This is a genomic window from Vibrio sp. MEBiC08052 (assembly GCF_001506075.1).
Taxonomy (GTDB): Bacteria; Pseudomonadota; Gammaproteobacteria; order Enterobacterales; family Vibrionaceae; genus Vibrio.
In genome coordinates, this window is sequence record NZ_KQ947475.1 from 1498438 (window position 1) to 1613780 (window position 115343).

104 protein-coding genes (2 of these 104 only partly in view) are annotated in these 115343 nt (G+C 44.7%); 48 read left to right on the plus strand and 56 right to left on the minus strand.

Annotated features, from left to right (window positions below):
• Positions 1-661, minus strand: the 5' portion of a protein-coding gene (locus VRK_RS06610) for an anthranilate synthase component 1 (protein ID WP_059120633.1). Its footprint begins 938 nt before the window's first position; 661 of the gene's 1599 nt are visible here — the first part of the coding sequence; the start codon lies at positions 659-661; its stop codon lies beyond the left edge, outside the window.
• A gap of 261 nt (positions 662-922) precedes the next feature.
• On the opposite strand from VRK_RS06610, the gene rnm reads away from it, so the two are divergent.
• From rnm to rluB, 3 genes are all read left to right on the plus strand, one after another.
• The gene (gene rnm, locus VRK_RS06615; protein WP_059122690.1) at positions 923-1765 is read left to right on the plus strand and encodes an RNase RNM; all 843 of its coding nucleotides are present in this window, start codon (positions 923-925) and stop codon (positions 1763-1765) included.
• 31 nt (positions 1766-1796) lie between these two features.
• Positions 1797-2417 carry an L-threonylcarbamoyladenylate synthase gene (locus VRK_RS06620; protein WP_059120634.1) on the plus strand — a complete coding sequence of 207 codons (621 nt, stop codon included), beginning with the start codon at positions 1797-1799 and terminating at the stop codon, positions 2415-2417.
• Between the two features lie 155 nt (positions 2418-2572).
• Complete coding sequence (rluB, locus tag VRK_RS06625; RefSeq protein WP_059120635.1) at positions 2573-3490, plus strand: 23S rRNA pseudouridine(2605) synthase RluB; 918 nt, start codon at positions 2573-2575, stop codon at positions 3488-3490.
• 95 nt (positions 3491-3585) lie between these two features.
• Here rluB and cydC read toward each other — a convergent pair whose 3' ends face one another.
• The 3 genes from cydC to trxB form a co-directional block, all read right to left on the minus strand.
• Complete coding sequence (cydC, locus tag VRK_RS06630) at positions 3586-5307, minus strand: heme ABC transporter ATP-binding protein/permease CydC (protein WP_059120636.1); 1722 nt, start codon at positions 5305-5307, stop codon at positions 3586-3588.
• Positions 5300-7090, minus strand: a complete 1791-nt coding sequence (gene cydD, locus VRK_RS06635) for a heme ABC transporter permease/ATP-binding protein CydD (RefSeq protein ID WP_059120637.1) — start codon at positions 7088-7090, stop codon at positions 5300-5302. The genes cydC and cydD overlap by 8 nt, the downstream gene beginning before the upstream one ends.
• 153 nt (positions 7091-7243) lie before the next feature.
• The gene (gene trxB, locus VRK_RS06640; RefSeq protein WP_059120638.1) at positions 7244-8200 is read right to left on the minus strand and encodes a thioredoxin-disulfide reductase; all 957 of its coding nucleotides are present in this window, start codon (positions 8198-8200) and stop codon (positions 7244-7246) included.
• A gap of 412 nt (positions 8201-8612) precedes the next feature.
• Between trxB and VRK_RS06645 the strand changes: the two genes are divergently transcribed.
• Together VRK_RS06645 and VRK_RS06650 are read left to right on the plus strand one after the other, a co-directional pair.
• Complete coding sequence (locus VRK_RS06645; protein ID WP_059120639.1) at positions 8613-9269, plus strand: 2OG-Fe dioxygenase family protein; 657 nt, start codon at positions 8613-8615, stop codon at positions 9267-9269.
• On the plus strand, positions 9253-10482 hold the full coding sequence (locus tag VRK_RS06650) for a cysteine desulfurase-like protein (RefSeq protein WP_059120640.1): 1230 nt from the start codon (positions 9253-9255) through the stop codon (positions 10480-10482). The genes VRK_RS06645 and VRK_RS06650 overlap by 17 nt, the downstream gene beginning before the upstream one ends.
• 106 nt (positions 10483-10588) lie before the next feature.
• Here the strand turns inward: VRK_RS06650 and VRK_RS06655 are convergent, their stop codons facing one another.
• The 4 genes from VRK_RS06655 to VRK_RS06670 form a co-directional block, all read right to left on the minus strand.
• The gene (locus VRK_RS06655; protein WP_059120641.1) at positions 10589-11416 is read right to left on the minus strand and encodes a DUF2797 domain-containing protein; all 828 of its coding nucleotides are present in this window, start codon (positions 11414-11416) and stop codon (positions 10589-10591) included.
• 155 nt (positions 11417-11571) lie between these two features.
• Complete coding sequence (locus VRK_RS06660; RefSeq protein ID WP_082671334.1) at positions 11572-12267, minus strand: SanA/YdcF family protein; 696 nt, start codon at positions 12265-12267, stop codon at positions 11572-11574.
• Between the two features lie 95 nt (positions 12268-12362).
• The gene (locus VRK_RS06665; protein ID WP_059120643.1) at positions 12363-12686 is read right to left on the minus strand and encodes a DUF3392 domain-containing protein; all 324 of its coding nucleotides are present in this window, start codon (positions 12684-12686) and stop codon (positions 12363-12365) included.
• Positions 12687-12757: 71 nt separating this feature from the next.
• On the minus strand, positions 12758-14446 hold the full coding sequence (locus tag VRK_RS06670; RefSeq protein ID WP_059120644.1) for an NAD-dependent malic enzyme: 1689 nt from the start codon (positions 14444-14446) through the stop codon (positions 12758-12760).
• 370 nt (positions 14447-14816) lie between these two features.
• Between VRK_RS06670 and VRK_RS06675 the strand changes: the two genes are divergently transcribed.
• On the plus strand, positions 14817-15194 hold the full coding sequence (locus VRK_RS06675; protein ID WP_059120645.1) for a hypothetical protein: 378 nt from the start codon (positions 14817-14819) through the stop codon (positions 15192-15194).
• Between the two features lie 111 nt (positions 15195-15305).
• Here the strand turns inward: VRK_RS06675 and VRK_RS06680 are convergent, their stop codons facing one another.
• The 6 genes from VRK_RS06680 to VRK_RS06705 all read right to left on the minus strand — a co-directional run bounded on the left by VRK_RS06680 (position 15306) and on the right by VRK_RS06705 (position 20961).
• Complete coding sequence (locus VRK_RS06680) at positions 15306-16415, minus strand: phosphoribosylaminoimidazolesuccinocarboxamide synthase (RefSeq protein WP_059120646.1); 1110 nt, start codon at positions 16413-16415, stop codon at positions 15306-15308.
• Between the two features lie 308 nt (positions 16416-16723).
• Positions 16724-17134: a hypothetical protein gene (locus VRK_RS06685; RefSeq protein WP_059120647.1), complete on the minus strand. Its 411-nt coding sequence runs from the start codon at positions 17132-17134 to the stop codon at positions 16724-16726.
• A 293-nt stretch (positions 17135-17427) separates the two neighbouring features.
• Positions 17428-18510: a J domain-containing protein gene (locus VRK_RS06690; RefSeq protein WP_197413067.1), complete on the minus strand. Its 1083-nt coding sequence runs from the start codon at positions 18508-18510 to the stop codon at positions 17428-17430.
• 69 nt (positions 18511-18579) lie between these two features.
• Positions 18580-19230, minus strand: a complete 651-nt coding sequence (locus VRK_RS06695; protein ID WP_157371966.1) for a YiaD family glycine zipper/OmpA-like lipoprotein — start codon at positions 19228-19230, stop codon at positions 18580-18582.
• A gap of 95 nt (positions 19231-19325) precedes the next feature.
• The gene (locus tag VRK_RS06700; protein WP_038178358.1) at positions 19326-20009 is read right to left on the minus strand and encodes a DUF2786 domain-containing protein; all 684 of its coding nucleotides are present in this window, start codon (positions 20007-20009) and stop codon (positions 19326-19328) included.
• 238 nt (positions 20010-20247) lie between these two features.
• Positions 20248-20961 carry a DUF3334 family protein gene (locus tag VRK_RS06705; RefSeq protein ID WP_059122691.1) on the minus strand — a complete coding sequence of 238 codons (714 nt, stop codon included), beginning with the start codon at positions 20959-20961 and terminating at the stop codon, positions 20248-20250.
• Positions 20962-21143: 182 nt separating this feature from the next.
• On the opposite strand from VRK_RS06705, the gene ydiJ reads away from it, so the two are divergent.
• Both ydiJ and VRK_RS06715 read left to right on the plus strand, forming a co-directional pair.
• Positions 21144-24191, plus strand: coding sequence for a D-2-hydroxyglutarate dehydrogenase YdiJ (gene ydiJ / locus VRK_RS06710; protein ID WP_059120650.1), 3048 nt, complete (start codon positions 21144-21146; stop codon positions 24189-24191).
• A gap of 88 nt (positions 24192-24279) precedes the next feature.
• Entirely contained in the window at positions 24280-24744 is a 465-nt protein-coding gene (locus tag VRK_RS06715; RefSeq protein WP_231735748.1) for a methyltransferase family protein, read from the plus strand.
• A gap of 93 nt (positions 24745-24837) precedes the next feature.
• Here the strand turns inward: VRK_RS06715 and VRK_RS06720 are convergent, their stop codons facing one another.
• The 3 genes from VRK_RS06720 to efpL all read right to left on the minus strand — a co-directional run bounded on the left by VRK_RS06720 (position 24838) and on the right by efpL (position 26852).
• Positions 24838-25566, minus strand: a complete 729-nt coding sequence (locus tag VRK_RS06720; RefSeq protein WP_059120652.1) for a DUF3581 domain-containing protein — start codon at positions 25564-25566, stop codon at positions 24838-24840.
• A gap of 393 nt (positions 25567-25959) precedes the next feature.
• The gene (locus VRK_RS06725) at positions 25960-26280 is read right to left on the minus strand and encodes an HI1450 family dsDNA-mimic protein (RefSeq protein WP_059120653.1); all 321 of its coding nucleotides are present in this window, start codon (positions 26278-26280) and stop codon (positions 25960-25962) included.
• 5 nt (positions 26281-26285) lie between these two features.
• Complete coding sequence (efpL, locus tag VRK_RS06730) at positions 26286-26852, minus strand: elongation factor P-like protein EfpL (protein ID WP_059120654.1); 567 nt, start codon at positions 26850-26852, stop codon at positions 26286-26288.
• A 282-nt stretch (positions 26853-27134) separates the two neighbouring features.
• Here efpL and VRK_RS06735 point away from each other — a divergent pair, with 282 nt between their 5' ends.
• Entirely contained in the window at positions 27135-27905 is a 771-nt protein-coding gene (locus VRK_RS06735; RefSeq protein ID WP_059120655.1) for a nucleotidyltransferase domain-containing protein, read from the plus strand.
• A 25-nt stretch (positions 27906-27930) separates the two neighbouring features.
• Here VRK_RS06735 and VRK_RS06740 read toward each other — a convergent pair whose 3' ends face one another.
• A complete protein-coding gene (locus VRK_RS06740) occupies positions 27931-30342 on the minus strand; it encodes a DNA polymerase II (protein ID WP_059120656.1) in 2412 nt (803 codons plus the stop codon).
• Between the two features lie 150 nt (positions 30343-30492).
• Here VRK_RS06740 and VRK_RS06745 point away from each other — a divergent pair, with 150 nt between their 5' ends.
• The 4 genes from VRK_RS06745 to pgsA all read left to right on the plus strand — a co-directional run bounded on the left by VRK_RS06745 (position 30493) and on the right by pgsA (position 34271).
• Entirely contained in the window at positions 30493-30789 is a 297-nt protein-coding gene (locus VRK_RS06745; protein ID WP_059120657.1) for a hypothetical protein, read from the plus strand.
• Between the two features lie 402 nt (positions 30790-31191).
• Positions 31192-31836, plus strand: a complete 645-nt coding sequence (uvrY, locus tag VRK_RS06750; RefSeq protein ID WP_059122692.1) for a UvrY/SirA/GacA family response regulator transcription factor — start codon at positions 31192-31194, stop codon at positions 31834-31836.
• Positions 31836-33668: an excinuclease ABC subunit UvrC gene (uvrC, locus tag VRK_RS06755; protein ID WP_059120658.1), complete on the plus strand. Its 1833-nt coding sequence runs from the start codon at positions 31836-31838 to the stop codon at positions 33666-33668. Before uvrY ends, uvrC begins: the two co-directional genes overlap by 1 nt.
• A gap of 45 nt (positions 33669-33713) precedes the next feature.
• Positions 33714-34271, plus strand: coding sequence for a CDP-diacylglycerol--glycerol-3-phosphate 3-phosphatidyltransferase (pgsA, locus tag VRK_RS06760; RefSeq protein WP_059120659.1), 558 nt, complete (start codon positions 33714-33716; stop codon positions 34269-34271).
• 305 nt (positions 34272-34576) lie between these two features.
• On the opposite strand, the gene VRK_RS06765 is transcribed toward pgsA, so the two are convergent.
• The 8 genes from VRK_RS06765 to pspF form a co-directional block, all read right to left on the minus strand.
• A complete protein-coding gene (locus VRK_RS06765) occupies positions 34577-35377 on the minus strand; it encodes an ABC transporter permease (protein WP_059120660.1) in 801 nt (266 codons plus the stop codon).
• A 97-nt stretch (positions 35378-35474) separates the two neighbouring features.
• Positions 35475-36260 carry a DUF2927 domain-containing protein gene (locus VRK_RS06770; protein ID WP_231735749.1) on the minus strand — a complete coding sequence of 262 codons (786 nt, stop codon included), beginning with the start codon at positions 36258-36260 and terminating at the stop codon, positions 35475-35477.
• Position 36261: 1 nt separating this feature from the next.
• Positions 36262-37059 carry a peptide ABC transporter ATP-binding protein gene (locus VRK_RS06775; protein ID WP_059120661.1) on the minus strand — a complete coding sequence of 266 codons (798 nt, stop codon included), beginning with the start codon at positions 37057-37059 and terminating at the stop codon, positions 36262-36264.
• Complete coding sequence (locus VRK_RS06780; protein WP_059120662.1) at positions 37056-38051, minus strand: peptide ABC transporter ATP-binding protein; 996 nt, start codon at positions 38049-38051, stop codon at positions 37056-37058. Before VRK_RS06780 ends, VRK_RS06775 begins: the two co-directional genes overlap by 4 nt.
• On the minus strand, positions 38051-38938 hold the full coding sequence (locus VRK_RS06785) for an ABC transporter permease subunit (RefSeq protein WP_059120663.1): 888 nt from the start codon (positions 38936-38938) through the stop codon (positions 38051-38053). The genes VRK_RS06780 and VRK_RS06785 overlap by 1 nt, the downstream gene beginning before the upstream one ends.
• Entirely contained in the window at positions 38925-39887 is a 963-nt protein-coding gene (locus VRK_RS06790; RefSeq protein ID WP_059120664.1) for an ABC transporter permease, read from the minus strand. Before VRK_RS06790 ends, VRK_RS06785 begins: the two co-directional genes overlap by 14 nt.
• The gene (gene sapA / locus VRK_RS06795) at positions 39887-41509 is read right to left on the minus strand and encodes an ABC transporter substrate-binding protein SapA (protein ID WP_059120665.1); all 1623 of its coding nucleotides are present in this window, start codon (positions 41507-41509) and stop codon (positions 39887-39889) included. Before sapA ends, VRK_RS06790 begins: the two co-directional genes overlap by 1 nt.
• A gap of 122 nt (positions 41510-41631) precedes the next feature.
• Complete coding sequence (gene pspF, locus VRK_RS06800) at positions 41632-42672, minus strand: phage shock protein operon transcriptional activator (RefSeq protein WP_059120666.1); 1041 nt, start codon at positions 42670-42672, stop codon at positions 41632-41634.
• 191 nt (positions 42673-42863) lie between these two features.
• Between pspF and pspA the strand changes: the two genes are divergently transcribed.
• Genes pspA through pspC form a run of 3 tightly spaced genes read left to right on the plus strand, consistent with a single transcriptional unit; the run spans position 42864 to position 44165 of the window.
• Complete coding sequence (pspA, locus tag VRK_RS06805; RefSeq protein WP_059120667.1) at positions 42864-43544, plus strand: phage shock protein PspA; 681 nt, start codon at positions 42864-42866, stop codon at positions 43542-43544.
• A gap of 2 nt (positions 43545-43546) precedes the next feature.
• The gene (pspB, locus tag VRK_RS06810; RefSeq protein ID WP_059120668.1) at positions 43547-43786 is read left to right on the plus strand and encodes an envelope stress response membrane protein PspB; all 240 of its coding nucleotides are present in this window, start codon (positions 43547-43549) and stop codon (positions 43784-43786) included.
• Positions 43746-44165: an envelope stress response membrane protein PspC gene (gene pspC / locus VRK_RS06815; protein WP_443083471.1), complete on the plus strand. Its 420-nt coding sequence runs from the start codon at positions 43746-43748 to the stop codon at positions 44163-44165. The genes pspB and pspC overlap by 41 nt, the downstream gene beginning before the upstream one ends.
• 115 nt (positions 44166-44280) lie before the next feature.
• On the opposite strand, the gene VRK_RS06820 is transcribed toward pspC, so the two are convergent.
• The 3 genes from VRK_RS06820 to VRK_RS06830 all read right to left on the minus strand — a co-directional run bounded on the left by VRK_RS06820 (position 44281) and on the right by VRK_RS06830 (position 49334).
• Complete coding sequence (locus tag VRK_RS06820) at positions 44281-45480, minus strand: cystathionine beta-lyase (RefSeq protein ID WP_059120669.1); 1200 nt, start codon at positions 45478-45480, stop codon at positions 44281-44283.
• A gap of 83 nt (positions 45481-45563) precedes the next feature.
• Positions 45564-47018, minus strand: coding sequence for a cardiolipin synthase (gene cls / locus VRK_RS06825; protein ID WP_059120670.1), 1455 nt, complete (start codon positions 47016-47018; stop codon positions 45564-45566).
• Between the two features lie 147 nt (positions 47019-47165).
• Positions 47166-49334, minus strand: coding sequence for a methyl-accepting chemotaxis protein (locus VRK_RS06830; RefSeq protein ID WP_059120671.1), 2169 nt, complete (start codon positions 49332-49334; stop codon positions 47166-47168).
• Between the two features lie 695 nt (positions 49335-50029).
• Here VRK_RS06830 and VRK_RS06835 point away from each other — a divergent pair.
• From VRK_RS06835 to VRK_RS06845, 3 genes are all read left to right on the plus strand, one after another.
• Positions 50030-51373 (plus strand): sodium-dependent transporter, encoded by a 1344-nt coding sequence (locus VRK_RS06835; RefSeq protein WP_059120672.1) that lies wholly within the window; start codon positions 50030-50032, stop codon positions 51371-51373.
• A 116-nt stretch (positions 51374-51489) separates the two neighbouring features.
• On the plus strand, positions 51490-52191 hold the full coding sequence (locus tag VRK_RS06840) for a TIGR01621 family pseudouridine synthase (RefSeq protein WP_059120673.1): 702 nt from the start codon (positions 51490-51492) through the stop codon (positions 52189-52191).
• Between the two features lie 7 nt (positions 52192-52198).
• The gene (locus VRK_RS06845) at positions 52199-53131 is read left to right on the plus strand and encodes a class I SAM-dependent methyltransferase (protein WP_059120674.1); all 933 of its coding nucleotides are present in this window, start codon (positions 52199-52201) and stop codon (positions 53129-53131) included.
• Between the two features lie 40 nt (positions 53132-53171).
• On the opposite strand, the gene VRK_RS06850 is transcribed toward VRK_RS06845, so the two are convergent.
• Complete coding sequence (locus VRK_RS06850; protein ID WP_059120675.1) at positions 53172-53618, minus strand: META domain-containing protein; 447 nt, start codon at positions 53616-53618, stop codon at positions 53172-53174.
• A gap of 290 nt (positions 53619-53908) precedes the next feature.
• Here VRK_RS06850 and VRK_RS06855 point away from each other — a divergent pair, with 290 nt between their 5' ends.
• The gene (locus VRK_RS06855) at positions 53909-54160 is read left to right on the plus strand and encodes a DUF1289 domain-containing protein (protein ID WP_059120676.1); all 252 of its coding nucleotides are present in this window, start codon (positions 53909-53911) and stop codon (positions 54158-54160) included.
• A gap of 46 nt (positions 54161-54206) precedes the next feature.
• On the opposite strand, the gene VRK_RS06860 is transcribed toward VRK_RS06855, so the two are convergent.
• The 4 genes from VRK_RS06860 to VRK_RS06870 all read right to left on the minus strand — a co-directional run bounded on the left by VRK_RS06860 (position 54207) and on the right by VRK_RS06870 (position 57457).
• A complete protein-coding gene (locus tag VRK_RS06860; RefSeq protein WP_059120677.1) occupies positions 54207-54428 on the minus strand; it encodes a hypothetical protein in 222 nt (73 codons plus the stop codon).
• A gap of 248 nt (positions 54429-54676) precedes the next feature.
• Positions 54677-54823, minus strand: a complete 147-nt coding sequence (locus tag VRK_RS20875) for a hypothetical protein (RefSeq protein WP_157371865.1) — start codon at positions 54821-54823, stop codon at positions 54677-54679.
• Between the two features lie 467 nt (positions 54824-55290).
• Positions 55291-55569: a 50S ribosomal protein L25 gene (gene rplY, locus VRK_RS06865; protein WP_059120678.1), complete on the minus strand. Its 279-nt coding sequence runs from the start codon at positions 55567-55569 to the stop codon at positions 55291-55293.
• 142 nt (positions 55570-55711) lie between these two features.
• Positions 55712-57457 carry a DEAD/DEAH box helicase gene (locus tag VRK_RS06870; RefSeq protein ID WP_059120679.1) on the minus strand — a complete coding sequence of 582 codons (1746 nt, stop codon included), beginning with the start codon at positions 57455-57457 and terminating at the stop codon, positions 55712-55714.
• Between the two features lie 89 nt (positions 57458-57546).
• Between VRK_RS06870 and rsuA the strand changes: the two genes are divergently transcribed.
• The 5 genes from rsuA (at position 57547) to VRK_RS06895 (ending at position 61869) form a co-directional block, all read left to right on the plus strand.
• Entirely contained in the window at positions 57547-58260 is a 714-nt protein-coding gene (gene rsuA / locus VRK_RS06875) for a 16S rRNA pseudouridine(516) synthase RsuA (RefSeq protein ID WP_059120680.1), read from the plus strand.
• Positions 58261-58328: 68 nt separating this feature from the next.
• Positions 58329-59546 (plus strand): Bcr/CflA family multidrug efflux MFS transporter, encoded by a 1218-nt coding sequence (locus VRK_RS06880; RefSeq protein ID WP_059120681.1) that lies wholly within the window; start codon positions 58329-58331, stop codon positions 59544-59546.
• A complete protein-coding gene (locus VRK_RS06885) occupies positions 59543-60208 on the plus strand; it encodes a DUF2913 family protein (protein ID WP_059120682.1) in 666 nt (221 codons plus the stop codon). Before VRK_RS06880 ends, VRK_RS06885 begins: the two co-directional genes overlap by 4 nt.
• 77 nt (positions 60209-60285) lie before the next feature.
• Positions 60286-61152, plus strand: coding sequence for a LysR family transcriptional regulator (locus VRK_RS06890; RefSeq protein WP_059120683.1), 867 nt, complete (start codon positions 60286-60288; stop codon positions 61150-61152).
• 117 nt (positions 61153-61269) lie between these two features.
• The gene (locus VRK_RS06895; RefSeq protein WP_059120684.1) at positions 61270-61869 is read left to right on the plus strand and encodes an isochorismatase family protein; all 600 of its coding nucleotides are present in this window, start codon (positions 61270-61272) and stop codon (positions 61867-61869) included.
• Positions 61870-61979: 110 nt separating this feature from the next.
• Here VRK_RS06895 and VRK_RS06900 read toward each other — a convergent pair whose 3' ends face one another.
• Together VRK_RS06900 and VRK_RS20880 are read right to left on the minus strand one after the other, a co-directional pair.
• Positions 61980-62330, minus strand: a complete 351-nt coding sequence (locus tag VRK_RS06900; RefSeq protein WP_059120685.1) for a hypothetical protein — start codon at positions 62328-62330, stop codon at positions 61980-61982.
• Positions 62331-62348: 18 nt separating this feature from the next.
• On the minus strand, positions 62349-62579 hold the full coding sequence (locus tag VRK_RS20880; RefSeq protein ID WP_157371866.1) for a hypothetical protein: 231 nt from the start codon (positions 62577-62579) through the stop codon (positions 62349-62351).
• Between the two features lie 871 nt (positions 62580-63450).
• On the opposite strand from VRK_RS20880, the gene VRK_RS06905 reads away from it, so the two are divergent.
• From VRK_RS06905 to VRK_RS21220, 4 genes are all read left to right on the plus strand, one after another.
• Complete coding sequence (locus VRK_RS06905; protein WP_059120686.1) at positions 63451-63762, plus strand: hypothetical protein; 312 nt, start codon at positions 63451-63453, stop codon at positions 63760-63762.
• Positions 63763-63908: 146 nt separating this feature from the next.
• Positions 63909-64340 (plus strand): hypothetical protein, encoded by a 432-nt coding sequence (locus VRK_RS06910; protein WP_059120687.1) that lies wholly within the window; start codon positions 63909-63911, stop codon positions 64338-64340.
• A 152-nt stretch (positions 64341-64492) separates the two neighbouring features.
• Complete coding sequence (locus tag VRK_RS06915; protein WP_059120688.1) at positions 64493-65533, plus strand: hypothetical protein; 1041 nt, start codon at positions 64493-64495, stop codon at positions 65531-65533.
• Positions 65534-65788: 255 nt separating this feature from the next.
• Positions 65789-66013, plus strand: coding sequence for a cupin domain-containing protein (locus VRK_RS21220; RefSeq protein ID WP_197413068.1), 225 nt, complete (start codon positions 65789-65791; stop codon positions 66011-66013).
• A gap of 35 nt (positions 66014-66048) precedes the next feature.
• Here the strand turns inward: VRK_RS21220 and VRK_RS06925 are convergent, their stop codons facing one another.
• The gene (locus VRK_RS06925; protein WP_059120689.1) at positions 66049-67476 is read right to left on the minus strand and encodes a DUF2867 domain-containing protein; all 1428 of its coding nucleotides are present in this window, start codon (positions 67474-67476) and stop codon (positions 66049-66051) included.
• A 231-nt stretch (positions 67477-67707) separates the two neighbouring features.
• On the opposite strand from VRK_RS06925, the gene VRK_RS06930 reads away from it, so the two are divergent.
• The 7 genes from VRK_RS06930 to nspC all read left to right on the plus strand — a co-directional run bounded on the left by VRK_RS06930 (position 67708) and on the right by nspC (position 79544).
• Complete coding sequence (locus tag VRK_RS06930) at positions 67708-69060, plus strand: MATE family efflux transporter (RefSeq protein WP_443083472.1); 1353 nt, start codon at positions 67708-67710, stop codon at positions 69058-69060.
• Positions 69061-69139: 79 nt separating this feature from the next.
• The gene (locus VRK_RS06935; protein WP_059120691.1) at positions 69140-69811 is read left to right on the plus strand and encodes an ABC transporter ATP-binding protein; all 672 of its coding nucleotides are present in this window, start codon (positions 69140-69142) and stop codon (positions 69809-69811) included.
• The gene (locus VRK_RS06940; RefSeq protein WP_059120692.1) at positions 69792-72245 is read left to right on the plus strand and encodes an ABC transporter permease; all 2454 of its coding nucleotides are present in this window, start codon (positions 69792-69794) and stop codon (positions 72243-72245) included. The genes VRK_RS06935 and VRK_RS06940 overlap by 20 nt, the downstream gene beginning before the upstream one ends.
• Positions 72246-72390: 145 nt before the next feature.
• Positions 72391-73557 carry a Na+/H+ antiporter NhaA gene (nhaA, locus tag VRK_RS06945; RefSeq protein WP_059120693.1) on the plus strand — a complete coding sequence of 389 codons (1167 nt, stop codon included), beginning with the start codon at positions 72391-72393 and terminating at the stop codon, positions 73555-73557.
• Positions 73558-74066: 509 nt separating this feature from the next.
• Positions 74067-76955 (plus strand): pyridoxal phosphate-dependent class III aminotransferase, encoded by a 2889-nt coding sequence (locus VRK_RS06950; RefSeq protein ID WP_059122695.1) that lies wholly within the window; start codon positions 74067-74069, stop codon positions 76953-76955.
• Between the two features lie 16 nt (positions 76956-76971).
• Positions 76972-78216: a carboxynorspermidine synthase gene (locus VRK_RS06955; RefSeq protein WP_059120694.1), complete on the plus strand. Its 1245-nt coding sequence runs from the start codon at positions 76972-76974 to the stop codon at positions 78214-78216.
• Between the two features lie 194 nt (positions 78217-78410).
• Positions 78411-79544, plus strand: coding sequence for a carboxynorspermidine decarboxylase (gene nspC / locus VRK_RS06960; protein WP_059120695.1), 1134 nt, complete (start codon positions 78411-78413; stop codon positions 79542-79544).
• Between the two features lie 94 nt (positions 79545-79638).
• Here the strand turns inward: nspC and VRK_RS06965 are convergent, their stop codons facing one another.
• Together VRK_RS06965 and VRK_RS06970 are read right to left on the minus strand one after the other, a co-directional pair.
• Complete coding sequence (locus VRK_RS06965; protein ID WP_059120696.1) at positions 79639-81246, minus strand: methyl-accepting chemotaxis protein; 1608 nt, start codon at positions 81244-81246, stop codon at positions 79639-79641.
• Between the two features lie 228 nt (positions 81247-81474).
• Positions 81475-81999 carry a glycine cleavage system transcriptional repressor gene (locus tag VRK_RS06970; protein ID WP_059120697.1) on the minus strand — a complete coding sequence of 175 codons (525 nt, stop codon included), beginning with the start codon at positions 81997-81999 and terminating at the stop codon, positions 81475-81477.
• 288 nt (positions 82000-82287) lie between these two features.
• On the opposite strand from VRK_RS06970, the gene VRK_RS06975 reads away from it, so the two are divergent.
• Both VRK_RS06975 and VRK_RS06980 read left to right on the plus strand, forming a co-directional pair.
• Positions 82288-83523 carry a CinA family nicotinamide mononucleotide deamidase-related protein gene (locus tag VRK_RS06975; RefSeq protein WP_059120698.1) on the plus strand — a complete coding sequence of 412 codons (1236 nt, stop codon included), beginning with the start codon at positions 82288-82290 and terminating at the stop codon, positions 83521-83523.
• A 270-nt stretch (positions 83524-83793) separates the two neighbouring features.
• Positions 83794-84072, plus strand: coding sequence for a hypothetical protein (locus VRK_RS06980; protein WP_059120699.1), 279 nt, complete (start codon positions 83794-83796; stop codon positions 84070-84072).
• 66 nt (positions 84073-84138) lie between these two features.
• On the opposite strand, the gene yfaE is transcribed toward VRK_RS06980, so the two are convergent.
• From yfaE to ubiG, 4 genes are all read right to left on the minus strand, one after another.
• Positions 84139-84420, minus strand: coding sequence for a class I ribonucleotide reductase maintenance protein YfaE (gene yfaE / locus VRK_RS06985; RefSeq protein WP_059120700.1), 282 nt, complete (start codon positions 84418-84420; stop codon positions 84139-84141).
• Positions 84421-84422: 2 nt separating this feature from the next.
• Entirely contained in the window at positions 84423-85556 is a 1134-nt protein-coding gene (gene nrdB, locus VRK_RS06990; RefSeq protein ID WP_059120701.1) for a class Ia ribonucleoside-diphosphate reductase subunit beta, read from the minus strand.
• A gap of 86 nt (positions 85557-85642) precedes the next feature.
• On the minus strand, positions 85643-87931 hold the full coding sequence (gene nrdA / locus VRK_RS06995) for a class 1a ribonucleoside-diphosphate reductase subunit alpha (protein ID WP_059120702.1): 2289 nt from the start codon (positions 87929-87931) through the stop codon (positions 85643-85645).
• A gap of 427 nt (positions 87932-88358) precedes the next feature.
• The gene (gene ubiG, locus VRK_RS07000; protein ID WP_059120703.1) at positions 88359-89066 is read right to left on the minus strand and encodes a bifunctional 2-polyprenyl-6-hydroxyphenol methylase/3-demethylubiquinol 3-O-methyltransferase UbiG; all 708 of its coding nucleotides are present in this window, start codon (positions 89064-89066) and stop codon (positions 88359-88361) included.
• A gap of 383 nt (positions 89067-89449) precedes the next feature.
• On the opposite strand from ubiG, the gene gyrA reads away from it, so the two are divergent.
• The 4 genes from gyrA (at position 89450) to VRK_RS07020 (ending at position 94361) form a co-directional block, all read left to right on the plus strand.
• Entirely contained in the window at positions 89450-92113 is a 2664-nt protein-coding gene (gene gyrA, locus VRK_RS07005) for a DNA topoisomerase (ATP-hydrolyzing) subunit A (protein ID WP_059120704.1), read from the plus strand.
• A gap of 256 nt (positions 92114-92369) precedes the next feature.
• The gene (locus VRK_RS21225; protein WP_059120705.1) at positions 92370-92546 is read left to right on the plus strand and encodes a hypothetical protein; all 177 of its coding nucleotides are present in this window, start codon (positions 92370-92372) and stop codon (positions 92544-92546) included.
• A 307-nt stretch (positions 92547-92853) separates the two neighbouring features.
• Positions 92854-93450, plus strand: a complete 597-nt coding sequence (locus VRK_RS07015; RefSeq protein ID WP_059120706.1) for a GTP cyclohydrolase II — start codon at positions 92854-92856, stop codon at positions 93448-93450.
• A 254-nt stretch (positions 93451-93704) separates the two neighbouring features.
• Positions 93705-94361, plus strand: coding sequence for an MBL fold metallo-hydrolase (locus VRK_RS07020; protein WP_059120707.1), 657 nt, complete (start codon positions 93705-93707; stop codon positions 94359-94361).
• Positions 94362-94373: 12 nt separating this feature from the next.
• On the opposite strand, the gene VRK_RS07025 is transcribed toward VRK_RS07020, so the two are convergent.
• Positions 94374-95051 carry a DUF2982 domain-containing protein gene (locus tag VRK_RS07025; RefSeq protein WP_059120708.1) on the minus strand — a complete coding sequence of 226 codons (678 nt, stop codon included), beginning with the start codon at positions 95049-95051 and terminating at the stop codon, positions 94374-94376.
• Between the two features lie 336 nt (positions 95052-95387).
• Here VRK_RS07025 and VRK_RS07030 point away from each other — a divergent pair, with 336 nt between their 5' ends.
• Entirely contained in the window at positions 95388-95744 is a 357-nt protein-coding gene (locus VRK_RS07030) for a hypothetical protein (protein ID WP_059120709.1), read from the plus strand.
• A gap of 87 nt (positions 95745-95831) precedes the next feature.
• Here VRK_RS07030 and VRK_RS07035 read toward each other — a convergent pair whose 3' ends face one another.
• A complete protein-coding gene (locus VRK_RS07035) occupies positions 95832-96308 on the minus strand; it encodes a MarR family winged helix-turn-helix transcriptional regulator (protein WP_021020369.1) in 477 nt (158 codons plus the stop codon).
• A gap of 503 nt (positions 96309-96811) precedes the next feature.
• On the opposite strand from VRK_RS07035, the gene VRK_RS07040 reads away from it, so the two are divergent.
• Complete coding sequence (locus VRK_RS07040; protein WP_059120710.1) at positions 96812-98386, plus strand: BCCT family transporter; 1575 nt, start codon at positions 96812-96814, stop codon at positions 98384-98386.
• A gap of 203 nt (positions 98387-98589) precedes the next feature.
• Here VRK_RS07040 and VRK_RS07045 read toward each other — a convergent pair whose 3' ends face one another.
• The 5 genes from VRK_RS07045 to VRK_RS07065 form a co-directional block, all read right to left on the minus strand.
• Positions 98590-99312 (minus strand): 3'-5' exonuclease, encoded by a 723-nt coding sequence (locus VRK_RS07045; RefSeq protein ID WP_059120711.1) that lies wholly within the window; start codon positions 99310-99312, stop codon positions 98590-98592.
• A 1-nt stretch (position 99313) separates the two neighbouring features.
• A complete protein-coding gene (locus tag VRK_RS07050; RefSeq protein WP_059120712.1) occupies positions 99314-101209 on the minus strand; it encodes a DUF294 nucleotidyltransferase-like domain-containing protein in 1896 nt (631 codons plus the stop codon).
• Positions 101210-101350: 141 nt separating this feature from the next.
• Positions 101351-102880, minus strand: a complete 1530-nt coding sequence (locus VRK_RS07055; protein WP_059120713.1) for a tripartite tricarboxylate transporter permease — start codon at positions 102878-102880, stop codon at positions 101351-101353.
• Between the two features lie 10 nt (positions 102881-102890).
• Entirely contained in the window at positions 102891-103388 is a 498-nt protein-coding gene (locus tag VRK_RS07060; RefSeq protein WP_059120714.1) for a tripartite tricarboxylate transporter TctB family protein, read from the minus strand.
• A 117-nt stretch (positions 103389-103505) separates the two neighbouring features.
• Positions 103506-104477, minus strand: a complete 972-nt coding sequence (locus tag VRK_RS07065; protein WP_059120715.1) for a tripartite tricarboxylate transporter substrate binding protein — start codon at positions 104475-104477, stop codon at positions 103506-103508.
• 271 nt (positions 104478-104748) lie between these two features.
• Here VRK_RS07065 and VRK_RS07070 point away from each other — a divergent pair, with 271 nt between their 5' ends.
• Both VRK_RS07070 and VRK_RS07075 read left to right on the plus strand, forming a co-directional pair.
• Complete coding sequence (locus VRK_RS07070; RefSeq protein ID WP_059120716.1) at positions 104749-106365, plus strand: ATP-binding protein; 1617 nt, start codon at positions 104749-104751, stop codon at positions 106363-106365.
• Complete coding sequence (locus VRK_RS07075) at positions 106362-107048, plus strand: response regulator (RefSeq protein WP_059120717.1); 687 nt, start codon at positions 106362-106364, stop codon at positions 107046-107048. Before VRK_RS07070 ends, VRK_RS07075 begins: the two co-directional genes overlap by 4 nt.
• A gap of 83 nt (positions 107049-107131) precedes the next feature.
• Here VRK_RS07075 and VRK_RS07080 read toward each other — a convergent pair whose 3' ends face one another.
• From VRK_RS07080 to VRK_RS07090, 3 genes are read right to left on the minus strand one after another with little or no spacing between them, the layout of a single operon-like run.
• Positions 107132-107821, minus strand: coding sequence for an HAD-IB family phosphatase (locus VRK_RS07080; RefSeq protein WP_059120718.1), 690 nt, complete (start codon positions 107819-107821; stop codon positions 107132-107134).
• A complete protein-coding gene (locus VRK_RS07085; protein WP_059120719.1) occupies positions 107818-108678 on the minus strand; it encodes a lysophospholipid acyltransferase family protein in 861 nt (286 codons plus the stop codon). The genes VRK_RS07080 and VRK_RS07085 overlap by 4 nt, the downstream gene beginning before the upstream one ends.
• Entirely contained in the window at positions 108665-109276 is a 612-nt protein-coding gene (locus VRK_RS07090) for a GNAT family N-acetyltransferase (RefSeq protein ID WP_082671336.1), read from the minus strand. Before VRK_RS07090 ends, VRK_RS07085 begins: the two co-directional genes overlap by 14 nt.
• Before the next feature lie 931 nt (positions 109277-110207).
• Between VRK_RS07090 and pncA the strand changes: the two genes are divergently transcribed.
• Positions 110208-110855: a bifunctional nicotinamidase/pyrazinamidase gene (gene pncA, locus VRK_RS07095; RefSeq protein WP_059120720.1), complete on the plus strand. Its 648-nt coding sequence runs from the start codon at positions 110208-110210 to the stop codon at positions 110853-110855.
• A 75-nt stretch (positions 110856-110930) separates the two neighbouring features.
• On the opposite strand, the gene VRK_RS07100 is transcribed toward pncA, so the two are convergent.
• The 3 genes from VRK_RS07100 to citS all read right to left on the minus strand — a co-directional run bounded on the left by VRK_RS07100 (position 110931) and on the right by citS (position 114888).
• Positions 110931-111614, minus strand: a complete 684-nt coding sequence (locus tag VRK_RS07100; RefSeq protein WP_059120721.1) for a response regulator — start codon at positions 111612-111614, stop codon at positions 110931-110933.
• Entirely contained in the window at positions 111614-113260 is a 1647-nt protein-coding gene (locus VRK_RS07105) for an ATP-binding protein (protein ID WP_082671337.1), read from the minus strand. Before VRK_RS07105 ends, VRK_RS07100 begins: the two co-directional genes overlap by 1 nt.
• 284 nt (positions 113261-113544) lie before the next feature.
• Complete coding sequence (gene citS, locus VRK_RS07110) at positions 113545-114888, minus strand: citrate/sodium symporter CitS (RefSeq protein WP_059120722.1); 1344 nt, start codon at positions 114886-114888, stop codon at positions 113545-113547.
• 279 nt (positions 114889-115167) lie between these two features.
• Between citS and citC the strand changes: the two genes are divergently transcribed.
• On the plus strand, positions 115168-115343 hold the beginning of the coding sequence (citC, locus tag VRK_RS07115; RefSeq protein WP_059120723.1) for a [citrate (pro-3S)-lyase] ligase. 874 nt of this gene lie beyond the right edge of the window; only the first 176 of its 1050 coding nucleotides appear in the window; the start codon lies at positions 115168-115170; its stop codon lies off the right edge, out of view.

The window sequence follows — 115343 nt, forward strand, 5'->3', positions numbered from 1 at the left end:
CAATTGATTTCAGGCGCTGTGATAGCTGTTCCGTTGTCCGTTCATCCGGATTAAACAGTGAGCCCTGAACATGACAACTGCCATTTTGGTGGTCAATAATCATCAGTGACTCGGCGACATAAAATACATAGTCAGGGCACTGGTTCGTCGCTTCTGCATGACCCAGCGGTTCAAAGTTGGCAACGAGATCATAAGCAAACAGCCCACCTAAGAAGATGGCATGTTTATCGAGTCCGGTCAGATCAAAACTATGCTGAATCAGACGCAGAGCATCAAACGAGGAAGATTGTTGCAAGCGAGAGTCTTCATCGAGTCCTGACCGTGGCGCATCAAAGTGGAGTGTTAGTGTTTGTTCGGTCAGTGTACTGGCAACTTCGGATTTAATATTTTTGACCAGATGATGAATCAGATATTTTCCATTCGTGGTCAGTGCATGAAACGTCACTTCATGGCCAAAGCAAATCACTCGCACCGCAGCATCAATGAGAAGCAGACTTTTCAAATTCTCTTTCGAATCAATTTCTGCCGATTCAAGCAGCAGACAATCGCTCTTATCTTCACATAAGGTGTGGAATACAGCGGTTGGATCCGCTGAATAGGGCAAGATTTCTGATAGAAGACGCAGTGTACCGAGCTGAGTGATATCAATGGTGTTATTCATTTACTGATCCTTTATTCTTTATGCCTTCGTTGCCAACTGCTTTCGTGGTTAACCGCTCGCACAGTGCGATGCTGATTAGGAATTAAATGTGTTACACAGCCTGCCCGTCAGAAACTTGTCTATCAAAATAGGGGTGAGAGATTTTGGATTGATGTTGAATTCTTGTAACATGGGGTCTGTGTTCCATTGTGTATTTTTGTACTAGTAAACTAGTGCGAGGGTTTGAAGTCAAGCTTTTATTGGTGAAAAATCAAAAAAATGATGAAAATAGATTTACATAGTCACACCGTCGCTTCCGATGGAAAATTATCTCCGGAGGAACTTCTGCTTCGCGCTGTTTCGTTTGATATTGATGTACTGGCGATTACCGATCATGATTGTGTGGATGGTTTAGATACGGCGCATCGATTTATCACTGCGCAACAATTACCGATCCGTTTGATTGATGGCATTGAAATATCGACGGTTTGGCAAAACAAAGATATTCATATTGTCGGGTTGAATGTTGATGTCACTTCTGCAGCGTTGCATGATCTGATAACACAGCAAAAGCAGCGTCGTGATACGCGTGCGACGATAATTGCGGAACGTCTGGAGAAAGTAACCCGACCGGGCATTCTCGCAGAAGTCAAAGCACTTGCCGGTGATGCGGCGATAACCCGGGCTCACTTTGCACAATGGCTGGTTGAAAATGGTTATGTGAAGACCATGCAGCAGGTGTTTAAAAAATATTTAACCCGCAATCAGCCGGGTTATGTCCCGCCGGAGTGGTGTTCGATGCAAGATGCGATTGAGGCGATTCACGCTGCCGGCGGACAAGCAGTATTGGCGCATCCGGGACGATATCAACTGACAACCAAATGGCTGAAACGTTTGATTGAAGCATTTGCCGAGGTCGGTGGAGATGCGATGGAAGTGGCCCAACCACAACAAGCCCCTCAGGAAAGGCGCAATCTGACCAATTATGCGTTACAATACAAACTGCTAGCCTCTCAGGGTAGTGATTTCCATTATCCTTCTCCGTGGATGGAGTTAGGTCGGAATCTTTGGTTGCCTTCTGATATTGAACCTGTATGGAAAGATTGGGGCTTGTCCGTAGAGTAAGCATCGAGTTGCTCGATGGTGAGGAGTAATAATGAGTCAGTATTTTTATGTTCATCCAGAAAATCCACAAGCCCGACTAATCAATCAGGCTGTGGCGATTATTCGTAATGGCGGGGTTGTTGTTTATCCGACTGACTCTGGTTATGCATTGGGATGTCAATTAGAGAATAAACGGGCACTGGAACGAATTTGCCAAATCCGTCGTTTGGATGATAAACACAATTTTACGCTGTTGTGCCGGGATCTGTCTGAGCTTTCGTTGTATGCCAGAGTGGATAATACCGCGTTCCGATTGTTGCGAAACAATACCCCGGGGCCTTATACCTTTATCTTTAAAGGAACCAAAGAAGTCCCGCGGCGGTTAATGAATCCGAAGCGGAAAACCATTGGTATCCGGGTGCCGGATAACCGGATTGCGCTGGATTTGCTCGAAGCGCTCGGCGAGCCACTGATGTCAACCTCGTTGATCCTGCCGGGTAAAGACACCACGGAATCCGATCCGGATGAAATTCGTGATTCGCTGGAACATGTTGTTGATGTGATTCTCAATGGGGGATACCTCGGAGAACAGCCGACAACCGTGATTGACTTCAGTGAAGATGAAATGGTGGTTCAACGGCTGGGAGCGGGTGATCCGGCACCGTTTAAATGACGATGTTGCCACGATAGTTTTGCTGAAATCGTATGGCCAAAACGTATTATCAAAATAGATGCTTTTTTCACTTTGATTTGAGATAATGTGCGACCGCGATTTTGTGGTCGCATTTTTTATTCGACGTCTGAGAAGACGACAAGCAAGGTAAGTTAATGAGCGAGAAGTTACAAAAGGTTTTAGCACGCGCAGGTCATGGCTCACGTCGTGAGTTAGAAACGTTGATTCGGGCCGGGCGTGTCAGTGTTAATGGCAAGGTAGCTGTTTTGGGTGAGCGCTTAGAAGATGAAAGTGCCGTGATTCGGATTGACGGACACGTCGTCTCAATGAAAGCCGATGAAGAATTGGTATGTCGGGTGCTCGCTTACTATAAACCTGAAGGGGAATTATGCACACGGCATGATCCCGAAGGGCGAAGAACTGTTTTTGATCGCCTGCCGAAAATCCGGGGTTCACGCTGGATTTCAGTTGGTCGTCTGGATGCGAATACGTCCGGACTGTTGTTATTTACAACCGATGGCGAACTTGCTAACCGATTGATGCATCCAAGCCGTCAGGTTGAACGTGAGTATTTAGTGCGTGTATTTGGCGAAATTAACGAACAGAAAATCAAGAACCTTGTTCGTGGGGTTGAGCTGGAAGACGGGGTTGCACGTTTTGAAGACGTCGTATACGCCGGTGGGGAAGGAATGAATCACACATTTTATGTGGTGATCAACGAAGGACGTAACCGCGAAGTCCGCCGTTTGTGGGAGTCTCAGGATACCACTGTGAGCCGCCTCAAACGAGTTCGTTACGGCGATATCTTCCTCGATAAAGCGTTACCTCGCGGTGGCTGGGTTGAACTCAGTTTATCGGAAGTGAATTATTTGCGTAAACTGGTTGAACTGCGACCAGAGCAACGCACTATGATCGATGTGTCTAAAGATAATACTTCCCGCAAGCGCGAACGGGCAAGAAGCCAGAAAATTCGCCGGGCAGTCAAACGCCATGAAGAGCGAATTTCCGCACCGAAAGGAAGAAACCAGCGAGGCCAGAAAGCAGCGCCTCAGGCGAAAGGGCGTCAACGCTAGACCGCAGTGGTTGAATGAACATCGTGAGATCCAATAAAAAAGGTGCTTTGAAAGCACCTTTTTTATCCCGTGTTTTGTCCAGTAAGCAGACACCATTACAGTGTCTGGTTAAGCGTATAATACCGCCCTTGCTGTGCCATGAGCGCTTCATGACGGCCATATTCAACAATCTGACCCTGTTCAATCAAGCAGATCGCGTCCATCCGTTCCAGCTCAATTAAGCGGTGCGTAATGAAAATGACGGTTTTGTGTGCATAATGAGTGCGCAACAGATCCATAATTTGTTGTTCTGTCTGCTTATCCAGTCCTTCAGTCGGTTCGTCCAGCAACAGGATTTCTCCCTGATGGAGCAGTGCACGGGCAATTCCCAGACGACGTTTTTCGCCACCGGAGAGATGACGCCCCCCATCTCCCAGCCAGACATTTAATCCCGGCCCATCAAGCAGTTTGTCCAGCCCGACCTGACTGAGGACTTGTGTATAAGTCATATCATCGGCGTCCGGTGCCGCGATTTGTAAGTTCTCACGTAATGTACCGTTTAAGATATCAACCCGTTGACTGACAATACTCATACAGGCGCGAAGATCGTGTTCATTCCAGTTTTTCAGATTGGTTCCGGCAATTGATACTTTGCCTTGGCTCGGATCCCAGTAGCGGGAAATTAATTGGAGCAGGGTCGATTTGCCGGAGCCTGTCTGACCGACAATTGCGACTTTATGCCCGGCGGGGATATGGAGATCAATCTCTGTCAGTACACGTTGTTGATGTTCCGGATAATGAAAATGAACCTGCTCAAAGCGGATGTCGAATGCGCCATTATGTTGTGTCGGCTCGGTCTGAAATGTGACTTCAGGCTCAGATGATAACACTTCATTCAGACGTCGTGCTGACGTAAGTGTTTGTCCTAAATGCTGAAATGCACCGGCAATCGGCATGAGCAGTTCAAAGCTGGCCATGGTGGCAAATATGACCATGGCAATCATTGGATCCGGCCCGGCCTGACCCACACCATTACCGACGAACCATAACATGAATACCAGTGTCCAGCCGCTGGCCAGCATGAGCAGTGCCTGAGCAAATCCACTATAACGGGTGTTGATGTACTGCCGAGAGATCAAATCTTGCTGATCGTTCAGCATCGCTTGGCGATACGTTGGTTCTGCACCAAAAATCGTCAGCTCGCTATAGCCTTGAATCCAGTCGAGCAGGGTCACCCGAAAATTCGCTTTGCTTTGGGTCAGTGCTGCACCGTTACGTTTGCCGAGTTTGTAAAATAGCACCGGCCAAGACAGTAGCAAGACCAGTAAAATTGCACCGAGAGTCAGGCCGACCGCCGGGTCAAACCAGTACAGAAATGCAGAAAGCACCAATACGCCCAATACGCCGATCATCACGGGGCTGATCAGGCGCAGATAGACATGATCCATCGCATCAACATCAGCGACCAGACGATTGAGCAGATCGGCATCGCGGAGATTGGCGATTCGCCCGGGAATGAGTGGCGACAGTTGCTTAAAAAAGAAAATCCGTAGATCTGCCAACACCTTAAAGGTTGCATTGTGGCTGACCACTCGTTCTCCCCATCGCCCCGCGGTGCGTCCGATTGCGAAACCGCGGACAAAAGCACTGGGTAACATGTAGTTGAACGATTGTCGGGCGACACCTAAACCGGCCACTGCTGCTGCTGACAAAAACCAGCCGGATAGTGTCAGTAAGCCAATAGATGCGCATAGGGTCAAGAAAGCCAGTATCATCCCGAGAGTCAGGCCAAACCAATGTTTTCTATACAGTTTGAGAAATGGGATCAAATCACGCATCAAGATTCCCCTTCTGATGTTCAGGTTGCAGTGTATGATTGGCGGCTAACATCGATTTAAATAACCCTTCTTCATGACTGAGTGTCTGATAATGGCCTGACTGGACGATTCTCCCGTCTTGCATCACAAGAATGTTATCCACGTTCTGAAGTTGGGCAAGTTGATGCGTGACCAGTAATGTGGTGTGCTGATGAATCTGTTTGGCCAGCCCCTGCATGACTAACTGTTCACTTCTGGCATCAAGGCTGGCAGTCGGTTCATCCAGCAACCAGAATGAACCGTTTTGCAGCATGGCCCGGGCGAGGGCAAGCCGTTGAGCCTGACCGACCGACAGCCCACCGGAACGGTCACTGATCAGATAATCCAGCCCGTGGTTTTCGACAAAGTCAGCCGCAAAAGAATCTTTGAGGGCATTTTCAAGTTGTTCATCAGTAATCTGGCGTTTACTTAAGGTGACGTTGTCACGAATTGTCCCATGAACCAGTAACGGATTTTGCCCGACCCAGCTAATCAGCTGTCGCCAGTCTTGATGAGAGAGGTCGTGAAGGTCAACGCCATTGATCAGCAATTTTCCCCGATAAGGCATGAAGCCTAAAATTGCCTGTACCAGCGAGGTTTTTCCCGCGCCGCTCGGACCGACTAAAGCGGTCGTCTCGTGAGAATTGAGGCGAAATGAAACCGGGCCGACCAATCTTTTTCCTTCGGGGCTGATGATTTCCAGACCGTCTGCTTCGATGGTGATCTCTTCAGGTGTCGGAACCGGTTGTGTGCCGGATTTAACTTCATTCACATCGATTTGGAGAAACTCGACGATACTTTCGGCTGCGCCGACTGCTTGCTGTTTGGCATGGTAGAAGGTGCCCAAATCCCGTAATGGCTGATAAAACTCAGGTGCAAGGATCAGCACAAATAGTCCGGTGAATAAGGTAATTTCTGCTCCGTAATAACCGAAATTCAATTCCCCGATAAAACTGAAACCAAAATAGACCGCAGTGAGGGCAATAGAAACTGAAGTGAAAAATTCCAATACCGCAGAGGAAAGGAAAGCAATTCTCAGGACATCCATGGTTCTCATCCGAAACACTTCGGACGCTGCACGTAAATGTTCGGCTTCGGCTTGGGTCCGGTCAAACATACGAATCGTGGTCATCGCTTGAAGGCGATCATAAAAATGGCCGGAGAGGCGTTGCAGTGCTTTGAAGTTTTTTTGTGCCGCTTCCGCAGCTTTAATCCCGACCAGCGCCATAAACAGAGGGACTAACGGTGCAGTCAGCAGAAAAATCAACCCGGCAGCCCAATTGACAGGGAACACTGCGACGAGGATGACAAACGGAATCATAACGGACAGTGACATCTGGGGGAGGTACCGGGCAAAAAAATCGTGCATGTTTTCGACTTGTTCAAGGACGAGTGTCGCCCAGCTACCTGCCGGTTTTCCTTTGATATAGGCCGGCCCCATCTCTCTGAGTTTATCCAGAATCAGTTGTCTGATATAGATTCTGATCTGCTCTCCGCATTTGAATCCGGCGATCTCTCGTCCCCAACTCAGTCCTGCTCTCACAGCGATGAGCGCTGCAAGTCCCAGAAAATGAGGGATTAAATCCGTTTTCGGCGTCTGTTCAATAATCAGCTGATGTAAGATCGAGGCCAGCAAAGCCGCTTGGAACAGTAAGAAAATACTGGAGAGGACACCGAGCCCGACAGCAAGCATCAGCCAGCGCTTTGCCAGCTTGCTTTGTTGGCGGAGCCAGTGGTTTAAGCTACGTTGTTTATTCTTATCCATTGTAAAGGCTTTTATAGGAATGAGTTGATTAAGGTGCGTTTACCAGTCGGTATCACGGTACACCCGCAAGCAACTAGTATACAAAATAAAACCCAGTGGGGACACCACCGGGTTGAGGGGATTTCACTTCAAAAATGGTGAAAAATAATGCACTTATTCTGACAGGCTATCAAGATAACGTTCTGCATCTAGTGCAGCCATGCAACCTGTTCCAGCCGAGGTGATTGCCTGACGATAATTATGATCCATCACATCACCGGCAGCGAAAATACCCGCAATACTGGTTTGCGTCGCATTTCCTTCCAGACCGGACTGAACGATAATATAACCGTTCTTCATTTCTAACTGGCCTTGAAACATCTCAGTATTCGGTTGATGGCCAATGGCAATAAATACACCCATCACATCAAGCGATTCAATCGTATCTGATTTGGTGTCTTTCAGACGTACGCCGGTGACACCCATTTCATCACCCGTGACTTCTTCCAGCGTGCGGTCGGTATGTAAAATAATCTGACCGTTCGTGACTCTATCCATTAAACGATCAATCAGAATTTTCTCCGCACGGAAACTATCCCTGCGGTGGATGAGGTGAACTTCAGACGCGATGTTGGCTAAGTATAGTGCTTCTTCAACTGCGGTATTACCGCCCCCGACAACGGCGACTTTCTGATTACGATAAAAGAAACCATCACACGTTGCGCAAGCAGACACCCCGCGACCCTGAAATGCTTCTTCTGAAGGAAGTCCCAAATATTTGGCTGATGCACCGGTTGAGATGATCAGCGCATCACAGGTGTAGGTTTGACTGTCACCTTTGAGCGTAAAAGGTCGCCGGGTGAAATCTACTTCATTAATGTGATCAAAAATAATCTCGGTCTGGAAACGTTCTGCATGAGCTTTCATGCGCTCCATTAACCCCGGTCCGGTGAGCCCTTCTGCGTCTCCGGGCCAGTTTTCGACTTCAGTCGTTGTGGTGAGCTGGCCGCCCTGCTGTATACCGGTAATCAGCACAGGATTCAGATTGGCGCGAGCTGCATAAACCGCGGCTGTATAACCGGCAGGTCCGGAACCAAGAATCATCAATTTAGAATGCTTTATGTTGCTCATCTTATCCTCAGGGGAATCGTTTTATTCTATCTTGCTAACGATTGTAGGAGATTCCTTCATTCAATAAAAGTATGAAAAAAGGCATATTATGAAAGAAAAGGTTATAGATGGTGAGGAGAGCTGTGATGATCGAGAGACCGGTCCCATTAAAACAGATTGAGGTGTAATTTACTCATACCGTCTGCTTGTCTGCCGATCCCAGACGCGATAGGTAAAAATTCCGTATATTGCATTGCTTTGGTCTTTCCGTTGAACGGATAGTGCGGTTTTTAATTATGATTTAGATGAAAACACTTAAATTGTCATTGTTTGTCGTATTTTGATTTATTGTTTATGGAAAATGCAAATTAATCGACTATTCTTTTGTTATAAAAATGTAAAATCATGCTAATTCTGAGTAGAGGAATTGAATATGATTCATCAACATGAGAATACACTGCATATTACCCATCTGAGTAATACGGCTATCCATCAACTGGCTCCTTCGTTTCAACAACTTCCTCATACGGCTCATGCCGACGGACAATATCGCTTGCGACGTTATTCGGTGATTCAGTTCATCAATGGGCAGGTGGTTGAAACCGACAAACATGATTTCACACAATCCAGTCAATATAACCCGTTTCAGGGGGATATTCAGCGCCAGTTTGAACCGGTGCTGCAAGAAACACTGAGGAGTGAGGGTTTGCGGGAAATGTGTGAGCTGTTTGTCGAAGCCAATGGATTACCCGACGGACAAATTATCGATATTCACCAGATGCGTATTGCATCAGTGTTCGATGAGACCATGGTGTCACCGGAAGGGGTTCATCAGGACGGTTACGACTATATCGCGATGATCGGGATTGATCGCCATAATATTGTTGGTGGTGAACTGATGCTTTATCAGGATAACCATGGTGCACCGTTTTTCCGCAAAGTGCTGGAAGATGGTGAAGTCGCCATGGTGGCTGATAGTGCGCTCTGGCATAACGCGACGCCGATTCGTGCGATAGAACATGGAGAAGAAGGGCATATGGATGTTTTTGTTCTCACAGCAAAGGATGGAAACCATGAATTTCACGCCTGAGGCTGCCCGCCAGCAATTTCCGGTATTCCGGCAAGATCAGCAGCGGTTACCTTTGTTCTTTGATGGGCCGGGCGGAAGTCAGATTCCGGCCATCGTCGGGGAACAAATTGCTCAGTATCTGTCGGGAGGAACCGCAAATGTGGGCGGGTATTACCCGACGAGTTTTCACACCGGTCAGCTGGTGGCGCAGGCAAGGGAAGTGGTTCAGGCATTTTTGAATGCTCCGGCAGCTGAGAATATTGTGTTCGGGGCGAATATGACCACGTTGACATTCCATATGAGTCGGATTTTAAGTCGTGAATGGCAAAGTGGTGATGAAGTGATTGTCACGGAGCTGGATCATTATGCCAATGTGTCGAGCTGGCAGCAGGCGGCCGCTGATCGAGGTGCAGTGACTCGTCAGGCCCGGGTTGATGAGAACCAATGTTCACTGGATATCGAGCATCTGCTCTCTCTCATTGGTGAGCGAACGCGGCTGGTGGCCGTGACCTATGCGTCCAATACCACCGGTTCTATCGTTGATGTCCGGCGGATCATCGCAGCTGCGCATCAGGTCGGGGCATTGGTTTACATTGATGCGGTTCATTTTGCCCCGCATCAGTTAATTGATGTACAGGCGTTGGATTGTGATTTCCTTGTCTGTTCCGCGTATAAATTTTATGGCCCCCATGCCGGAATTTTGTATATTGCGCCGCGCTGGCTGGCGCATTTCATGCCTTATAAAGTTGAGCCGGCACCGAATGTGGGGCCGGGGCGTTATGAAACGGGGACGCTGAATTTTGAAGGCTTGGCCGGGGTAATCGGGACGATAGAATATCTTGCTCAATGGGGCAAAGCGGAGGACTCACTTAGAATGAGGCTGGCTGAGAGCTTCACCCAGTATCAACAGCATGAGCAGCGGTTAGCTGCGCTGTTTTTATCACTGACAGATACGTTAACTTCAGCACAGTTGTACGGAGCTGATGTTGCTGACAATGCGGTAAGAACCCCGACGTTTGCGCTGCGTTTTGCACATCATACCCCGGCGGCAATTGCCAAAGCGCTGGGAGAACAGAATATTTGTGTCTGGCATGGCCACTTTTATGCTTTGGGGCTGGTGCGACGCTTAGGACTTGAAAGTCATGGTGTGCTGCGTATTGGCATGATGCACTACAATACCGAGGCAGAAATTCACCATTTATTCGAACATTTGCAGCGTCTGGAGAAAAGTTAACCGCAGTGGTTGTTTGCTGTGCAGCGGATAAGTAGGGATAAGATGTGTGGAATGTCACTGTTCTCACACATCATCACGACCACATCAAATATTGGTTGTGCGTGAATTAAAGCGGTTGAAATTCAACTTCATAAGAGGTGAATTTACGAATGTTAATGACCCCGGTATCCAGAATCAGATACTGTCCTTTAATCCCCTGTAAGAGGCCGGATACTTGAGGATTCTTATCAAAATTGTGTGACACGATTTTGGTCGGGTGCTGTTGCACCGGGAACTGGATATCCGTGATATCAGGATTGACCGCAGTGACGGCGTCTTCCCCATATGTCTGGCGAATATTCTCAACTGTTTTCTCAACCAACGGACGAAGTTTTTCTGCCTGCTCATGAAGCGCGAGCGGATCTTGATCTTCTTTTAATAAGGTGCGCCAGTTGGTTTTGTCGGCAATATGCTGCGCCAATTCGACTTCGATTAAGCCGGAAATATAACGATTCTTCACTTTGAAAATCGGTAATCCTTGCGTCGCCCCTTGATCGATCCAGCGGGTTGGAATCTGGGAGTGGCGGGTAATACCGACTTTGAGGCCGGATGTGTTGGAGAGATAGACATAATGATCCGTCATGCAATGTGACTGTGCCCATTCCGGCTCCCGGCAGGTTCCTTGCTCATAGTGGCAGGTTTCCGGCTTCATAATACACATATCGCAACTGGCTAACTTCTGCATACAGACATAGCAGTGTCCCTGCGCGTAACTTTTTTTGGTACGCTTACCGCAATGGCAACAATAAATATTGCCGGTATAGGTGAGGGATAGCGGATGACCGATCAGTGGATTCAAGGCGATTTCCGTTGCTCCGACCGGGAGAAAATAGTCGGTGTGTGGGTTGAGGGTCGCACGTAGTTTGCTGAGGGTTCCCTTGATGACTGAAGACATGACATTGCTCTTTTTTATGGTTGAAATTGATATCAATGACGCGGGTTATAGCAAAACGGGCCAAGGCTTGTTTGGGACAGTGCAATGTAACCCGTGTTGCTGATATACCGACATTATCCTGTGATATTAACAGAATTGAGTCTCCTCTAGCGAGTTTACTTAGCGGTGTGAGGATTTTTTGTCTCGGTTGGATGAGTGTCGTTCTCAGATATTTCTGCCGGTGTTTCATCAGAGAAAATCGGTTCTTTAGGGCCGAGGAACTTCGGTTTGGCATCGATGATGAACAGATCGAGGATCGCTCTGGCCCGGGCAAAAATCTCACGGAATCTTATTTTGAGATCTGTTCCGTGGGCCGGGCCGGGAACAGCGAAGCAAGCCGCATCAATCTCGTGGTAGTTCGCGATAAACAGCGCTCGTTCACAATGAAAGCGTTGAGTAATAATCAGAAAATGGTTGGTATCAAAGATTTTTTTTGCCCGGACAATTGAATCGAGCGTCCTGAATCCGGCATAGTCCAAAGCGATATCTTGCTCCGGTATACCTGCTTTCATCAAATCGCGTTTCATGGTCCATGGCTCATTGTAAGAACGGTGAGCATTATCGCCACTGAGCAGAAAATGAGTCACTTTGCGTGAACGGTAGAGCTGAATCGCAGCTTCAATACGATGGGTGTAATACGCATTGAGTATGCGCCCCAGATACTTACTGGTTCCTAACACGACTGCCACTTGATAGTGCTCAATGTGATCGGTATTGGTGAGTATCTGGTCCTGTGTTTTCCAACTGATCCAGCGATCAATGGCGAACAGAGAGACTGCCAACACAAGCAGCATGATGAGCAGACCTTTCATGATCTGCCAGCCCAAACGGCATATTCTGCTTATGCAACCGCTGTCGGCGCAATATTTACTGAGACGAGAGTGGATAACTATACCTTTTACCTAAATTATATTTGTCGGTTTTTTTGGGCCCAGAGCCCGATGCCGACAAAACTGACAATGACAACGACAAACATGGTGCCTCGTTCTAAGTGGGCAAGTGTCCGAGCTAAGTCAGGGCTTAGTTTGACGATGATAAATCCATAACCAAATGCATTGAGTAATATAAAGGTAAATGTGCGAATGACAAAGTGCTGATTACGCAACATTCGGCGTAACAGCGCATTAATTTCACCACCCAGCATCACTAGCAGGCAAGCAATCAGTGCGATAGAGATTTCTTCCAGATAAGGTGCGAGGTACTGTCCCGCGGGGTTGAAAAAATGCAACATGGTATGAATGTCCTTGCAAATAAAAAGCCTCTGTTACAGAGGCTTATCATATTGATATTGTCTGACTGTTTTTAGAACGCGACGCGCTTATAGCGACGATAAACAGGTTGCCAGAAATTACGCTCGATCGCTTGTTCCAGTGCTTCAGGTGTAATTGCATCGGCGACACCTTGTTCAATAGCTTTTTTCGCAACGGCAAGTGCAATTTTCTTTGAGACGGAGTGAATCGCTTCCAATGGTGGCAGGAGTGAACCGTGACCATTGATTGCCAGTGGTGAACACTCAGCCAATGCCCGGCTTGATTCCATCAACATTTCATCGGTAACACGTTTGGCATTTGCTGCCAGTACACCCAGCCCGATACCAGGGAAGATGTAACTGTTGTTACACTGCGCAATCGGATAGAGCTTATCGCCTAACATGACTGGTTCAAATGGGCTACCGGTTGCAACGAGTGCTTCTCCGTTAGTCCATGCCATCAAGTCGCTCGGCAAAGCTTCAACTCGACTTGTCGGGTTGGATAATGGGAAGATGATCGGACGTGGGCAATGAAGATGCATTTCACGAATGATATCTTCGCTGAATAATCCCGGAGCTCCGGATACGCCAATCAAGACAGTTGGTTTGGCTTCACGAACGACATCGTGCAGAGAGAAACCCGTCCCTTCAGCTTCCCAGTGTTGCGTATTGGATTTCTTCTGAACCAGACGTTGTTGGAAATCCAACAGGTTGGGCATTCCTTCCTGCAATAATCCCCAGCGGTCAACCATATAAACCTGTGAGCGTGCTTGCTGATCAGAAATACCTTCTGAAACCATCTGGGCAATAATCGCTTCGGCAATCCCACATCCGGCAGATCCGGCACCAAGGAAGGTGATGCGCTGTTCTGAAAGTTTATTGCCTGCGGCTTTACATGCTGCCAGCAAAGAACCGACCGTGATAGCTGCCGTGCCCTGAATATCATCGTTAAAACAGCAAATCCGGTTTTTATAGCGCTCAAGCAGTGGCATGGCATTTTTCTGAGCGAAGTCTTCAAACTGAACCAGTGCATCCGGCCAGCGGCGTTGCACGGCTTGAATGAACTCTTCAACAAAGGCATCGTATTCAGCACCGGTAATACGCGGATGACGCCAGCCCATATACATAGGATCAGCCAAACGTTGCGGGTTATTGGTACCGACATCCAACTCAATCGGAAGCGTATAAGCGGGGCTGATACCCCCACAGGCGGTATATAGGGCCAGTTTTCCGATTGGAATACCCATTCCACCGATGCCTTGGTCACCCAGACCAAGAATACGCTCACCATCGGTTACCACGATGACTTTGACGTGATGGTTGGAAGCATTATTCAGAATGTCATCAATTTGATTGCGGTTCGGATAGGAAATAAATAGTCCACGACCACGGCGATAAATATTAGAGAAGTTTTCACATGCAGCACCGACAGTCGGAGTGTAGATGATTGGCATCATCTCAGTAATGTGATTTTGAACCAGCCGATAAAAGAGTGTCTCATTGGTATCTTGTATATTACGAAGATAAATGTGCTTATCCATATCATTATCGAAATTACAATATTGCTGATACGCACGGACAACTTGTTCCTGAATGGTCTCCGTTGCTTCTGGGAGCAGGCCGGCAAGGTTAAATGAGCTCCTTTCTTCTGCTGTAAAAGCTGCACCTTTGTTGAGTAGTGGTGTACTGAGAAGCATAGAGCCCGCATGAGAGATATATAAAGGGCGTTTGTCGTTGTTCATTGTATGCCTATATTTTGTAGGATGATGATGGGGGAACCGGAGCAAATTTTACGGATACTCCAGTCGGTTGTAAATAGAGGCAATTTGACGTTTCCCTCATTCTCGCAGGTTAATTGTCGGATTTTTTGAAGCTGGTTTATCAATGTTTTCTTTTTAGTGAATAAACACAAGTTTATTTGTTAAACAAAATATGAATTATTCATATCAACAAGCTAAATATTTGTTCAATAGTTGTTATTTATATGCATCTGATAGAGCAATTTTATATATATTTTCAGCCATAAAATATCGTTTTTTTATATTCTATTGCTATAAACGGATTGGCAGATCATAGTGTGTTTATGGTGCTGTCACTTTCGTGGGGGACGAAATGATTCAACCGACCCGAGTCCGGGGTGTATTTGATTACACCGCATTTTTGGATGTTGCATGTCATAAACATTGGACGATCTTTGAAGCTTTTTTTCATACGGAATATGTTGTACATGATGAAACGTCACAAATGACTTGTCAGGAATTAGCCCCGGATGAACGTTTATGGAGGAAAGCATTGCAAAGTCTATCGTTGGGGCGTAGTGATCAAGAAAATCTAATGATCTTGTCAAAGTTGGCAAAGGAGGAAGGGATCAATGCGTTACAAGTGATGATGCCTTATGCCTTGGATGCACAACAGCTTCATGAGATTGAAACGCTGGGGTGTCATGCGATTCAGCTGGTTGAGAGTGATGAACTGTTGATTGAGTGGTAAATTGAAGTGAGATTATCAGTCATCTGAATCCGCTCATCGTTAGTGTTGCGATGAGCGGATAATTATATCGATTAGTCGGTTGATGCAATCATCGGTTCTGCTATTGAAGCTTTATGAATGCTGAATGAGACCATATTCCCGGTCAAGGATCTCAATAATTTCTTGTTTTGGATTGTCACTCAGATGGATGGGTTGGCCCGTAATCTTTTCAGCAATACCTGTATAAGTTTCGGAAACGTTCTGTAATGCTTCTAATGGTAAGGCATTGTCTCTGGCGAGTGCTTCCCGCTCAGGCATCCGTGTTTTGTTCAGCAGAATATCCGGGTCTGGGAAGTAGTTCAGCAAAAACTGCCGGAAGCCTTCTTTCGAATTTTCAACAATGTGTCCGATTGCATATTGGTGAGCATCCCAGATTCTGGATGAATCCGGTGTACCGACCTCATCCATATAAATGAGTTTGTCTTGTCCCTGAGCATCGGTGACATAACCAAATTCAAATTTGGTATCGACGAAGACCTGATCAATATCAGCGAGCGCCTGACTGATCACATCAAAGCCTTCTTTCAGTAACTTCTCATATAAATCGATATCTGCCGGACGGCGGAAGTTAAATGCCGCGTAATTCGCCTCGATATCTTGGCGGCTAATGTTGACGTCATCGGCCTCCGGTACACCGGGAATTCCTTTGAGAATACCTTTAGTTGATGGTGTGAGCAGAAGTTCAGGCAGTTGTTTATCTTTTTCTAACCCTTCGGGAAGCTGGATCCCGCAGAATTCGCGTTCACCTTTTTCGTAGGCTCGCCACATTGAACCCGTAATATAGTTGCGGCAGATTGCTTCAATTTTAATGGGTGTGGCTTTCTGAACAATCCAGACAAACGGGTGGGGGATATCAAGAATATGGCTGTCTGCCAGACCGTGCTGGCGGAACAGTTTGAACCAGTGGTTGGAAATCGCGTTGAGTGCCGCCCCTTTTCCCGGGACCCCGGCAACACCACCTTCAGCGTGCCAAATACAGTCAAAAGCAGAGATACGGTCACTAATCACCATAATTGCCAGCGGGGCATCTGCTGCGACGTTGTAGCCTTTTTGTTCAATCAGGCGACGGCTGTCTTCTTCAGTTAACCAGTAAACGGAACGCACTTTTCCGCTATGAACGGGTTTGCTGGTGCGAATGGGGAGGTCGTCATTGACGGCGAGAATTTGATCGGCGAGGCTCATTCAGACATTCCTATCTAAAAAGTAATCGGTTCAACTGACAGATACCCGTTGACCAGACACAAACACAAAGTGACAAACATCACGGGATATCCGATTTCTGAGCGCATCATACCAGAACTATTTTTCACTGCCAGAGAAAAAGCAAACGTTTGCTTTGAGGCAATGTTTTTCAGCCGATCGCGGATTCAAAAAAAAATCCCCTCGCGTAGATTCGAGGGGAAGAAAAGGGGATTGCTTATGTTGTGTTACTTGTTGTCGAATGAGTCTTGCTATTTATTTTATTCGTCACGGCTCGTTAGTCGCGTCGGCTAGTGGTAGCGTCGGCTCGGATCCGCCACGAAGAAAACCTCACAATGGTATTGTTTACCTAATTGTATGAGTTGCGTCTGCGCTTGTTCAGTGAGTTGTTGCGAAGCCACAATAGCGCAGGCATTGCCTGATAAAATGGCTTTACGAATCACATGATATTCATCCATTGTCCGTGAGGGTCTCAGTTGCACGACTTGATGACCCGGAATCTTGTGTGAATCCAATGAACGCAGATCCGGCCGATAGGATTCGGATGTGACCAGAATCCACTGTGGCAGTCGGGATAGTTGCGCCAAACGATCATAAAGTGAGCTTTCCATGACACAATGTCGGGCCGCACCTTTAGGTGTACGGCGACCGACATTGTGGGGGGCTCCGGATGAGTTCATGAAATCATTCAACAAACGCATAATGCTGTTTCCTTATACATGCTGTTCATATATACAGTATTTTATATTGAATGACTGATCAAGCAGGAATTGGTGTAAATTTGTACTTTTCTGTTATCAAGATCTCATTACTGAATATTTCCCTGCCGTGAATGCGAACTGCTGTGGGGATACACAGGCACACCGCCGATTTGTCAGCCGTTTTAAGTTGAGTGAGTTAGTGATCGTGAAACAAATACATAGCGGTGAGCTGTGAGATCGTTGTGATAGGCAGTTTGACTGATGCTGAAACTACACAGATAGGGTTTGGAGTTTCATTGTATCGAGGTGTTTTGCTGATGGGTTAATAGCGATTTTAGCGCTTGGTTTAACCGCTTCATCTCTTCATCACTGCCTTTCATATCAGGGTGATAAATTTTGCTCAGTTGTTTATAACGTTGTTTGATTTGTTTGATATCCGGTATTTCTGTAGCTGAAAAACCGAATAAGGCACAGGCTAAATCGAGGTTTTGCGGGCGAGTCGATTGTGGTTTGAGCTGAGTTTGTTGTAAACGCTTAAGTTCTTGAAACAACATGGTCATTTGTTGTTTTTGTTTACGAATGGTTTGTTCCTGCTGTTTGATTTTTTGCTGTTGCATATTGGTGTCGGACTGAATCCTTAACGGCTCTGAAGGTTGTGGCTGAACTACGGAGTGAGCTGCTTCCGCTGCTTTGAGTCGTTTTTTGAGTCGAACACAAACAACGCCCAGTAAGGCCACTATCAGCATCAGTATTACTCCGAAGACGCCGGATATGATCTGCGGCAGAGTGAATTGAGCCGCATCGATTTGCGCGTTATTGAAATGAGGTTTCCCGGCTATAGGAGAGGATGCAGGATCGGCTGTTTGCGCATCTTCGAGTGCTTTTCTCTGTGAAATCTCTTTCATTCTGCGGTGATTGAACTGCTGTTCGAGTAACTGGCTATAGCGTTGCTCTGCGGTTGGGTTGGACTGCCCTGCAATCCGATACCAAATCAGCGCTTGTGTTTCACCCGACAGGTCTGCCACTTGTTCATAGAGTTGACCCAGCTTGAATTGTGCTACCGTGTCACCTTGTGTTGCCAATCGAGTCAGCCAATAGATCGCTTGTGTCTTATCCGGTGTGACTCCGTTGCTGCCATTGAGATAAGCATTCACGACCTGTAATTGTGCTTGCGTATGACCGTTTTCGGCAGCTTGTTCCATCCAGTAAAAAGATTGTTTGGGGTCGGCTTTTACCCCTTGTCCTTGTTGATAATACAAAGCAAGTTGGTACTGTGCGTTTCTGTCACGCAAAATGGCTTGTTGACGAAGAGTATTAATGTCGGCTGCATGAGCAGATGCGAGAACCAGCAGCAAACATATCAGTAATAATCTCAATCGCACTCCTGATTCCTAAGATGGATATTCCGGATTCAGAGTAACTTCTGAACCGGAATATTTGTCAGTTTATTTCAGTGGTAGGATCTGTATTTCAACCCGTCGGTTACACTGTCTTCCCTGCGGTGTACTATTGGTGCACAGTGGGTGGCGTTCGCCAATGCCCCGGGCTATGGCCCGGCCGGGAGCGACGCCTTGTGAGACGAGATACTGGCGTACCGATTCAGCTCGTTTTTCTGATAATACTTGATTGGTGCGGTCACTACCGGTGCTGTCGGTATGGCCTTCGATGACTAAACTGGTTTCTGGATATTCCACTAAAATTTTGGCCACACCATTTAAGGTATTGTGAATCGAAGCGTTGAGATGGTAATCGTTGGTATTAAAACCGATGCCGTTTTCCATGCGTAAACGAAGCTGATGCTCTCCGACGCGCTCAACCTGAACACCGGAATTGACGAGAGAACGTCGTAACGCGGCTTCCTGTTTATCAAAATAGTAGCCGATACCGCCACCGATAGCAGCACCTCCGGCAGCACCGATGAGGGCTCGTTGTCGCCGTTCTCTGGCGTTATCACCTGAAGCGAGACCAACGGCAATTCCTGAAATCGCACCAATCAGTGCGCCTTTCGTGGTTGAATTGGTTTCGTTTTCACCCGTTGTTGCATTCTGTCTTTGAGTTGTTTCGCACCCGGCCAGTAGCGAGAGCAGAAAAAGCATGATGATGGTTCGTTTCACTGAGATACTCCCTGATTGTTATTCTCATGTCATGAATCAAAATTATCTATCACATTGTAGACAATAATTCGGATGAATTATTTCAATAATTTTGGCGCCTGTGCACCATCAATCGGTCTGTTGACAGAAATTTTACGTCCTTTTTTCAATCCGGTTTCGTAATCTTCGGTTAAATTTTTCATCGCTTCTTTCAGCTGTTTCTTAAATGTTTCCCGGTCAATGTTCTGGAACTCACGATCAATATAGCTGTTGATTTTATCTGCTGAATCTTGATCGGGGGTGATATCCGGTAACTTTTCCAGAGCGCCTTCTATCCAACCGGATACAAAAGAGTTGACCCGGCGTGACACTTCTTGTGTCGAGGTGCCACTGCCGGCAAAACTATTACGAAACTGACCGGTTTGCTCGTTCATTTCACGATAAATGACATCAAAAGCAAAAGCGGCAAAAATAGCGCGATCCGCTTCACCGATAAACTCGGCTCTTTTCAGACCTTTATGATTGAGTAACACGGCTTCTACGCCAAACTTGGTGTTAATGCCCCGGATAATTCGGAGCAGGTGGCTGCTGATTTGGGTTGGTAGCAGGTGAGAAGACTGGGTTTTTCCCATTTTGATGAATTCAATATCATCTTTATGCAGACCATATTTTAACATCAGGCTATGCGCCATTTTGATGGCACTTGCCGCCTCATTCACATTAGCGGAATTACCAAGTTCCAAACATTTGGCGATTTTTTTAAGGGCTTTTTCTTTATTCATTGACCTGAAATATAGGGAGTTGAGATGTATAGCAAAGTCCGCCATTCTAACTTTTCTGACCGAAAATGGAAAGAATGAAAAGAGAGTCATCAGTCGCAACTGACGGGGGATTTCGGTGAGTAGCGGTGTGACCGGCGCACCGTTAATGCCAGCATGATGAGCAACCGTTGGGGGAACGATGAAGTCGAGCGGATCCGGATAAAGTGACTTTTATCCGGATAAAATCAATGGGTGGTGCTTATAAACCGAGTTGATCGAGTAAGTCAGCTGCGTTGGACTCTGACGAATCATCGTTCTGATTTTTCTGATGATTGCCAGAGGATTGAGTGGATGAAGCTTGTGCGGATTGTTGCCATGTGGATTCCAGAATATCGTCTGGGTTTTCATCTTCGGAAACTTCAAATTCTTCTAACTGAATAAATTCGGTTTTATCCATTGCAAGCTCAAGATAGAAAATGTTGTTTTTTTCAGTAGAGAAGGTAACTCGACGAGCTTGAGGACGATCGAGATTGGTATCAACAGAAAGCAAAACTTGTTTGTTCAATGACAGCATTTTCGGCTGGTTTTGGGTAATGTTGGTCTGTAGCTCTTTGCGAACTTTATTGGTGAAATCACCAACGAGCTGATTCATCAGTTCGCCTAATACATCACCGACTTCGTCCGATGTATGTAGTACGGCCAACTCTTCTTCCGGCATCCCCATATTACGCATGTAATTACTGTAAATCTCCAGTGCTGCTTTGGCATTGAAGTTAATGACAACCAATCCGGTAAACCCGCCATCAAAAAGCACAAAACAACCAAAATCAGGTTTGAGTGCCGTTTTGTTAATTTTCTGAACCATAGCAGAATAATGGATCTGCGAAGCGGTTGCTGTCGTAAGCACCTTAGAAACAGACTGGCACAACATCAGCAGAATATCTTCTGTGGTGACTACTTGACTTTTTTTCATATGATTGTCCATCAAAATATTTCAACAACAAGGCATCACATCATGCCTTTTCCTATTCTTGAACCGAGATTCTGTTTTAATCGCCTCATTAAATGTTGTAAAGTGACCCAACTCAAAGATCAAGAACAAAAAGTATTAACCCATCGCTGCATTGAAGTCAGCGTTGCACGGATAGGAAGCAAATGTTACCAAGACTTCACCATCAATCCGATATCGATCCCGTCATATTCCAATTTTTACAAGAGCTTGAATCTCACGAATTTTCCGGTGATATCGAAACGCACTATTCAAGCCGTCTTGCGGTGTCTACAGACAATAGTGTTTATCAGCAGTTACCGCAAGCAGTCATTCATCCAAAAACAACAGAAGATGTTGTACTGATTGGGAAAATGAGTGCTAAATCAGTTTATAAAACAGTGACCTTTTCAGCGCGGGGCGGTGGAACGGGAACCAATGGTCAATCGTTGACGAAAGGAATTGTCGTCGATTTATCCCGTCATATGAACAACATTCTGGAAATCAATCCGGAAGAAGGATGGGTTCGTGTGCAGGCCGGGGTGATCAAAGATCAACTCAATGATGCTGTCAGACCTTATGGTTATTTCTTTTCCCCCGATCTTTCCACCAGTAACCGGGCGACGCTCGGTGGTATGATAAACACAGATGCCTCCGGACAAGGGTCGTTGAAATATGGTAAGACTTCGGATCATGTGTTGTCGTTACAGGCGGTATTTGCCGATGGTTCGATACTGGAAACTGATCTGTCGGCTGGATTGCCGGAGCAACAGACCTATGCTGCCAAAGCTCTGGCCGTCACCGAATCTGTTTGTCGGGAAAAGCGGGCTCAGATTCTGGACAAATTCCCGCCCTTGAATCGGTTTTTGACTGGCTATGATCTGAAAAATGCACTCGATGAAACCAATGACAAGTTTAATTTCACGCGCGTTTTGTGTGGGGCTGAAGGGTCGTTGGCATTTATTACTGAAGCCAAGCTGAATTTAACACCGATTCCCAAGGTGCGGATGCTGGTTAATGTCAAATATAACAGCTTTGAGTCAGCTCTCAGAAATGCGCCATTGATGGTTAAAGCACAGGCCTTATCTGTCGAAACGGTCGATTCGACGGTATTGAATCTGGCAAAGCAGGATATTGTCTGGCACAGCGTCAACGATTTATTGTCTGACGTCCCCGGCAAAGAGATGCAGGGCATCAATATCGTTGAATACGCAGGGCAGGATCTGGCTGAAATCGAGTCTCAGGTTCAGGCGTTGACTGATAAACTGGATCAGATGCTGAAAAACGAAGAGGCTGGCATTATTGGCTATCAGGTTTGTCAGGACTTGGCCAGTATCAATCGTATTTATAATATGAGAAAGAAGGCGGTGGGATTACTCGGGGCGGCGAAAGGCCGGGCCAAACCCGTCGCATTTACGGAAGATACCTGTGTGCCACCAGAAAATCTGGCTGATTTTATCGCGGAATTTCGCACCTTGCTCGATTCTAAATCACTGGCTTACGGGATGTTTGGTCATGTAGATGCGGGGGTATTGCATGTGCGTCCTGCATTGGATATGTGCGATCCGCAACAAGAAGCGATGATGCATCGTATCTCGGATGAAGTGGTTAAACTAGTCGCCAAATATGGCGGTTTGATGTGGGGAGAGCACGGGAAAGGGTACCGTTCCGAATATGGTCCGGAATTCTTCGGTGAAGAACTGTTTCAGGAACTTCGGCGGGTGAAAGCTGCTTTTGACCCGCATAATCAAATGAATCCGGGAAAAATCTGTACACCGTTGGATAGTGATCATCAACTGGTGAAAGTCTCGGATGTCAAACGGGGTTATTTTGACCGCCAAATCGATATTCAGGTTCGTGACAGTTTCAAACAGGCGATGGAATGTAACGGCAATGGTCTCTGCTTTAATTATGAAACCAGCTCTCCGATGTGCCCCTCAATGAAAGTGACAGCGGATCGACGCCATTCTCCGAAAGGTCGGGCAGGATTGGTTCGCGAATGGCTGCGTCAGTTAACAGAACAGGGTGTTGATATTCTTGATTTGGAAAAACAAACCTTGAACTCGACGTTATCGGTTAAAACGCTGATTGATCGGATTCGTCATGCCTGGCGGAAAGAGCAAGAGAGTGATTTTTCTCATGAAGTCTATGAAGCGATGAATGGATGCCTGGCCTGTAAAGCCTGTGCCAGCCAATGTCCGATTAAAGTGGATGTACCGAGTTTTCGGGCCCGTTTCCTGAATCTTTACCATACTCGTTATCCGCGACCCGTCAAAGATTATCTAGTTGCCAATATTGAAACCATGTTGCCGCTGATGGCCAAGGTCCCGACGATGGTGAATGGCGTCCTGTCCCAGAGTTGGATGCAACGCCTCACGCGTTCAGCGGTGGGGTACATTGATGCACCTTTGCTGACGGTGCCGACCCTTGCTAAACGGGTTCGTCATAAAGCATTGGTGCCTTACCATTCTGAAGGGCTGGCTCAGATTCCTGAATCACTGCGTCAGGACTATGTCATTATCGTTCAAGACCCGTTTACCAGCTATTATGATGCAGATGTGGTCGATGATTTTATTGATTTAGTGATTCGGTTAGGCAAACATCCGGTGCTGCTGCCATTCAAGCCGAATGGTAAAGCACAGCATGTGAAGGGATTCCTCAAACAGTTTACGGCAACGGCCAGCTCAACGGCTGCGTTTCTCCGGGAGGTGGCTGAACTGGGGATTCCGATGGTCGGTGTCGATCCCGCCACGGTGTTGTGTTATCGCGATGAGTATCAGGAAATTTTGGGTGAGCAACGTGGCGCATTTCAGGTCTTGAGTGTTCATGAATGGATGGCACCACGCTTATCTGAATTCCATATCGAGTCGTCTCAGTCTGCTGTCGAGTCTCCTTGGTACCTGTTTTCGCACTGTACTGAAAAAACCAAGTTGCCGAATAGTGAGAAAGAGTGGACGATGATTTTCAGTTATTTTGGTGCCAAACTTGAGCCGGTTGCTGTTGGCTGCTGTGGGATGGCCGGGACTTTCGGTCATGAAGCGGACAAATTCGAGATGTCAAAAGATATCTATGGTTTGAGTTGGAAACCGAACTTTGAGCAGTTGCCGGCGGAGCGTTGTCTGGCCACTGGTTATTCCTGTCGGAGTCAGGTGAAGCGGTTTGAGCAGATCAAACCTAAACACCCGCTACAGGCGCTGTTGGTGCATCTTCAGTAACCGCTGCCTTGCACGGCCTCAGCTGCTATCTGATGATCACTGCTGAGGCCGTGGCGAAAGTGGGTTGAGAACTATGTTGAGGTGAATCGTGAACCATCGTTTAGCATTGAAAGTCCCACCGGTGCTTGTCTTCGTGATTGCACTGATATTGATTCATTTGGGGCACTGGGGGTTACCCGGTGCGACGGTTGAATTGCCGTTTCGTTGGGGCGTGGTCATCGGGTGCTTATTGTTGTCTGGCTGGCTGGGGTTATCGGCTCTATTCACGTTTTATCGGGCCAGAACAACCGTTAATCCGGTGCGCCCTGAGTTAGCTGCAACGGTGGTCACACATGGCGTCTTCCGCTTTTCCCGTAATCCGATGTATCTGGGATTAGTGCTCATTCTGATCGCGGATGTCTATTGGCTGGGAAACATCACCGGGCTGATTGGTATCACCGGATTCGTAGGGTATATGACTTATTTTCAGATTATGCCTGAAGAGCGGATATTAGATGCCCGGTTTGGGGAACCTTATCAAGCATATCAGCGCCGAGTTCGACGCTGGTTATGATATGTGCTGAATCTCGTCATCAGAAAAACAAAAACCGCTGTGATATACAGCGGTTTTTTGTGTCGTGATCAAGCGTTTCGACTGGCTGACTATTTAGGCGGCTTGGCCTGCAATACGCGCTTGAAATGCATCTTTGAGTTCATGAAACCGAACAACCAGATTGTCAATCGCGTTGTTGTCGTATGGGCGTAATCCACTGACGACAAGACGTTTGGTTCCCTGTCCGACGACTTGGTCGTGATTGATAAAATTAAAATATAGCGTGACGAGACCACGCTTCCCATCGACATCGAATGTGGTATGACTGAGTTCGACTGTCGGATGAGTCAGATCAAGGTGAGTGAACTCCACTTCCATACTTTCATACATAACCAACGGACGATCACAGTTAATCATCACGTTTTTATTTTTCATCAGAGGAACAAGCAGGTGGGGAAAGTTCATCCCGGAAAAACGGGCATAACTGGTGACAAAATGTTCGATGAATGCGTCATTGTGGCTCACTTCTCCGTCGCGATTCATATGAAGGTATTCTTTGCCGTTTTCATCAACGACGGCACTCTCTTTGCCTTCCATATTTTCAATATGCAACGGTGTTTTGTCTCCGACCATACCAGAAAATTTAAATTTCATGTTCTGGCTAATCCCTTCTTTTTTCAACAGCACCGCAAAAAGTAAATCACCGGGCACACAAAAGCGTTTGTTATCCTCGTCGTGAATAGGATTGAAATCACCGGCAACTTTTTTAGCAAAGTGACTTGCTTGCTGGCGTGTAAACTGAAACTGATGGTTATTGCTTGAGAAATAAGAATTTAGGAACATATTTAATAGTAAGCAGTCAAAACTGACAGGAATTATATACGATTTTTAGCAAAAAAATGGTCTATCCAGATCAAAATTAATTAATAGGCCACGAGAATACATCCGCGACTAGTGTAGTTTGTCAGACTATGAGTGTCAATATTTTGTCAATTTCATTGATTTGGTTATCAATTTTCAAATTATACGTGATTGAAATAAGTTTTTTGATAAAACACCAATTGCATAATGTATCGTGTCAAGAAAATATCAAAGTTCCAAGATGGGAAAAATAAGTGTCATGCTGTGGACTCCGGCAGGAATCGCGCATGAAAATGGAATGCTTCCGAGCGCATTAATAAACCACGGTTTCCGAATCGGGAACCGTGGTTTGGTGTTTTGTTTCGCAGACGTCGCTTAGTCTCTTTTCCAGAATATATGACAAAACTTCTGTTTCGGATCCCGACTAATCAACATGCGGGCGAAAACATCGTCTAAAGTGTCATTTTCTTCGTTGACGAGGCCGATATTGACTTCAGCGTAAGTGTCTTTATCAACATCGAAACCGACTTGATCGCTCCAGTCATCGTTGACATCGACCAACTCGGCGGCACCGCGATCATCAAATTGTGCCGTGAACAGAATAATATCAGCTGGTTCGAGGTTATCCGGTGCCATCTCGAGAAAGATATCATAGGCTGCATCGATGGCATCATCGTAAGAAATGAGTTCATTCATTCGCGTTATGCTCGGTTCATGAATTTACGTTCCGTTGTGTTGACGACAACACGATCACCCGTTGCAATATATTCCGGCACTTGAACAACTAAGCCAGTTGCGAAACGGGCTGGTTTGGTTCTTGCGGATGCTGAAGCGCCTTTAATCGAAGGGTCAGTTTCTTCAATCACCAGTTCAACCGATGCCGGTAGATCTAAAGCAACGACTTGCTGATTGACGAGCACAACATACAGCCCTTGAGTCTCTTCATTGATGAAGAGTAATTCGTCAGCGATGTCATCGTGTTTAAACGTGTATTGAGTAAAATCTTCGGTATCCATGAAGATATATTCGTCACCATCGATATACGAGAAACTGATTGGGCGTTTGGTCATATCAACCGTTTCAAGGACATCATCGGATTTAAAGCGTTCATCGACCCGAGTACCAGTGGTTAAATCGGTGCAGCGGAACTTATAGATTTTTGCGCCGCCACGACCACCGGGGGTGGTAATTTCAATATCTTTCACCAACAGCATCTTGCCATTGGTATCGACGACAAAGCCTTTTTTAATTTCACTTGCCTTCGGCATTGCTTTTCCTTACATGGATTGATTTGAGAAAAGCCGATTATATACTGACTCAAGTGCGTTGATCACCTCTTGTTCTCTTCTTTTGGGAGAAACATGCCTCTCCGCGACCTTCAGACATTCGTGATGATTGGCCGGATAGATGAGGGAAAGGGGAATCAACCAATCGGGGACGCTATCTTTGATAATATCTTTTACAACAATATCTTTTAGAGCACTGATTCGTGTATGATAACGAAGCTTTTCAGCCGTATTTTTGAGTTTTTATGATGACATATTCCGGTTATGCAATTACCAGTGATTAATCCGAACATTCCTTTTCAGTCGCAGTATCAGCCCGTTGTCAGTTCTCTTATTGCTTACTTAAAGGCTGGTCTGAAAGATAATTTGCACAGTGTCTATATTTACGGCAGTGTTGCTCGAAAAACCGCTTGCCCCGGGCGTTCAAATATCGATGTCATCGTCGTGACGCATCGCTATTTTGAGGATCAGAAAACCACGATTTTCAATACATTGCGCTGGCGTTTCAAAAAGGACTATCCGTTTGTTACCGATGTGTCGATTGAAACAGCGCTGGTTGAAGAGGTCGCCTCGCTCGATAGTCTTTTCTCATGGGGATTTCTGCTCCGTCACTGTTCTGTCTGTGTCTATGGCCCGGATTTAGCGGAATGTTTTGGCCATTATGAGCCGAGCTGGGAAATAGCCAAATTCTGGAATATGGATGTGGCGGATTGGGTCAGTTATTACCGGGATAAAATCGCAAAATCAAATGCCCCGGATGAACAGGTGAAGGCACAGCAGAGTATTGCTAAGAAATTACTCCGTGCGAGCTATTCTCTGGTAATGTATCGAGACAAACAGTGGATTGATGATCCTGTTGCTTGCGGAGAGCTGTTTCTTCATTATCATCCTGAGCGGCAAACCGATATTGAACGACTGGGGATATTACTGAAGACGCAGCGCGTTATCCCGAAACGTTCAGTCATCGGCCTGTTGGACGACTACGGACAATGGCTGGTCAAACAGTATCAGAAAACCGAATTCCGAATTGGTTGATAGGTAGCCAAGGGGCAATCGTTATTTAGAACAGCCCTAATTGCGGTCGGGTCAATTCATCAAACCGATAGCCGATAAACGGTAGGATGGCATCGGCTACGGGTTTGAGTTGTTTATCGATATAGTGCTGGTAATCCAGTTTACTGGACTGATAGGCGACCGGCTCCGGGCCACTTAAAGTAATGACATATTCGATCACACCTTTATTTTGATATTGCAGCGGCCTTCCCCGTTGTTGATTGATGTCATCTGCCATTCGAGCAGCACGAACTTGCGGCGGGATATTTTTCTGATATTCATGAAGTTTACGACGTAGTCGTTTGCGATAGATCAGTTCCTGATCGTATTGGCCGTCAAGGGTTTCAGCAACGAGTTCACGAATGTAATCACAGGGATTTTCACCGTGGAAAACCCGCAGATACAGTTGTTGCTGAAAACGTTTGGCGAGTTCAGTCCAGTCGGTTCTCGCACTCTCCAGCCCTTTAAAAATGAGCTGTTCTCCGTCGTCGGTCTGAATCAATCCCGCATAGCGTTTTTTCGAGCCGGTATCCGCACCGCGGATCGTTGGCATCAAAAATTTGGTGTAATGGGTCTCATATTCGATTTCGAGAAAGCTATTCAGACGATAGTTGTCCCATAAATGCGTTTTCCACCACTGGTTCACAGAAGTAACGAGTTGCTGACCAATATGGTCGGCATCATGCTGATGATACACTCTACCTAACGATACGAATGTTGAATCCGTATCGCCATAAATGACCTGATAACCTTGTGCTTCAATCAGCGTTTTTGTTTGCTTCATGATCTCGTGACCGCGCATTGTAATACTGGACGCCAGCCGAGTATCGAAAAAACGGCATCCTGCAGAGCCCAGTACACCGTAGAATGAGTTCATGATGATCTTAATGGCTTGAGAGAACGCTTTTTCTTGGTTCTTCTTCGCTTCGTCTCTGGCTGCCCAAAGGGTCTCGATCATCTGTGGCAGAAAATGTCGGGTGCGGTGAAATTGACCGCCACGAAATCCGGGCACGGCCTGATGTGCTTCAGGACCTACGTCGAGTTTGAGTCCTTCGATCAGTCCCAATGGATCAATCAAGAAAGAGCGGATGATAGAAGGATAAAGGCTTTTAAAATCGAGCACGAGTACCGAGTCATAGAGATTGGGGAGCGAGTCCATCACATAACCACCGGGACTGGCTTGCCAATCGGCGGCACTTAGGTTGGGAGCTACGTAACCTGCCCGGTGGAGCTGCGGTAAATAAAGATTGGTAAAGGACGCCACAGAACCACCGATTCGGTCCAGTTCGATACCGGTGAGGCGAGAACGTTGAATGACAAAATCGAGAAGGTGGGTCTTGGCAAAAATTCGGTTCACTAACTGGCAGTCTTTGAGGTTGTAAACCGCCAGACGGATTTTATCATGGCGAAACATGCTGTTGATTTCTTCCATCCGGTCATGCACTTGATGGATGGCTTTCCCCTCATGGAGTAAGGTTTGCGATACGGATTCCAGCGACCAGGAGGGGAATTGATAGGTCGCCGTTTTTAACGTATCGATGCCATCGAGAACCACACGACCGGGAATGGTGACAAACCCTTGTTGAGATTGGCTCGATGTTCGGAAATAACTACTCTGGCGGTTGCGCCCCAGCATCAGTTTCAGATGATGTTTTTCTGCCCGGCGATGCAATAGACGGAAATCGAAATCAATGACGTTCCAACCGATAATAATGTCCGGGTCATAGGTGTGAAACCAATTGACCATGGCCAACAAAAGTGCGCGTTCATTTTCAACCCATTGGATAACCGGGATGTCACCGGTCTGATCAGCGGGAGAGCAATGTTCCTCCGGCGGGTGTTCATCTGTTTGTGGATCACCGATCATGATTACCCGGGAGTCCATTTCACTATCGAGCCCAATTGAGTACAAATGTCCTTTTTCCGAGCATTCTAGATCCAGAGAAACAACATTGAGCGTGGGTAAAAAATCGCCCCGGCGACACTTTGCGTCCTGAACGATGCTGACATGACCCTGCTTGGTCATTTGACCGGTGAATTCAAAGCTTCCCCGAATAAAGCGTTCCATCAAATAACGTTCAGCCAGTTTAATGTCACCTTCAAGTACTTCAATCTCTTCCTGACGACAGAGTTCATGGATATGGGCTGCTTCTTGTAACGTACTGGTATAACAAGCGGTCAACGGTTCATGCTCAAAACTTTTGAGTGGCAGCGGTTTTAATTCAGCGGTTATACCCGTCTGAGTCAGCCTCTGGGCCATATATTTTGATTTCGTGGTCGGGATAAAACAGATGGGTTTCTCGTGATGGATTAAAATTTGGGTTGGCCCTTCAGGCGTTGCTGCCCAAAGTTCTATCTGTGTCGTGCCGTTTATATCCCGAGCATGGCGGGTTAAAAGAAAACCTTTCCGGAGCGTCAAGCTTGATTACTCATTTTGTCATTTATAGTCACAATAATTTCATCAATTAATCGAATGCAGATCAATCTTCATTATAGTTTTATCGGTAAAATTTAGTGCATATTCTACACTATATAAGGATATCTGATATCAGCATGTCTGGAGGATCGAATGATCACTATACACAGAGATTACTTATTGGTTCATCGCGGAAACAGAGATCATGCCCATGTGAAGGTCAACCCTGTTGGTCATATCGACATCGAGTTAAACTCATGTCACGCGTGTTATCATTCTACATTTGACGATGTCCATTTTGAAAAGACGGGTCAAAAGACAAAACTGACTGGGAATCATCATTCATCTTCACCTTGGCAGGTGATGTTGTCTGATAACGATGCCAAAGAGCTTAATCATTTGATTGAAGAAGCAAATGAGGCCTATGAGGCATTGATGCGAGATTTGTAGTTAGATTTTGTAGTTAGATGTTATTGGTCGAATAAAGATTATATTCCCTGAAAATTTGTACATTGGATTGATGCGCCAGGAGGGGAGCTGATAAAGTGACCTGTTCAAGGCGTTTTTTTTGAGTGTCCACTCATGGTGATATTTTATCCAGTACTCGTATTATGATGTAAGCTACTTATTATAAAGTGGTTTGTGTTTGTTTTTGTGCCGGGAAGTCGTCGCAGAAATAAGATTTTGAGGCTGCTTAGATTAACGCGCCGAGAGATAAAGAAGTGCTTGCCAAAGCGATAGTTTGGGCTCATAGTCAGGGAATAGTGAAGGTTTTGGGTTAGGCACAACTGTGTCTGCCCGATGATGTTGAACCAATTGGGTGTTGAGCCAATTGATTGTGGAGATGCAAGTTTGATTAGCGTATTCCTTGTAGATGATCATGAGCTGGTTCGCACAGGGATTCGACGTATTATTGAAGACGTCCGTGGCATGAGCGTAGCAGGGGAAGCTGATAGCGGTGAACAAGCGGTAAAATGGTGCCGTAATAACCATGTTGATGTTGTTTTAATGGATATGAATATGCCGGGAATCGGCGGCCTTGAAGCAACGAAAAAGATACTGCGTTATAACCCGGATATTCGGATTATTGTACTGACCGTACATACGGAAAATCCGTTTCCAACCAAAGTGATGCAGGCTGGTGCAGCTGGATATTTGTCCAAAGGTGCCGGGCCGGATGAGATGGTGAATGCAATTCGGGTTGTCCATAGCGGGCAACGCTATATCTCTCCTGAAATTGCGCAGCAAATGGCTCTCAGCCAGTTTTCACCTGCGTCTGAAAATCCGTTTGCCGATTTATCGGAACGGGAATTACAGATCATGATGATGATCACCAAAGGGCAAAAAGTCACTGATATCTCAGAACAGCTGAATTTGAGTCCGAAAACCGTTAACAGTTATCGCTATCGCCTGTTTGCCAAGCTGGATATCAATGGTGATGTCGAATTAACCCATTTAGCGATACGACACGGAATGCTGGATACTGAGACGTTGTAGTGATTCAAGCATTTGACCCCTCTTCTTTTTTAGCAACCGTTACCAATCAGCCCGGTGTTTATCGAATGTATAATGCCGAGGCTGAGGTGATTTATGTCGGTAAAGCGAAAGATCTCAAAAAACGTTTATCCAGTTACTTTCGTAAGACGCTGGATAACGAAAAAACTAAAGCATTAGTCAGCCATATTGCCAAAATTGATGTGACGGTGACGCATACCGAAACCGAAGCACTCATTCTGGAACATAATTACATCAAGCAATACATGCCTAAATACAATGTGTTATTGCGTGATGATAAGTCTTATCCCTATATTTTTGTCAGTGCTCACAAGCATCCGAGAGTATCGGTGTACCGTGGTGCAAAAAAGAAAAAAGGTGAGTATTTCGGTCCTTATCCTGATGCCGGTGCCGTTCGTGAAACTCTGCATTTAATTCAGAGAATATTCCCTGTTCGACAATGTGAAGATTCCGTCTATAGTCATCGGACACGTCCTTGCTTGATGTATCAGATTGGTCGTTGTGCCGGTCCGTGTGTGTCGGATTTGATTTCGAACGAATCGTATCAGGAGCTGGTTGACGATCTGCGGCTATTTTTACGCGGTAAAGATCAACAGGTTGTTTCAATGCTGGTGGAGAGAATGACTTCCGCTAGTGAGGCGTTACGCTTTGAGGACGCTGCTAAATACCGCGATCAGATTCAGGCGATTCGCCGCATTCAGGAGCAGCAATTCGTCTCAGCCGATAGCCTTGATGATATTGATGTGCTGGGATTTGCCCAGGAAAATGGCTTAGCCTGTATTCATGTGTTGATGATCCGGCAGGGTAAAATTCTCGGCAGCCGAAGTTTTTTCCCTAAAATTCCCGGAAATACCACGCACGAAGAGGTGTTTGAAAGTTTCCTCAAACAGTATTATCTATCTCATAACGAGTCGCGGACACTGCCGACCAAAGTGATTGTGAATCGGGGATTACTGGAGGATGTTCAAGTTTTCCAAATGCTGTTGACCGAGATGGCCGGGCGAAAAGTACAGTTCTTTACCGAGCCGTCGGGAGTGCGTGGGCGGTACCTGAAGTTGGCGAATACCAATGCTCAGACCGCAATCACCACTCGTCAGAATCATCGCATGACCATCTTACAACGGGTCAAAGCACTTCAGGATGAATTAGAGATGGAGCAGATTCAACGGATGGAATGTTTTGATATCTCCCACACGATGGGGGAAAGTACCATCGCGTCATGTGTGGTATTTAATCAGGAAGGTCCGGTCAAACAAGAATATCGTCGTTATAATATTACCGGTATTACCGGTGGAGATGATTACGCTGCGATGGGGCAGGTTCTCGAACGACGCTATTCAAAACAGATCGATGTCGATAAAATTCCGGATATTATCTTTATTGATGGGGGAAAAGGTCAGTTATCTCGTGCATATCAGATTGTTTCGCGTTACTGGGACGATTGGCCAAAGCGACCTTTATTGATGGGGATTGCCAAAGGGGTTACCCGTAAACCGGGGCTGGAAACCTTGTTGACGGTCGAAGGTGATGAATTTCATCTGGCGAGCGATGCACCTGCATTGCATTTGATTCAACATATCCGCGATGAAAGTCATAATCATGCAATTAGCGGCCACCGCAACAAACGCGGGAAAAGTCGGCGAACAAGTGCGCTTGAAGGTATTGAAGGCGTCGGGCCGAAACGGCGTCAGGCACTGTTGCAGTTTATGGGCGGGCTACAAGAACTAAAACGCGCCAGTGTTGAAGAAATCGCCAAAGTTCCGGGAATCAGTCGATCTTTGGCAGAAAATATCCATCAAGCATTGAAACAATAGCGAAAATACAGCAACATAACAGCGCAAACAATAAGAGCGAAGCATATGCGTTTAAATATTCCTAATATATTGTCCCTGATTCGACTTTTCCTCATTCCGGTATTTGTGATCGCTTTTTATTTACCTTACAGCTGGTCTTCTTTTGCTGCGGCCGTGGTGTTCTGGATTGCCGGGATCACCGACTGGCTTGATGGGATGCTGGCGAGAAAATTACAACAAACCTCTCGTTTCGGTGCATTTATCGACCCTGTCGCGGATAAAGTTTTAGTGGCGACGGCATTGATTTTGATTACGGAATACTTTCATAGCATCTGGATTACTATTCCTGCTGTAACCATGATTGCCAGAGAAATCATTATTTCTGCGCTGCGGGAGTGGATGGCAGAAATCGGCAAGCGAGCAAGTGTCGCCGTTTCTTGGATTGGTAAAGTGAAAACCATGACACAGATGTTTGCGTTGCTCGCGTTGATTTGGCGCTATGATGACTGGATGATTTGGTTAGGATATATCTCAATTTATGTTGCAACGATTTTGACTTACTGGTCGATGTGGCAATATTTGATTGCAGCTAAAGATGATCTTCTGAGTGAAGAAAATCACTGATAGCGCGTCATTCTCAATGATGAATCCTGATATGGTTATTTTCATATCAGTTTTTTTTAAATGGTATTTTATAACTAATTGAATTTTATCACTTCATCGTACCATGACTCACCTATATTCAATGATGCATATTGAATAAAGTGATGTTTTCCCACGCTATCTGTTCTCACAAATGTTGAATACCATCTCAGTTATCCACAAAATCTGTGGATAAGATGTTTTAAAGGCAGTGAGTAACAATAACATTCTGATTTAAAAAACGAATGTGCACAAAAAAAGAACATTTTGTGCACGATTTTGGCGCGTCAGAAAGGGGGGCTTTTCTTGAACTGAACCAAGACTTTACCTTCCTTAGTCAGTACCGCTTTCAACATAGATTCTATCGACAGTGCGAGAGAAATATTCAGTACTACGAAAATCGCGATCATGATCATAAACTGATATTTGGCAGCAATGAATGGAGAGGCCCCCCCTAAAATTTGTCCCGTCATCATACCCGGCAAAGTGACCAATCCAATGGTTGCCATCGAAGCCAAAATCGGCGCATTCGCTTTTTGTATCGCATTTTGAATAAATGGTCGTGATGCGTAGCGGGGGGAGGCTCCTAAAGATATAGCCGCTTCGTATTCACTTCTGCGTTCTTGATAGGCCGTAAACAGATTTTGCAGGGCGACAATGTTGCCACTCAGTGTATTCCCCATCAACATCCCAGCCAAAGGAATCATGTACTGAGTGTTGTAAAAGGGTACCGGTTGGACCATCAATAGACACAATACTGCTAGCATGGGAAATAAGCTGATCACCATCCCTGTCATCAATGGGATGATTAACCGACGTTTAGGTAGATGGGCTTTTGACAGAATAGTACTCGCACCAACTCCGATGATGATGAATAGCCAGCAGGCATTCACAATAAGGCTGTTCAGTGCGAATAAATATTCCAGATAAATACCGACCAGACCCAGCTGTAACCCCATTCGGGATACAGAGATAATAATATCTTTGCTGATCATCAGTCGGTAGCGAACACTCATAGCGATCGGAATAAGCAGTGTCAGGCTAAATATTGCCAACTGCCACCAAGAAATATCAATGACACTATTCATTACAGGCGGTTAAATTGATGAACGGAATGGCTACTCTATCTGAATTTAGGGGATAACCACAACTAGAATCAATGATTGCTGACCATCATGATGACTTTCACAGACCGAACTGTTCGATGATTGGAGCATGTTGGGATTGATATAAAGCTTGTTTGAGTTTTCCTTGCTGCTGATATTGCAATAATAACGGTTTGAGGGAGTGCTGCAGCACCGAGGCGTTCATGCCGGGGTGCAGCGTCGGTTCATAGAGAAGCTCCAGTAATACGATGTCTAAAGGCGATAGAAAATCATTGGGTGTTTTATCATTGAATATGGAAGGGTATGCCTGTTCCGAGTCATTGAACAATCCGAGCGCCTGGGTCGATTCTTCAATAATACATCCGAGTAATTTGCCGTGAGAACGGGCTTGATCGACAGGAATAACCACAGTTGCCCGACGGATTTCATGGCTATCGGGATCAAGCTTTACGCCAAACATACAGATAGAACCCTTGGTATTTTTTAAAGCTTTCTTCCCGAGCTCTGCACGAATAATCTGTCGCCATTGAGACTGACGCGTAAAATACCAGATAAAATTGGCATCAGCACGTTGAGTCACAATCGTGATAGGGACATGTGTCAGTTGTTCGAGATGAGCCAGATGGAGACGCGCCATTTTTTCGTGTAACGCTTGATTACCGACATCATGCTGAAACCACACGCGAATCGGGTGAGTCCACTTGGCGAGACGCGGTGTTTTTGTCGATGTAAATTCGTATTCGAGTGCAACATGGAAGAAAGCGTTCTGAATAAAAGCCGGACGTTCCCATGTCGGTAATTCAGCAAGTACTGTGTGGCTGACGCTCAGGGTCATCATCAACCAGCACAGCCGTTGCCATCGCATATCAGTCTTCCGTCCCGAACTCTGGGATTCTGCTGAAGTGGCTTTCGATCATGCGTTGTGTGACGATATGTTGCGGATTCGACAGGACATCTTCGGTATAACCGGATTCGACCACCTTACCTTCGTGCATGACGATGACTTTATCGGTAATGTGCTTAATCACGCCAAGGTGTTGGGAAACATAGACGAAAGAGACGCCCATTTCATCCTGTAATTCCATCAATAGATTGATGATCTGTGACCGCATTGCCATATCCAGACCATTTAATGCTTCATCAGCGACAATGATTGATGGCTGCAAAATCAAGGCTCTGGCGAGACATACCCGCTGTTTTTGTCCTGTTGCCAGCATCTGAGGATAAAAATAGGCATGTTCGGGGAGCAGACCAACCCGTAATAAGGTATCTTTAACCCTTTTCTGGCGAGCCTCGGGCAACATTTCTGTATTCCGTTTCAGTGGTCCTTCCAAAATGCGTCCAATCTGAATTCTCGGATTCAGCGATGTATTTGGATCCTGAAAAATCATGCGGATGAGCTTACATCGAGTGGCATAATCTTTATGTTCCAGACGTTCGCCATTTACCCGGATTTCTCCCGTTGTCGGTTCGACCATGCCTGATAACATCCGGGCAAGGGTGGATTTACCCGAACCGTTTTGTCCGATGAATCCAATGGTTTGACCGACTTCCAATGTAAAATCTACCGACTCGACAGCATGATGAATTTTTTTCTTAAATAAGCTGGGACGAGTAATAAAAGTCTTCGATAAATCAGAAACTTCTAACAGAGGAATCGTCATTGTGTCTCTTCCATATTCAGCGGGTAGTGGCAGGAGTATTTATGATTCTTAATCCAGCGGCTTTTCGGCATTTCAACACATTGACGTTGCGCATAAGGGCATCTTGGGCCGAGCCGACAACCAATTGGCAAATGTTGCAGTGGTGGGATAGAGCCCGGCAGTGAGTTTAATTTCTGCTTATGTGGGATTGATGAGCTGAAATCCGGCATGGCTGTCAGTAGTGCGACAGTATATGGATGTTTTGGCGTTGCCAAAATATTGTTTGTCATCGCGGACTCAATTGACTGACCGCAGTACATCACCGTGATACGATGTGCCCACTGAGTAATGGTTGTCAGGTCGTGTCCGATCAACAGAATCGTGGTGTTATTAACCTGATTCATTCGGCTTAATAGTCGCAGAATTTGCGACTGTGTGATTGGATCGAGGTCGTTGGTTGGCTCATCTGCTATCAGTAATTTGGGTTGTGTGGCAATCGCCATTGCGATCATGACTTTCTGACATTCACCATCGGTAATTTCATAAGGATAGCTTTTTAAAATGCGGTGGTGATCTTTAATCCCAACTTTATGCAGCAAAGCAATGGCTTGTTTTTTACGCCATGAGAATCGTTGCCACCATTGCCCTTTAAATGTATGAGATGGAATGGCTTCGATCAGCTGTTTGCCCACCTCATCTGAGGGGTCAAGACAAGTTGAAGGTTCCTGAAAAATCATGGCAATATCCCGGGCAATCACACGCCGACGCTCTCGCGGCGTGAGTTGCAGCAAATCAATATTACCTAATCTCATCCGATCGGCAGTAATACGCCAGTTCTCTTTACATACACCGACAATGGCTTTGGCAACCAGACTTTTACCTGAACCTGACTCACCAACCAAACCACGAATTTCACCTTCACTCATGGTTAGACTAATGCGATCAACTGCTTTGACGAGCCCTTGTGGTGTATCGATTTCAATCGTCAGATGACGAATATCCAGCAGCGGCATTATTCGACCCCCTCGTTGAGTGATTGACGAGCCCCTTCACCCACAAGATTGACAATAATAACCGTAAACATAATTGTCAATCCGGGGAGAACCACAGTCCAAGGCGCGAGATAAAGCAGTTCTACTGAGTCTCCCAAGATAGCGCCCCACTCAGAAGTGGACGATTGTGCCCCTAATCCCAGAAAACCAAGTGAGGTTATATCTAGGATAGCAACCGTCATGGCAAAGTTAATCTCTAACACAATGGTCGATAGGATATTGGGTAGAATAGAGTACCAAAGCAGGTAGATATCTTTTGCTCCGTCCAGTCTGGCAGCCATAATGTAATCTTTTCCGACTTCATTGTGGACCGCGGTATAGGCTGAGCGAATAAACCGAGGGATCAAAGCCAGCCCGATTGCCAGCAAAGTGTTGGATTCACCAACCCCAAGAATTGCAACGAAAATAATGGCGAGCAGCAGTGATGGGATCGACATGACGGTGTCCATCAAGTGATTCAGAATACTCGAAAGCAATCCGGAGGTCATGCCTGCCGCGATACCGATGATAGAGCCGACGCACGTAGCGAACATGGTAAGGAGCACCGCATTACCAAAAGAGTGCCGTGCTCCTTCAATTAAGCGAGATAGAATATCTCTGCCGAGATCATCGGTACCAAAGAAATACTCGACCGAACCTGCCGGATCCCAAGAAGGCGGGGCAAGTAAATGACTGGTATGTGCTTGTGCATCATGTGGGGCGATCCACGGCGCAAACACAGTAATGATGATCAGAACCAGTAAGCACCATAGTCCGAACATTGCCAGATTATTATTACGAAAACTCCGCCAGAACCGTTCGAACTGGGTTGGGATATGCTCTTCCTGATAGATATTATTTGTTAGCATACCAAGCTTTCCTTACGAACGGATTGATCAGGGCGCCGAGCAAATCAGATAAAACGTTTGCGGTGAGTACTAGTGTTGACACTGAAATAACACCAGCTTGAATGGAGACTAAGTCCTCATTTGCTAAAGCATCCAGCAGCCATCTGCCGATTCCCGGCCAGTTAAAGATTGATTCGGTGATAATCGCAAATGTCAGCATGGTTGAGAGTTGGACCCCGAATTTAGAGATAATGGGCGGAATTGCATTGCGGAGCACATGCTCTCTAATAATTTGATATTGCGAGAGGCCGCGGATTCTCGCCACTCGAATATAGTTCTGATTCATAACGTCTGCCACTGATGTTCGCATTAAGCGAATGATCTGTGTAGTCGGAGCCAGCGCCAGCACTGTACAGGGGAGAATCAGATGAGAAATCACACTTTGCAGAATCTGAGGGCGGTAGACACTTTTTGACAGAAAAGCATCAATCAGTGCAAATCCCGTCACATGCTGAATATTATAAAGTAGGTCATAACGGCCGGAGACCGGAAAAATTTCGTAATTCAGCGAGAACACCAGCAGCAGCATCAGTGCAATCCAATAAATCGGTGCAGAGTAGCCACACATGGATACAAAAGAAATGACAGTGTCGATCCATTTTCCTTGTTTCATACCGGCAATCGTCCCGATTGGGATGCCGATCATTAATGAAATCATAAAGGCAAACAGGCAAAGTTCCAGTGTGGCCGGAAATACGATGGCTAATTCATCGATGACTGGTGTTCCTGAGTGGTTGACGCCAAAGTTGAGCTGGCTGATTTCAGACACATAAGTGAACCATCCTTGCCAGAAACTCTCGAGTGCCCAGTGAGAATAAGGATCGAATCTGAGAATGCTGTATCCGACCAAAGTCAAAATCAACAACGTGATAATAAAAAGATTAAATTTACGGATTGAATAGAGAAGCATTATTTTATCCTCTCAACCATATTAAAAGGCTGCACATTGAACGGACTTAGCTGAAAACCAGTCAATGAATCATTATATGCCTTGAATTGCATTCCGTGGGCGATAGGAATCACCGGGAACTCTTGGTTAATGATATTTTGCGCCTGTTTGTAAAGGTTGAGTCGATAACGATGACGGTCAACTTCTAATGCGAGATTCAGCAGGAAATCAAAATCTTCGTTACACCATTTGGACAGATTGATCCCTTCTTCTCGCGCATCGCAAGAAAGAATAGGGCGTAGAAAACTATCCGGATCACCGGTTCGTCCCGACCAGCCGGTCAGATATAAGTCAACATCGGTATACTCGGAGCGGTTTTGTCGATCAATCCGTTCTTCAGGGATGAGGTGTAACGTAATGCCTATATCTTTCAGATTTGCTTGGATGAGCTCTGCTGTTTTTCGTGGGCTTGGATTATAGGCTGTCGGTTCGAGCGGAACCAACATAGAAAGTTCTAATCCGTTACTGAAGCCCGCATCCCGTAACAATCCGAGTGAATAACCGTGATCATAACGAACCTGAACTGCATCTTTTTGATAGGCCCAGGATGTCGGGGGCAAAATGTTATAGGCAATTCTGCCGGTGCCATAATAAACGGAATCTAAAATATTTTGCCGATTAATGGCGAAACTCAATGCCTTACGGACTCGGGGATCACTAATCGCCGGGTGGGTTGTATTCACCGCGATAAAAGACACGTTCATCGCAGGCGTTGAGCTGAGCGAAATATGTTTTTGCTGTTCGATGATCGGAATTTGGCTCGAGATCGGCGTACTGAGTACATCGCACTCATTTCGCAGCAATTTTGCCAGTGTTCCTGTACCGCGCTGGGCAATATCAAAAACGACCTGTTGTACTTTTGGCAGGCCTTTCCAGTAAAGTGGATGCCTTTTGAGCCGGATAAAGTCGCTCACCTGCATTTCATCAAGATAGAAAGGCCCCGTACCGACAGGATGGGTGTCAATCATTGCCTTTTCATCCGCGTAAATCAATTGATCGGCATACTCTTTCGAGAGAATCACAGCATGAGTGGTTGAGATATTTGCCAGAAAACTATTGTCGGGCCGTCGTAATGTGAACTGAACTGTATATGGATCAAGCGCATCAACACTCTTGACCAGATGCTTGAAGTTAATGCCGGCAAACCACGGATAGCTACTGTTTCCGATACTATGAAATGGATTGTATGAGCTGAGGATCCGATCAAAGCTAAATACGACGTCTTCAGCATTCAGATTACGCGACGGACTAAACCATTTCGTGTGTTGAAAAGGCACATGATGACGGAGATAGAATGTGTACACCGTACCTTGCTCATTGACCGTCCAACGTTCAGCCAGATTTGGTGAAGGGCGCTGAGTTTGGGGGTCCAGAACAAGCAACGTATCATAAATTTGGGGGCCAAGGGCTTCAGCAGTAATGCCACTATCAACCAATTGAGGGTTAAGCGTATCCGGAGTACCCTGTCCACAGTAGACGAAGCCTGTCTGTCTGATTTCGCTATGATCGGTATTCTGGTCATTACAGCCTACTAAGAGCCCCAGACCGCAGAAACTCAAGGTGAGTTTTATCAGTATTTTCATTTTAAAAGCGAATATATGAAACGAGGCTCTTTAAGCCACAGCAATCTGCCTCAAACAAGCAGCTAATTTACCACTTTTAGATGAGTGAACCAATGAAAAACACATTGAAATTGATTCATAACTTACTCATTTTTAGTTGTGAGTTGATATTTTCGGATGAGACCTCTTAGTTGATGATAGCTTAATCCAAGCAACTGAGCGGCATTTTTTTGATTATATTTGGCTTGTGTCAGTGCTTGCATAATGACGTGGCGCTCTTGTGTGTCCACCCACGATCTGAAATTGAGCGGAAATACAATATCACTAGAGTGATGAGCATCTTTACTGGCTAGGGAGTTTTGTGTCGCATGAATATCCGTTTCATTCGGAACATTGTTGTCTGGCTGTGGTTGTTGCCACTGGTGCTGAAATGGGTCCAGCACCAAATCGTCAATGGGTTCATCGACTGAATGATGCCGGTAGATAGCGCGCTCAACCACATTTTTTAATTCCCGGATGTTTCCGGGCCAGTGATAGCCCAGTAATTTGTCACGTGCTTGCTGACTAAATCCCGGAAAGTAGGGGAGTTCGATTTCATGACACATCCGTATGGCATAGTGTTCGGCAAGCAGGAGAATATCTTCGGGCCTTTCCCGAAGTGGTGGCAGGTGAATAATATCAAAAGCTAACCGATCCAATAAATCGGCGCGGAATTCGTTGCGTTCAGCCATGGAGAGTAAGTCACCATTGGTTGCACAAATCAGGCGCACATCGGTTTTGAGCGTTTTTGAACCGCCGACCCGCTCATACTCCCCGTATTCAATTACCCGCAACAGTTTCTCTTGAACATTCAGGGGGGCGGCTGCCAGCTCGTCAAGAAACAGACTCCCATGTTCTGCCCGTTCAAAGCGGCCTTGGTGACGTCCTTTTGAACCGGTAAAAGCCCCCGCTTCATGACCGAAGAGTTCAGAGTCAATCACACCTTCAGCAAGCGCAGCACAGTTGAGAGAAATCATCGGATGTTCCCATCGCCGGGACAAATAATGGATACGTTGGGCAATGAGTTCTTTTCCGGTTCCCCGTTCTCCCAAAATCAAGACCGGCCGATTGATTTGAGCCAGATGAGACGCTTTTTCCAGCACGGCCAGAAAATGAGGGGATTCACCAATCAGGTTAATTTCCATGAGTTATTCCAATAACTAAGTAGTGGTCAGATTAACCAAAAAGTGGTCATAAATACAAATGTTATGGAGAGAAATGACCACGTAAAATGTCAATTATTTGATTTTTATGGGTTTTTAAACATGGCACAGGTTTTGAATAGTCTAAGCAGGCATATCGTATGAACAGACAATGTAAACAAGAGGAACATCATATGGGCATTTTTTCCCGATTTGCAGATATCGTAAATTCTAATATCAGTGCATTACTTGATAAAGCCGAAGACCCTGAAAAAATGATTCGTCTGATTATTCAGGAGATGGAAGACACCTTGGTTGAGGTTCGCAGCCACTCAGCCAAAGTGCTGGCAGATAAAAAAGAGCTGCTGAGAAAAATAGAGTCACTCGAAAGTCAGATTGAAGAATGGACACAAAAAGCTTCTCTGGCATTGACGAAAGGGCGAGAAGATCTGGCTCGCGCTGCACTTATTGAAAAGCAGAAGTTGCAGGACACGGTGAAAGGCTTAAAAACGGAGTTTACGCTGGTTGAAGAAACCATTGATAAACTGGCGGATGAAATCACCAAGTTGGAAAGCAAAATTACCGAAACCAGAGCCAAGCAGAAGGCGATGATGATTCGGGCGCAGACAGCTGGAAAGCGTCGTGATGTTCAAAAGCATTTGCATCGCAACCGCACCGATGAAACGCTGGCAAAGTTTGATCAGTTTTCAAGACGTGTCGATGAGCTTGAAGCCGAAGCGGATATTTACGAGCAAACCGGGCAAGGGAAGTCGTTGGAGCAAGAGTTTGCTGATCTTCAGGCACAGGATGAAATTGACAGCGAGCTGGCGAAGTTGAAACAGGCGCTGAAAAAAATGAGTCAGAATAAGGAGTAACTATGTTAGTGATGCTCGTTTCTGTGCCGTTGATCGTCTTTATGGTGGTGGTGGCACCCTTGTGGCTCATTCTTCACTATCGAAGCAAAAAACGTTCAGAGGGTGGTTTGAGCCAGGAAGACTATGAACAGTTGGCAGCTTTGTCGGCGAAAGCCGACTCTCTACAACAGCGTGTTCATACGTTAGAAACAATTCTGGATGATGAGACGCCAAACTGGAGGTCACATTATGAAGATGCATAAATCTCTGTATCGGGATCCTCGTCATGGCAAGATATCAGGTGTGTGTGCCGGACTGGCCAATTATTTTGAGCTGGAAGTGTGGCTGGTCAGAATCATTGTGTTGTCAGCCACGTTGTTGGGGGGCGGATTTCTGGTCATTCTGGCTTATATTGCGCTCAGCCTGATGTTGGAAAAGCAACCGGAAGATTATGAGCAGACCGTTCAGATGCAGCGTGAGCATAAACTGAAAAGTCGGCCATGGAAGCAAGGTGCTTCAGCGCATCAGCTACTCTATAACTTAACGCAGGAGCTTGATAAAGTTGAAGTGAAAGTCTGTCGGATGGAGGCTTACGTGACATCGGATGCATTCAAAGTGAATAAGGCATTTCGAGATTTATAAGTGGTTGTCAAAGGCAAGGTGACAATCCGTACAGAGAGTCTCCGGTGTTGAATATTTTCAACACCGGAGAGCGTTATCTCTACAGCGACGTGACATTTTTCCGACAGAGAAAATATCAGGCAGGGAGACTGTCGAGTACTTCCTGATAACGTTGGAAACCCGCTTCCAGATCAGCAATTAAATCATCGATATCTTCGAAGCCGATGTGAATGCGAATGAGCGTACCGGTAAAGTTTGGATGAGCGACTGTTCGTAATGCATCGAAACTTTTCGGTTCATTGGCAAGGATGAGACTTTCAAACCCACCCCATGAATACCCCATGCTGAAATGTTGCATATTATCGAGCAAAGCGGTCGTTGCACGCGGATGGCTGGTTTTCAGTACAAACGAGAATAAGCCGTTTCCGCCGGTAAAATCCCGTTGGAAATATGTATGTCCCGGACAAGTTTCCAGTGCCGGATGGCGTACATGATCAACTTCCGGACGTTCAGCCAGCCAGCGGGCAATTTTTAAACTGCTCTCAGCGTGTTGTTTGAGTCGGACATCCAGCGTCCGGATACCGCGCAAACCTAAATAGGCATCGTCAGGTGAGACACATTGCCCCATCAAATAGCTTTGCTCCCGTAGTTGATCCCAACACTTTTCATTGGCAACGGCTGTGCCCAGCATGACATCAGAATGACCGACAATATATTTCGTTGCAGCCTGTACCGAGATATCAACCCCGTGTTCGAAGGGGGAAAAATTCACCCCTGCGCCCCAAGTGTTATCCAGAATAACAATGATGTCATGTGCGTGAGCAATTCGGGACAGCGTCGGAATATCCTGAACTTCCATCGTGATTGAGCCGGGAGATTCGGTAAATAAAATCTTGGTATTGGGGCGAATCAGGGATTCAATTTCTGCGCCGATCAGTGGATCGTAATAGGTGGTCTCAATCCCCATTTTCTTCATAATGATTTCGCAGAAATCTCGGGTCGGTTCGTAACAAGTATCTACCATCAGGATGTGATCACCGGTCGAGACAAATGAGAGAATTGCATTGGCAATGGCTGCCGTACCACAAGGATACAGCGCACATCCGGCACCGCCTTCGATATCGGTCATGGCTTCTTGAAACGCAAAATGCGTATTGGTGCCGCGGCGACCATAGAACAACGTTTTATTGGCCCGGTTGATCGTCGCATGATTTTTGGCTGCGACGGAATCGAAAATAATAGAAGAGGCTCGTTGTACTGGCGGATTCACCGCACCTTGCGTCCATTCTTTATTGCGCCCGGTGGTTATAAATTTGGTTTTTCTTCCTTCTGACATGCAAAATCCTTTGAGGCAAATTCAGTGATTGTTTATTTAAAACATGGGAGAGATGTGTATTTCAACCCTGAGAATAAAAAAAGTCACAATAATGGGTTAAAAAGGTAGAAAAGCCGTTCTAAAAGTCGGTTGTAATGGGGCCGATTTTGCCATTCCTCATCCGTCACGGGATAGGATTGCTGTATATATTCATCCTGTAATTGCGATAGCTTTTGAGTAAATTCAATATCATCAACAGCCAGCGTGACTTCAAAATTCAACCATAGGCTACGCATATCCATATTGACGGTACCGACCAGACAAAACTGTTGGTCGATGACAACGGATTTAGTATGGAGCAACCCCCCATAAAACTCATAGATGTCGATACCAATGTCCAGTAACTCACCGTAAAAAGAGCGAGAAGCCCACTTGACCATTGTTGAATCATTCTTATGGGGAATAATGAGATCAATGTGGATCCCCCGTTGTGCAGCGGTTTTCAGTGCAGAGAGCAGTTCAGAACTGGGCACGAAATAAGGGGTGGTGATTCTGATGGAGTGATTGGATTGGTGAATCGCGAGGATTAGCGCCTGAGAAATCAAGTATTCGGGCATTCCCGGCCCCGATGGTACGACCTGAATCGGATGGCGCGGTAAACCGTCATCAATGCGACACTGGGGAATTTGTGGAAACTCTCTGACGCCGGTTTCAAACTCCCAGTCCCAGCAATGAATCGCTGCCAGCACATTCACGGTCGGTCCGGTGAGGCGCACCATAATATCAACCCACTGCCCAACACCGGAGTCCTGTTTGAAAAATGCCGGATCAACCAGATTCATTGAACCGGTATAAGCCACCATATCATCAATCACAATAATTTTTCGGTGTTGGCGGAGGTCAAGACGATGCAGAAAAATACGCCACGGGCGGACTTCTAGCGCCTGTACAATCTGGACGCCGGCATCGGTCATCATCTGGTACCAGTGACTTTTGATAAAGCGATGGCTCCCCGCAGAGTCGAGCAGTATTTTGACATTGACGCCTCGTTTCACCGCCTGAATGAGACTTGAGGCGACAGCATCAGCCAAGCCACCAACATGCCAAATATAAAAAACCATACGGATAGAACGCTGCGCTTGTTCAATATCGGCAATAATTGAATTCAGAATAACCTTCGGGTCGCGCTGTAGAGCCAGTGTGTTTCCGCTGAGCGCCGGAATCCCCATGCGATGATTACAGAGTTCATCGATTTTATAGATGTGCGCGCCCATGTTCTCGGTAATGTGAGCCTGACAGTGATTCAGTTGGGTAAACCATTCTCCGAAAGAAGGCGACATCGCTTTGGCTAGTTCAGCCCTTTTTCTGCCCAGATTGAGTTCTCCGAATAGGAAATAACAGAAAACGCCAAGAATTGGCAGAATATAGATCACCATCAGCCAAGCCAGAGAGACGCTGACCGCTCTTTTTTTAAAGACAATCCGAAATGTCACAAGCGCGACAAGTAACCAATAGATGCCAATGCTGACTAAAGTGAGGATGTGATAAATTTTATCCATATACCGTTGTATATCTGTCTTATTTCTTCAGGGATATTAAAGTGAAAGTGTCGTTTAGGGAAGTAAGATTCACCCACTCCGATCAATTGTTACAATTGATCGGAGTGGGGAGCCTCGTGTTGATATTTTTATTTACCCCGATATGGGTTAGCTTCTGAGTTTAAACTGTTGAATTAAACCATTGAGCTGTTCGGATTGGTCTGTGAGTTCTTGAGCGGAATGGGCACACTGTTCCGAATTTGTAGTGTTTTGGTGTGTCACTTCATCAATTTGATGAATGCCTAAATTGATCTGTTCCGCACCGGTTGCTTGTTCCGTCGCTGCCTGAGCAATCTCATTCACTAACGTTGAGGCTTCACTAATACTCTGTACGATTTTGTCTAAAGCCGCCGCAGTTTGTTCAGAGAGCTGGATCCCACGTTTCGTTCTTTGCGCTGAAGTTTCGATGAGTGATGAAGTTTGCTGTACAGCTTGTGCGCTGCGGGCAGCCAGTTGACGTACTTCATCAGCGACCACCGCAAACCCACGTCCTTGTTCTCCGGCACGAGCAGCTTCGATTGCCGCATTCAGTGCCAGTAAGTTTGTCTGTTCAGCAATTTCTTCAATCGATTGAATGATATGGTTGATATCATTTCCTGATGACTCGATCTCTTGCATTGCATTTCTGAGTTCAGCCATCAGTTCATTACCATTCTCAGCGGATTGTAGCGATTGTTGTGAAAGGTTACTGGCTTGTTCTGCATGAGCTGAGCTTTCTTTGATTTGAGCTGCAATCTGAGCAATGGTGGCACTAATTTCCGTAATAGATGAAGATGAATTGGTCGCACCATTGGCTAAATCCTGACTCAGTCCGGCAATGGTATCGGCATTTTGAGTAATCACACCTGAGCGGTGACTGATTTGGCTGACCAACGTATTCAGATCATCGACCATTTGTGCCAAAGCATGACCGAGTTGGTCTTGTTCAGATGCGAGTTCAACCGTAAGGTTGAGGTCTCCACGGGAGATTTGCTCAGCGACTGAAACTTGCCTTTGTAAGCTGTCTGCCATGTTGTCCAGTGCATTGGATAATTGACCGACTTCATCGGCAGCATGATAATTCAGACGGCTGTGGAACTGACCACTAGAAATGGACTGAGCCATGTTGACTGCGGCCAAAATTGGTCGTGTCAGCGATCTGGCCATCAGGAATAAGGCACCAATGGCAAGGGCAGTAATGCCTAAACCAATAACAATTTGCCAATTCATGTTATTTTGATTGTTCTTCTCAAGCTCTTGGGAAAGTTGATTCACATTCTCCAGTACCAGATCTTGATCGACACGGATCAGAATAAACCAAGTGACTCCGCTATTACCTAATGAAATCGGCACATATATTTCGATGAGGTTATCTTGATCATCGATATTGGTTAACGGCTGTTTCTGTTTGATAACAGCCATGACTGTATCGCTCTCATCTCCGAATAAACTATCGATTGATTTGCCAATGAACTCTGGCTTTTGACTGTCTGCAATGACCAGTCCCGAACCTGTCAGAATCGAGACTTGAGAATGACCATCATAAAGTTTAGCAGAAATCTGCTCGCTGAGTTGTTGGACAAAATCGAGGTTGTAGTCGGTGCCAACAACACCTTTGAACTTACCATTGACAATCACCGGGGCTGATAAAGTTGCAAGCCAGACATTTTTACCTTGAACCACGTAAGGCAGGGGTGCGGTTACTGTTTCGCGCAATGTTTTTTCAGGAACCTGATACCAAGCACCTTTGATGACTCCATTCGGGTGAGCTGCAGTGGAGTCGTATTCGACTAATGGCTGAACTTCAATTTTACCGGACTGATCACGTGTCCAGTACGGGGTATAACGTCCGGTTTCTTCATTATTACCGTTCAGACTGTTCGCATTAAGAGAATCTTGGTTATCGAAAGCATTGGGGGCCCAGCAACTATATGAGCCATTGAGGTCAGGATTATTTTTAAGAATACCCAACAACATATCATTGAATGATTGTCGATTGAGTAACATGATCCGGTTAGATTCTTCATAGCTTTTCGAAGCTGAAGCGGCTTCTGCTAATGTCCGAGCAGCATTGAGACCTTTTTCAAGACGTCGGCTAATCGATTGGGCATAGTCGGAGGCCGTGGCTTCTAGTTTTTGGATCGTAGTTGTTTTAACGATGGTCGATACTTGTTGAGCAACCAGTCGTTGCGTAGCTGAAGCGGAATAAACCCCATATCCGACTAAGATGCCAGAAGTAATGAATAAACAGATACCTGCTGTCAGCGCTATTTTGGTCTGAATCGATTTAAATGTCATAAAACTGCTTCCCTGAATTATTATCCTAATTTAACTCGTTACACGTCTACATTCTTTGTGAACCGATATAATTCAGACTTTTGCAGCACGAAATGGTCGATGAAAATTCACGCTTTAAGCCTCAATATCACACATAGATGAAGAGGAGTACTTCATTACATTGGATAAACATAGATAGTTAACATAGCCTGATTTTTATTAAACCAATTGCACTTTTTGCGTGATTACTAATCGATTATTGACCTAGCCAGCAGCCCTGATGGCACAAAACCTCAAGCTTCATCTAATCATAGATGAATGTATTCACGATACATAACCTTTAAATATTTATTCAGTGTGATTTATATCTATTTTTTATGATAAACGGGCTTTGGAAAGAGGAGGTGAAATGGACGATGCGGTTCGTTATTTTTTAATTGTGAAGGGGAGTCTCTTTGCCGAATGATCTTGTTGTGTTTTTGTTACATCAGAGATAAATCATCAATGGTTTGGTTAAAAAAACGGCATATAACTCGATAAAATAGGACACTATCAATAAATAAAACCGTTTGGCCTTCCAATTTTAAGGACAAACTGTTTTACTTGCCACGCTTTGAGAATCAGTAGAATTTTTATTAAGTGTATATTTTTTTTTACACCCATCTGATTCCATTCAGTGTAAACACAATATTGGCATAAAAATTGGTATAAAAAATATGGCAAGTAATACAAGAGGTCATTTTTCTTCGAAACTTGGCTTTATTATGGCTGCTGCCGGCTCTGCGGTCGGTCTGGGCAATGTCTGGGGATTTCCCACCAAAGCAGCAAGTAACGGGGGCGCTGCTTTTTTGGTGATCTATCTGGTGATGGTCTTTTTGCTGGCATTCCCAATGCTCGTGGCTGAATTGACTATCGGACGACATGGGCAGGCAAATCCTATTTCCTCCTTAAAATCGATCTGGACCAAAAATCGTGCACTTGCCGGTGGGTTTGGACTGATTGCGATTGTGACCGCATCATTTATCCTGAGCTTCTATTCAATTCTTGCGGGTTGGCTGGTCAGCTATGCGATTGCTCCGACAATTGATTTGGCTGGTTTTCATCAACTCTCAAGCTGGTTCGTGGATTTCAGCGTTTCACGTAATCTAATCTTTACAGTTATTTTCTCTCTTTTAACGATTTTGGTGGTGCTGCGAGGTGTCGCGAATGGGATTGAGCGCTGGTCAACACGACTGATGCCACTGTTGTTTGTGTTATTTGGTGTGATGATTCTATATATCTTCACTCAAGATGGGGCGATGGAAGGGTTGAAGATGTATTTAGTACCAGACCTGTCTCAGCTTCACGGTGGATTGTTTGTTGATGCGATGGGGCAAGCATTTTTCTCTCTGTCGTTGGGCTGTGGCTCGATGATGGTTTACGGTTCGTACCTGAAAAAAGATGTCAATCTTCCCAAGATTGCAGCGCAAGTTGCTTCGATTGATACGGGGGTCGCTTTCTTTGCCGGATTGCTGATTTTACCGGCGATGTATGTCGCGAAACACAACGGCGTTGATATTTTCACGGAAAGCGGGGCGCTGAAAAGCTCCGGTGATTTAGTCTTTAAAGTGTTGCCAGCCATGTTTGAGACCATGGGGAATATCGGGGTGTTACTCGGATTCGGTTTTTTTGTGTTGATGGTCATTGCGGCACTGACATCTTCGATTTCGATGCTTGAGGTTCCGGTGTCTTGTGCTCAGGATGAGCTTGGATGGAACCGCGCTAAAGCGACGTGGCTGATTGGTGGTTTGATCCTGTTGATTAGCATTGTGATCTGCCTCAATTTTGGCCAGCTTTTTGGTTTGGTTGCTGATGTGACGACTGTTTATATGCAGCCGTTGCTTGGTGTGGCCTGGGCGATTCTGGTTGGATGGATTTGGAACCGTAACAAACTGCTCAATGAAATTAAGCAAGGCTATCCGGAGATTGAACAAGGGTTTTTCTGGAAGATCTGGCCGTGGTATGTCCGCTTTATTTGTCCGGTTGCGATCATTATGGTATTTGCTTACCCATTGATCTAACCACTCGGTTCTGATTTTCTGCTAAAACACCTTCCTTCGGGAAGGTGTTTTTATGAGTGACGGTTTTGTTTTTCGGGCTTTCCCTCTATACTCCATCGCCTGACGTGGAGGGTACCGTGTTTCGTATATTATTTGTTCATTCAGGCTTTGTGTTAATCCACAAATATCCCGGGGTTTCAGTGCATAAAGACGATGGGGACACCATGCTCGTACATGAAGTCAGTCGTCAATTGGGCGGTGAACCGCTTTATCTGGTACACCGACTGGACAAGATGACATCCGGGCTGTTGTTATTGGCTCGCTCTGCTGACGCTGCCCGAGAATTATCGACCTGTTTTGCCGAGCGGATGGTTGAGAAATATTATCTGGCGATTGGGAGTAAAAAGCCGAAAAAGAAGCAGGGAGTTATCGGTGGTGACATGGTTCGTTCTCGTCGTTCCGGATGGATGCTGACGACTGCGCAGACCAATCCGGCAATTACTCAGTTTTTTTCGACCGCTGGTGAACATGGGGAGCGCCTGTTTATTTGTCGCCCCCTGACGGGGAAAACCCACCAAATCCGAGTCGCATTGAAGTCGATTGGTTCTGCGATTGTCGGGGATCCCATTTATCACAACAGCCATAATGCTGATCGTGGATATTTACATGCTTATGCTCTGGCATTTCCGTATGCCGGAGAGTGGCATCGGTTTATCTGTGATCCGAGACATGATGATGCCATGGGTGAAAAGTGGCGGGAACCTGCAATTGTCAGCGGTATAGAGACGTGGTCTGAACCGTGGTTACTCGACTGGCCTAAAATTAAACAAAAGTCTTGAATCTATGATGGATAGCAATCAATTAACAGCTTTTTTTCAACACCTTGAGCAACAACTTGAACCTGAATTACTTGAAATCAGACGTTTATTTCATGGCCGGGGGCGATGCTGGCCGGGGCTGGAGCAACTGACGGCAGACTGGTTGGCACAGCAACTGGTGGTGAGCCTTTTTAAAACGCCTGATGAACATTTTATCCGTTTGTTACGCCAAGGGTTACACGATCTGACACAACAAGAATGTTGGCAGCAATGCGGTGGAAAAAGTATTGTGCTCCAGCATCGCTATGCCCAAGGTGCGCCTGTTGAAGTGCTGTGGGGAACGCTGACATCGCATCCGGTTGCAGTCGAAGATGGCTTAAAATATCAACTGGATATCGGACGCAATCAGAACTGTGGTCTGTTCCTCGATATGCGTTACGGGCGGCGCTGGGTGAGAGAACAGGCTGCAGGTAAGAGAGTTTTGAATCTCTTCGCTTATACCTGTGGCTTTTCTGTGGCTGCAGTGGCTGGGGGTGCCACTCAGGTTGTGAATCTTGATATGGCAAAATCTTCACTGGCGAAAGGACGAGATAATCATCTGCTCAATCAACATGACGTCAGTTCCGTCTATTTTCTGGCCCATGACTTATTGAAATCATGGGGAAAAATTAAAAAATATGGCCCGTATGATTTAATCGTCATTGATCCACCGACCTTCCAAAAAGGTAGTTTCGCCCTGACAAAAGATTATCGGAAAATTTTAAGGCGTTTGAATGATTGGCTGGCGGAAGAAGGGCTGGTGCTCGCTTGTGTTAATGCACCGATGGTTCCAAGTGATTTCCTGATTCAGAGTATGTGTGAAGAAGCACCGACGCTGACCCTAAGCCATCGTTTAGAGAATCCGCCTGAATTTGCTGATGTCGATCCTGAGTCAGGGTTGAAGGCGCTGGTATTCCACTAAGCAGAATACGCCCGGTGGGATTGCCACCGGGAACGCTCAATTACTTGTTTTGAGCTTGAAAAACAAGGGTATGTTTTTCACCTTTCAAGGTTAGTTTGTCTTTATCAATGTCGATGCGATTCCATTCGGAGAGCGTTGAGATAATGGTGTTATTGAGTGCCATTTCGTTTTTCAGGCATAATTTCATCGTTGAGTTCAAATGGGTGATTCTGAACTCATGTGAATCCACATCGATTTCGACTTCTCCCACATAATCATTACAACCTGCCAGTCCGGTTGCCGTCATTTTTTCATCAACATGCAGTGATGGTGCTTTTTTCCCTTTCGGGCGTTCCAAAGCTTTGCCATCCAATTCAACCAAATGCCACTGAGGGGTTTGCAGTTCAGATAACTGAATTGGCTTATCTTTACTCGCGCATCCTGCCAAGCCAGCCAAGAAAGCTGTGAATGTTACTGTTGTGACGATAGCCTTTGAACTAAGCTTCATATAACCAACCTTTGATTGTTAAAATTGTGACGTTGTTATTCTTTTTGCATATAGATTCACAGTCAATCTGGATAGACAGAGAATATATCCGGTAACCTTTGCTTTAGGGTCAGTACGACTCATCATATGCAAATAGAATTTGGCGAAGTAAACCAACTCCCAACAGGATTGTAAAGAAGGATTTTGATATTTCAATCACCGGAGAGCAATAACGGAACGAAAATACCTTCCGGACGAATGCTATATTGAATGAAACAATAAATATCGCACCAGACTGTGGATCATAAGACATGGAACAACTCGAATTTTTTGATATTCCCAGCCCTTGTATCCGTGTGTGTGAAGTGGATGAAAAAGGTTACTGTCGGGGCTGTATGAGAAACCGAGACGAACGTCTTCGTTGGTTGAAGATGAATTCGGCCGAGAAGATCCATGTCATTCAATTATGCAGAATGCGTTATCGTCGTAAAATGGCTAAAAAACAAGCCACTGGTGGTATAGATAAACACAACTCGGAAAGCCCGCAGCGAGATCTATTTTAAATGATATTTTTAGACAGATGCGGTGTGTTGTCTCACCAGCCCTTGATTACTTGCTGATGTGCCAGCGATCACTAACCCAACCGCCAACCTGTTCATCAAAATGATTGCCAGTAAAGTGACGACCATCTGCTTTTTTTTCATGTCGGGGTTGTTCATGGAGTAGATGATGGATGTAGTTTGCCATCGGATCATCAGATTGGCTGTGTTGTTGTTTTTGGGCGACCTCCTTAATCATTTTTAGTCGATAGGTTGAACTTGAACGTTTCATGTGACCTCCTGTGTGTGAGTGTTGTACAAAAAATAGCCACTTTGTCTGGCTGCGTCAACTCGTACTATGTGAGTTCTCTATCATTTTTGATCTTGGGCAAAAAATACTATAAGACGAATAAATACCCATACATAAAGCCATGTCTTGTAAAAGACTTGAAAAAAGAGATAGTCACAGGACTATCTCTCCGGGCAGTTATTTCGCGACGATTGTTTTCGCGACGATTGTGTTTGTTGTGTCAGGTCAAATCAACGTGTTGTTTGCTGAAACTTTGTGGCAGCATCACGACAGTTTTTCTCAACATTACGCAGGTGTTTGGTCGTTTTCAGGAAATTTTCTCCAATCGTTTTCAGACCAGCGATAATTTGTTTTTGCGCTTGTGTTTCAGTATTCATCTTCAAATCCCCTCAATATAAAAACAAAAAGGCTAACGAGAGCATTGCTCATACGTTAGCCGAACTTACCGTTGTTAGAGACCTGAAGCGGAATGAATCGGAACTATTCTCTGTCTTAGCGATTCATCGCTTAGTGATTATTATTTTTGTGTCTGTTTTGCCTGTGATTGCGATGTTATGTTTGATTGTTAGCTGCGAGTATAAGAGAAGCGTGGTGAATCTCCGAGTTATTTCGAACAAAAAGTGTTCGGAGTGGGAAGTGAGTTACAAATTTATGTACATTTTTTTAACGTTTCATAACAGGTTGCTTACCTATTATTATATGGGGCGGGTGGGGATGAATAAAATAGCAAAACCCCGATGTTTGGTAGCCATCGGGGTTTCTGAATTGTAGATATTACGGTTGGTAAGGCCGACTATCTGTTATGCAAAAGGTGCTGGATTACTCCGGCTAATTCTTAAGAGAATCAGATACGGATGAAGTCCATGTGCGTTACTTTTGGCTTGAACACGTGACGTTGAACATCTTGTGGTTTAACCTTTACTTCTGCGCCGTCAATCACAAGAGTGATTGCTTCGTAGAATTCAGGCTTGTCCATTTGGTTGATGATATCATCATGGTTCAGTGCGATAGATACAGGAGCTGCATCACCACCGTAAACGATAGCTGGGAATTGACCAGTATGACGTAGGCGGCGGCTCGCACCTTTACCTAGTTCAGTACGTACGACTGCTTCAAATTTCATATTATTTACTCTCAAAATTAGTAAATGGTTTGGTTAAGTCTGGCAATGCGACCTTGCCAGACGTAGTTCGTTTCACACAGATAATGAAACGAGCGCGGATACTACCATTCTCTGCTTTTATGGGCAATAAGTATCTTGTGGCCTAAGGTTTTTGGCTCAGTTCATCGGCAAAAATCTTGTCTCTCAGCTTCCAGAAACGGCCCGATTTTCGGGCAATCACAAATTGTGGCAACCGGAAACGATGTTGATGGGCAACCACGCGACTCGGTGATGATTCGTAGAATGGCCGGTGTTTATCAGCCAGATGCGGTCTGACGAAGCGTTGCTGAAACAGCCGCTTCTGCTTTTGAGTGGTTAAAGGCCAAAATTCATGAACCTGAGCCTGATTTTCGCCGTGGTAAGTGATTTTAAGCTGGTTCTTACCTTGATTGTCTTTATGTAGGCTGAGCTCCATGTTCAGGCATTCGAAGACTAATGCATCTTTCAGGTTGAGTGCTTCTTTCAGTTTCTTATCCGGATCGACCAGTATGGTCTGGCACTCATGGCAGATGCGGGCTGCAATATCATTGTCGGCTCCGCATTCATGACAATATTTCGCCCGGAAACGATAACCACAATGATGACGCTCTTGCGTGTCTTCATCCGTAAAGTAACCCTGACAACGTCGCCCGTAATGTTCGATCAGAAATCCGCCGCCATCCAACTTACCCCAAAAGTTATTGTTAAAACCACATGCAGGGCAGGGAACGGTAACAATCTCACTTTGACTGTCGGGTTTGGGCTCTCCGACCTCAGGTTGTTCGAGATCGTATTGGTTTCCGGCATAGTCGAGGATCAGGCAATCCTGCTTACCGGGGGAAAGGCGCAACCCCCGGCCGATAATTTGCTGATACAGACTGACCGATTCGGTCGGACGCAGAATGGCGATCAGATCCACATGCGGTGCATCAAATCCCGTAGTTAGGACGGATACGTTGACCATATATTTCAACTGGCGCTGTTTAAATTGCCGGATGAGCTGATCTCGCTCTTGGGACGGTGTTTCCCCGGTGATAATCGCTGTCTCTGATTCGGGCAGCAGTGCATAGATTTCTCGGGCATGATGAACGGTTGCAGCAAAGATCATTACGCCCTGTCGGTGTTCAGCTTGCTGAATGACCTGCGCAATGATCTGTGGGGTAGCACGTTTGGCCTGGGAAATTACCTTGTCCAGCTCCGAGGTTTTATAAACGCCGGTTGCCATCGGTTTGACCTGAGAAAAGTCATAACTGAGCACCGGGGCATCAATTAACTTTGCAGGTGTTAAAAAACTTTCATCTAACAGATAATGAATCGGTAGTTCGAAAATACAATCCCGGAAGAACCGGGGATCTTCACTGCGCACCTGACCGCGGGTATGGTATTGGTAGATCCAGCCCATGCCGAGTCGATATGGAGTCGCGGTTAAGCCAAGAATTTTAATGCCGGGATTATTGGCTTGCAGATGTGTGATGACTTTCTGATAACTGCTGTCTTGATTATCCGGTACACGATGGCATTCATCGATGACGAGTAACGAAAACTGATGACTAAATGCCGATAAGTGACGAGAAACGGATTGTACCGAGGCAAACACGACTTGTTGATCGGTCTCTTTTCTGCCAAGCCCGGCAGAAAAAATGGCACCGTTCAGGCCGTACCCTTCATATTTTTCATGATTTTGCTCGACCAGCTCTTTGACATGAGCCAGCACAAGAACCCGTCCTTTTGCCAGTCTGGCCAGTTCTGCAATGACGAGGCTTTTTCCCGCACCGGTCGGTAAGACAATGACTGCCGGCGTGTGGTGATGACGAAAATAATGGATGACCGCTTTCACAGCATCACTTTGATAAGGACGAAGTGTATACATAGATTCAATTATTTAAGAAAAATGTGAAACTGTTCAACTAATGGCTGATAGGTGGCTATAATAGCGCACTTCAATATCATGAGGTACGCATGCGTCTGGATAAATTTTTATGTGATGCTTTAGGCATCACACGTAAAGAAGCGACGAGAGTCATCAAACAGGGTGAAGTCTGTGTCAATGAACAGGTTCAAAAAAGTGGCGCGCTGAAACTGACAGCAGCAGATGAGGTCACTTGGCAGGAGCAACCGGTACGGTTGCATGGGCCGAAGTATATCATGCTGTATAAACCTGAAGGTTATGTGTGTTCTCACGAAGATGGTTTTAATGAAACTGCTTTTATGTTGCTTGATGAACCCCATCTGAAACATTTGCATTTTGCGGGCCGGTTGGATGTTGATACCACCGGACTTGTATTGATTACCGATGATGGCCAGTGGTCTCATCGCGTTACCTCTCCTAAGCATCAATGTGGCAAGGTCTATCGTGTGTGGCTGGCCGATCCGATATCGGAAGATGCTATTGCCCAATTTCAACAGGGCATTCAATTACGCAATGAGCGGGAACTGACTTTACCGGCACAACTTGAAATTCTCGGTGAGAAGGAAGCACGCCTGAAAATTTATGAAGGCAAATATCATCAGGTGAAACGCATGTTTGCTGCAATTGGCAACAAAGTCGTTGGGTTACACCGAGAGCAAATTGGACAAATCAGTCTCGATGATACACTGAAACCGGGCGAGTCTCGTTATCTGACCGAGGCAGAAGTACAGTCTGTCTGGGAAACTCAGTCAGCAGATGATTAGCCTCTAATACATGCTGATGAATATGATGTGTTCATCTGAACGATGGTGATAACTTAAATAGGAGATTTATGAGTACCGGACACGTATTACAACATGACAGTTCTCCTCGGATGGACTTATTACTTTTTATTATATTAGGTGCGATTGGTGCGATTACCCCACTAGCGATTGATATGTATCTTCCAGCGATGCCTGTGATTGCCCGTGATTTAGGGGTGAGTGCCGGGTCTGTGCAGATGACCTTAACGGCCTACATTGCCGGATTTACCGTGGGGCAGCTTATTCAAGGTCCGTTTTCGGATAGCTATGGTCGTCGTCCGGTTATGTTACTTGGTATTGTATTATTCGGTCTGTGCTCGGTGGTCTGCGCCAGTGTCAACGATATTGAAGCGCTGACTTATATCCGTGCTGCTCAGGGATTCGCCGGGGCTGCTGCCGCGGTGGTGATTCAAGCGGTGGTGCGTGACATGTTTAATCAGGAAAATTTTGCCAAGGCGATGTCCTTTATTACGCTAGTTATCACGCTGGCACCGTTAGTTGCCCCGATGCTGGGCGGACATCTGGCCGTTTTATTTGGCTGGCGCTCGATTTTCTGGGTACTGACCGGTTTTGCGGTGCTCGTTATTTTGATGGTGTTATGGAAGATTCCCGAAACCTTAAAAGAGGAAAATCGTCAGCCATTGAATTTGAAGCGGACGCTGAAAAACTATTGGCAGTTATGCCAGTCATCTTGGTCTCTTGGGTTGATGCTTTGTGGCGGATTCTCTTTTGCCGGGATGTTCTCTTTCTTGACGGCAGGCTCATTTGTTTACATTGATATTTATGACGTGAGCCCAGATAAATTCGGTTATCTGTTTGGTCTCAATATCCTGGGAATTATGTTGATGACCAGCATCAATAGCCGCTTTGTCAAAAAGGTTGGCTCAATCATGATGCTCCGTCTTGGGCTATCAATTCAGTTTCTGGCCGGGCTCGGATTACTGATCGGTTGGTTTTTTGATTGGGGATTATGGGGAACCGTACCGTTTGTCGTACTATTTATCGGAATGATTTCAACTATCGGAAGTAATGCCATGGGGCTACTCATGAGTGGTTATCCGCATATGGCTGGTACCGTCTCTTCATTGGCTGGTACTTTTCGTTTTGGTGTCGGCTCGGTTGTCGGGGTCATTGTTGCGGCAATGCCAGGAGATGCAGTCTGGCCGATGGTGTTCAGTATGGCGGTCTGTTCAGTCTTATCTGGGTTGAGTTACTGGGTGTCGGAAAAAGGCTTAAGGAGCGCATGATGACATATCATGATGAAATTCAGCAGGTAGTAAATACTGCACTGACGGAATTAACGCAAGCCCATCAACGCGGTCAACTGGTGAATGCGCCGGTGGCCAATAATCATTTTCTGATTCGCTGGGTGACCAATGCTTTAAAACAGCAACGTTTTCACCGTTGTGTCGTTAATGACCTGACGGGGTGGCAGAAAGCCGGACGCTCTCAGGGCAATCATGCCGGTTTGGAACGGGTATTTCAGCGGATATCCGCGTATTACCGTCTTTTCTTCGCTCCTAATGCGTCAGCCGAGCAGCCAATTACCGATCAACAGATTGAGCAGTTTCTGGATACCATGACCGAAGCAGGGTGGGAGATCTCCACTTCAGAGCCGTTGGTCGGTTGCGGTAAAGTGCAGTTATTTACGCAAAGTCCCAATTCGTTAGCGCTGTGTGCGCAACAGTGTGAAGCTTGTTTTGATGGCGCGCTCCTGACTCAACCGATGAGTTTCTTTGTGCGAGGTAACCATTCAAAGTTCGTAGATCAGGCATGGCAAGCAGGCCTTATGGTTCATAAACGAACCGATTATAAATCCAACGTAAAATACCACGGCGAGTATTTGATCTATCCCGGCAATCGCGGAGAACAGCTGGCCGAAATCCCCCTTGGATTTCAGGTGGATTAAGTTCATGTGAGCGGGAGAAGTGGCATTTTGTATGTCGGTATATTCGTCAAGGAATGGGTTCAATTGCGGAATCGATAATGAACAATATCAATTGGGATGATCTGAAGTATTTTCTGGCACTTTATGAAACCGGCAAGGTCAGTACCGCAGCACATCGGCTGAACGTCAACTACGCGACGGTATCAAGACGTATCGACCGGCTGGAAGATGCTTTAAAGTTGAAACTGTTCAATCGCACCGGTGATGGGTTCTTATCCACCATTGAAGGGAAGCTATTATATGAGCGTACCATCAGCCTGAAAGATAATATTAATAATCTCTCTGAATCACTTTCGCCTGATACGCGATTTAACCAAAATATTAAGATCTCAATGGTGCCATTTTTGGCTGAACAGTTTGTCATCGAAAAATTGAAACATCTGCACACTCGTTTTCCTGAACTGCGCTTTGAAATTGATACGTCCAATCGAAATGTGAATATTGCCAAACAGGAAGCGGATATTGCATTAAGAATGGAGCTTCCCGAAACAGGAGAATCAATCTGCAAAAAATTGGGTGAAGTCGAGTTTGTATTGTCCGGAACCGATGATTGGATAGAACGACTGCGCAATCATGAACCTGTCAATATCGTCACCTACACGGCTGAGTTGAGCCATCTGCCAGAATGCCAGTATCTGATTGACCGATTCGGCACGAAGTCGATCAAGATCCAAACTGATACGGTTGCCGCACAAAGAAAAGCAGCCGAACATGGTTATGGCATTGCTTTACTACCGAAGATAGCGCTGCGGTCGAGCTCCTTATCTACAGTCAAACCAGAGATAGCGATTACGCGGGAAGTCTGGCTGTTAACCACTAAAAAAACCATGTCATCAACCGCAAAAAAACTCGTCATGGAAGAACTGGTTAAAATTTTCCACAATGAGTTACAAGGCGAGTCCTGAAATCGAAATCTTATTTGAAGTCCACATTCATTTTTGCACATCACACCTGCATCAATAGCAATTAACCCACATTGCCGAGTCGGTATAATAGCCATTGTTTTAACAGGAGAAACAAATATGGCTAAACTCAATACACTGCGCAATATTGCCGGACTTCCGGAGCATCAAATTGATTGGAGCAATGCTATTGTTCTTTTCGTCGATTATCAAAATGAGTATGTTGATGGGATTTTGTCTTTAGGTGAAGCTGGTGTGACGGCTTTGGGAAAGGCCCAGACATTGCTTGAGACAGCCCGGACTCAGTCTGCACCGGTTTTCCATATCTTACATAAAGCGAGTGCTGCTTCCCCGGTATTTAACTGTGAGTCTCGTTTGTCTGATGCGATTGATGCTGTCCAACCAACAGACAATGAAACCGTCATCCATAAAACCCTGCCGAATTCATTCTTTAAGACAGAACTTGAGGCATTATTGGCACAAACTGGCCGTCAACAATTGATCATCGCCGGTTTTATGAGTCATATGTGTGTCACGGCGACAACCATTAAAGCCGTAGAATTAGGTTACGATGTAATTGTTTGTGAAGACGCCTGCGCCTCACGCCCCCTGCCAGATCAGCATGGTAATCCAATCAATGAGCATCTGGTTCACTCGGTAGCAATGGCCGCGTTGCGCGACCGTTATGCTTCAATTCAGTCTCTGACCAATTTGATCTAAATCGGTTCAGAATGAGTCTGAATTCAAAAGACCTGCACTTTTAATCGGGCAGGTTTTTGTTATTGGCTCTGTAAAAAACGCTATCACTGGCGGGTTTTGTTGTAGAGACGTTAATCTATAATTGGATAAAATGGGATTTGATATTTTACAAGCTTAGAGAGACGATCTAGTTCAGAGATATTCACATGTTGCTGATTTAATATTTCTAGGTCTCTTTTATCGATGGTATCTTTACCCTTCAAGTTGAGATATCGGTTCAGTTCCTTTTTATCACCGATTGCTGCTAATTTAACTAAAGTCTCTACATATTGACGCTCTTCTTTTCGGTAACACAAATTCATTGCGTTCTTATATAATTCACCAATAACGATCCGCTGAACTTGCTTTGTTTGGCTAAGAAGCCACTTATCTGTAATTTGGATCTTGCGTGATTTATATGTATTGCAAACTTCTATTCTCATATTCAAGCTTTCATACTGCTACTGTAATTGAGATTCAAGACTTTCTTTGGTTTGAATAATATTAGCGCAGGCGGCACCAGAAAAAGCAATTAGTAACAATATCTTAAATGGCATTGTAAATACTGGTGTTACAGAAACAACACTAGCTAAATATTTAGACATATTAATCGTGCTATTCATTTCTTTTATAGCATTAATAGTTCTTGTTGAAGGACGGTAATCACGGATAGTACAAAAATCATATTTCATTTGATAAGTCTATTCAGCCAGCAATGACTTATGCTACCACGCACTAATCAATAGAATCTAATCATCGTTTTTCCTTATTTTTGCAATCGCTATACAATGAGACCTTCCCCTAGAAAAATGTCTATATTGATAGCAAAAACCCCCAATACGGGGGCTTTGTCATTCTGGTATGTCATTTTTTCTTTTGCGACGGACTTTTGAGCCGTGCAACATCCTCATTCCGAGGAGAGCTACCGCCTTTAAATCTTGCTCAGTTTGTTCATGTATAGGCTGGTCAACAGCTTGCTATACAAAAATCTGCTACGCAGAGGTCAGAAAAATAAAAGACCTGAATGCTCTCAGGCCTTCTTCTATTAGGTCACTCTTGGGGACCAATTGATTATGAGTTAGCCACTAACGCAGGAAGTCTAGGAAAACCGAGGTAAATTAAGCGTAACTAAAAATACCTTAAAGTGTTTACTAAACAGTAGTTTATCGTAATTTTAGTGAAAGTGTCAAAACTAGTGACTGTACCTCTAGTGTACCTTTTTTCGGTACAGTACCCACACTCTGTGATTTCAGAACTCTCCGATCGATCGCTTTCACCATTCCTGTACACTAAGACATCTGTCTCCACAACAAAACCGGCTAGTTAGCACATAATAGACACGTTTCTTTTGTCATTTCTTGACCGCCTTAACCCAATAGCAGATTATGAGCTTAGTAGATTAGTGGTGATTAGATAGATATGTTCTATAGTTGCAGAGTGTTTAAGAAAATTAACCATATCAAATCAGTGTGTTGATGTGATGGTGTCTGTGTTTTCTTAAAATATTATATAGACAATGTCTACTTAAAAAGACTGTTATAACAGCAAGCAAGGAATGTACTGATGTTTGGAAGAAAGTTATTTGAAAATGATGATTGGCTACTTACCTCGAGTATATTCGGTGGATTCAAGGTAACGCTGAAGACTAGGAAATACTCTATAAAGGTTAGTCGCCAAGAGGGTCATCACTTTCTTCGTACGCTTGAGTGCATGGCGGATCTCGGAATAAAAATTGAGCCTGGCAATGAAACCTTTGAAGAAGCAGCAGAAGAATTTTGTTCAGCAATTTTGGGCAGAGGTGGTGCAAGGTGGCAGGCTTATTTTTCTATCCCTCCTCACGAATGGGCTCAAGGATATGCTGAAGAAAATAAATAAATGTTATAACAAGCCGCTGTACTCAGACACATGCTGCTACGTTCGGTCACTGCGCTCTATTTTTACACAAAAGCGCTCTCTGTAGCATGTGCTGGTGAGCGGGGCGTTATGCTGCTTAAGTAGTGAGTAAATAAGAGGGATTATTAATGGAAAATGAGCAAGGAAATACAATTAATAGTGACGATGTTAATATAAAAAAATCGCATAACCTTAATTCGGAAAATTTTAGGAATCTTGATTTTAAAAAAATTAATTTATTGTTAACTATGGCGATAAAAATCATCGTTATTGTAGCGTTGCTTTCAATGTATATTGCTGGGCGCTCAATCTATAAGCAGTACGCTCATGCGGGACCAAGTTGTGAGGCTCAACAATCAGATTTTCAATATTGGTTAGATAAAGCTAAAAGTGGTAAAGGAAAAATTGTTGCAATTCACGAGAATAAGCTGCAAACGATTAATGGTACAACACAATGCTACGGAACTTTTCTTACTAAATCTGGTGATTATAAAGGTTGGGAAGGTTCAATTACAGAATTAGCTAGTGGAGAAGTAATTGGTCGTGCAAACTTATATTAAGGAATATTTATCTACAGTGTGCCCAATCGCTGCATAACAATACGCACCAGCAGACACTAATAAGTAGGGCACTTGTGGTTTAAAGTTATCAGTTTGCTGAGGCTGCAATCAAAGTGCTGCTGTGCTTGGCCTTATGTGATAAAGGAGTATTGATGGATTTGATACATAAAGAGATAGAAACGCTTCTTAAAAAATCGGTTGCATCTAACTATCCATATGAAATGGTAACGAATAAAATTAGCAGTATTGAACGAAGTGCAATTTATTATAAATATACTCTAGGTAATATTGATGGGATAGCAATATTTGTTGGTGCGAAAAAGTTCTTTTACTTTGAAAATGCCAAAAACAGAGCTACGTTAACTAATTTTCAAAAAAAGTTAAATGAGAGATCTTGTCCGCCTCCGTTTTATTTGGTAGGTAAAGGAGATTTTAAATCAAGATACTACGCTTTAAAATCAAACGATGAGTTTAACAGTTTGGTCTTTTCTATATTTACTGCTGAAAAAATGGCTACAATATATAATCAGCTTATTTGTGATAGTGAGTTGTTGGCTCCACATAAGTCTACAATATTTGAGTCAATGGAAGCTTATTGGTTAGGGATGGACTTTATATCAACAGATTCATTGATGTCCGTAATGGAAGGTGCGCTACGTAATTTAATTCATAAGGCAGGAAAAAAACGTCCTAATTTAAAATTTCAAAATTATATCCGTTCACTAGCAATAGATAGAGTTTCTGTCAATTTTGATAAATTAAAAGAATTTTATTGGTATCCATTCAAGTGTAAAAATTTTCAAACAGCTCTCGAGCAAAAGGGGACAGATGAAGAGTTGAGATTATGGGTTCTAATTGATCACTCAACGGACGCAATTAATGCATTTTTAAGTTGGTTTTCTGAAGTTTTGTACAAAGATCATGATGGCAGTGAAGATATTTTTACATTGAATAGACATAACCTTTTCCATGCTTTTTCTGAAAGGGATGCAATACCTGTTTATTACCCATTAATGTTATGGTCTCTTCTAAGTCTGGTCTACATGGAAAGTTTGTTTATAAAAATTAGAGACCCATTTTTCCCTGAGACAACAAAAGATGATGAAAAATTGGGGAAATATTTTTCAGGTTTAATGAATGATGTAGGTCAAAATAGACGAAAAGTAGCAAGAGTGTATGGAGTAAAAATATAAAACCTAATCATATTTGACTACGCCCATACAAGGCGTTTAAGTGCTTGGCCGAAAAACGATGGGTTCTCTCCCAATTTAGCGGACACATCTAAAAAGACACAGTTATGCTCTAGGAGGAAACTTGATGGTAGTATCTAAGGAAAATGCAGAACATTATTTGTGGGGTGAGGCATGTGATGGTTGGCACTTGGTCAAGTCGAGCGTCTTAGCGTAATCCAGGAGCGAGTCCCTTCGGGTTGTAGTGAGGTGCGCCATTTGCATGAGCAATCAGAACAGTTTTTCTTTGTTCTGTCTGGTTGTGCCACATTAGAAGTGAATGGTGAAACTTTTGAGTTAAAAGAGAACCAAGGGTTACATGTGCCTAGTAATACACCACATCAGTTAAGTAATCGAACTCAAACAGATTTGCATTTTGTGGTGACATCGACTCCACCAAGCCATGGTGATCGTGTTGAAGTACAAGGATCACAAGAGTCTTAAGTCGGGTGTAGCGAATTCTCAACACCCGATATTGACTACCGATCCGCCTTCCTGCAAATACGCTTAACCATGCCTTTGAAAATAAACAGGTGCGCCGGCATCATCACGAACCAATAGAGCAGGCCGTAAAATCCTTGTGGGTGCCACCATGCCCGGATGTCTAAGGTGCGGTGGGTGCCTTCATCCGTGATTGAACATTCCAGTCGGCCGAGTCCCGGGGCTTTCATGCCGAATAGCAGCGAGAGAAACTGCCCCGGCTCGCAGCGAATCACCTTCCACGAATCAATATAATCACCGACCTTCAGCTGGTCGCCTTGCGGGGCTCTTCTGACTGGTTTGCCGCCGCCGAAAAAGAAGTCGAGCCATTCCCGGGTTCGCCATAAGCTATTGGCGAAAAAATAACCTTCCGGCCGTTGGCCTATGCGCCGAATCACTGCCCAGAGTTGTTCTGTCGTTGCTGTGGTTTGACACGTTGCGCCAGCCTGCTTGGGATAATAGCCATAACCCGGCTGCCAGCGATTGAGTGCGTGTGGGTCGAATCCCCAAACCTGACTCCGGACAAAACGTCCTTCCCGGGCAATAGTTTGCTGCACAGCGTCGCTGTAGCTGAGTAACTTTTGTGGGTAAAGCTCGGTGATTGCGCGGTTATCGGCCACATAATCATGGGTCAGACCGGCCAGTAATGCTTTACCGATACTGCTGGGCACTGAGGTAATCATACCGAGCCAGTAGGAAGCAATTTGGGGTGTCAGTAAACGGGTTGACCAGAGACGGAAAGGTTGGCCGGCCATCTGGCAAATAATTTTGAATTGCTCGCGATAGCTGAGCACTTCCGGGCCACCGATTTCAAATAACTGATGTCCGGTCGGGGAGGACTCTGCAAAACGCAGTAAATAATAATTCAGGTTTTCCAGCGCGATCGGATTGGCTTTTGAATCGACCCATTTGGGAGTGATGAGGATCGGCAGGTTGTAGACAAAGTCACGCATAATTTCAAACGCAGCGGATCCCGGACCAATCACGACACCGGCCCGCAGTTCAGTGATCGGGATTGAAAGCCGCCGCAGACACTCTCCTGTCATTTTTCGGGCTTTGAGGTGTTCAGAGTGCCCCGACTCCGGTTGAATGGCGCTGAGATAAATTATGTGTTCAATGTGGCTGTGTTCTGCCGCCTGTCTGAAGTTCTCTGCTAACTGTAACTCGTAATCGAAGAAATCACCGCCATAAGCCATGCCATGAACGAGAAAATAGACCAGATCAAAGTGAGGAATCAGTGCCTGTGTCGCGTCTGAGTCGGCTAAATCAAGATACGCGAGCTGAAGGTTAGGGTGAGGTTCCAGACGGGCTTTCAATGACTCAACATCACGCGTCGCGGCTGTGACGGTGTAACCTTGTGCCAACAGGTGGGGGACAAGTTGTGAACCGATGTAACCGGATGCACCGAGGACGAGTACATTTTTCATAAATAATCCATAAGTCGTGGGTGATGGCAAAGACGGTGATTCAGTCTACTGATATGAATAGTGATTAGCATACAGAATACACTTTGGGGTGTCACTGGCCCATGTTATACTTGGACCGTTTTTCAGTTTTTCTGAGTCTGTAAATCTCCTGAGTCACCATCGGCTTAGGGAAACGATCCTATCACCGGAGTAGATACGCTTTTGTCTAAGATTATCACGATTCTTTCCTCGATTCGGGGCAATTTTGTGCGTCAGTTGATTGCGATTGCAATTCCTATTGCGGTGCAAAATATTTTGTTTTCCAGCCGGGGATTAGTTGATGTCATTATGCTGGGGCAACTGGGCGAAGCGGAGATTGCTGCGGTCGGTGTTGCTGCCAGAGCGACATTTGTTTCGACGATTATGCTGGTTGGTGTGACAACCGGTGGAGCGCTGCTTACTGCTCAATATTGGGGCGCTGCGAATAAGCAAGGGGTTCGGGAAAGTACCGCATTAACCTGTTTAGTGTCGATGTTTTTTGCTACCATCACCGTGCTAATGTTTATGTTTTTCTCGGAATCGGTAATGTCGCTGGCGACCGATTCGCCTGATGTTATTCGCTTAGGAAGCGAGTATCTACAGATCACGTCGGTCAGTATGTATGCTGTGGCGATGGTCAGCAGTATGGCTGTCGGCTTGCGTGCAATGCATAAACCGGGGATTAGTACTTTTTTCAGTGCAATCGGGATCGGTTCTAATGTGGTCTTGAACTGGGTCTTGATCTTCGGTCATTTCGGGTTGCCTGCAATGGGGATTGCCGGGGCTGCGATTGCTACGGTCCTCAGTGGTGTGATCGAAATTGTGACCTTGTATGGTTATCTTTATCGAAAACAGCATTTATTGGCGTTTGGGTGGCATGACGTGGTAGCCGCAGTGAATTTGCGCAAGGTGAAGCGCTTTTTGCAGCTCTCATTGCCAACTACCTTTAACTTCTTGATTTGGTCGGGCGGGTTGTTTGTTTACCATGCCATTATGGGACTGAGTGGGGTACAAGGGCTGGCTGCACTATCGGTGATGACGCCGGTTGAATCGATTTCGCTCAGTTTTATGATCGGCATTTCCAGTGCCGCAGCGGTTCTGGTCGGTAATCAACTGGGTGCGAAAGAATATGAAAAAACCTATGATCAGGCTATTGCATTGACGATTCTGTGTGTCTTTGCCAGTATCGTTGTCGCTATCTTGTTGTACTTATTGCAAACCCCAGTGTTAAATGCATTTTCTGCTTTAACGCCGGAAACCCGCGCGTTGGCTGAAAAATTTATTGCAATTCTGAGTATTGGCATTGTGCTACGTTCTTTTCCGATGTCTGCGATTGTCGGTGTGTTGCGTGCCGGCGGAGATGTGAAATTCTGTCTGTATCAGGATATATGTGCCCAGTGGGTGATTGGTATTCCGGTGACAGCCATCGTCGCTGTGATGTTCCATGCACCACCGGAGTGGGTGTATCTGGCCTTTCTGACGGAGGAATGTGTGAAATGGATTGGCTCGATTCCACGCATACGAAGTAAGAAATGGATGAGAAATCTGATAGACACGGATGTGTGATTAACACCGCAAACTACTTTCTCCATTATGGTTTTTAGTGTAGATTCACACACCGAGATGTGTGAGAGTGGATCCAAAGATGTTAGAACTGACAGACCTGTGTAAAGGCTATTTAGATGGGGAGGAGTTTCACCCTATTTTACAAGGCGCAGAGCTGAAGCTGACATCGGGTGAGCAGGTCGCATTGATGGGCGAAAGCGGTTCTGGTAAGAGTACACTTTTGAACCTGATCGCAGGAATAGATAAAGTGGACTCTGGGGACATTTGGTTTCCCAATTTCCCGATGCATAGCGCTTCCGAACACCATCGTGCTGCTTACCGACGCCATCATATCGGTCACGTTTTCCAACAGTTTAATTTACTTCCGACACTGAATATTGCCGATAATATTCGTTTCTGTCGTCAGTTACGCCGACTACCAGAAGACCAAGGACTATGGCGTCAGATTTTATCTGCCCTTGATTTAATGCCTCTGCTCGGGCGCTATCCGGAAGAAGTGTCCGGTGGTCAGCAGCAACGTGCCGCGATTGCCCGAGCACTCTATATGGAACCGAAACTGTTGTTGGCTGATGAGCCCACGGGAAGTCTGGATGAAAAAAATGCAGAGGCGGTACTTCGGCTCCTGACATCTTTATCCCGTAGACTTGAATATACACTGTTGCTTGTCACTCACAGTCAAAAAGTGGCTAGCCATATGGAACGGTGTGTTCGTCTACAGGGAGGGCAGTTACATGTTGTGTCCCGTAGTTAAAGGACTGCTGGGTCATTATCGTCGCTCACCATTACAGATTTTACTGGTCTGGCTGGGGCTGACATTAGGGGTCTCTATTCTTATCGGTGTCACAGCGATTACCGAACATGCCCGTAAAAGTTATGCGCATGGGGAGAAGCTGTTTGCAAATCCGCTGCCGTATCACATACGTCCCCGTTCCCTGGAAAATCAGATTCCATATCAAGTTTATCAACACTTACAGCAGGCAGGTTTTCACCAGTGTGTGCCTTTCAGCCGTTTTAAAGCGGAAACGGAGCACGGAGAGACGCTGACCGTGATTGGCATCGATCCTGTCAGTATGGCGAATGTCATCTCCTCAAAGCAGTCTCTCTGGCAACAGCCGATCCTACCGTTACTGATTGCACCAAATTCGGTGATCATTAGCCGTGAGTTTGCCAAGCATGAACAGTTAAAGAATGGCGACTGGATTACACTTTCATCCGGTGGACACATCGGCCCGGTAATTGTCGATCAGCATGATTGGGTTTATGGGCGTCGAGTGATGACCAATCTGTCGCGGGTTCGTGCTTTGACGGGAGAGAGCTTTCTATCTGTGATTGCCTGTCGGGAAATGTCGAATGAGACGTTACAACGATTGAAGCAGGTATTGCCACCAACGCTATCGATCAATCGGCAATATCGTTCTGATATAGGTTCGCTGACCAAGGCATTTTTGTTGAACTTAGATGTCATCGGTGTGCTGGCATTTTTAGTCGGACTGTTTATTTTTTATCAGGCGATATCGCTTTCTTTTATTCAGCGTCAACCGCTGGTGGGCATGATGCGTCAGGCGGGTGTCTCCGGTATCGAACTGACTAAAGCATTGATGATCGAGCTCAGTCTGTTGATTCTTATCTCTTGGATTTCTGGTAACTTTTTGGGATTGTTGTTGGCGGATCGCTTGATTCCGTCCGTCTATTCAGCCGTAATGAGCGAGCCGGAAAGCTTCTTCATCGACTGGAACTGGCGTTGGGGGCTGTATAGTTTCGTGATGGCAACGCTCGGTGCTTTGGCTGCGTGTCTATGGCCATTGATTCGGTTATTGAAGTCTCCTTCCATCCGCTTAACCGCAAAAGTTTCTCTGGTGCGTTTTGCCGGAATAGAGTTTGCCTGTCAGGCGATTGTTGCTGTTTTATTATTTGGGACAGCAGTGCTGATTTATCTGTTTGTGCAACAGTTGTGGACTGGATTTGTGGTACCGGCGTTGATCTTGATTAGTGTCGGGCTGATGACGCCGTTTCTTTTCTGGAAGGTTTGTGACTGGCTTTCTTATCGTCTCAAAGATGTCAAACGGCGCTGGTTTTTTGCTGATGCAGCCGCAAGTATGGGGTATCGCGGTATTGCGACTATGGCATTCTTAATTGCGCTGACTGCCAATATCGGCATTGAGACTTTAGTCGGCAGTTTCCGGGGCACGATGGACCACTGGCTCAATGAAAAATTAGCCGCTGATTTGTATATATATGCTTCACCATCATCTCAAGCGGATATGACTCACTGGTTACGGCAGCAGGATGAGGTGGACTTTGTCTGGAAACGTTGGGAACGTGATATCCCGTCAGAACAAGGCCTTATCCAAGTAGTAAGTACCGGTGCGACGGATATTGAGTTAGGGGCAACCACCATAAAAGTTGCCGTACCGGATTTCTGGGAGTATCTGCACCGGAGCAAAAGTGTATTGATTAGTGAGTCTATGGCGTTAAAGCTGGGCATTCGGCCCGGAGAGCAAATCTCACTGCCTCCTCCGCTGGGAAAAGGCTGGTATGTCGCTGGTATCTATTATGACTATGGCAACCCCTTCTACCAGGTACTTATCTCTGAATTTGCCTGGCAGCAAATATTTGCAGCACATGGGGATATTATCCTCAATGTCCTGACGAAAACGTCGGATCTTGATGCTGAAAATCGTCTCAAGCAGCGACTACTGAATACTTTTTATCTGGATAGTGAACGGGTCTTTAATCATCGGACTGTTCATCAAGCGGTCATGCGGACATTTGACCGTACTTTTTCCATTGCAGATAAGCTCAGTAAAATTACTTTGTTGATTGCTGTGATCGGGATTTTCTTTGCAACGTTTTCCGGTGAGCTGGCGAGAAGAAAGCATCTGACCTTGATGCGTTACCTTGGTGTATCCGGTAAAGAACTGATTATTATCGGCAGTTTACAGCTTTCGACTTTCGGGGTTATTTCTTTGTTGATTGCGATTCCACTCGGCATTAGTTTGTCAGTGTTGGTGATGGATATGGTTATTCGGCAGACGTTTGGTTGGTCTGTACAACTCTATTTTATGTATTCCGGCTATCTGTCTACGGCATTATGGTCGATAGCTGCACTGGTCATTGCCGGGGCAATTCCAGTGGTCAAATTGACGTTACGCTCTCCAATTCAATCTTTTAGAGATTCTCTATAATCTTTAAGTCGTCATCTTTTCTCGGTTTTTTCCTTCGTTTTTTCCGAAGTGAACTATCATTAGAATCGATTTTTATATATTCCAATTGATTGTTAAAATCGTTATGTATATGTTTCAAAAAATAGTGTGAATCAGGAGCCTTCGAATGACGCAAATGATCCGGAAATTCTTCAGTATGGAATCAAGCAGTGGGGTGATGCTGATATTCGCCTCTATTTTAGCAATGTGGGTCGCAAACTCGTCACTACAAGGATTATATGAGCAAGTTTTACATATAAAGTTAATCGGTTTATCACTGCGTCACTGGATAAACGATGGATTAATGGCGGTGTTTTTTCTGCTGATTGGACTGGAAGTCAAACGAGAGCTGTTTGTCGGGGCACTAAAGAAAAAAGAAACGGCGATGTTTCCTGCCATTGGTGCCGTTGGGGGAATGCTCGTTCCTGCCTTAATTTACGTCTTCTTCAACCAAGGTGATGCATTAGCGATCCAAGGCTGGGCGATCCCTGCGGCAACCGATATTGCATTTGCACTCGGGATTATGGCGTTATTGGGGAACCGGGTGCCAGCCAGTTTAAAGGTTTTTCTGCTGGCGTTAGCGATTATTGATGATTTAGGCGTCATCGTGATTATTGCGCTGTTCTATAACAGTGACCTTTCGACACTGGCTCTGTCTGTTGGTTTGGCCATGACCGCCATTCTGGTTCTGATGAGTTATAAGCGTGTCACCCATCTGGCTCCTTATTTGATTATCGGGGCGATTCTTTGGGTTGCGGTGCTGAAATCAGGCGTTCATGCAACGCTGGCCGGGGTTGTGCTTGGTTTCGCAATACCTCTCAAAGGAAAAGAGGGACAGCCGTCACCATTAAAACAACTGGAACATTGGCTACATCCCTATGTATCTTTCATTATTTTACCGATCTTTGCGTTTGCCAATGCCGGCATTCCGATGGACGCAATTTCCAGTGAGGTATTAAGCAACCCTGTTCCTGTCGGAGTGGCATTAGGACTCTTGCTGGGTAAACCGCTCGGTGTGTTTAGTTTCTGCTACGGTGCGCTGAAATTAGGCGTGGCAAAATTACCGCGAGGCGTGCAACTCAAACAAATATTTGCAGTGTCCGTGCTGTGTGGGATTGGCTTTACCATGTCGATTTTTATCTCGTCACTGGCGTTTGGTGAAATTGCTGAGTCATTAGATACTTACGCAAGGTTAGGGATCTTAATGGGGTCAACGGTTGCAGCAATACTCGGGTATTTTTTATTGAGGCTTGCCCTGCCAACTGAAAAAACCAGCGTTTCGGATGAACTTTAATCAAGAAATAATGATGATATACGAGGGCTTTGTCCTCGTATTTTTTTAGGGGATTGTTCAGAGAAAATAATTGCAAGTCGTGTCCGTTATATGTTAGATTTCGCGACAATCTCGGAGTGAATTGCACTTTCTGGGGGATACGCGTAGTGAACATTCAGGCTGATTGTGTCATTACGTAGGGTAGGTATCAGCAAGTCCTTTTGTTGATAGACGGGATACTCTAGTCGTGGGAGCGGCATCGAAATGGGAAACCCAACATTGAAACCATATATTTTATCTTCATTAATCAGCTTTGTTCTTCCTCAGTGCCCTGTCCAACAAGACAGTAGCATTACTGAACCTTGATACCCAGCAATCGCTGATTTTCCACTTTATTTATTGTGTCTCTAAACACGTCTGTCGTATATATTCGATTGTCCAGATGATGTAAGAGGCCGGTTGCTATTACCCATCCTTATTATTGATATTTTTGTTCCTTAAAGATGGGCGTTTTTCCTGAGGGGGCGCAGATGAGTACTGCCTTTGAAGTCAATCAAAATATTTCACCAATTTTTTCATCACAAATACCTGACGTAAAAGGTGTTTATGATTTAACACCGGATCAGGTACTTTTAGATCAAGAGAAGTATGAATCTGAAGTCCGTTCGTATCCTCGTCGTTTGCCCATTGCTATCAAACAAGCTTATGGCCTTCTGGTTGAAGATACGCGTGGTCAGGTTTTTCTCGACTGTCTTGCCGGTGCCGGGACTTTGGTACTCGGATATAATCATCCGGAAATCAATCAGGCATTAAAAGAGCAGTTAGATTCAGGGCTGCCTTACCAAACGCTGGATATAACAACACCAGCGAAAGATCATTTTATTAAGCAGGTTCGAGCATTTCTTCCGGAAGCGCTTGGATCGAACTGTGCTATTCAGTTTTGTGGTCCTTCCGGTGCCGATGCCGTAGAAGCCGCAATCAAGCTAGCCAAACAAACGACGGGTCGCAATACCATGTTTGCATTTCGTGGTGCATACCATGGGATGACCAACGGTACGATGGGTATGATGGGAAATTTAAATACCAAAGCCCGTCGGACCGGTTTGATGTCTGATGTACATTTTATGCCGTTTCCTTATAACATTCGTTGCCCGTTTGGTCTTGGTGGTGAAGAGGGCGCACGTGCCAGTATTCGTTACATTGAACGTCTGTTAGGCGATGATGAAGCGGGTATCATGAAGCCGGCAGGGATCATTGTCGAACCTGTTCAAGGGGAAGGCGGTGTTATTCCTGCGCCTGCATTCTGGCTACGTGAACTCCGTCGTATTTGTGATGAGCACGGTATCTTACTGATTTTTGATGAAGTGCAGTGTGGTGTGGGTAAAACCGGCTACAACTTTGCCTTTGAAGAAGCAGGTATCATTCCGGATATTCTGTGTCTGTCGAAAGCCATTGGTGGTGGATTACCAATGTCGCTGTTAGTGTTCAAAAAAGAAGTCGATACATGGCGTGCCGGTGAGCATACCGGAACATTCCGTGGTAACCAACTGGCAATGGTCTCCGGTGCAAAAGCGCTTGAAATCATTCAGCGTGATAACTTAGTCGAGCACGCCAATATTGCCGGCCAATATTTACGGATGGGGCTGGAGAAAATTCAAAGCCGCGTTAACTGTATTGCAGAAGTTCGCGGTAAAGGATTGATGCTGGGCGTTGAGATCAAAGATCCTCAAGGCGGTCTGAATAAATTCGGTGAACCGAAAGCTGATGGTGCCCTGACGCTGAGAATTCAACGTGCGGCTTTGGAAAGAGGCCTGATGGTTGAAAAAGGTGGTCGTGAAGGGTCTGTAATTCGTTTTCTACCGCCGGTTATTATTTCTTACGAACAGATTGATTTTGCCCTACGTGTCTTAGAAGAGGCTATTTTAGTTGCAGGTGGTGGCGTGAAGTCGCCTGAAGCGCCACATCAGGCTGAATGGAAGAAGCATTTTATTCAGACCGGGCATCAGGGCAGCGAGCAGTTTACCAAAGTCATGAATCACACGACTGCTGCAATGAAATCGATTTTTGAAGCGGTTCAGGCGCCTTATTCCGGTATGGAACCTTCACAGTTGGAACAGGCGATTTATGCGGTCGATTTAGATCATAAAAATGCGCTGTTGACCGATGTGATTTCCGATACGGCCAAATTAGTCGGTGCGAACTCGATTATTGTACAGCATCCGAACTGTATTGCACATTTGCATACACCACCGCTGTTAGCCTCTGTTGCGGCAGAGTCGATGATCGGTGCCTTGAATCAGTCGATGGACTCGTGGGATCAGTCATCCGCAGCAACTTATGTGGAACAGTGCGTGATTGACTGGATGTGTAGCAAGTTCCGGTTAGAAGATTCATCTGACGGTGTCTTTACCAGTGGCGGTACGCAAAGTAACCAAATGGGCTTGCAACTGGCACGTGATTGGATTGCTGACAAATTAAGCAATCATTCAATTCAAAAACTTGGCTTGCCTGACTATGCTGATAAATTACGGATTGTCTGTTCCAAGAATGCGCACTTCACGGTGCAAAAGGCTGCCTCTTGGATGGGATTGGGTGAGAAAGCAGTATTAACGGTTGATTCTTTGCCAAACGGGACGATGGATGCCTCTAAACTTGCTGGTGTCGTTGAGCAAGCGAAGGCTGAAGGTTTGATTCCGTTTGCGGTGGTCGGTACGGCAGGAACCACGGATCACGGTGCAATTGACGATTTAAACACGATTGCAGACGTAGCAGAGCAGCATGACTTATGGATGCATGTTGACAGTGCCTATGGCGGTGCGCTGATCCTGAGTCGTCATGCCGATCGTTTAAATGGGATTGAACGTGCCCGTTCGATTACAGTCGATTTTCATAAATTATTTTATCAAACAATCAGTTGTGGTGCATTTCTGGTCAACAACAAAGCTGATTTGAAATATCTGTTGCATCATGCGGACTATTTGAACCGAGAACATGACACATTGCCGAATTTGGTTGATAAATCACTGTCAACGACCAGACGTTTTGATGCGTTAAAAGTCTATATGACCATGCAAAGTGTCGGACCGGCTGCTCTGGGAGAAATGTACGATCATTTAATCCGGCAGACACAGCAGGTCGCGCAGTTGATTGATGATGCTCCGGAATATGAATTGTTATCTCAGCCATCACTGTCTACGGTTTTATTCCGGGCTGTACATCCAGCGGTTACTGATCTCGATGCATTGAATCAGCAAGTGCGTATTGAAGCATTGACTCGCGGAGTTGCGGTGCTTGGTGAGACCGTGGTGAACGGTCAAACGGCTTTGAAACTGACCATCTTAAATCCATGTTTAGACATCAACGATTTTGAATCGTTAATGGAGAAAATCACACAGCTAACTCATGAACTAGTCGGATAATTAAGGTAATAGGACTATGTCAATTTTACAAATTGGAGCAGGAGGTGTTGGTTGGGTTGTCGCGCATAAGGCAGCTCAGAACAACGATATTTTAGGTGATATTACGATTGCATCTCGAACAATCGCAAAGTGCGAAAAGATTATTGAATCTGTACGTCGCAAAGGAAACCTGAAAAACTCACAAAAGAAGTTAGAAGCTCGTGAAGTCAACGCAGACGATATTGACGCTTTAGTTGCGTTGATTCACGAGGTTCAGCCTGATTTAGTGATCAATGTTGGCCCCCCGTGGGTCAACATCCATGTCATGGAAGCCTGTTATCAGGCGAAAGTGTCCTATTTGGATACTTCGGTAGCAGTTGATCTCTGTTCTGAAGGTCAGCAGGTTCCTGAAGCCTATGATTGGCAATGGGGATATCGTGACAAGTTTAAAGACGCTGGTATCACCGGTATTCTCGGGGCTGGGTTTGATCCCGGCGTGGTCAGTGTCTTTGCCGCTTATGCGGTCAAACATCTTTTCGATGAAATTGACAGCATTGACGTCATGGATGTCAATGCGGGCGATCACGGTAAGAAATTTGCGACCAATTTTGATCCTGAAACCAATATGTTAGAAATTCAGGGCGATTCATTTTACTGGGATGACAACGAATGGAAACAGGTCGGTTGTCATACTCGAATGCATGAGTTTGATTTTCCGGTGGTCGGTAAACATAAAGTTTACTCGATGGCTCACGATGAAGTGCGTTCTATGAAAGAGTTCATTCCGGCAAAACGAATCGAGTTTTGGATGGGATTCGGTGATCGTTATCTGAATTACTTTAATGTGATGCGAGATATTGGTTTGTTAAGTCCTGATCCGTTGACCTTACCTGATGGCCGGGAAGTTCAGCCTTTGCATGTCCTCAAAGCACTATTACCGGATCCGACGTCTTTGGCTCCGGGCTATACGGGTAAAACCTGTATCGGGACTTGGGTTCAAGGTCAAAAAGACGGCAAAGCGCGGAGTGTTTTCCTCTATAACATCGCGGATCATGAAGTTGCTTATCATGATGTTGAGCATCAGGCGATTTCTTATACAACGGGTGTTCCTGCCATTACAGCAGCGATTCAGTTCTTCCGTCAACAATGGGCTGAGCCCGGTGTTTTCAATATGGAACAGTTGGATCCGGATCCGTTTCTCGAGACCATGCCAGGCATTGGTTTGGATTGGGATATGCAGGAACTCGAAGTCGGTCAGCCTGACATCCAAATCCTGAAATAATTGGTATTTCGTTCGTCGAAATGACGAGATTAATACATATCCAGCAGCCATAGCATATGATGCTATGGCTGTTTTTTAACCTATCACCGTACTGGATGTGGTTCTTCATCAATGCTGAGTGGCGTGATTGATGTCGCTAAGAGATGAACGTCCACATGCGTACATGGTAAACATGATCAATCGGTAAGTGAGTCATGCAAAAAAATGAATTAAAAACACCTTATTTTATGATTGATGAGTCTAAACTGATTCACAATCTTGAAATCGCCAAACAACTCAAAGATATTTCCGGTGTGAAATTAGTACTTGCTCTCAAGTGTTTTTCCACATGGGGGGTGTTTGATATTATCAAACCCTATCTGGATGGCACGACCAGCTCTGGTCCTTACGAAGTCAAGCTGGGCTATGAGACATTTGGTGGTGAGACTCATGCTTATAGCGTTGGTTATAGTGAAGATGATGTCAAAGCAGTCGCAGATATCTGCGATAAAATGATTTTTAATTCACAATCACAATTAGCAGCGTATCGTCATTTAGTGGAAGGAAAGGTATCGTTAGGGCTGCGTTTAAACCCCGGCGTGAGTTATGCCGGTCAGGATTTAGCGGATCCGGCTCGCCAGTTCTCTCGATTAGGTGTTCAGGCTGATCATCTTGATCCGAGTGTGTTTGAGTCTATCAATGGTGTCATGTTCCACATGAACTGTGAAAATAAAGATGTTGATGCATTCATCCACCTGTTAGATGCGATTTCAACACAGTTCGGTTCCTATCTGGATCAACTCGATTGGGTCAGCCTTGGTGGCGGTGTGTTCTTTACTTGGCCGGGATATAGTGTTGAAAAACTCGGTATGGCTTTAAAAGCATTTGCTGAAAAACACAATGTTCAGTTATATCTTGAGCCGGGAGAAGCCATCATCACTCGCACAACCGATCTGGTCGTGTCCGTGGTAGATATTGTTGAGAATGAAATGAAAACAGCGATTGTTGATTCTGCAACAGAAGCGCATCGCCTGGATACATTGATCTATAATGAGCCGGCTTCCGTGTACGAGAGCAGTCAAAATGGCGAACACGAATATGTGATTGGTTCTTGTTCATGTTTGGCCGGAGACCAATTTTGTATCGCAAAATTCGATCAACCGCTTGAGATTGGCCAAAAACTCCATTTGATGGATAGTGCAGGGTATACAATGGTGAAACTCAACTGGTTTAATGGTCTGCGGATGCCTTCAGTCTATTGTGAACGTGTCAATGGTGAAGTACAAAAACTCAATGAGTTTGACTACGCTGATTTTAAACGTTCATTATCTCAGTGGTCCGTGCAATAAGGCGGAAGACAGAAACGCTCGATGACATAAAATTATCCCCCAATGATGATATCAATCATTGGGGGATTTCTTTTTAATGGGATTTCGAGAGAGATTACAGTTTGAACATCATCAGTTTGTCATCCAATTGTTGAGACATATTGGCTAAACGTTCACTTTCTTTGGCGAGAGTGGTTGCTGAATCTGACATCTCCTGAGCAGCGTCATTGATACCGGAAATGTTTCGGTTCATCTCTTCGGCAACGGCACTTTGCTCTTCGGCAGCCGTAGCAATTTGTGCTGATTTATCACTGATATGCTGAATATGAGTGACAATTAATTTTAAGTCACCACCGGAGCCTTCCGCACACTGAACACTGTTATAAGCCAGATCTTGGCTCTTTTGCATGGCATCAGCCGTGCTGACTGCCAACTGTTGCAGCCGATTAATGGTACTCTGAATCTCTTCTGTGGATTGGTTGGTGCGACTGGCTAGATTACGGACTTCATCGGCAACGACCGCGAATCCACGTCCTTGTTCTCCTGCACGGGCTGCTTCTATCGCGGCATTCAGAGCCAGCAGGTTAGTTTGCTCGGAAATACCGCTAATGACTGAAGTCACTTCACTGATTTCCATTACACCTTCTTTGAGTTTATTGACTCGATCAGAGGCAACCTCCAGCTCTTGAGACAGTGACTTGATACTCTCAACGCTTGATGAGACATCCCGATCACCAAGTCCGGCCTCTTGACTTGCTTCTGCCGTGTCTTTGGCGGTTGATTCTGCATGGTTGGCAACTTCTGCGACCGTTGCACTCATTTCATTCATTGCCGTTGCGATTTGGGTGAGCTGATCTTTCTGAGAGCTGACGGCTTGACTGGTATCTTCAGCGGATGTTGCAATTCGATTGGCCGCTTCAGAAAGTTGCCTCGCTGACTTAACTGATTCGTATAAAGCTGCTCGGATAGAGCTAATACTTTCATTAATTCGTTGGGCAAGAACACCAATCTCATCTTTGCCCATAATTGGAATCTCAACGGTCATATCGCCATTGACAATATGATGCATTGTATTTTTTATTTGATCCAACGGAATAATAATTGCTCGGGCAATCACGGTCCCGAGTAAAATCATGCCAGCGACAATAAGGAGAGTGGATAATCCCATTTTGATTAATAATGAAGATATTTCATGATCAATATCAGAGACGAGCATTCCTGAACCAATAATCCAACCCCAAGGCTCATAACTATTCAGATAGGATAGTTTATCGGTCATTTCACCATCTGTATTTTCGAAGCGGTAAAGAACCATATCACCACCTTTTTTCTGCCCAGCCTCGACAAATTCAAACCAGCGTTTATCGTCAGGGTTATTAACTTGCCCCATCTGTTTACCATTCAACTCCGGCTTTAGCGGATGGTCGATGATATACCGTGACTTATTTAACGTGAATAAATAATTATTCCCGTCAAAGCGAGTCGCGTTCAGTAATATTTTTGCTTGTTTTTGTGCTTCTTCTTTAGGGAGAGTTTGGTCAAGGTAGGCAACTTGAGAAATGACAGATTCAATTACAGCCGAAAGACGTTGTTTTTTTTCATTGAGTAAGTTCCTTTCTAATGTTTGATTTGCAATCACGAGTAATATAACAAAACCGATAATAGCGACTAACACTAAACAGGCTAGTTTTCGGCTGACTTTCATATTTCTTAGCATTGACATGACGTTTACCTCGAAGCATCTACAAAGGTGCTTGTGTATTATTTCAAGAATATTATTCACTATTATATTTCATAATGGTTCATACAAGTATGTCCGCAATAATAAGCAGTTGTTTTGCAGATTAGATCATATAAACATGTAACTGACAATCTTATTTTTTGCGACTTGGCTTTCATTTTTAAAATAATAAGAACAAGTATTTTCATATATTTATATTGTTGCATCAAATTAGCGCACTGATGAGCTATCGATCATGACTTGAGTATCTTCACTCAGAGATTCCAGCTCACTGATAATATCATCGATTAATAATGTCTCGGGCAAACGAAGGGAAATATGTGCCGTAAATAAACTAGAATTGACACCGTGACTGTCAGAAATAAATATGCGTTGACAATTCATGTCTAACACTCTAATTCGCTGGCTATCGAGTAGATGAGTGATTTCATTGACGATACCGGCTCTATCGTTAGCGTCTATTCTCAAATTATATTCTTTTTTCTGTTCGGTATCGTGTGGCTCGCAGTCGGTAATCATCGTTGATAAGTTTGGTTGTGACAGAAAGGCATCTTTGATATACATTTCTGTCTCTTCAGGTGCTGAAATTTTGATTAGCGCTGCGACACGGTTTTCTAAATAATTGATTTTGCTAGTTATCCATTGTCCACCATTTTCATGGGTAATCGCGGCTAGATGATGGATGTCCGCTGGTGCAGCATCACCGATGAAGCTGACAATAAATAGGTGAGTCATCCGTTTTCTCCTTACCAAGTTTACTGGCTGATACTATTATTTTAGGCTGAGGAGATGTGATTAGCTGAATGTTTTATCGTTTTGTTAGTTGGATCTGATCTTTTGTTCGATTGAGAACGAATGGATGGTTAAACTTCTATCAGGTTGAAATCAAAGCAAATGAGACGGAGAATAACAAGTCTTTTCCTCTTGTGTATTGTATGATGTAACGAAGTAAGTTTCTGGCCTAGGGAATAAGGAATATGCCTCTTTCGCTGGGGGATTTGGACTGAATGAAAGGTTTTAGTTATGCTAAAAGTTGCGATGCTTAGTACTGGTGAAGAAGTGCTCCATGGTGATATTCAGGATACGAATGCAATATGGTTGTCCAGTCTTTTTTTTGAACAAGGCTACCCACTGACAAAGCGTTCAACCGCTGGCGATAATCGTCAGGTGTTGCGTGATGAAATTCTAATGCTGGCTTTAAATTCAGATGTTTTGATAGTCAATGGTGGTTTGGGACCGACCAGCGACGATCTTTCTGCCGAAGTGGCAGCAGAAGCGGCTGAGCAGCAGTTGGTGTTGTTTCCCGACTGGCTTGAAAAAATGAAAGCCCGTTTTGCTCAGCGTAACTTGGTTATGTCTGACAGTAATATCAAGCAAGCGATGTTACCGGAGCATGCAACGGTCTTGGATAATCCCATTGGAACCGCTTGTGGGTTTAAAGTTGAAATTCATGGCTGCCTTTGTTATTTCACCCCCGGTGTTCCGTCAGAGTTTCAAAAAATGATCAGCGAGCAAGTGATACCGGATTTGAATCGACAGTTTCCGAATTCCTCCGATTTAGTTTGTCATCGTCTATACACTTTGGGCTCGTCCGAGTCTGTTTTAGAAGACTTACTCCGTCAGGTTGAACTGCCCGATGAGTATCTACTGGGTTTTCGTGCTTACCTTCCTTTTATCGAAGTCAAATTGTTCGGACCTGCGGGGCAGGGCAATGAAATGTACCGTTTAATGGAAGAAATTTTTAACCACGTATCCGAGTGGACGGTCAGTATTGATCAGCCGATGCTTGCCCAACTCTCTCAAATTATGTATGACAGTGGTAAAACACTGGCGATTGCTGAACAGTCAACACGAGGCTGGTTGGTGGATTGGCTGTTTAGTGATGATGTCATCTTTGAACAATGTGGGAGTAGTTGGGTGTTGAGTCCGAAAGTCTCCGGCAAGATATCTGCCCAAGATCCGGTTTCTGCTGTACTGGCATTAGCCAGTGCTACCAAAGAGAAAAGTGAGACGGAACTCGCTCTCGTGACCGGGGAGTTTCGTGAGGATGGTTTCACACTGGCGTTATCTGCTGCTGAAGGAGAGTGGGCACAGCAGCTGAAATTCAAACGGGATTACCGCGCCGATGAACGAAAAATTTTGATTGGCACGATTGCCGCGGATATGTTGTTGCGTTATCTATCCTCAAAGCCAGTCTTTGGCAAGTACTCATCGGTCTTGTCAGAGAAGCAGATTTATATTCCGGCAACATCCTTATAAATCAATTCATTAGATCCGGGAGTATGGTTTTACTCCGGTGTATATCCCTCCATATCATGTGCGTTACCACATTTGATTGGGGGGTAATATGTTGAATTGCCACCTTATAATTTCAAAGAAAATCTGATTATTCTTTATGCGTAAATTGTCTAATGTTTAATCCGATGATTTCTTAAGTGTTTCCGAATTCCTTCAAAAATGGCTATACCCAAGGATGTCCTATTCACGCTAAACTGAAATTTCGTGGAACTGATACGGCAGGAGGCTGACATGCAGAGTCATTCAAAGATTCTTGTTTGGTACAAAGTTGCAAGTCAACAAGTTGTTTTGGGAGAAGCATATCAGGATATGAGTGATAAACTGGTTTCGCTTTGGTTGGATACACCGACGGAAAACGGCTTAATGAGTGATTTGGGTTATCATATCTCATTATTTGGAGATGATGGTCGTAAAATTGCTGATAAAGCGATTTCAATGTTGACTGCTGATCAATTATTGGGAAAAGCACAACGGCTCGTCGAATCCGGAAAAACTGAGGTTCGGCTATAGCGACTAGAAATCAGCCATAGCCGTATGGACAAACATCAGATTGATTGTTGATTTGATGGCAATCGGCTAGGCTCGTTTCACTTTATGCCCGTAGTGAACATCCTGAAGTTCTATATGTTCACCGCTTGCCCGGCAAATACAAGGTAAGATCTCATGAGACTGGGTATACGCGATCGCAAAACCCACATACTCAACTTCCCCGGCAGATAACTTACATCGACAGGCACCACAGTGCCCGTCTCTGCAATTATATTCAACATTTAGCCCGGCGTTTTCCATGGTCTCCAGTAATGTCTCTAAGCCATTGGATTCGATTAGGAGCGTCTGATTGATTTTGATGGTTGGCATAATTACAGCTCAAACCCTTCAAAGTCATCAAGATTGACTTGATTATCAATCTGGCCGACCAGATATGAGCTAATCTCTGCTTCCTGAGGGGCAACCTGAACATTGTCCGAGGATAACCAAGCATTAATCCAGGGAATCGGGTTATTGACTGCGCCCGGATAAGCCGCTTCCAGCCCGACAGCCTGCATACGGATATTGGTTATATACTCGACATACTGACAGAGAATATCTTTGTTCAGACCAATCATTGAGCCATCTTTGAACAGATATTCTGCCCATTCTTTCTCTTGCTCTGCTGCGGTTTTAAACAGGTCGAAACATTCTTGCTTACACTCTTCCGCGATCTGAATGAATGAAAAATCGTCCTGACCATTGCGCAGAAGGTTGAGCATATGCTGCGTGCCAGTCAGATGCAGGGCCTCATCACGAGCAATCAGCTTGATAATTTTGGCATTACCTTCCATGAGTTCCCGTTCAGCAAAGGCAAAAGAGCAGGCAAAGCTGACATAGAAACGGATCGCTTCAAGTGCGTTGACTGACATCAGGCACAAATAGAGTTTTTTCTTTAACTCATGGAGGCTGACCACAACAGTCTGATTATTAATCTCATGTTTACCTTCGCCATAACGGTGATAGTCGTTGGTCAGTTTGATCAGTTCATCATAATAATGGGCTATGTCACCGGCTCGCTTAATAATGTGTTCATTTTCAACAATATCATCGAAAACTGCTGCGGGGTCATTGACGATATTACGGATAATATGTGTGTATGAACGAGAGTGAATCGTTTCAGAGAAAGACCACGTTTCAATCCATGTCTCCAACTCAGGGAGTGACACTAGAGGAAGCAGTGCAACGTTCGGACTGCGCCCCTGAATAGAGTCGAGCAAAGTCTGATATTTCAGATTGGAGATGAAAATATGTTTTTCATGATCCGGCAGATTGTTGTAGTTGATTCGATCCGTCGATACATCGACTTCTTCGGGACGCCAGAAGAAAGAGAGCTGTTTCTCGATTAATTTTTCGAAGATCTCGTATTTTTGTTGGTCATAACGTGCCACGTTTACAGGTTGACCAAGAAACATCGGTTCTTTGAGCTGGTTGTTCTTTTTTTGTGTAAAAGTGCTGTAAGCCATAGTTGCCTCAATCTGTTTCACCCTCTCGTTTAGAGAGGGTGTAAAACTGGTATATGTTGACAGAAAAAATCTATACGGTATGCGCGTTAAATCTTACAGGCGCCACCGGCACAATCATCATCTTCAGCGATTGATGAAGTACCATCTTTCTGATCGTCTTTCGCGCCATCTCTCGTATTGTGATAATACAGGGTTTTCACGCCAAATTTATAAGCAGTCAGTAGATCTTGAAGCAGTTGCTTCATCGGCACTCTGCCACTCTCGTAACGCGTCGGGTCATAGTTTGTATTTGCAGAAATAGATTGGTCGATAAATTTTTGCATGATACTGACAAGATGTAGATAACCTTCATTTGAACCGATATTCCACAAGAGCTCGTAGTTAGATTTCAACTCGGTAAACTCAGGGACAACCTGCTTCAAAATACCGTCTTTGGACGCTTTGACTGAAATATAACCGCGTGGGGGCTCAATCCCATTGGTTGCATTTGAAATCTGAGACGATGTTTCTGAAGGCATCAGCGCTGTCAGCGTTGAGTTTCTCAAACCATATTCCATTACATCGGTACGAAGTTGGTCCCAGTCATAATGCAGTGGTTCTACACAAAGCTGATCAATATCTTTTTTGTAGGTATCGATCGGCATGAGGCCTTTCGCATAGTTGGTTTCATTGAAAGCAGGGCAGCGACCTTGCTCTTTCGCCAATTTCATTGATGCTTTTAACAAATAATATTGCATGGCTTCAAAAGTACGGTGAGTCAGGGCATTAGCACTACCGTCTGAATATTTGACCCCATGTTTTGCCAGATAGTAGGCATAGTTGATTACACCAACCCCCAGTGTCCGGCGATTCATGGTTGCTTTACGCGCAGCAGGGAGCGGGTAGTCCTGATAGTCGAGCAGAGCATCTAGAGCCCGGACCACCAAATCTGACAGTTCTTCAAAGTCATCCAGAGACTGAATTGCACCTAAATTGAATGCTGACAGCGTACACAGGGCAATTTCACCTTCGTCATCTTCAACATTGTTTAATGGCTTGGTTGGCAGTGCAATTTCAAGGCATAGATTCGATTGGCGAACCGGGGCAACGCTTGCATCAAACGGGCTATGAGTGTTGCAGTGATCAACGTTTTGGATATAGATACGTCCGGTAGAAGCTCGCTCCTGCATCAGCAGTGTAAATAGCTCAACCGCTTTAACGGTTTCTCTCTTGATCGATGCGTCATTTTCATACTGGACATACAAACGCTCAAATTCCGCCTGATCTTGGAAGAAGGCATCGTAGAGCCCCGGTACATCAGAAGGGGAGAACAGCGAAATATTGCCACCTTGTACCAGACGTGTATACATGAGCTTATTGAGCTGAACACCGTAGTCCATATGGCGAACCCGGTTTTCTTCAACACCACGGTTATTTTTGAGGACCAGCAGCGACTGTGCTTCGCGATGCCACAGTGGATAAAAGACAGTGGCTGCGCCACCACGAACTCCACCTTGAGAGCAACATTTGACAGCGGTTTGGAAGTATTTATAGAAAGGGATACAACCGGTGTGAAATGCTTCTCCGCCACGGATTTCAGAACCAAGCGCACGAATACGACCGGCATTGATACCAATACCTGCACGCTGTGAGACGTAACGGACGATAGAACTTGCTGTTGCATTGATTGAGTCGAGACTGTCGCCGCACTCGATCAAAACACAGGAGCTGAATTGGCGTGTCGGCGTACGGACTCCTGACATAATCGGTGTCGGTAAAGAGATTTGAAACTGTGACGTTGCATCGTAAAAACGTTTGACATAGCTCAGCCGTGTTTCCTGAGGATATTTGGCAAACAGACAGGCTGCGACCAGAATGTACAGGAATTGGGCACTCTCATAGATTTGTCCGGTAACCCGGTTTTGGACGAAATATTTACCTTCTAACTGCTTGACTGCAGCATAAGAGAAGTTCAGATCGCGGCGATGATCGATATAGTTGCCCAGTTCGATCCACTCTGCTTGTGTATAGTCTTCGATCAGATGACGATCATATTTACCCATCCCAACCAGTTTAGTGACATGGTCGAACAGGGTGGGTGGTTCATACTGACCGTATGCTTTTTTCCTCAGATGGAATACAGCCAGTCTGGCAGCAAGATATTGATAATCAGGAGAATCTTCGGAGATTAGATCCGCTGCGGATTTAATCAGTGTCTCGTGAATGTCGGAAGTGGTGATACCGTCATAAAACTGGATATGGGCTCGGAGTTCAACTTGTGAAACCGATACATTCTGCAGCCCTTCTGCAGCCCATGCGATAACCCGATGGATCTTATCTAGATCGATTTGCTCTTTACGTCCATCGCGCTTCGTAACTGTGAGTTGTTGGTTCATTCTGCTTTATTTCCCTAACAAAACTGATAAGACCGACTATGAATTATTTTAGATTTAGGGTCTTGCTTATTTGATATAAATAACATTATGCGTCAAACACAATATATAGGGTCTTTGCACCTTGCGGATTACAAGATAGTGCTATTACGGGCTTATTTCAAGTTTGTCATCAGGGGACATCTTGTGGATAACCAGCGCATGAAATTTTTTTGTTAGTAGCTGCTTACTGAGAACCTGTGTTTACAAGAGAATGATAAAAACAGGTAATATTTATTTGAGTGAAGTTCCACTAAAATGAAAAAAAAACAGCTTGATCTTTAGGGACAAATGATCAGATCAAATGTCTGATGTTAATTTCATCAATGTGTATGAAAATCGTGCATCAGCAAGCCGATGCACTGACTTGGTATAAGGAACAAAGATGACATTATTCAGGGAGTGTTGTGTGCACAATATAATTGACATCGACTCGATGCCCGAGACGATAGGTTTGAGTGAAGGGATTATAGTGTAGTCCCGTGATCCCTCGATCTTGCAGCAGCGTCTGATCAATCATCCGGAATAACTCTGAAGGACGAATAAATTTTTCATGGTCATGGGTGCCTTCCGGTACAATCTTCAGCAATTTTTCTGCACCGACAATCGCAAATAGATAGGATTTCAAGTTACGGTTCAGTGTCGAAAAAAACACATGTCCACCGGGTTTCACCAGTCGGGCACAAGCTTGAATAATAGATTGAGGTTCGGGGACATGTTCAAGCATTTCCATACATGTGACCACATCATAAGCAGCTGGATGCAATTGTGCGTGTTCTTCAATGGTTCTTTGCACATAATCAATTTGCAAATGGTTTTCCAATGCATGGAGTCGCGCGACTTCCAACGGCTCTTTTCCCATATCGAGACCCGTAACAGTCGCTCCCTCACGAGCCATACTCTCCGCGAGAATGCCACCACCGCATCCGACATCCAGAACTTGTTTACCGAATAGTCCATTTGATTGTTGCAAAACATAATCTAGTCGAAGTGGGTTGATTTGATGTAATGGTTTAAACTCTCCTTCCAGATCCCACCATCGGGAAGCCATGTCTTCAAATTTTTGAATTTCTTTCGGGTCCACATTCTGTGTTGTCATTTTCAGATCCGTTGTTGATATCTACATTGTCGCAATTGCGATATACCGTTTTGCTCATCGTATTATACAGAAATGCAATGACCCCGAAAGTTTCAGTCTCTGAAACAAGGAATATTTACAATCTATTCATCTCATCAATTGGTTTTAGCTCGCTAATATGCTGATGGCTGTAAAAACTTGATTGTGTCATGCGTCGAAAAAATGCACTGATGAATCAATGACTCTTGAAGATGTGAGTAAATTATAGGCAGTTAATTCGCGACCGATGTAACAAGCTGAGAAAAGGAGAGGGAAAGTGATGCCGAAGTAGCAAAACCTGTGTTATATTTTCCGGTCTTATACGTATCGAATATACGATCAAACTATAGAGGGACAATGGCTCTATGAGCGATCTAGCTAAAGAGATCACGCCTGTCAGTATAGAAGATGAGCTGAGAGGCTCATACCTTGACTATGCAATGTCGGTCATTGTAGGTCGGGCGCTTCCTGATGCACGTGACGGACTTAAACCTGTGCACCGTCGGGTACTATACGCAATGAGCGTGTTGGGGAATGATTGGAATAAACCCTATAAAAAATCGGCTCGTGTTGTCGGAGATGTGATCGGTAAGTATCACCCCCATGGTGATAGTGCCGTCTACGACACGATTGTACGGATGGCACAACCGTTTTCACTTCGTTATATGCTGGTCGATGGTCAGGGAAACTTTGGCTCAATTGATGGTGATTCTGCGGCAGCAATGCGTTATACCGAAGTCCGGATGGCTAAAATTGCCCATGAGTTGCTTGCCGATCTGGATAAAGAAACTGTTGATTACGTCTCAAACTACGATGATACCGAGCAAATTCCAGCCGTATTACCAACCAAAGTACCTAATTTATTGATCAATGGTTCTTCCGGGATTGCGGTCGGTATGGCGACTAACATTCCACCCCATAATTTAGGGGAAGTGATCGATGGGTGTCTTGCCTTTATCGATAATGAAGATATTACGATCGATGAACTGATCGAGTATATTCCCGGTCCGGATTTTCCAACCGCTGCAATGATTAGTGGACGGAAAGGTATTATTGATGCCTATAAGACCGGTCGGGGAAAAATTTATCTGCGTTCAAAAGCGGATATCGAAACTGATGATAAGAATGGTCGGGAAACCATTGTTGTTACTGAGATTCCTTATCAGGTCAATAAAGCACGTCTGATCGAGAAGATCGCAGAGCTGGTCAAAGATAAAAAGGTCGAAGGTATCAGTGCACTGCGTGATGAGTCTGATAAAGACGGGATGCGTATCGTTATCGAATGTAAGCGTGATGCTGTCGGCGAAGTTGTACTGAACAATCTGTATTCCCAGACTCAGTTGCAAACAACATTCGGCATCAACATGGTTGCTCTCGATAATGGACAACCAAAACTGTTTAACCTCAAAGAGCTGTTAAAGTGTTTTGTTGATCACCGCCGTGAAGTGGTGACTCGCCGTACAATTTTCGAATTACGTAAAGCGCGGGATCGTGCCCACATCCTCGAAGGTCTGGCACTTGCACTGGCGAATATCGATGACATTATTGAACTGATTCGTCGTGCGCCAACACCGGCAGAAGCAAAAGCGGGTCTATTGGCGCGTGGTTGGTCTCTCGGCAATGTTGCAGCGATGCTGGAACGTGCGGGGGTCGATACTGCTCGACCTGACTGGTTGGAACCACAATATGGAATCCATGACGGGCTGTATTTCCTGACTGAACAGCAGGCTCAAGCGATTCTTGAGTTAAGACTGCACCGACTTACCGGTCTTGAGCATGAAAAAATTCTGGATGAGTACAAGGCCTTACTGGATGAAATCGCTGAATTAATGTTGATTTTATCTAGTACAGAACGTCTCATGGAAGTCATCCGAGAAGAACTGGAAGCTGTCAGAAGCGGTTTCGGTGATCAGCGCCTGACAGAAATTACAGCTGCCTCACATGATATTGATCTGGAAGAGCTGATTGCGCGTGAAGATGTTGTTGTGACCTTATCTCATGAAAGATATGTGAAGTATCAGTCATTGAGTGATTATGAGTCACAGCGTCGTGGTGGTAAGGGCAAAAGTGCCACGAAGATGAAAGATGAAGATTATATCGAACGTCTGTTAGTGGCCAATACACACGATAATATTCTGTGCTTCTCGACGCGTGGTAAAACTTATCGTCTCAAAGTGTACCAGTTACCTCATGCGACTCGGACTGCCCGAGGGAAGCCAATCAATAATATTCTTCCGCTGGAAGAAAATGAACGGATTACTGCAATTCTTCGGGTTGCTGAATACGCTGAAGATAAATTTATCTTTATGGCAACCGGTGATGGGACGGTGAAGAAAACGCCACTTGATCAGTTTGCCAATGTTCGCTCCAACGGTTTGATTGCTGTGAACTTGCGTGACGACGATTCATTGATCGGTGTCGATATTACTGATGGGAACAGTGAGATTATGTTGTTCTCGAAAGCAGGGAAAGTCGTCCGGTTTAATGAACAGCATGTTCGGGCCATGGGCAGAACTGCATCCGGTGTGCGAGGCATGAAGCTAGCTGAAAACGACCAAGTTGTATCTCTGATTGTTCCTTCTGAACAGGGCGATATTCTTACCGTTACTGAAAATGGTTACGGTAAGCGGACTGATTTGAATGAATATCCGACGAAGAGCCGGGCGACACAAGGGGTTGTTTCAATCAAAGTGTCTGAGCGTAACGGTTGTGTTGTCGGAGCTGTACAGGTGGACAGCGGTGATGAATTTATGATGATCACTAATGCCGGAACATTGGTTCGAACTCGTGTTGGAGAAGTGAGTCAGGTTGGCCGTAATACTCAGGGCGTTACACTGATTCGCACATCAGAGGACGAAAAAGTTGTCGGTCTACAGCGAATCGAAGAAGTAGAAGATGTCGATATCGACATCGAATCTGAAAGTGTCCTGACAGATGATGCGATTGAGGACCAGTCTTCGTCATCAGAGCTGTCATCTCCAAGTGAGGATAATCATTCAGATGAACAGGACTTGCCTGAGGATGATTAGCTCTGACTAATATCAGTGACAACTCTTATGAAACCGGGCTATTTGCCCGGTTTTTGTCTTAATTGGCAAGGTTTCTATTGGTTTTTTCTAGGGTTGACATCGTAATTAACAATGAAATTAATAAGTTACTTAGTTGCTCTTAGCAAAAAAAAGTAACATTAAATGTGATAATCATTCCAATAATTAAAATATCATAGGACAACAAATGAGAAAATGATAAAATTTTTTTACTTGTTACCGATAATGGATAGATGCAGTGGACTCTCAAGTAACTCAGTTGAAGAAAGATTTCTACCAGCAGATTATGGCGCAGCACGCGCATGCATTTCCAAATACGTCTTCAACATTGTCACTTTTAACTGATGAAGAGCTGGAGCAGATTGAAAGAGTTTGGATCGAGCTGATCATGTGGAAAAAATCGCAGACGCATTGACAGGTAGCGACTCATGGATATAAGAAACCCGGTGAATCAACTGATTACCGGTTTTTTTTATGTTTAGAGTTTTCAGCTATACAATTATATGAAGCTGTTTATTCGTCTGGTTGGTGGCGTTTGATAGCGATGATTTGAAAGGATTACGCTGCAATAGAGAATAATCTCTTTTTCTCACGGGCATCTAGTGGTATTTTCTATTTGTAATATTATAACGTCACCTCCATATTCATATTGTAGTGGGGACGTAGTGTGAAATGTTTTGATTGTTATCGATATGGAAATATCTGAGTAAGAGAGTACTGATATGGCGGATGTCCGAGCCAGAGTGGATTTAAAAGTTGGAGCAAAAAGTGATATTGATGCTGAGATCCTCTCTTTTAACGGTTTGAATACAGATAAAGAACACGTTGCTTTGATTTTTAAATCTGCAGACTTAAATCAAGAAATTCCTTTAGTGAGAATGCATTCAGAGTGTCTGACGGGTGATGTTTTTCACTCATCAAGATGTGATTGTGGTGAACAACTAGAAGAAACTATCACTAAAATGGGAGAATCTGGTGGAATCATCCTTTACCTTCGCCAAGAAGGGCGAGGAATTGGTTTATATAATAAAATTGATGCGTATCGACTTCAAAGTCAGGGGTTAAATACTTACGAAGCAAACCGAAAACTTGGTTTTGATGACGATCTCAGAGAGTTTTCTGAAGCTGCCCAAATGCTAAAGGCTCTGAATATCACTAAGATTCGTTTAGTCACCAACAATCCCAAGAAAGTGGATGACTTGAAAGCACGCGGCATTGAAATTGTCGAGATTGTTCATACAGCAGCCCATATTAAAGCTGGTAATGCCAACTATCTGAAAGCGAAAGTCAGTTATGGTAAGCATAAACTCTCATTGTGAGTGAAGCCATTGAACTGGATTGTCATGCCATCGTCTCATCGATGTTTTTACATGTTTTGACGTTATCGATTATAGAGTGGAAATATTGCCTCTGCGTTCATTGCGACAGGAAAGAGTGATTAGTGATTCTCAGACCTGAATTTGTAGTGAGTGCAGGAGGCTATTTGAATGGATGATTTGTCGCTGAGCCAATCCTTGTCAAACCTATCTTGGAGTGTCATAGTTCACTGAAATTTGGCTTAATAAGGAAAAATATGTCTCTTCAGTATCAAATAGTCCCCGTAACGGCTTTTGCTCAGAATTGTTCAATTGTTTGGTGTGATGAAACAATGAAGGGCATCGTGATTGACCCCGGTGGTGATGAAAAGCATCTTGCGGAAGTGATTCAGGGGTTAGGTGTACAGATTGTCCACATTGTTTTAACACATGGACACCTCGATCATGTTGGTGGTACTCAGATGCTGCAACAATCGCTTGGCGCTGTCGATATTATTGGCCCTCATCAGGCTGATCGGTTTTGGCTGCAAGAACTGGAACAGCAAAGTCAGATGTTTGGTTTTCCCCAGACGACATCATTTGACCCCGATCAGTGGTTGAATGAGGGAGATTCGGTTTCTTTTGGGCAGCAAGTACTTCAGGTTTATCACACACCGGGTCATACGCCGGGTCATATCTGTCTGTTCAGTGAATCAGCAAAGATTGCCTTTGTCGGTGATGTTTTGTTTCAGGGAAGTATCGGAAGAACGGACTTTCCTCAAGGTGACTTCGAGACATTGATTCGTTCGATCAAAACTAAGCTTTGGCCATTGGGTAATGATGTTACGTTTATTCCCGGTCATGGTCCACAGTCAACATTTGGTCATGAACGTGCTTCAAATCCTTTTGTTGCTGATGAAATGCCACTCTATTAATTAGGAGGATGATTAACGGGGCTGCTCCGGTTCTGCCGCAGCAATATAGCGTCTTGTCATCCCAATCAGTTCATCGCCTTGAATTCCCAAATCACTCATAGGAATGAATATATCGTATCCATGGTAATTTCTTTGGTAGCTCATCCGGTTTGCCAGCATCGCCAGTAAACCGGAATATAACTGCCCGTCTGATGATTTATATACACTCGGATCCAGAACAATATCTTCAAACTCAGAGAGTCGGACATGATGTTGTTTCATGCCTAGATAGAGTAATCCGCGCTGAGAGAGTAAAATTTCACTGATAATTCGCGGACAAATACTGTCAAGGTAGGGTGAATAGGACTTCAGGCGGATACCGACCCATGGTAGCGGTTGATGCCAGCCATCAATATTGTAAGTGCATTGGTTAATTTCTTGGATATTATTCCACTTGACCACCCAACCGCCCCGAAATGTATGTTGTTGGAAGTGGGTTGCGGTTAGCGTATAGCGCACCTGACTTTTGCGGATTAGCCAATAGAGCAGAACAGCGATCCCCGAGAATAATGCGGTATAAACCAAAGCCAGAGAGAATGAGTTTGCCGTCATGATGATAAGCAGGGCGGCGGTAGCATACGCAATCATTGTTAAGCGCACAGAGCGCTGGTGAAAATCAAATTCAAAATTCGAAAGATGAATCGTCTGCATATCTGTTCCACAATCATTTTAGTTCTATGTTCTTTCCTCAACTGGCTAATGCCACCCATACCTGAAGAAAGCGAATATCCAGAAGAAATAAGACTTGGGAGCTGACACTCTGAAGCTATCTGAATATAGTATCGTCAAGTATTCTGAAGATACAGTGTTCCTGTCTCATTGTTGGTTTATCGAAGCCGTTTTGCTCAGGTTTTAATCATATCGGGCCTAAAAGTTAACTTTTCATACCAAATCATTTCTGCTGTCTATAAATTAGGGCAAAATTTTGATATAAACCACACTTTGTTTAATGAATACTGTCTCGGCAGTTGTAATGGAGAATATTCGATGAGACTTGCTCATAAGCGTAATGTGCAGAATAAGCTGCAAAAACGCATGAAAGCCTTTGCTGTAAACCCGACTTTAAAACAGCCTGAAATGAAGACACAGACCCCAGTTTCTTCGAGTCAGCCAAAGGTAGCGAAAATCGTCAACGAAAATCTCACCCCGAAGCAGACTCAAGTGCTAGAAATTGTGACTCAACATGCTGATGGGATTAATCCGAAAAGCATAGGGCTAGAAGCGGGTCAAGAAGATACAAAAGCGGCTAGTTGGGCAACAGGGGCACTGAAAAAACTTTTAGAAGACAATCTTGTTGAGAAAGTGCAACTGGCCGGAAATAAGGTGCTTTATAAACGCGCTTAAACCTGATGCATGCTGAAAAGATCCAGTTGTGATGCTATTCTGCTGGATCTTTTAGAAAAATCAAGGAATTGTGCTACTGTTAATTGGTTATTCGTGGTTCAGAATACTGCCGATTTCTAACATCGGTGCCACATCAATATTATCTGCTTTCATCATTGCTGAAAGACGCTGAATCGAAGAGAGTAGTAGTGTTTGTTCCCACTCTTCCAACTGTTGGAACTGAGAAACAAAATTATCCTGTAAAGGCTGAGGTGCTTTGTGGAGCAGCTCTTGGCCGAACTCCGTCAGATGTGCATGAACTTTTCTCTTGTCTGTTACGCTACGAACGCGGCGCACATAACCATTCCTTTCCAGACGATCAAGAATAGTTGTTGCCGTAGCCTGACTCATATTTGTATTACGAGAAAGCTCACGTATCGTGACTTCACCTAACTGTTCGATTGAGCGCATCAGAATCAGTTGTGGCCCAGTGAGTCCTGCAATTTTGCTTAATTTTTTTGAGTGAAGGTCAATAGCTCGGATGATCTGGCGTATAGCAACCAGTACTTCTTCATGTTTTTCCAAAATCAATATCCAGACTTTGAGTGATTACTAATATTTTATACGGATGACAATAACGCGGACATTACCTTACTTATTCACAGAAGAAAAGTATTGATGTCATCATTTTCTTTGTAATTATCTCTAGAAAAGAAGGTTACAGAAAGTATTTTTGCTGAGCTTCCCCAGATGATAAAGAATGACACGAATATCATTTTGTTGCAATGCAGTTATTTGTGACACTGTAGCATAAGGTTTTTACGATATTGTAATCTATATTAAATATTAGTACACAAAACAAATGCATTGGTAAGCAATCTGGATGTGTTGTGATTTTAACCATAAAATTCTATATTATCTATTTTTTAGGCTATATTTTAACCATTTGATGGCGTTATTGATCTGTTTAAGATAAATTGTTCTACGACCATTACGTATTGTTTATGGTGTGTTCAGATGATTTTTAGCTGGTTTTTCCTAAGGATAAGCAATAATAATTTGAAGGCTAAATCATAAAGAGGGGAATTATGACCAAAGGTATTGATAAATATAGTATCGACAGTACAGATTATACTGTCGGGCAGGATAATGTGCAGAAATGGGGGTTTGATATCCATAACCCTGTGTTTGGTATTAGCGCAGGACTGATCCTGCTGTTCCTGATTGCAACGTTAATCGCTGATCCTGAAACTGCAAAATCTTTTTTAGATGGTATCAAATGGAAAATCATCGGCAACTTTGACTGGCTATTTATTTGGTCTGGTAATATTTTTGTGGTTTTCTGTTTGGCTCTTGTGGTTTCACCATTTGGTAAAATTCGTTTGGGTGGTCAATCAGCGACGGCCGATTATTCTTATATCTCTTGGCTAGCGATGCTATTTGCTGCCGGTATGGGGATAGGCCTGATGTTCTGGAGTGTTGCTGAACCTGTCGCTTACTATACCGGATGGTATAAAACGCCGCTAAATGTTGCAGCATATTCACCGGAGGCTGCAAAGCTTGCTTTAGGAGCAACCATGTTCCACTGGGGATTACATCCTTGGGCGATTTATGGTGTTGTCGCTCTGTCACTCGCATTCTTCTGTTATAACAAAGGCTTGCCGTTATCGATCCGCTCAATCTTTTATCCGTTACTCGGTGATCGTGCTTGGGGATGGCCCGGACATCTGGTCGATATCCTTGCTGTCGTTGCAACGTTATTCGGATTAGCGACATCATTAGGGCTTGGTGCGCAACAGGCCGCGAGTGGGATTCATCATGTCTTCGGGATTGATGCCGGAATCGGGTTACAGATTGTCGTTATTATTGCTGTAACCATGTTGGCCGTTATTTCAGTGGTTCGTGGTATTGATGGCGGTGTGAAAGTCATTTCAAATATCAATATGATCATCGCTTTCTTGCTACTGGCCGCTGTGGGTTTGATTGGCTATGCTGTTACGTTTGATTCAATTAAAACAACATTACTTGCCTATATCGAAAATATTGTTTCTTTGAGTAATCCTCATGGCCGTGAAGATGAAGCATGGTTCCAAGGCTGGACTGTATTCTACTGGGCTTGGTGGATCTCTTGGTCGCCATTTGTCGGTATGTTTATTGCCCGAGTTTCAAAAGGTCGTACTGTAAGAGAATTTATCACCGCAGTACTCTTTGTTCCCACGCTTGTGACAGTGGTTTGGATGTCTGTATTTGGTGGCATGGCGATCGATCAAGTGGTTCATCAAGTCGGTGAACTGGGCCATCAAGGTATTACTGACGTTTCGCTGGCAATGTTCCAGATGTTTGATGTCTTGCCTTACGGCAAAATACTTTCTTTAATTGGTGTTGTGTTAGTTCTGGTATTCTTTATTACCTCTTCTGACTCCGGTTCACTGGTTATTGATAGTATTACTGCAGGTGGTAAGGTTGATGCACCTGTTCCTCAGAGAATCTTCTGGGCTTCGATTGAAGGGGCCATCGCAATTGCATTGCTATGGATTGGTGGAACGGAAGCGGTTCAGGCATTACAAGCAGGTGCCATTTCGACAGCGCTGCCATTCACATTTGTCCTGCTTATGATGTGTGTCAGTCTGGTTATGGGAATGAAAACCGAGCGATTAAATTAAATTGATTGTTTCGGGTGTTTTGAAAAAGTCGGCTTATGCCGGCTTTTTTTCTGTCTGAGTAAAGCCATCGGGCGAGATGTAGCTGAGATTATGTCTCGTCAAATGGCTCTTGTCTTGATACCTGACGCACTTGATGGGACCGTCAGGTATGGGTTCCGTTGTGAGCGATTTCAGCAAATTCTTTGCGGATTGCTAGGAGGGATTTATATCCAAAAGTCACTGATCGGCCGAGAGCAATCATAGTGATTGGCAATCTGTGCCTGAAGGAGTTCTGCCGTAGCGAGTGCATCGAACAGTGCATCATGCAGTGGATAGAGTGGCAGCCCGTAACGCTCCCGCGTATTTCCTAAGCGTACTGACGGTTTCTTTTTAAAACTGTTCATCAGATTGAGAATACCACCGGATTGCTGTACCAAAATTCGTTCTTCGATATTCATAGTATCAACGACCGGAAACTCAATGCCTTCTTGAATTCTCTTTTTTAGTGCCTGATCGAAAAACTGTCGTTCTATCGGATAGTAATGCACGACAACTATTTTCCCCGCCATAAGATGGAGAATTTCGTCAAGAAACTCGTTTAAATCAGGGGCATCCATGATATCCGTATGCGTGATACCATGAACAATGATGGAAGATTCTTTCAAGGGACGGCGAGGTTTCACCAGCCAATGTTTAGATTGACTCAGTTTTATTCGATCCAGCGTAAAAGGCACCGCGCCAATTGTCACGATTTCATCTTTGGCCGGATTCAGCCCTGTGGTTTCAAAATCAAGAGCCAGAAACTTGACTTCCTTAATCGGGGTATCGCCATCTGGCAGTAATTGTTGATAAAAATAACTGAGAGACGGGTGCGTGCCCCGTTTCTGCTTGAGTTGATACTTTTTTTGCCAGTCAATGCTGGGAGCTTTCAATAATTTTTTTAGCATTTTATGATGAACGTGGTGAACTGTTAGCTTTATAACGATATTTCAAAAAGTTTTGCGCATTGCTCAAAATTTGAAATGCATCTTTCAGGTTACGTCGTTCAAAGTCCGAGAGATTTTCCGGCTCAATATTGTTGTCCGGTTCAATACGATTCTCAACATCGTAGGCCTGATGGCGGATACGCACCATTGAAATAAATTCAAGCGCATCTCTGAGGTTTTCACCACCGCCTTTTGGAAGCAGACCGGATTCGATAATATCATCCAATCGCTCAAATGAATTTTTCGCATGGGAGCCAATCGCCAGAGCATGAACTCGAATAACATCGGCCAACGGTGCCGTCCCGCGTCGTTTTAAGTTGATGGAGTTGTTGTGGCGACCATCTTTTTCCATCACAAAGTTTTTGAAAAATCCCAGTGGCGGGGTGCGGTTCAACGCATTCCGGGCCAGACAGGCGAGAAAGCGCGGACTTCTTTGGGCACGTCTGACAATAAAGCGATTGAGTTGTTCTGCCCAGCGAGTTTGTCCGTAGACGCCATCCAGATCGAAAAAAATCGATGCATTCAATAGGGCTTTGGGGTTCGGGTCATCAATCCAATCGGAGAAGCAGACTTCCCACTCCTGACGGGTCATCCGCCACATCGGATTCGTTGCCATGATATCACCGGTACAATAGCTATAACCGCAACGAGCGAGAGCGTCACAGACGAACTGAGAAAGTTTACTGAAATAGGCGTCATGTTTGTTCGCATCATAACGATTGTCGAGAATAACCGCGTTATCCTGATCCGTGACTACCAGTTGTTCATCTCTTCCCATTGAGCCGAGTGCCAGAAAACAGTAGGGGATCGGCGGCGGACCATATTCTGCTTCCGCCAGCTCAATAATGCGTTGTTTAAAACTTCTGCCGATCACTGACATCGCGGTGCCAATCATATGGGCATTGGCATCTTCATTGACCAGCCGAACAAAACTCTCTTTAACCTGCTCGGCAATGGTAACCAAATCATCCACACTATTTTGATGGAAGATGCTACTGACTAACAACAGCGAGTTTTGTGACTGATAACGAACCAAATCGGTTGTTTCGAGTATGCCTAACGGCTTGTTCTCTTTCAGGATGGGTAAATGGTGAATTTGATGACGTAACATGACCATCATGGCTTCATAAACATAAGCGTTATGATCAAGTGTCAACAGCTCAGTTGTCATCACTTCACAAATCGGGCGCTGGGGGGAAATGGCACTTGCCAACACGCGAGTACAGAGATCTCGGTCAGTGATGATACCTAATTGCGGTTTGTCATCATGGTCATCCGCCTCAGTTTGCTCGGTATTTAAAATGAGCAGGGCAGAGACATTTTCTTCGGCCATTGTTTGTGCAGTTTCATGGATAGATGTTTCCGGTGAGATCCAGATAGCTTCCCCGGTAAGCAAATTCTTGACTTTGGCGGTGGAAAGATCATTGGTTTCTGAAGTACTGGAAATTGCATGACGTAGTCTGGTTTTATCGTTGACCTCGACAAAGTCAGCAAAAACTTCGTAATGCTCATACAGTGACTGGAACAGCGATTCCGGAATCCGATAAACCAGTGTATCTTCAATCGCCGTGACAGGAAAAACGACCTTGTTATTGGTTAATAATCCCATTTGACCAAATAGGTCGCCTTGTGAGAGACGGTTGTATAGTTCACCTTTGCGTCGATAGACTTCGACAGCGCCACTGCGGATCATAAATAGTTCCTGAATCGCGTCGCCGCTTTGAATGATCGGGGTTCCTTTACGAAAATAGGTGATTTCTATCTGTTGAATGATTTCTTCAAGGACAGCGTCTTCAAACTCGTTGAATGGTGGGTACTGGGCAAAAAATTGTTTAATTTCCAATAATTCTGTATGCATGTAGGTTTCCCTATGACGGGCATTTTTATCATCATAACAGGAAGGTACACTTGGTTCGATGGAAGAGAATGAAATTGTTAAAAGAAAGTAAATTAAGGATGAGTGAAAAAAGCCCGGCTTATGCCGGGCTGCACATTAAAATCAAGAATGATGTAATGAGGTTTTTCGTGTTTTCAGAAGACTGAGAATGACACTGATAAGTGGGCTGATGAGTAGTAAAACTGCCAGTGATGTAAATGCAAACGTAATCGGTCTTTCCCAGAGGAATCTGAGTTCGCCATCACTGATCATCAGGGCTCGCCGGAGGTTTTCTTCCATAAGTCCGCCGAGGATGAATCCAAGTAATAAAGGGGCCAGTGGAAAATTCGCCAGTCTTAACAAGATGGCACCGATCGCGATCAAAATCATGATGAAGACATCCATGGTATTGAACGACACAAGATAGACGCCGGTAATGGAGAAAAACAGAATCATCGGCAGTAGAACGGTTCTCGGTACAGCCAGCAGACGCGAAATATAAGGAATCAGCGGAAGATTCAAAATAATTAACACGATATTGCCGAAGTACATGGAAATAATTACTGACCAGAACACATCCGGATGTTCAACAAATAAGCGGGGTCCGGGTTGAATACCATAAGCAATGAGTGCACCGAGCATAATGGCTGTGGTGCCTGAACCGGGGATACCGAGTGTCAGCAGCGGTACGAATGAACCACTGGAAGCTGCATTGTTGGCCGACTCCGGTGCAACGAGACCACGAATTGAGCCATTGCCGAATAATCTCTGCTTGTCTTTAGGTGCCAGATTTCGTTCCATACCATAACTGAGGAATGCTGCGATGGTCGCACCTGCTCCGGGTAAAACACCGGTAAAGAACCCCAAAATCGAAGAGCGTACAGCAACCGGCGCTGCTTCTTTAAACTCTTCTTTACTGATCTTCATACTCCCGAGTTCACTCATTTTTTGAGTTTCAGTATGACGCGTATCAGCATCTGGCTTCAGGATTCCCATTAACGTTTCACCTAAGGCAAACGTGGCCATCGCCAGCATCAGAAAACTAAATCCGTCCATCAGATCCGTTAAACCAAAGGTAAATCGTTCAACACCAATACCTTTATCAATCCCAACAGTAGAAAGCATCAGGCCTAAGACGGTCATCATCCATGCTTTCAATACCTGCCCTTTGCCGGCAAAAGCAGCGACTGCTGACAGCCCCACTAACATCAGTGCGAAATAATCGGCTGACTGAAAACTGAGTGAGACGCTGGCTAGTGCCGGGGCTGCAAACAGTAACATGATCGCGGAGAGTGTTCCCCCTGTGAACGAAGAGTAGGCCGCCAGTGCTAACGCTTTGCCAGCTTGTCCTTTTTGAGCCATCGGGTATCCGTCAAAAGCGGTGACGACGGTCGATGAACAACCCGGCGCATTAATTAAAATCGATGAAGTCGAGCCACCAAAGATTGCACCGTAGTAGACGCCAGCCATCAGAATCAAACCGGAAGAAGGGTCCAGTCCATAAGTAATCGGGATCATCAGTGCTATCGCTGAAATCGGTCCCAATCCCGGTAACATGCCGATAAATGTTCCAACAAAACATCCGACAACCACCATCATCAGATTCATCGGCAGGACTGCTGTGCTGAGTCCCTGAAGAATTCCATCTAACATTACGGTCTCCTTACCAGATGGTGAAAATGACACCGGGTTCCAGATAAATATCCAGACCTTGGGTCAGCAACAGATAAAAGCTTAAGACAAAGGGAAATGACGCGCCGAACAGGATTTTTTTACGTCGTTCGCCTAACAGATAAAACCCGATAGCCAGAAAGAGCGTTGTGGCGATCACAAAGCCGACATAGGTCAGTCCAATGCCATAAAACGTCATTAAAACCAGAAAGCTAGTCAGTAACTTCCAGTTAAATTGGATGACAGCACCGCTTTTTTTATCGGGTTGTCCGGTGACGAGCAGTGCAACGGAAAGAATGATGCCGATATAAGTGAGTAATATCGGTAATGTTCTGGCGGTAAAGGGTTCGTATTCGTCTCCGGGAAACATTGGAATATTGAAGGTTTGATAACCATAAACCAGACAAAGCGCGAGAAAGATCAATGCACCGACTCTGTCGCGACATAACAAATATTCACTTGAGAGCAGTGGATTTATTTTCGTAGACATTATCCTACTCCATTCGGTATTAGGGGGTCATATACAGGCAGCCTGGACGGGGGGGAATCTCAACAAAGGATTCAGCAAACCTGTATATGACAGTTGGTGTTCTAATTAGGGGGGGAATTATTGGATAAAGCCTAATTCACGCATCAGGGTTCCCATTTGTTTTTCCTGTGCTTCAAGAAAAGCATTGAATTCTGGTGCCGGCTTATAGTTATCGATCCAACCGTTTCGGTCCCGAAGTGTTTTCCATTCCGGTGTTTGGTACATTTTTTCCAGAACTCTGTCCCATTCCGCCACTTTTTCTTTGCTTATTCCCGGTGCTGCAAAGAAGCCGCGCCAGTTGGCAAAAACCGTTGGATTACCATACTCTGTTAATGTCGGAATATCTGGTGCAGAAGGGATACGTTCCGGTGCGGTGACTGCCACAATTCTGATTTGCCCGGCTTTTGACATTTCAAGCACTTCACCTAATCCGGTTGAAAGGAGCTGTGTTTCTCCGGATAGCAGGGCAGCCATCGCCTTACCCCCGGCATCATATGCGATGTAACGAACCGTTCTCGGATCGAAGTTTTCCCCCTTGAATGCTTCAGCTACGACCAGGTGATCCATGCTTCCTCGGGCTGATCCTCCTGCAATCTTGATTTTCCGGGGGTTGGCTTGGAAATCGGCAACAATATCCTTCCACGTTTTATATTTTGAATCAGCACGCACGACAATGGCACTGTAATCAGAAACAATTGAAGCGACAGGAGTCATATCTCGAAACGAATGAGGGAAAACACCAGAAAGGGAGCGGACAACAATCGGGCTAGAGTTAACCATCAGGGTGTCTTGCTGGCGGTCTGCCGTTTCAATCAGATGGGCAATCGCTTTGCCGCCACCGCCTCCGGACATGTTTTGAAAAGAGACGTTATCAATAAGCTTGGATTTAAATAACACATCACCTGTTCCTCGCGCGGTCATGTCCCAGCCTCCCCCGGCACCTCCGGGAACCAGAAAATGGATTTCCTCAATTTCTGCAGCCAGTGTACTGATGGAAAAGCCAGCGGCGAGCATGGATATGATCAGGCGGGTTTTCAGTTGCTTCATAATTCACGTTCCTTTTGCAGTGTGCAATTGATGCTTTATTCGCTTTATTGTTTGTATTGATAGATCACTTCATTCGCGATTGCATGACAAAAGTTATACAAATGTTAATTATTTGTCCCGTTTATGGTAATAAAAGTGAATAATGAGTATTAAGAATATTTTGTTTATATTGGTCATAGCCTGTAATGCGTTGAATCAATCACAGTTATTCGTGATGTTACTCTTAACAATGTTAGATAAGTGTTAATGTACTGCTTCGTTTCCGGAGGTACATATGACATGGAATGAGATTAGTTTCCGTAAACGGATGTTGATCATCATGACGTTTTCAGGACTAGTTGAGTTGCTGATTCTGGCATTGGCCGGTTTTTCTTATATTCGCCATCAGCAAGAAGAAGATATGGGGCAGAAGGCATTGCGTGTTGCAACTTTCTTGTCTGAATCCCCTGCAGTAATGGAGATGATTCGTCAGGAAGATACCAGCCAGCAACAATATTACCGTGATCTGACTTATATGATCGGGGCTGCATTTATTGTGATTGGTAATCGTCAGGGGATTCGGTTGGTTCACCCGTTGGGGCAGCGGATTGGTCTGCCGATGGTTGGGGGGGACAATCAAAAAGCACTGCAAGAAGGGCAGTCTTACATCTCGTTTGCACATGGCTCTTTAGGCCGTTCAGTGCGGGGAAAATCTGCGGTTATTGATGCATCGGGTCATATCATTGGTGTGGTGTCAGTCGGCTATCTGATTGAGCGATTGCAAGATAGGGTTGAACCCTATTTGCACTATCTATTGATTATTGTGGTACTGGTGGTCGTTGTGAACGGACTCATTTCTGGATATATATCTCAGCGTTTTCAAAAAGCTATTTTAGGTTTCGAGCCTGAAGAGATCGGCCGCCTCTACGGAGAACTTGATGTCACGATGAGCACGTTAAAAGAAGGCATTCTGAGTATTGATGAAAAGGGGTATCTTCGCTCAATCAACCGAAGTGCCTGCAAAATTCTCGGGATTGATAAAAGCAAGGCGCTGAATCGTTTATTAACGGATTCGCTACATGACAGTAATCTCTACACCTTGTTGGAAACCGGGCAAACCGATAGTGATATTGAGTTATATCTCAATCATCAATGGCTGATTGCCAACCGGAGCCCGATTGTTGTCGATGGGCGTGTCGTTGGTGCCGTTGCCAGCTTTCGGTTGCGTGATGAAATTAATGATTTGACCGAGCAGCTTTCCCAAACGAAAGCTTATGCGGAGCTATTAAGATCGCAGACGCATGAACATAGAAATAAGCTAAACACAATCAGTGGCTTAGTTCAAATGGGAGAGCTGGAAGCCGTTCAACAGCTTATTGGCCAGGAAACAGCACATTATCAGACATTGATCGAGTTTTTGCGTGGTGCGATTAAAGATCCGTTGATCGCGGGAATGTTGCTGGGTAAAAGTGAACGGGCACGGGAATTGTCGTTGGAGCTGCAGGTTGAAGAGGGGACGACGCTGGATACATTACCTGAGCACCTCCATGCCGAAGATGTTGTGACGATATTGGGGAATTTAATTGATAATGCTTTTGAAGCGGTATTGACATCGGTACGGCAAAGTAAACACATTGCTTATGAGCGGCGTATTATTGATGTGTCGATCAGTGATTATGGCAATGAGATTATTCTGGAAGTGGATGATCAAGGATGTGGTCTGCCGGAGGGGGTCAGTGTCGATATGCTGACAGAAAGGGGCGTATCAAGTAAAAGCCATCAGGGACGAGGGGTTGGATTGTTTCTGGTGCAGCAGTTGACTGACAGATATCACGGACAGTTGGAAATGTTCGATAAAAAAGGAAATGGCACAAGAATGACGGTTTATTTGCCCAAGGAACCATTGATATGAATACCAGAGTCATGATTATTGAAGATGATGTGGTGATTGCTCAGCTTCATCAGCGTTATTTGGAACAAATCGGTGGATTCGAGGTCGTCGGCATTGCAACCAATAAAATAGAGGCTGAGATACAACTGTCACTTCTTGCACCGGATTTGGTTCTTTTAGATGTTTATTTACCTGATGGAACTGGATTGGATATTCTGCAGCAGTCGAGAAACAATCAGGATCAGTGTGATGTTATTTTGATTACGGCAGCTAGGGATGTCGGCACATTACAACAGGCAATGCGTTATGGTGTGGTTGACTATTTACTGAAACCTATCGTGTTTTCCCGACTTGAATCAGCGATGCAAAAGTATCAGCTACTACGGCAACAGTTGACGGAAGCGGGGGGGCTTGATCAGGGATTGGTGGATAAAATGCTCTCGAGCTCGACAGGGGCGTCAACAACATGTGTGGAGAAACTTCCGAAAGGGATTGATGCAGTGACTCTGGATAAAATCCGCAAACTTTTTCAAGACAATGTCTCGCTGACTGCGGATGAGGCCGGCGAACAAATTGGAGCAAGCCGAACCACTGCCAGACGTTATCTGGAGTATCTGAATGGTACCGGGGAGCTTATCTCTGACGTTAACTACGGGACTGTGGGCCGCCCTGAACGTTGCTATCAACGTAAAAGGGGTAAATAAAATAGAGGATGGCAAAATATTCAGTGGGCCGTTGGCCCACTGAGCGTATCAAGAAGAGATGTTTACAAGATGAGATACGGATTTTAAGCAGCAGGGGAGAGCTGTGTTAAGAAATGGTCAATATGCTGTCCCACCTCTGCGGGAGTTGAAGCCCGTCTCATCCGTTCCATCGAAGGGAGCTGATTATTTTGGAAATATTCAGCTGAAACAAAGGCATCACTGGCATGATAGCGTAATGTATCTTGATCGGCTGAGCCGTCGCCAACAATAATAAACTTCCCCGTGGTTTTATGCTGACTTTTCCATTGCTCTATTACCTGTACTTTTCCTTTTGAGGAAAGTAATGGGGAAGGTCGTATACTGAGCACTCTATTTCCTAGCCAGATAAAACGATTTGCAGTGAGTTGATCGTATTGAATCTCCCATGCATCTAATAAAGGTGCAATCCATTCCGTATAACCGCCGGAAATAACATGTAGTTTGACACCTTTGTCGGTCAGCGAACGAAATGTTTCTTTTAATATGGGATCTAAAGCATCCACCCGGCTTGCGACATACTGATCGATCGTTTGTCTAGTGACAAACATCGCAGTTCTGAGCATGATCAATTTCTCTTGCCAAGTTGCACGCCCGGCAAATGCACGGGGTGCGATTTCTGCCAGATACCGCATTGTTTTATCACCGCCTTTCTTATGGCTCAATGCGATTTTCAAGACTTCTACCGTACTCTCTTCCGGAAGTAACGTATTATCAAAATCAAAGATGACATTCATAACTGCTTTAACTGCTCTTTGTAACTATATTTATCGTCTCTGGTCCAGTGGGTCGCCGGTATATTGAGATAGTCAGCAACAGCCTGTTGGACAGTGTCTGCAAATTCTTGTGGTGCTTGCTCCCGAGAGTAGTGAAGTTTGTCCAGATAGGCCACTTCAAAATGGATATAGGGCATCATGAGAATCGTCATGAAGCGGACATACCCCGGAGACATCATCGGACTTGGAGACAGTCCAAAAGGGAGTCTGACTTTTAAAGCGACCGGAACCACTGGTTGTCCTCGGATCATAAACTCAGGACGAAACCGGAATAGGGCTTGCCCGTTATTGAGTGTGGCTTCTGGGGTGATGTATAGTGCGTGTTTTTCCGGCGTTTTATTCCACTCCCTAAAGCACTGTACTAACTGCCGTTGGTTTCTGACCAGCCAATAGCTGGAATTTGAGCCTTTAAATAAGATGTAGCCAACGAATTTACCTAGTGGACTATCCGCTTTATCAATCATCAGTGTTGCGTGTGGCATTGCCAAACCCGGAATATGATCAAAAATACTGACATGCGGTGATGCGACGACACATCCGGCAGTATGCTGACCCACCGCTTCCGGTGTCATATTACAGCGCACTTGTATACCTAACAGTCGGATGAAGACCCGATATACCGATTTTCTTTTTGCATGAGGAAATATCGGAAATACAAGCCCGTAAGTACCAATCAGCAACAGACGAAATAGCAATAATAACAATCCGAATGGCATATATAGAACTGTCAATGCTGAAAAATGGTTCCACAATTTCACATCACATAATGTTGAGATAGGGACATCTTGGCGTAACGTGGGTTGCTCAATATTTTGCATGTACTGTTTCCCGTGCTTCTTGTTTTTGAATGTACTGATATAGCTTTTGAGCAGTACTTTCGTTTTTGTCTCTGACCTTGAAAAAATTATCCCGGTCATAGTCAATCTTGAGGTGGTCACCGAACGGGGTGGAGACAATCCGGCACTGATCACGGTCAAGATTGAGGTATTTCAGATTCATCTGAATTGCACGAGTGTGTTTGATGTTTGTGAGTGTATAAACTGATGTAAACCCCAGAACATCAAAGGCCCAGCATAATGCTGCATGTCCCGCCAAATATGTCCAGGGGGTTCCCCAGTATTTTGGTAAATAACGCATACCGAAATTAATCCCAAATTGCTTCTCTTCAAATCCTGCGTACCCCATGAAAGGCGCATTGGCACCTTGAGAAACAACCCAGCGAGCCCATCCTTTCTGTTCCTGATTTTGTCTGAATCGCTCAACTTCATCTTTGATGATATCGATTGTTCTTGCCTGACCGGAAGAAATAAACTTCATATTTTCTTCATCGGAGGCCAGTGTTGCATACCCCTGAATATCCTCATCATTCCACTTGCGCAGCGTGATGCCGTATTTGCTACATATAACGTTATTCATATCTACCTACCGCCAAACTTCAGTTGTTCAATTGTTTATCATCGTCACATTTTTCAATGTGATTCCTAAGGGGTAACAATTGCATAAGCGTGTTACCCAATTCGATGTTTCTACATCTCGTTCTAATACGTTTGTTTTCTGTCCGCCTGTCGACTCATATAACCGAGAACAGATGGAAAAGTCATGAACTCTGGGTGAGGAGCTGAACTCTCTTCGTCTTAGTATGTTTGTAAACATATTCATTACATCATTATTGTTATTGGTATATAAACCCCAACTCATTCAACCAGTCACCAAGTACCGCATGAAAAGCGTAAAAAGCGACGGTTAAACTTTATCGGGTGAATAGTGTTTAGTTAAAATATTCCTTTTTTGAATTAACCATATAAATTTAAGTTATTTGCTCTTGGTTTTAATGTAAATAGTTGCTTATCGTCATAATTGTCAGAAGGGGGAGCGCTGATCTTGATACGGCTAGCAAATCGCTAGGAGGGAAAAGGCGTAGTGGATAAAATATAAAATAAAATAAAATCATCTAAAAAAATAAAAAATGTGCTCTACAGTCTCTAATATGAGAAAATTTTCTTAATTTTTCTTTTATGAGACTGACACCGCTGAACAGAATTATATAAGAATGTTAGCGCTTTCATCTGAATCAATTGGACATATATGATGCTTAATGGTTTTTAATCAGGAAAAAATATGGACATAGTATTTTTCTATGATTTTCCATTTATAGATATCGGTTTTGCAATATGATTGACACGGTTAACCGAGTTCAATAGAGCAGTTGTTATTTATCAGTATGATATACTTTAAAGAAAGAGACTAGTATTGTATTCGCAATGTGTCATCTTATGACACATTGCGAATACATTGTGATTTCCGGTGTGACAACTTTGGGGGTGTTCATGATATTTAGGAGGAACGTGTGACTCAAACGTTAGTGATCGTCGATGTTCAAAATGATTTTTCACCGGCTGGTGCATTGCCTGTGCCTGATGGGGACAGTGTTGTTACTGTAATCAATCGGTTAATGCCTTGTTTTGACCATGTTGTTGCAACGCAAGACTGGCACCCGGCCGGCCACGGTAGCTTCGCGTCCGTACATCATATGTCTCCCGGTGAGATGACTGAACTGAGTGGCATTCAGCAGATTTTATGGCCCGTTCACTGTGTTCAATCATCTTGGGGAGCTGAATTTATTCCCGGATTAGCAACGAGCAATATTGAATATATTGTCTATAAAGGCAGCGATCCTGAGATTGATAGTTACAGTGGGTTCTTTGATAATGGAAAACGGCAGGCAACCGGACTTTTGGATTATTTAAAAGAAATAGATTCAGATGAATTATATATTGTCGGGCTTGCAACAGACTACTGTGTTCTATTTACAGCACTTGATGCAGTTGAACTTGGCTTTAAAACTTATGTAGTTCAGGATGCCTGTCGTGCTGTAAACCTGAATCCTGACGACGAAGATAAAGCGTTGGCGAAAATGGTTAATGCTGGATGTCAGATTATCCAGTCAAGCGATGTGCTGGAGGCTACAAATCTATCACAAGGACATGATGGGTAGTAAGAGCTGTGGGTAACACGTATGAAGCGTATACACATGAAAAGAGCCAGTAACAGGACTGACCCATCCATGGCTTTACTTCCGACGGTATAGTCTTTCGGGTCTGCCAACCCGACCGTGTTGGATGATCGCTTCAAGGAAGCTGGTGGATGTGCAATATTCAAGGTATCGGCGAGCGGTTGTTTTACTGATACCAACCAGCTTCCCCAGTGATTCTGCAGTGTGTGCCACATCGTCTTCTTGGTAAATGACTTTGATCTTATTCAGTGTGAGTTCATCAATACCTTTGGGGAGGTTATCTTGATGGTATTGCGCTTTTGATTGAAAGTTGAGTAATTCGTCGACATGTCTTTGATTGAAATTATCTGCGGCTTTCAAAGAATTGCTATACTTTAAATAACGCTCAAGTGAATCCTGTAGTCGGTCATAGGCAATTGGCTTTAACAGGTAATCGAAAACACCGCAACGAACTGCCTCACGGACGGTTTCCATATCTGAGGCTGCGGTGACAAAAATAACGTCCGGCATGTTGCCACCTGAGATCATTTCTTTTAGTAAATCCAGACCTCGTCCATCGGGAAGAAAATTATCCAATATAATTAATTGTGGTTTTAAAAGGCGGAGCATGTTGCGCGCTTCAGCGAGAGAGCGGGCAACACCAATTGGACGAAACCTAGGCATTTGATTCAGGTAGTAAGTGTGAAAATCAGAAATACTGACTTCATCTTCAACAATCAATACATCAAATACATCCATTATTATGTACTCACGTTAGGGATGAAAATAGAAAAAATGGTACCTTTCGGTTCGGCATGGTCAATCAATATCGTGCCATTGGCCTGAGTAACCAGACGATGAACAAGATATAAACCGATACCATGTCCCGGCTGTTCTTTGCTACTGACGCCTTTGGTAAAAAGTGAATCAGAAATTTCTTCGGAGATACCGGTACCATTGTCCGCTACCTCAATGACGAATTCGTCTGAGGCATCGGTTAAAAGCAGTGAGATAGTTTTATTACTGCTATCGTTTTTTAAAGTAGCTTCAAAGGCATTGTCAAGTAGATTCCCCAAAATTGCGGCCAGTTCGTCGGATGGCATACATTGTGGTTCTTTTTGCATCTGACAGAGCGGATCAAAATCTAACTGTAAACCGAGTTCTTTTGCGCGACTATATTTTCCCAGCAGGAGGCCGGCAACAATACGTGAGCAGAAAGTTTGGGTAATATAATCGATCAGTTGTTGTTGATTTTGGGTTTCTTTCTGAATGGCTTGAATGGCTTCATCATAAGCGCCAATTTGTACTAATCCTCCGATAGTTGATAATCGATTGGTATATTCATGACTGAGCACGCGAAGGTTTTCCGTATGCTGGCGGATTTGTGAAATTTGTGATGTCAGGGTATTGATATCATCTCGTCTCCGGAAACTAACGACCCAGCCAATATGTTTTTCGTGATCCCAAATGTTGACCCGGTTTGCAACCAATGTTTCACCGTTGCAGGTGATCAGCTCATCTTGTTGATCATTGATATCAATCTGACCATGCGGGTTACTCCCCATAAAAAATGAAGCGGGCGTGACGAATTCAGTAATGGCTCTGCTGAGTAAATACTTGGGTGGATGCGCGATGCCCAATGTCTTGAGTGCGCGGCTATTGACCGACAAAATTTCGCCTTGGGTACTGACAGCGATAATGCCTTCATAAACACTTTGTAAGATTGAACTGTGTAAGCGCAGAGATAGGGCAATTTCTTCCGGTTCCATATCGAACATTTGTTGTTTGATATGTTTGGTAAATAACCAAGCACCGAGCATGGATAAAATCAGCAGAGCAAATACGGCATAAAAAAGCGGATAGGAATAAAATGCCAACCAGTCACTGATATTATTCACCAAGTACCCAACGGAGATAACCCCGATAATCTCATTGTGTTGATTAATAATTGCCGACTTCCCACGGATCGCAAATCCTAAACTACCTTTTCTTAAAGACGAATAATATTCCCCGTATTTTAACGCGCGGACGTTATCACCGCCCTGCATCGGAAAACCAACCTTATCTGAGTCAGGGTGAGCCAGTCGAATCCCTTTTTTGTTGCCGACAACAATGAAATCAGCATCGGAGATGGCTTGTAGTTCGTGGACGGTCTGCTGAATGGCTTCAACATTGTGCTGTTCGATGTTTTGAATCAATACTTTATTATGTGCAATCTCTCGAGCCTGAATGACAGCTTTGGTACTAAATTGATGTTCGAGGCTTTCACTAAGCGTGAGATGAAAAAAGACCGTGACCAGTATTAATTGAATAGAAATAACAAAAATAAGCAGAAGTGCAACCCTGAGTCGGAATGAAAGCTTCTGACATATATGTGTATGAGCGGCTTGAAAGATCGTTTTGAGCATAACGTTATAAAGGCTGATTGTTATCAAAGGCTGTAGTTATCAGGTGATTATATCGATTCTATGGATGAATAGAATTGACATGTGTGGTTCAAAATTCATTTTAAGTATTGAACCCTCTGTGTTTCCGTAACTGCTCTCTGCATAACCATTGATAAATACAATTCAGTTCGATGGGTTGGTACGGTCATGAACGTGTGATTCGTGCTGTCATATCATGAATGGTTCCAGAAGCGAGGTGTCACGGGTCAGAGCGCGTCGGATGACGCGCTACAAAGAAAGGAAAATCACATAAATATCCCGAATACCACACTGGCGATGATGAGGACAATTCCACCACCAAGACGAGAGGATATTTGGGCGTAAGAGAGTAAGTTCATCCGGTTAGAAGCTGCCAGTACTTCAAGGTCGCCAGAACCACCTCGGTTCGCCATACACAGACCGGCCGTGATTGAAGATTCAACTGGGTAAAATCCCATCATCCAACCACCGAGTGCTGCGCCGAAAATTGCACCGAACACAATGAGTGTCGCGATAATGACATTGATGAAAGTTAAGGCATTCATCACTTCACCCAGATCGGTATAAGCAATACCGACACCGACCATCAAAACCCAGAGCAACTGTTTTGAGAAGAAGGAAGACAGACGTTTTGCACCTTCTTTTATTTCATCAGAGCAAAGACCTGCACCGTTGATGAGTGCAACAATGATGACCATGTAAGCGAATGTATGAATTTTGATATCGCCAAATCCGGGAAGAATATGCTTGGATAGTGAGGCTGATAACGTGTAAACGCAGGCCGCAAGCATGAGACCAATCGCGATTTCGCGAGGGGTGATTGTTGGTGTTTTGACTTCTTCGCCAACATTGAATTTTGACTTGCGTAGCAGTTCTCCGTTACCCGTTAATGAAGGGATTTTCTCTCCTAAACCATTCAGAATTGCTGCTGCAATAATTGCCACAATATTGGCAATGGTAAGAATCGCAATCGCAACCGAGTAGTATTGTTCTTTTGAACCGCCAGTCACGGACTCGTAAATTTCAGACAGAGGAATAGCACCGGCACCATTACCGCCGCCCATGATTGGGAGTACGTACAGCATCATAATTCGATCCACCGGAATACCGAAGATCAAACCCCCCAGAATGCCAAGGATTGATGCACCGGCTACCGCTGCGAGAATCGTTGGAATATAGCCGACTAAGGAACGTAACAGGAGCCTTCTGTTGACTGCCAGAATCGAACCGGTAATTAGTACTGCAATGAATAAGTCGAGGAAGTCAGTTTTTTTCATGACATCAGTGACAGCGGTAATTTCTCTTTGTGTCAGCAGTCCCATATGGACGAACCAGGCTGCGACAAGAAAAATCATCACAGGCGCACCGCCAATATATTTATTGAATATCGGTAGACGTTTACCGAATTCACCGAATATTGCACCGATGACAAACATAAAACAGAAGCCACCGACAATATTGTTAGGCAATGTATCTGTAATGTGTGCAGTCAAAACCACAAGAAATAGTAGGGCAAAAAGATGGAATGGTATGCCGAATATTTTTATTTGTGACAGAAGCGACTGAGCGCTGGGAGCGTCACTTGTTATTCGTAACGTTTTTTCATTCATAATCAATTTCCGTAGGTGGATGTTCAATTTAACAATTTAGATAAAAAAGTGATCCATAATTGTGAAAAAGTTCATTGAATGAAGTGACGTTAAAAACGTCAATGACGTTAATGGTTTTTATTGTTTTTTTTAATTTAAAAACAATAAGATAGGTAATTTAATTCATTAAGTTCATAAAGAGTTTTTAAGCTCGTATATAAAGTGATTCATATCATTATTTTATGAATATAAACACCGCAAACTATGTCGTGATGAATTTAGTTACAGAGGCAGTACGTCATGTTAGACGAGATATCCTTTTCTCGAGTCCCGATTACGAATCGCTGTAAAATAGGAAAAATTCAAACTTTTTTAGCACGTAACGGGTTGGACATTGATGATGATGTGGAATACTTCGTTATCGGAAAACGCGTCTCTGGGCAGATAATCGCGTGTGGGGCGATAGCCGGAAAAGT

What these genes read in the sequence shown, in the direction of transcription:
- rnm (WP_059122690.1), top strand. Translation starts at nt 923, where the DNA reads ATGAAAATAGATTTACATAGTCACACCGTCGCTTCCGATGGAAAATTA.
- VRK_RS06620 (WP_059120634.1), top strand. Translation starts at nt 1,797, where the DNA reads ATGAGTCAGTATTTTTATGTTCATCCAGAAAATCCACAAGCCCGACTA.
- rluB (WP_059120635.1), top strand. Translation starts at nt 2,573, where the DNA reads ATGAGCGAGAAGTTACAAAAGGTTTTAGCACGCGCAGGTCATGGCTCA.
- cydC (WP_059120636.1), bottom strand. Translation starts at nt 5,307, where the DNA reads ATGCGTGATTTGATCCCATTTCTCAAACTGTATAGAAAACATTGGTTT.
- cydD (WP_059120637.1), bottom strand. Translation starts at nt 7,090, where the DNA reads ATGGATAAGAATAAACAACGTAGCTTAAACCACTGGCTCCGCCAACAA.
- trxB (WP_059120638.1), bottom strand. Translation starts at nt 8,200, where the DNA reads ATGAGCAACATAAAGCATTCTAAATTGATGATTCTTGGTTCCGGACCT.
- VRK_RS06645 (WP_059120639.1), top strand. Translation starts at nt 8,613, where the DNA reads ATGATTCATCAACATGAGAATACACTGCATATTACCCATCTGAGTAAT.
- VRK_RS06650 (WP_059120640.1), top strand. Translation starts at nt 9,253, where the DNA reads ATGAATTTCACGCCTGAGGCTGCCCGCCAGCAATTTCCGGTATTCCGG.
- VRK_RS06655 (WP_059120641.1), bottom strand. Translation starts at nt 11,416, where the DNA reads ATGTCTTCAGTCATCAAGGGAACCCTCAGCAAACTACGTGCGACCCTC.
- VRK_RS06660 (WP_082671334.1), bottom strand. Translation starts at nt 12,267, where the DNA reads ATGAAAGGTCTGCTCATCATGCTGCTTGTGTTGGCAGTCTCTCTGTTC.
- VRK_RS06665 (WP_059120643.1), bottom strand. Translation starts at nt 12,686, where the DNA reads ATGTTGCATTTTTTCAACCCCGCGGGACAGTACCTCGCACCTTATCTG.
- VRK_RS06670 (WP_059120644.1), bottom strand. Translation starts at nt 14,446, where the DNA reads ATGAACAACGACAAACGCCCTTTATATATCTCTCATGCGGGCTCTATG.
- VRK_RS06675 (WP_059120645.1), top strand. Translation starts at nt 14,817, where the DNA reads ATGATTCAACCGACCCGAGTCCGGGGTGTATTTGATTACACCGCATTT.
- VRK_RS06680 (WP_059120646.1), bottom strand. Translation starts at nt 16,415, where the DNA reads ATGAGCCTCGCCGATCAAATTCTCGCCGTCAATGACGACCTCCCCATT.
- VRK_RS06685 (WP_059120647.1), bottom strand. Translation starts at nt 17,134, where the DNA reads ATGCGTTTGTTGAATGATTTCATGAACTCATCCGGAGCCCCCCACAAT.
- VRK_RS06695 (WP_157371966.1), bottom strand. Translation starts at nt 19,230, where the DNA reads ATGCTTTTTCTGCTCTCGCTACTGGCCGGGTGCGAAACAACTCAAAGA.
- VRK_RS06700 (WP_038178358.1), bottom strand. Translation starts at nt 20,009, where the DNA reads ATGAATAAAGAAAAAGCCCTTAAAAAAATCGCCAAATGTTTGGAACTT.
- VRK_RS06705 (WP_059122691.1), bottom strand. Translation starts at nt 20,961, where the DNA reads ATGAAAAAAAGTCAAGTAGTCACCACAGAAGATATTCTGCTGATGTTG.
- ydiJ (WP_059120650.1), top strand. Translation starts at nt 21,144, where the DNA reads ATGTTACCAAGACTTCACCATCAATCCGATATCGATCCCGTCATATTC.
- VRK_RS06720 (WP_059120652.1), bottom strand. Translation starts at nt 25,566, where the DNA reads ATGTTCCTAAATTCTTATTTCTCAAGCAATAACCATCAGTTTCAGTTT.
- VRK_RS06725 (WP_059120653.1), bottom strand. Translation starts at nt 26,280, where the DNA reads ATGAATGAACTCATTTCTTACGATGATGCCATCGATGCAGCCTATGAT.
- efpL (WP_059120654.1), bottom strand. Translation starts at nt 26,852, where the DNA reads ATGCCGAAGGCAAGTGAAATTAAAAAAGGCTTTGTCGTCGATACCAAT.
- VRK_RS06735 (WP_059120655.1), top strand. Translation starts at nt 27,135, where the DNA reads ATGCAATTACCAGTGATTAATCCGAACATTCCTTTTCAGTCGCAGTAT.
- VRK_RS06745 (WP_059120657.1), top strand. Translation starts at nt 30,493, where the DNA reads ATGATCACTATACACAGAGATTACTTATTGGTTCATCGCGGAAACAGA.
- pgsA (WP_059120659.1), top strand. Translation starts at nt 33,714, where the DNA reads ATGCGTTTAAATATTCCTAATATATTGTCCCTGATTCGACTTTTCCTC.
- VRK_RS06765 (WP_059120660.1), bottom strand. Translation starts at nt 35,377, where the DNA reads ATGAATAGTGTCATTGATATTTCTTGGTGGCAGTTGGCAATATTTAGC.
- VRK_RS06770 (WP_231735749.1), bottom strand. Translation starts at nt 36,260, where the DNA reads ATGCGATGGCAACGGCTGTGCTGGTTGATGATGACCCTGAGCGTCAGC.
- VRK_RS06775 (WP_059120661.1), bottom strand. Translation starts at nt 37,059, where the DNA reads ATGACGATTCCTCTGTTAGAAGTTTCTGATTTATCGAAGACTTTTATT.
- VRK_RS06780 (WP_059120662.1), bottom strand. Translation starts at nt 38,051, where the DNA reads ATGCCGCTGCTGGATATTCGTCATCTGACGATTGAAATCGATACACCA.
- VRK_RS06785 (WP_059120663.1), bottom strand. Translation starts at nt 38,938, where the DNA reads ATGCTAACAAATAATATCTATCAGGAAGAGCATATCCCAACCCAGTTC.
- VRK_RS06790 (WP_059120664.1), bottom strand. Translation starts at nt 39,887, where the DNA reads ATGCTTCTCTATTCAATCCGTAAATTTAATCTTTTTATTATCACGTTG.
- sapA (WP_059120665.1), bottom strand. Translation starts at nt 41,509, where the DNA reads ATGAAAATACTGATAAAACTCACCTTGAGTTTCTGCGGTCTGGGGCTC.
- pspF (WP_059120666.1), bottom strand. Translation starts at nt 42,672, where the DNA reads ATGGAAATTAACCTGATTGGTGAATCCCCTCATTTTCTGGCCGTGCTG.
- pspA (WP_059120667.1), top strand. Translation starts at nt 42,864, where the DNA reads ATGGGCATTTTTTCCCGATTTGCAGATATCGTAAATTCTAATATCAGT.
- pspB (WP_059120668.1), top strand. Translation starts at nt 43,547, where the DNA reads ATGTTAGTGATGCTCGTTTCTGTGCCGTTGATCGTCTTTATGGTGGTG.
- pspC (WP_443083471.1), top strand. Translation starts at nt 43,746, where the DNA reads ATGAGACGCCAAACTGGAGGTCACATTATGAAGATGCATAAATCTCTG.
- VRK_RS06820 (WP_059120669.1), bottom strand. Translation starts at nt 45,480, where the DNA reads ATGTCAGAAGGAAGAAAAACCAAATTTATAACCACCGGGCGCAATAAA.
- cls (WP_059120670.1), bottom strand. Translation starts at nt 47,018, where the DNA reads ATGGATAAAATTTATCACATCCTCACTTTAGTCAGCATTGGCATCTAT.
- VRK_RS06830 (WP_059120671.1), bottom strand. Translation starts at nt 49,334, where the DNA reads ATGACATTTAAATCGATTCAGACCAAAATAGCGCTGACAGCAGGTATC.
- VRK_RS06835 (WP_059120672.1), top strand. Translation starts at nt 50,030, where the DNA reads ATGGCAAGTAATACAAGAGGTCATTTTTCTTCGAAACTTGGCTTTATT.
- VRK_RS06845 (WP_059120674.1), top strand. Translation starts at nt 52,199, where the DNA reads ATGGATAGCAATCAATTAACAGCTTTTTTTCAACACCTTGAGCAACAA.
- VRK_RS06850 (WP_059120675.1), bottom strand. Translation starts at nt 53,618, where the DNA reads ATGAAGCTTAGTTCAAAGGCTATCGTCACAACAGTAACATTCACAGCT.
- VRK_RS06855 (WP_059120676.1), top strand. Translation starts at nt 53,909, where the DNA reads ATGGAACAACTCGAATTTTTTGATATTCCCAGCCCTTGTATCCGTGTG.
- VRK_RS06860 (WP_059120677.1), bottom strand. Translation starts at nt 54,428, where the DNA reads ATGAAACGTTCAAGTTCAACCTATCGACTAAAAATGATTAAGGAGGTC.
- VRK_RS20875 (WP_157371865.1), bottom strand. Translation starts at nt 54,823, where the DNA reads ATGAATACTGAAACACAAGCGCAAAAACAAATTATCGCTGGTCTGAAA.
- rplY (WP_059120678.1), bottom strand. Translation starts at nt 55,569, where the DNA reads ATGAAATTTGAAGCAGTCGTACGTACTGAACTAGGTAAAGGTGCGAGC.
- VRK_RS06870 (WP_059120679.1), bottom strand. Translation starts at nt 57,457, where the DNA reads ATGTATACACTTCGTCCTTATCAAAGTGATGCTGTGAAAGCGGTCATC.
- rsuA (WP_059120680.1), top strand. Translation starts at nt 57,547, where the DNA reads ATGCGTCTGGATAAATTTTTATGTGATGCTTTAGGCATCACACGTAAA.
- VRK_RS06880 (WP_059120681.1), top strand. Translation starts at nt 58,329, where the DNA reads ATGAGTACCGGACACGTATTACAACATGACAGTTCTCCTCGGATGGAC.
- VRK_RS06885 (WP_059120682.1), top strand. Translation starts at nt 59,543, where the DNA reads ATGATGACATATCATGATGAAATTCAGCAGGTAGTAAATACTGCACTG.
- VRK_RS06890 (WP_059120683.1), top strand. Translation starts at nt 60,286, where the DNA reads ATGAACAATATCAATTGGGATGATCTGAAGTATTTTCTGGCACTTTAT.
- VRK_RS06895 (WP_059120684.1), top strand. Translation starts at nt 61,270, where the DNA reads ATGGCTAAACTCAATACACTGCGCAATATTGCCGGACTTCCGGAGCAT.
- VRK_RS06900 (WP_059120685.1), bottom strand. Translation starts at nt 62,330, where the DNA reads ATGAGAATAGAAGTTTGCAATACATATAAATCACGCAAGATCCAAATT.
- VRK_RS20880 (WP_157371866.1), bottom strand. Translation starts at nt 62,579, where the DNA reads ATGAAATATGATTTTTGTACTATCCGTGATTACCGTCCTTCAACAAGA.
- VRK_RS06905 (WP_059120686.1), top strand. Translation starts at nt 63,451, where the DNA reads ATGTTTGGAAGAAAGTTATTTGAAAATGATGATTGGCTACTTACCTCG.
- VRK_RS06910 (WP_059120687.1), top strand. Translation starts at nt 63,909, where the DNA reads ATGGAAAATGAGCAAGGAAATACAATTAATAGTGACGATGTTAATATA.
- VRK_RS06915 (WP_059120688.1), top strand. Translation starts at nt 64,493, where the DNA reads ATGGATTTGATACATAAAGAGATAGAAACGCTTCTTAAAAAATCGGTT.
- VRK_RS06925 (WP_059120689.1), bottom strand. Translation starts at nt 67,476, where the DNA reads ATGAAAAATGTACTCGTCCTCGGTGCATCCGGTTACATCGGTTCACAA.
- VRK_RS06935 (WP_059120691.1), top strand. Translation starts at nt 69,140, where the DNA reads ATGTTAGAACTGACAGACCTGTGTAAAGGCTATTTAGATGGGGAGGAG.
- VRK_RS06940 (WP_059120692.1), top strand. Translation starts at nt 69,792, where the DNA reads ATGTTGTGTCCCGTAGTTAAAGGACTGCTGGGTCATTATCGTCGCTCA.
- nhaA (WP_059120693.1), top strand. Translation starts at nt 72,391, where the DNA reads ATGACGCAAATGATCCGGAAATTCTTCAGTATGGAATCAAGCAGTGGG.
- VRK_RS06950 (WP_059122695.1), top strand. Translation starts at nt 74,067, where the DNA reads ATGAGTACTGCCTTTGAAGTCAATCAAAATATTTCACCAATTTTTTCA.
- VRK_RS06955 (WP_059120694.1), top strand. Translation starts at nt 76,972, where the DNA reads ATGTCAATTTTACAAATTGGAGCAGGAGGTGTTGGTTGGGTTGTCGCG.
- nspC (WP_059120695.1), top strand. Translation starts at nt 78,411, where the DNA reads ATGCAAAAAAATGAATTAAAAACACCTTATTTTATGATTGATGAGTCT.
- VRK_RS06965 (WP_059120696.1), bottom strand. Translation starts at nt 81,246, where the DNA reads ATGTCAATGCTAAGAAATATGAAAGTCAGCCGAAAACTAGCCTGTTTA.
- VRK_RS06970 (WP_059120697.1), bottom strand. Translation starts at nt 81,999, where the DNA reads ATGACTCACCTATTTATTGTCAGCTTCATCGGTGATGCTGCACCAGCG.
- VRK_RS06975 (WP_059120698.1), top strand. Translation starts at nt 82,288, where the DNA reads ATGCTAAAAGTTGCGATGCTTAGTACTGGTGAAGAAGTGCTCCATGGT.
- VRK_RS06980 (WP_059120699.1), top strand. Translation starts at nt 83,794, where the DNA reads ATGCAGAGTCATTCAAAGATTCTTGTTTGGTACAAAGTTGCAAGTCAA.
- yfaE (WP_059120700.1), bottom strand. Translation starts at nt 84,420, where the DNA reads ATGCCAACCATCAAAATCAATCAGACGCTCCTAATCGAATCCAATGGC.
- nrdB (WP_059120701.1), bottom strand. Translation starts at nt 85,556, where the DNA reads ATGGCTTACAGCACTTTTACACAAAAAAAGAACAACCAGCTCAAAGAA.
- nrdA (WP_059120702.1), bottom strand. Translation starts at nt 87,931, where the DNA reads ATGAACCAACAACTCACAGTTACGAAGCGCGATGGACGTAAAGAGCAA.
- ubiG (WP_059120703.1), bottom strand. Translation starts at nt 89,066, where the DNA reads ATGACAACACAGAATGTGGACCCGAAAGAAATTCAAAAATTTGAAGAC.
- gyrA (WP_059120704.1), top strand. Translation starts at nt 89,450, where the DNA reads ATGAGCGATCTAGCTAAAGAGATCACGCCTGTCAGTATAGAAGATGAG.
- VRK_RS07015 (WP_059120706.1), top strand. Translation starts at nt 92,854, where the DNA reads ATGGCGGATGTCCGAGCCAGAGTGGATTTAAAAGTTGGAGCAAAAAGT.
- VRK_RS07020 (WP_059120707.1), top strand. Translation starts at nt 93,705, where the DNA reads ATGTCTCTTCAGTATCAAATAGTCCCCGTAACGGCTTTTGCTCAGAAT.
- VRK_RS07025 (WP_059120708.1), bottom strand. Translation starts at nt 95,051, where the DNA reads ATGCAGACGATTCATCTTTCGAATTTTGAATTTGATTTTCACCAGCGC.
- VRK_RS07030 (WP_059120709.1), top strand. Translation starts at nt 95,388, where the DNA reads ATGAGACTTGCTCATAAGCGTAATGTGCAGAATAAGCTGCAAAAACGC.
- VRK_RS07040 (WP_059120710.1), top strand. Translation starts at nt 96,812, where the DNA reads ATGACCAAAGGTATTGATAAATATAGTATCGACAGTACAGATTATACT.
- VRK_RS07045 (WP_059120711.1), bottom strand. Translation starts at nt 99,312, where the DNA reads ATGCTAAAAAAATTATTGAAAGCTCCCAGCATTGACTGGCAAAAAAAG.
- VRK_RS07050 (WP_059120712.1), bottom strand. Translation starts at nt 101,209, where the DNA reads ATGCATACAGAATTATTGGAAATTAAACAATTTTTTGCCCAGTACCCA.
- VRK_RS07055 (WP_059120713.1), bottom strand. Translation starts at nt 102,880, where the DNA reads ATGTTAGATGGAATTCTTCAGGGACTCAGCACAGCAGTCCTGCCGATG.
- VRK_RS07060 (WP_059120714.1), bottom strand. Translation starts at nt 103,388, where the DNA reads ATGTCTACGAAAATAAATCCACTGCTCTCAAGTGAATATTTGTTATGT.
- VRK_RS07070 (WP_059120716.1), top strand. Translation starts at nt 104,749, where the DNA reads ATGACATGGAATGAGATTAGTTTCCGTAAACGGATGTTGATCATCATG.
- VRK_RS07075 (WP_059120717.1), top strand. Translation starts at nt 106,362, where the DNA reads ATGAATACCAGAGTCATGATTATTGAAGATGATGTGGTGATTGCTCAG.
- VRK_RS07080 (WP_059120718.1), bottom strand. Translation starts at nt 107,821, where the DNA reads ATGAATGTCATCTTTGATTTTGATAATACGTTACTTCCGGAAGAGAGT.
- VRK_RS07085 (WP_059120719.1), bottom strand. Translation starts at nt 108,678, where the DNA reads ATGCAAAATATTGAGCAACCCACGTTACGCCAAGATGTCCCTATCTCA.
- VRK_RS07090 (WP_082671336.1), bottom strand. Translation starts at nt 109,276, where the DNA reads ATGAATAACGTTATATGTAGCAAATACGGCATCACGCTGCGCAAGTGG.
- VRK_RS07105 (WP_082671337.1), bottom strand. Translation starts at nt 113,260, where the DNA reads ATGCTCAAAACGATCTTTCAAGCCGCTCATACACATATATGTCAGAAG.
- citS (WP_059120722.1), bottom strand. Translation starts at nt 114,888, where the DNA reads ATGAATGAAAAAACGTTACGAATAACAAGTGACGCTCCCAGCGCTCAG.